The following is a 110,937-nucleotide window of genomic DNA, read 5'->3' as shown; positions in this document are numbered from 1 at the left end:
CAGACGGCGGCGACCAGCGCCTCCTTGCCGGCGAAGTGCAGGTAGACCGACGGCGTGGTGACCCCGGCGGCGCGGGCGACCGCGCGCAGCGTCAGCGCGTCCTCGGTGCCGGCCTCCACGAGCAGCGCCTCGGCCGTCCGGAGGATCTCCTCGCGCAGCCGCGCCCCCTCGCCGGGGCGGGCGCGCACCCGCCTGCCGTCCATGGCCACAGGTTGACACCGTCAAGTTGACGATGTCAATCTGAACTCCGTTCGGGTGGCGGCACGCGGACGCGCGGGGCGGGACCGTCCCGGCGCGGCGACGGTGACGAGGAGCGGGGATGAAGGACTTCGACGCGGCGACGGCGGTCGAGCCGAGGGGCGTCGCGAACGGGCACCACGAGTTCGCCGTGGACCTCGACGCGCAGTGGGCCGTCGGCGACAAGCTGCACGGCGGCTACCTGCTGGCGGTGCTCGGGCGCGCGGCGGCGGCCGTCGCGGACGGCGCGCACCCGCACCTCACGGCCGTCGGCGCGTCGTTCATCGCCGCGCCGGAACCCGGCCCGGCGGTGGCGGTCGTCGAGCCGCTGCGGACGGGGCGCGGCTCGTCCCAGCTCCGCGGACGGCTCGTCCAGGACGGGCGGCCCTGCGCCGAGGCGCTCATCACGCAGGGTCGGCTGGAGGACGGCGACGCCTGGTGGACCCGTGCGGAGCCGGTGGAGCTGCCCGCCGAGCAGGACTGCCTGCTCTCCCGGCCGAGTCGCCGGGCGTGCCGTTCCGGATCCCGCTGATGGACGTCGTGGAGCAGCGCCTCTGCCCGGACGACCTGTCGTTCCTCACGGGGAGGCCGTCGGGGCGGGGCCGGATCGCGGGCTGGCAGCGGCTGGCCTCCGGCGCCGACTGGGACCCGCTGAGCCTGCTGGTCGCCCTGGACCCGGTGCCGCCCGCGTCGTACGACCTCGGCGTCCCCGGCTGGGCGCCGACCGTGCAGTTCAGCGCCTACATAAGGCGGCTGCCCGCGCCGGGCCCGGTGCGCGCGCTGCTCCAGGCCACCGAGGTCACCGGCGACCGGATGGACGAGACCGCGCACGTCTGGGACGCCAAGGGCCGCCTCGCCGCGCAGGCCACGCAGGTCGCCGCGGTCCGCCCGCCGCGCTGACCCGCGCCCGCGCGGCGCGGGCCGCGCGGCCGGGCGCGGCCCGCGTCCGGCCCGTCACTCGGAGGCGATGGCGCGCAGCACGTCGAGCCTGGCGGCGCGGCGGCCGGGCAGGATCGCCGAGACCACGCCGACGGCGCCCGCGGCCGCGACCATGGCGAGCAGCGTCCCGACCGGCAGGACGAACTCGGTGATGCCCTCGTCGTCCAGCGAGCCGACGACCGTCCAGCCGAAGAACACGCCGACCGCGAGGCCGAGCACCGCGCCGAGCACCGAGATGATCACCGCCTCCCAGCGGATCATCGCGCGGAGCTGGCCGCGGGTCATCCCGACCGCGCGCAGCAGCCCGATCTCGCGGACCCGTTCCAGCACCGACAGCGCCAGCGTGTTGATGATCCCGATGAACGCGATGACCACCGCCAGCGCGAGCAGCACGTAGAACAGCACGAGGATCTGGTCGATCTGCTGCGCCTGCTCGCGCTTGAACTCCGCCTGGTCCCTGACCTGGACGCCCGGGAACCCGGCCACCACCCGGTCGATCGCCGCCCGCGACGCCGCGGGCGGCGTGCCCGGCTCGGCCTTGACGAACGCGAACAGGTCGAGCTGGTCGGCGTAGTGCCGCTGGAAGTCCGCGAGCGGCAGCAGGTAGCTCCCGTTGAACTCGTTGTCCTCGTAGATCGCCCGGACCGGCCGGGGGTCGGAGCCGCCGACGGGGAACGCCATCGGCAGCGTGTCACCGACCTTCAGCCCGCGCTCCTTCGCGACGTCCTCCCGGATCGCGACGCCGCCGCGCGCGAGGTCCGCGAGGCTCCCGGACGTGGTCTCGGTGCGGATCGCCCGGTCGTACGCGACCGGGTCCACACCCTGGAGGGTGCGGTCGCGCCCGTCCAGCTTGAACGTCCCGGACCGGACGCCCGCGGCGGCCTCGATGCCCGGCTCGCGCGCGATCCGCCGGACCACCTCGGGGCTGAACCCGGTCTGGCCCGCGGCGGGCCCGGACAGGATGTACTCGGCGGCGACGGTGCGCTCCAGCGTCCCGGTGAACGACGCCTTGAGCGACGCCGCCATGATCGTCACCATGCTGACCAGGGCGAGCCCGATCATCAGCGCGGCGGCGGTGGAGGCGGTGCGGCGCGGGATCCGCATCGCGTTGCGCCGCGCGAGCCGTCCGGGCTCCCCCGCCCAGCGCGCGAACGGCCAGCCGAGCACCCGCGACAGCGGCCGCGCGACCAGCGGGCTGAGCACGGCCACCCCGAGGAAGACCACGACCGCGCCCGCCGCCACCGTGGCCAGGGCGTTGCCCGCGTCGCCGAACAGCCCGAGCAGCAGCAGGGCCACGCCGCCGGCGGCCAGCACGGTCCCGGCCGCGACGCGCCGCCAGCCGGTGCCGGCGGCGACCGGGAGCGCCGCGTCCTGCACGGCGGCGACGGGCGGGACGCGGGTGGCGCGCAGCGCGGGCATGACCGAGGCGAGCAGCGTCACCACGACGCCGACGAGCAGCGCGACCACGACCGTCCGGGTGCGGATCTGCACCAAGGTGGACGGCAGGCCGAGGCCGAGCGCGTCGAAGGCGCTCTGGAGCCCGAGCGCGATGAGGATGCCCGCGCCGAGCCCGGCCACCGACGCCACCAGACCGACCAGGCCCGCCTCGGCCAGCACCGAGGCCATGAGCTGCCGCCGGGACGCGCCCATGCAGCGCAGCAGCGCCAGCTCGCGGGAGCGCTGCGCCAGGATGATCGAGAACGTGTTGACGATGATGAACGACCCGACGAACAGCGCGATGAACGCGAAGGCCAGCAGCGCCGTGTTGATGATCCCGGTGAACTGCCCGATCGCCTTGGCGTTCTCCTCGGCGTACTGCTCGCCGGTCAGCGCCTCGTAGGACGGGCCGACCGCGGCGGAGACCCGGTCGCGGAGCGTCTCGGGGCCGACGCCGTCCGCCGCGACCACGTCGATCCCGTCGAACACGCCCTTGCGGGCCAGCACGTCCTGCGCGGTGGCGAGGTCGAACCCGGCGAGGGTCGCGCCCGCGAGGTTGTCGGCGTCGCCGAAGCCGACGACACCGCTGACCGTGAACTCGCGGGGCGGGCCCTGGAACAGCACTCTGATCCGGTCGCCGGGCTTGAAGCCCTCCTTGGACGCCGTCCGCTTGTCCACGACGACCTGGCCGGGGCCCGACGGGTACGCGCCGGAGCGCAGCGTGACGGCCTGCCGCAGCTCCGGCGTCGTCGCGATGGAGATCCCGAGCGTCGGCGCGCCGCCGGTCGTCACCGCCTTGCCGTCGCGCCCGACCATTTGGGCGTAGCCGCTGACGCCGCCCTCGGCCGCCCGGACGCCCGGCACCCGCGCGATCCGGTCGCGTAGCGCGGCGGGCATCGGCCGCCGCTGGTCGCCCTGGTTGCCGCCGAACTTCTCCTTGCTGCGCACCTCGACGTCCAGCCCCTTGGACACCTGGGTGAACAGCCGGGAGAACGTCGCGTCGATGGTGTCGGTCAGCACGTACGTCCCGGCGACGAACCCGACGCCGAGGACGATCGCCAGCGCCGTGAGGGCGAGCCTCAGCTTGTGCGCCAGCAGCCCCTTCAGGGTGACCCGCCACATGCCCGCCGCCCCTCAGCCCTCGGATTCCCCGTCGTCCCGTCCGCCGCTGTCCGGTTCGCCGCTGTCCGGTTCGCCGCCGTCCAGGTCCTCGCCGTCCAGTCGCTTGAGGTGGTCGAGGACGCGGTCGGCGGTCGGGTCCGCCATCTCGTGCACGATCCGGCCGTCGGCGAGGAACAGCGCCCGGTCGGCGTACCCCGCCGCGGTCGGGTCGTGGGTGACCATCACGATCGTCTGCCCGAACTCGTCCACCGACCGGCGCATGAACCCGAGCAGCTCGGCGCTGGTGCGGGAGTCGAGGTTGCCGGTCGGCTCGTCCGCGAACACGATCGTCGGCCTGGACAGCAGGGCCCGCGCGACCGCGACCCGCTGCTGCTCGCCCCCCGACAGCTCGGTCGGCCGGTGGCCGAGCCGCTTGGCGAGCCCGAACTCCCCGACCACCCGGTCCCGCCAGCCCCGCTCGGGCCGGGTGCCCGCGATGGCGAGGGGCAGCTCGACGTTCTCGGCCGCGGTCAGGGTCGGCACGAGGTTGAACGCCTGGAACACGAACCCGATCCGCTCGCGCCGCAGCAGCGTCAGCCTCCGGTCGTTCAGCCCGCTCAGCTCGGTGTCGCCGATCCAGACCTCGCCGGACGTCACCCGGTCGAGGCCCGCCATGCAGTGCAGCAGCGTGGACTTGCCCGAGCCGCTCGGCCCCATGACCGCGGTGAACCGGCCGGAGGGGAAGCCGACGCTCACCTCGTCCAGCGCGCGGACGGCGGTGTCGCCGCTCCCGTAGACCTTGGATATCCCGACGGCTCTGGCGGCCTCCTCGCCCATGAGCACCACGCCCTTCCAGCGTCATCTGCGACTCTCCTTGGCCGCGGGCGCGGGGGCAAGCGCCTGACCCGATCCGGGCACGGATCAGCGCGCGGCCCAGGGCGAACGGGCATTCGGCCGGGCATCCGGCCGGGCGACGAGCGGGCCCCGGCGGTCAGAGGAGGGCCGGGGCCAGCTCGCGCCACTCGGCGCGCGGCAGCGCGGCCGGATCGGACGTGAGCACCTGCACGCAGACGTGGTCGGCTCCGGCGTCGAAGTGCCGCCGCACACGCTCGCGCAGCACGTCCACGTCGCCGTACGCGACGATCGCGTCCACCAGCCGGTCGCTCGGCGTGCCCGTGAACTCGTCCTCCGCGAAGCCGAGCCGCCGCAGGTTCGCGAGTTGGTGGCCCGCCGCCGTGTACCCGGCGACGTGGGCGCGCGCGGTCTCGCGGGCGCGGGCGGGGTCGGCGTCGAGCACGACGGCCTGCTCGACGCCGAGGAACGCGTCCGGCCCGAGGGCGGCCCGCGCCCGGACGGTGTGCTCGACGGGCACGAAGTACGGGTGCGCGCCCCAGGCGCGCTCCCCCGCGAGCGCGAGCATCTTCGGCCCGAGCGCGGCGAGGACGCGGCGCGGCGCCGGGTCCGGGGCGAGCGCGTGGTTCGGCACGCGGTCCATCGCGTCCAGGTAGGCGGTCATGCTCCGCACCGCCCGGCCGACCGCGGGCATCGGGTAGCCGTCGAAGTCGCGGACCGTGTCGTCCACCCGGTGGCCGCCGAGCCCGAGCACGTACCGGCCGGGGAACGCCTCGCCGAGCGCGCGCTCGGCGGCGGCCATGGCGATCGGGTCGCGGAACGCGATGTTGGCGATCCCGGCGGCGACCGGGATCCGGCGCGTCGCCGACAGCAGCAGCCACGCCTGGCTCACGCTGTCGCGGCCGAAGCCCTCGCCGAACCAGATCGCGCCGTACCCGAGCTCCTCGATCTCCGCCGCCGCCTCCCGGACGAGCCCGGCGGGCCGCCCGTCGAAGGCGAACGTCCAGATCCCCACGCGGCCGACATCGTCCTTGGTCATGGCATCGGTCATGACGGTCCCCTTTCCGGAGAGGTTCTCCGCTTAGTCTCCGGGTACGATACGGAGAACTTCTCCGTTTGGCTAGCCGGGTGGGGGCGATGAGGATGGGACGGGCGCCGCGGTCGGACGCGCGCCGCAACCGGGACCGCGTGCTCGCGGCGGCCCGGGAGGCGTTCGCCGAGGAGGGGCCGGGCGCCTCGCTGAACGAGATCGCGCGGCGGGCCGGGGTCGGGCCCGGCACGCTCTACCGGCACTTCCCGGCGCGCCGCGACCTGCACGCCGCCGTCCTCGCCGAACGCGTCGAAAGGCTGTGCGCCCTCGCGGACGAGCTGGCCGCGTCCCGTCCCGCCGGGGAGGCGCTCGACGCGTGGCTGCGGGCGTTCCTGGACCATGCCCGCACCGACCACGGCCTCGGCGGCGCGATGATGGCCGAGCCGGGGGACGGGGAGCCCGACCTCGGGTTCGACTGCCACGCGGCGATCCGCGGCGCGGCCGAACGGGTCCTCGCGCCGGCCCGCGACGAAGGCGCGGCGCGCGCCGACCTGGCGGCCGACGACGTCGTCCAGCTCGTCGCAGGGATCGCGCTGTCCACCGTCCGGGCCGGGCCCGAGCGGGCCGAACGCCTCCTGGACCTGGTCGCCGACGCGCTGCGCGCGCGGCCCGGTGGGTAGAGGTCACCGTGTGGACTTCTCCAGCGCCGCGCACGAGCTCTACGGCGTCGCACCGGACGACTTCATCGAGACGCGGAAGCGCCTGACCCGGGAGGCCAGGGACGGGGGCGACGCGGCCCTCGCCAAGCGGATCGGCGCGCTGCGGCGCCCCACCGTGCCCGCGTGGGCGGTCAACCTGCTGTCCCGTTCGGCCGGCGAGGAGCTGGGCCTGCTGCTCGACGTCGGCGCCGAGATGCGGTCGGCGTGGTCGTCCGGCGGGTCCATCGGCGGGCTGGAGCAGCGGCGCGGCGAGCTGGTCGGGCTGCTGGTCCGGCGGGCGGGCGAGCTGGCCGCCGACGCCGGGCACCCGCTGCGCGAGCAGGCCGTACGGGAGGTGGAGGACACCTTGCAGGCCGCGACCGTGGACGGGGACGCGGCGAACGACGTCCGCGAGGGGCGGCTCGACCGGCCCCGCAGCCACACCGGCTTCGTCCCCGCGGGCTTCCCGACGGCCCCGTCCCCCGCCCCGCCCGCGAGCGACCCGCGCAACGCGAGAAGCCTGCGCAACGGGAAAAGCCCGCGGAGCGGGAGGAGCGCGCCGCCGAGCCGGAACGGAAGGCGAAGGCCGCGCCGGAGCGCACGGCGAAGGCGCGGGCGCGGCGCGCGGCCGAGCCGGAGCGGGACCGGGCGGCCGAGGAGCGGGCGAGGAAGGCGCGGGAACGGGCCGAGAGCGTGCTCGCGGAGCGGGAGGAGCGCGTGTCGGCCGCCCGGGAGGAGGTGGACGAGGCGTCGGCGGAGGTCGGCCGCCTCAGGCACGAGCTGGAGCGCGCGCGGTCCCGCCGGGACACCGCCGAGCGGCGCCTCGAACGGGCCGAGCAGGCGCGCGACCGGGCCGCCGAGGACGTCCGGGGCAAGCGCGGGAAGGCCGCCCGCGCCGGGGGTTCGCGCTGATCGGGGGCCCGCCGGGGCCGGGAAATAGTTAGATGAGGTAGCTTTCCCTCGAATCTCGTTCTATTGCGGGCTCCCCTGCCGGGCCCGTCGACCCGAGGGGAGCCCGCGGTGGCGGCACCGGCGTTCGAGCAACCGGCGGACTGGACCGAGCCGGGCGCCCATCCGGTGGCGGCGGGCGTGCACCGCGTCCCGCTCCCCTGCCGATCCCGTCCCTGCACGCGGTCAACGTGTACGTGGTCGAGGACCCGTCCGGCCTGGTCGTGGTGGACCCGGGCTGGGCCATGCCCGACTCGCGCGCGTCGCTGGAGAGCGCGCTGAAGCTGCTCGGCCACCGGCTGGAGGACGTGTCGCAGTTCCTGGTGACGCACGCGCACTGGGACCACTACTCGCAGGCGCTCGCGCTGCGCGAGGCGTTCGGCACGCGGGTCCGCATCGGGCGCGGCGAGCGGCCGTCGATCGAGGCGTTCGACGTCCGGCGCGGCCTGCACCCGCGCCAGGTGGAGCTGCTGCGCCGCTGCGGCGCGCGGGAGATCGCCGACGAGATCGCGCGGATCGCGCCCGACGCGAGCGAGCGCGACGTCCCGCACGCGCTGCCCGACTCGTGGCTGGACGACGGCGAGAAGGTCGTGCTCGGGCGGCGGGGCCTGGACGTGTTCGCGACGCCGGGCCACACGCGCGGGCACGTCGTGCTGCGCGACGCGTTCAACGGGCTGCTGTTCTCCGGCGACCACGTGCTGCCGCACATCACCCCGTCGATCGGGCTGGAGACCGAGCCGGAGCCGAAGCCGCTGCGCAGCTACCTGGCGTCGCTGCGGCTCGTCCGCGACATGCCGGACACGCTGCTGCTGCCCGCGCACGGACCGGTCACGCCGAGCGTGCACACCCGGGTGGACGAGCTGCTCAGGCACCACGAGGAACGGCTCGACGCGGCGGCGGAGCGGGTCCGCGCGGGCGCCGGCACGGCGTTCGAGGTGGCGCGCGCGATGCGCTGGACGCGGCGCCGCCGCACGCTCGACGACCTGGACGTCTTCAGCCGGATGCTGGCCGTCCTGGAGATCGACGCCCATCTGGACGTGCTGGTGGACCAAGAGGTCCTCGACGCCGAGGAGGCGGACGGCGTCCGCCGCTACGCCGTCCGTTCCTGACCCCGCGCGCGAGCGCGCTCAGCCGGAGGGGCCGCGCGCGGGGTCGCGCCCGAGGAACGCCACCAGGCGGTCGCTCGGCGACGACGACCGCGGGACCTCCACGGCCGGGTCGAACAGCCCGTGCCGCGTGTCGCCGGTGACGAGCATGGGGGCCAGGCGCAGGAGCTGGCCCGCGAGCGCGGGCGGCACGGGCCGGTCGCCGCCGAGCGCGCGCGAGGCGTCCCACGCGTGCACCGCGATCTCGATCGCGCCGGTGCCGGCGACGACGCCCGCGCGGATCGGCGAGCCCCGACCGTGACGACCCGGCCGTCGCCCTCGGCCGCGGACCACACGCCGAGCAGCCTGGACGCCCGTGCCCGGAACGCCGCGACCAGCTCCGGGTCGCCGTCCGCGCCGGGCTCCGGGCCCGGCTCCGGACCGGCCTCCGGCCGCAGGCGGACGGAACCGGTGTCGATCGCCTCGTACAGCGCGGCGAGGGAATCGTCGACGTGCCGCAGCAGCATGCGCAGGTTCCAGCCTCGGCAGGGCGTCGGCCGCTCCAGGTCTCCGGGCGTGAGGGACCGCAGCGTGCCGAGCGCGAAGCCGATCGACCGCTCCAGCAGGCCGGCGCCGTAGCCCTGCAACGCCGCCGCCTCCACGGTGCTCACCTGCGTGCCTCCGGGATGGTGGTCATGGGGCCTCCCTTCTGCCCGGTAACGACCTGTGCCCGCGCGCAAACTCATCGCCCGTACGGCGCGGATCGCCGACGGTTTTCCGCGGGCTCCCGGAGGGCGGCGGGAAACGCCCGTCCCGGCGGGGAATGATTCCCGCCGAAAACGGACACGCTGGGGGACGAGGCCGCCGCGCTCTTCCCGCGGCCGTCCGGGCCCGCCCGGAACGGCCCGCGCGCGGCGGTCCCCCGCCCGCCCCGCCCGCGTGCCTCCCGCACGCGCGCGCGTCAGCCGGCGCAGAGGGCGTTCTGCACGACGTCCGCCTGCGTGCGGTCCACGTCGTCCGACGCCTTGCCCTCCAGCTCCGCGGAGATGCTCACGGTGACCGCGCGCCCGCCGTCGGCGGTGACGCCGCCGCGGGTCTGGTAGCCGGGGATGTCGCCGCCGTGGCCCCAGTAGCCCGCCCCGTCGCAGCGCAGCGGGAACCAGAACAGCCCGAGCCCGTACCGGCTCCCGGTGAACGACCCGTCGTACCGCGTCGGCACCGTCGTCCGCATCTCCCGGATCTGCGCGGGCCGCAGCAGCCTCCCGCCGATCAGCGCGCGGAAGAACCGGTTGTGGTCGGACGCCGTGGTGGTCATCGACCCGGCCGCGTCCGCCCACGTCGGGCTCATCCGCGTCGCGTCCACGAGCGGGCCGCCCTCGGCGAACTGCTGGTAGCCGTGCGCGTACGGGCGCGGGAGCGTCGTGCGCCGGCCCGGGTGGGCGGTCTCGCGGAGGCCGAGGGGGCGGATGATCCGGTCCTCCACCTCGCGGTGCCAGGCGTGCCCGGTCGCCCTCTTGATGATCATCCCGGCGAGCACGTAGCCGGTGTTGGAGTACGACCACTTCGGCGTGCCGTCGGGGTTCCGCTCACCCGGCTGGAAGTCGGGCCGGTGCGCGAGGGCCGAGCGGACGAGCCGTTCGGGCGTGTGCCGGTCGAACCGGTGCTCCTCGAAGTCCTCGGCCGTGTCGAACGGCAGGTCCTCGGTGTAGTTGTGCAGGCCGCTGGTGTGCTGGAGCAGGTGGCGGACGGTGATGCGCCTCCCGTCGTTGCCGTTGCCCCTCACCAGGCCCGGCAGCCACTTGTCGACCGTGTCGTCCAGCCCCACCCTGCCCTCGCCGACGAGCTGGAGCATGACGGTCGCCACGTAGGTCTTGGTGTTGCTGCCGCTGCGGAAGTGCGCGTCGAACGGCACGGGCGCCCCGGTGCGGACGTCCGCGACGCCCGCCCTGGCCCGGCGCGTGCCGTCCGTCCCGTCCACCCGCGCGAGCACGCCGGGCGCTCCGGCGGCGCGGACGGCGTCCACGTCGCGCTGGAGCCGTCCGCCACCGCCTGCCGCCTCGCCCGACGCGAGCGCGGGGCCCGCGGCGGTCACCGCGGCCACCGCCGCCGCCGTGCCCGCCACCCCCGCCCTGAACGCCGCCGTCCTGAACGCCGCCGATGCCTTCCTGGACCTGACCATGCCGTCTCCGTTCGCGATCGTGTTCCGGTTCCCGTACGTGCCGCCCATGCCGGTCGGAGACGACGCTAGGCGCGCGCGGGGCGGCGGACGATCCGGGCAGCCGGAGCAACCGGGGCGGGCAGGCCCCACCCCGGCACGGGCGCCGCGCGCCCGACTGCGATGATCAAGGCATGGCACGCGCGTTCGACGATCTGGTGGCCGAGGCCGAGGCGGCTCCGGTGGAGGGCTGGGACTTCTCGTGGCTGGAGGGCCGGGCCACCGAGGAGCGGCCGTCGTGGGGCTACGCCCGTTCGATGGCCGAGCGGCTGCGCGGGGCGTCGGCGGCGCTCGACGTCCAGACGGGCGGCGGCGAGGTCCTCGCCGAGGCGCCCGTGCTGCCGCCGCTCACCGTCGCGACCGAGGCGTGGCCGCCGAACCTGGAGCGCGCCACCCGCCTGCTGCACCCGCGCGGCGCCGCCGTCGTCGCCGACGCGGACGAGCCGCCGCTGCCGTTCGCCGCCGAGGCGTTCGACCTGGTCGTCAGCCGCCACCCGGTCACCACCTGGTGGGAGGAGATCGCGCGGGTGCTGCGGCCCGGCGGCGTGTACTTCTCGCAGCAGGTCGGGCCGGCCAGCGTGTTCGAGCTGGTCGAGTTCTTCCTCGGGCCGCAGCCGCCCGAGGTGCGCGGCCGGCGCGACCCGGAGCGGGCGCGCGCCGACGCCGAGGCGGCGGGCCTGGAGGTCACCGGCCTGCGGTCCGAACGGCTCCGCACCGAGTTCTTCGACGTCGGCGCGGTCGTCTACTTCCTGCGCAAGGTGATCTGGATGGTGCCCGGCTTCACCGTGGACGCCCACCGCGCCCGGCTCCGCGAGCTGCACGACCTGATCGAGGCGGAGGGGCCGTTCGTCGCGCACACGGCCCGGTTCCTCATCGAGGCGCGCAAACCGGCCTGAACGTGATGCGCCCGCCCGCGCGACCGGCCACGCGACCGACCGCGCGACCGGCTCTCACGCGCCCGCCCACGGGAGCGGCTCCTCGTCCATGCCCCAGTAGACGCTCTTCTGCCGGGTGTAGCCGAGGATGCCGTCGCGGCCCTTCTCGCGGCCGAGGCCGCTGTCCTTCACGCCGCCGAACGGCGTGGAGATGCTGAACCGCTTGTAGGTGTTGACCCACACCGTGCCCGCCTGGACGCGGCGCGCGACCCGCCAGGCGCGCCGGTAGTCGGCGGTCCAGATCCCGCAGGCGAGCCCGTACACGGTGTCGTTGGCCTGCGCGACCAGGTCGTCCTCGTCCTCGAACGGCAGCGCGACGAGGACCGGGCCGAAGATCTCCTCCTGGCAGACCGGCGCCGAGTTGGGCACGCCGTCCAGGATCGTCGGCAGGTAGTACGCGCCCCGCTCGTACTGCGCGCCCTCGGGCGCGCGGCCGCCGCACCGGACGCGGGCGCCGCCCGCGCGCGCCGCCTCGACCATCGCGGCGACCCGGTCGCGGTGGGCGTGCGCGACCATCGGCGCGACCTGCGTGGACGGGTCCGCGCCGGGCCCGACGCGGAGCCGGGCCGCGCGGGCGACGAGTTCGTCCAGCACCTCGTCGTAGACGGAGGCGTGCACGAACGCCCGCGACCCGGCGACGCAGCTCTGCCCGGACGAGGAGAAGGCGCCGAACAGCAGCCCGGCGAGGGCCTGCTCGCGGTCGGCGTCGGGGAACACGATGGTCGGCGACTTGCCGCCCAGCTCCAGCGACACCGGCATGATCTTCCGCGCGGCGGCGGCGCCGATCGCGCGGCCGGTCGCCGTCCCGCCGGTGAACGAGACCTTCCCGACGCCCGGATGCCGGACGATCGCGTCGCCGGTCACCGGGCCGGGGCCCGGCAGCACCGACAGCAGGCCGGGCGGCAGGCCCGCGTCCTCGGCGAGGCGGCCGAACGCCAGGGAGACCAGCGGGGTCCACTCGGCGGGCTTCAGCACCACCGCGTTGCCCGCCGCGAGCGCGGGCGCGGCCTTCTGCGCGTCGCTCGCGATCGGCGAGTTCCACGGGGTGATCGCGCCGACGACGCCGATCGGCTCGTGCGTGCTCACCGTGACGTACGGGCCGCGCGGCGGGGTGAGCGCGCCCTCCATCGTCTCCAGCGCGGCGGCGACGTAGCGGAAGGTGCCCTGCGCGCTGGCGGCGAGCGCGCGGGTCTCGTGGATCGACTTGCCGGTGTCGGCGGTCTGGAGCGCGGCGATGTCCTCGGCCCGTTCGGCGAGCAGGTCGGCGACGCGGGTCAGGTACCGGGCGCGCTCGTGCGGGAGCAGGTCGCGCCAGGCCGGGTCGGCGGCGGCGCGGGCCCCCGCCCGCACCGCCTCGTCCACGTCGTCCGGGCCGGCGGCGTGCAGGCGGGCGAGCACGTCGCCGGTGGCGGGGTCGCGGGTCTCCAGGACGTCGCCGCTCCCGCGCCGCCACCGCCCGCCCACCAGGATCTCGTCGGGGACCACACGTCCTCCTCGGCAAATTACCTTGGGCTCGAATTATCCTGCCCTAAGGTACATCGCACCCGGGACGTCCCCGCCGGGAGGCCGGGAGTTAGGCTGAGGCCCCCATCCCTCCCGGCGGAAGGAACCGCGATGGCCGACCACGTTGAGGTCACGTCGGAGGACGAGCTGCGGGAGCTGCTCGGCGAGATCGTGCCCCGGGCCCGCGACAAGGAGCGCACCCGCCTGCACGAGCGCGACCGGGAGTGGCTCGCCGCGTCCCCGTTCTGCCTGGTCGCCACCAGCGACGCCGAGGGCAACTGCGACGTGTCCCCGAAGGGCGACCCGGCCGGGTTCACGCTCGTGCTGGACGACACGACGATCGCGGTCCCCGAGCGCCCCGGCAACCGGCGCGCCGACGGGTTCCGCAACATGCTCGCCAACCCGCACGTCGGGCTGATCTACCTCATCCCCGGGCGCAACGAGACGCTGCGGATCAACGGCCGGGCCCGGATCCTGCGCGACGCGCCGTTCTTCGACGACCTGGTCGTCAAGGGCCACCGGCCGCAGCTCGCCGTCGTGGTGGAGATCGAGCAGATCTTCTTCCACTGCGCCAAGGCGTTCATGCGCTCCGCCCTGTGGAAGCCGGAGACGTGGGGCGACACGCTCCCCTCGCACGCGCGCCTGGTCCGCGAGACCCAGCCGGTCAAGGAGACGCTCGACGAGCTGGAGACCTACTACAGCGAGGCGAGCTACTCCAAGAAGCTCTACGCCCGCTGACCGCTCCCCCACTCGACCAGCAGCCGCCGGGGCGCGCGGAACGCGACGTTCGGCACGAAGCCGTGGTCCTGGCCCGGCACGAGCCGCGCGTCCGGCAGCCGCCGGGTGAGCACCCGCAGCACCGTCCGCGCCTCCAGCCGCGCCAGCGGGGCGCCGATGCAGAAGTGGACGCCCCGGCCGAAGCTGACGTGGTCTGAGGCGTTCGCCCTGCGGATGTCGAAGACCTCGGGGTCGTCGAACGCGCCGGGGTCGCGGTTGGCGGCGCCGAGCAGCATGAGCACCTGCTCGCCCGCCGGGACGGGGACGCCGCCGATCTCGACGTCGCGCAGCGTCCGCCGCCGCCACCCGACCACCGAGGTGTCGAACCGCAGGATCTCCTCCACCGCGCCCTCCACCAGCCCGGGGTCGTCGCGCAGCTCGCGCCAGGCCGAGGGGTGCTCCAGCAGCCGCCGGACGCCGTTGGCGAGCAGGCTCGACGTCGTCTCGTGCCCGGCGGTCAGGAACGCGAACAGCACGCTGCGGATCTCGTCCAGCGTGAAGACCCGGCCGCCGCCGTCGCGCAGGGCGAGCAGCGCGCTGGTCAGGTCGTCGCGCGGCGCGGCGATCCGTTCGGCGACGAACGCCCGCAGGTAGTCCCAGAACCGGACCATCGCGGCGGCCAGCTCCTCCTGCTCCCGCGCGGACGGGCGGCCCCAGACGAACGGCACCCGGTGGTTCGCCCCCTCGCGGACGAGCGCGGCGCCGTCCTCGGGATGCCGAGCAGGTGCAGGATGACGCGGGCGGGCAGCTCCTCCAGGAACGCGCCCACCAGGTCGCCGCCGCCGCGCGGGACGAGCCCGTCCAGCGCGGCGTGCACCCGTTCCTCGACGAACGGTTCGAGGGCGGCGACCCGCCGGGCGGTGAAGACCCTGCCGACGTTGCGGCGGAACCGGTCGTGGCCGGGGCGGTCGTTGTTGCCGAGCGCCGGGACGAGCCCCCAGCCGCCGTCCGCGAGGATCCGCCGGGCCCTCTCGCTCAGCCCGGTGACCGGCTGGACGGTGTTGGCGGCCGAGAACGCGGCGGGGTCCTTGAAGATCGCGAGGATGTCCGCGCGGCGCGTGACGACCCAGTGCCCGATCGCCTCGGACCGGAAGACGGGGGCGCGCTCGCGGGCGAGGGCGAAGAACGGGTAGGGGTCGGCGAGCATCGGTCCGCCGAACGGGTCGTAGCCGGGATCGTCCATCACGGGCCCTCCAACTGGTCTGACATGTGTCATCATTTATGTCCTGCCGGTTCGGATCAACCCCCTCGGCGGGAGAACGGGAGTCGAGCGATGGACGACGGTCTCAACGGACGGGTCGCGGTCGTGACGGGCGGCGCGGGAGAGCTGGGACGGCGCGCGGCGCGGCGGCTCGCCGGGCTGGGCGCGCGGGTCGCGCTGCTGGACGTGGCCGACCCCGCCGCGGCGGTCGCGGAGACGGGCGCGGAGTCCGGGCACGTCGCCGACCTGTGCGACGAGCGCGAGGTGGACGGGGCGTTCGCCGCGGTGCTGGGCCGGTACGGGCGCCTGGACGTGCTGGTCAACAACGCGGGGCTGCACGTCGGGGTGCCGCGCGTGCCGTTCTGGGAGATCGACGGGGACACCTGGGACCGGGTCGTCACCACCAACGTCCGGTCGGCGTTCCTCTGCGCGAAGGCGGCGTCGGCGCCGATGCGCGAGGCGCGGAGCGGGCGGATCGTCAACCTCGGGTCGGACACCGCCGCGTTCGGCATGGCCCGCTTCCTGCACTACGTCACCGCGAAGGCCGCCGTCGTCGGGATGACCCGTTCGCTGGCCCGCGAGCTCGGGCCCTACGGGATCGCGGTGAACGCCGTCTCCCCCGGCGCGGTGCGGACCTCCGGCAACCTGGACGCCCTCGGGCCGGACGGCTTCGCACGGGTCGTCGAGGGGCAGTGCCTCGCCGAGCCGATCGGGAGCGACGACGTCGCGGACGCCGTCGCCTACCTGTGCGGGCCCGGCGCGCGGATGGTCACCGGCCAGGTCCTGGCGGTGAACGGCGGGGCGACGATGAGCGCGTTCTGACGGCCGCCGGGCGGGTGACCCCCGGCTCGGGAGCGGGGGCCACCTGTCTGTGCCCTCGTTCAGCCGCTCTTGCGGCGGAACTGGCGCTGGTGATCGGCGCGGTCGTGGGTGCCGCGCACCTTCGAGCCGTTCCGGGCGCCGCCTCCGGAGCTCTTCTCCTCGGAAGCGCCGCGCTTGCGCTCCAGAGCCTCCCGGAACCTGCGCTTCACCTCGTCCTGATCGGATTCGCGTTCACCTGACGAGTCGGCCATGCGGACCTCCAGCTCTGATTAGGACGTTCCCCCAGCTTCACATACCCGCCCGGGGAACGCGCGCGCAAAATTTCACCATCAACCGATCATTACCGGACGAACACTCTAGAGTCAGTGATCGTGGAGCCCCAGATCCCCCAGGCCGAGTCCGCCGCGGGCCATCCGCCGCTGGAGTCGCTCGCCGTCCAGTCCCTGATGAACCGCGACTACGAGTCCCGCCCGCGCTGTTCTACGAACGGCTGCGCGCCGAGTACGGGCCGGTGGCGCCGGTGGACGTGCTGGGCGTGCCGACCTGGCTGGTCATCGGCTACCCGCAGACCCTCGACATCCTGCGGGACGCGCGCGGGATCTGGAGCAAGCGGCTGGACTCGTGGCGGGCGCGCCGCGAGGGCCGGGTCCCGGCCGACTGGCCGCTGCTGCCCGCGTTCGAGGTCGACAACTCGGTGTTCCGCGACGGCGCCGAGCTGACCCGCCTGCGCGGCGCGTGGAGCGCCGGGCTGCGGCCGTTCCAGGACCGCACCCGCCCGCAGGCGCGGGCGCTGGAGCGGGCGGTGTCCTCGTACGCCGACGACCTCATCACGGTGCTGTCGGAGGGCGGCGGCCGGTCCGGCTGGGCGGACCTGTCGGCGCAGTACGGCCGGCCGCTGCCGCTCATGGTCGTCGGCCGCCTGCTCGGCTTCCGGCCCGAGCGCGGCGAGGAGCTGCTCATGGACATGTGGCGGCTGCTGGACGCCGGGCCGGACGCGGCGGAGGCGTCCGCGCGGCTGTTCGGCGCGGTCGCCGACGTGTGCGCCGCCAAGATGGTCGGCCCCGGCGACGACCTGCCCTCGTACATGCTCGCCGAGACCCCCGACCTCACCATCGACGAGCTGACCCGCGAGATGCTCATGGTGGTCGGGCTGATCGGCGACTACACCGGCACGCTGATCTGCAACACCGCCGCCGAGGTGATCATCGGGGAGAGCGGCGCGCGCGACAGCCTGTCGGCCGGGATGATCCACGAGGCGATCAACCGGGCGGCGATCTCCAGCCCGCCGATGTCGAACCTCACGTTCCGCTGGCCGAAGACCGACGTGCGGATCGGGCGGTTCACCCTCGCCGCGGGCGACCCGGTGATGCTGTCGCCCGCCGCGGCGCACACCGACCCGGCGTTCACCGGCAACATGGCGCCCGACTCGATCTACAGCTCCCGCGCGCACCTGGCGTGGGGCGCGGGCCCGCACGCGTGCCTCGGCCGCGACCTCGCCACCACCATCACGACGATCGCGGTGGAGAAGCTGTTCGAGCGGTTCTCCGAGCTGCGGCTCGCGCTGCCCGCCGACCAGCTCCCCTGGCGCTCGTCGCCGATGATGCGCGGGCTGCGGTCGCTGCCGGTCAACTACACCCTGGCGGGCGAGCCCCCCGAGGCGCCCGCCGCGCCCGCCGCCGCGCCCGAACGGCCCGCCCAGGGCGACGCGGGCGAGGACGGCGACTCGGGGACGATGTCGTTCGTGCGCAGGTTCCTGCGGGTCCTGCGCCGCTCCGACTCCTGACCGCGCCGTACGAACGGGCTTGAAGGGGAGGGCCGGGCCATGAAGCTCGACGGCAGGATCGCGACCATCACCGGCGGCACCCGCGGCATCGGCCGGGGCATCGCCGAGGCGTTCCTGAGGGAGGGCGCGACGGTCGTCCTCAACGGGCGCGACCCGGAGAAGGGCGCGCGGGCCCTGGCGGAGCTGGACGCGGGCGACCGCGCCTCGTTCGTCGCGGGCGACGTCACCAGCCGGGCCGACGTCGAACGGCTCGTCGCCGGCACCGTCGAGCGGCACGGCCGCATCGACGTCCTGGTCAACAACGCGGGCGGCGCCAGCGCGCCGGCGCCGCTCGCGGAGACCACCGACGAGGAGTGGGACCTCGTGATGCGGTGGAACCTGTACTCCACGTTCTGGGCCACCCGCGCCGCGCTCCCGCACATGACCGCGCGCGGCCACGGCCGGATCATCAACGTCTCGTCGGTGGAGGGCAAGCACGGCAAGCCCGTGCTCGCCCCGTACGTCGCGGCCAAGCACGCGGTCAACGGGCTGACCAAGGCCGTCGCGCGCGAGGTCGGCGAGGCGGGCGTCACCGTCAACGCGATCTGCCCCGGGCTCGTCGTCACCGACATCATCCGCGAGACCGGGCCGGTCGCCGCCGAGGGCATGGGCCTGACGTTCGACGGGCTGATCGACCTGTACGCCCGGGAGTCGTCCATCAAGCGGCCCAACACGACGGCGGAGGTCGCCGAGGTGGCCGTCCTCCTCGCGTCCGACGCGGGCGCCGGGATCACCGGGACCGCGATCAGCGTGGACGGCGGCACCGCCGCGTACTGAACGCCGCCCCGGACCGGCCGGGCGTCAGGCGAGGGCGGCGGCCTCCTCCCTGATCCGCTGCCAGGTCTTGCGGACGTGCTCGGCGGTCGTCGCCGGGGCGCCGATCGCCACGCGGAGCAGGACGCGGCCGTTGACCTTGGTGTGGCTGAGGTACAGGTCGCCCGAGGCGTTCAGCCGGTCCATCAGCCTCAGCGTCGCCGCGTCCGCCTCGCCGTCCGGGAGGCCGTCCCAGCGCGGGCGGAAGCAGACCAGGCCGAACGGGTGGTGCTCCAGCAGCTCGAACGCCTCGTCGCCGCGCACCCAGGAGGCCAGCTCGTCCGCGAGGCGCACGCCGGTGCGGACGTGCTCGCGCAGCCCCTCCGCGCCGTACCAGCGGATCACCGACCACAGCTTCAGCGCCCGGAACCGGCGGCCGAGCGAGATCTGCCAGTCGCGGTAGTCGACGACCTCGCCGGACTCCGACGCCCGGTTGCGCAGGTACTCCGGCAGGATCGACAGCGCGCCGACGAGCGGCGCCCGGTCGGCGACCCACAGCACGTTGCAGTCGAAGTTGGTGAGCAGCCACTTGTGCGGGTTGGTCGCGTACGAGTCGGCGTGCCCGTCGAGGCCGTCGTTGATCCAGCGCAGCTCGGGGCAGACGGCGGCGACGCCCGCGTACGCCGCGTCCACGTGCAGCCAGACGCCGTGCCGGCCGCACACCTCGCCGATCGCGGCCACCGGGTCCACGGCGGTGGTGGAGGTGGTGCCGACCGTCGCGCACACCAGCACCGGCAGCGCCCCGGCCGCGGCGTCCTCGGCGATCATCGCGTCGAGCCGGGCCGGGTCCATCGCGAGCGTCGCCGGGTCCACGTCCACGATCCGCACGTTGGCCGCGCCGATCCCGGCGATCCGGGCGGCCTTCTCCAGCGACGAGTGGGTCTGCGAGCTGACGTAGAGGGTGTGCCGCCGCGCGATGCCGTCGCGTCCGGCGGCGCCGCCGTCGGCGCGGTGCAGCGCGGCGAGGATCGCGACGAGCGCGGCGGAGGACGCCGAGTCCTGGATCACCCCGCCGCCCGCCCCCGCGGCGCGGAACGCGGCGGGCAGGCCGAGCAGCTCGGCGAGCCAGTCGGTCACCCGCGTCTCCAGCTCGGTGCAGGCCGGGCTGGTCGCCCACAGCATCCCCTGGACGCCGAGCCCCGCCGAGAGCAGGTCGCCGAGGATCGCGGGCCCGGACGCGTTGGCCGGGAAGTAGGCGTAGAAGCCGGGATGCTGCCAGTGCGTGATCCCCGGCATGATCACCCGGTCCAGGTCGGCGAGGACGGCCTCGAAGCCCTCGCCGCGCTCGGGCGGGTGCTCGGGCAGCGCCTCCAGCACCTCGCCGGGGCGCGCCCGGGACAGCACGGGGTACGACTCGATCCGCTCCTGGTAGTCGGCGATCCAGTCGACGACCTGCCTGCCGTACCGGCGGAACTCGTCCGGTGTCATGTGCCCGCTCATCCGCATATCAGATCACATGGCCCCAAACGAGTTCTCCCCGTCAGGGCTCCCTGAATCCGACCAGCTCGACCGTCCACACGCCCTGCATCGCCTCCGCCACGGTGAGCTGCGCCAGGAGCGCCGGACGCCCGTCCTGAACGGTCCGCAGCGGCACGTCCACGTGGTACGCGCGCTCGTAGTCGTCGCCCGTCTCCAGCTCGACCGGCTCCACGACCGCCAGCTCCTCCGGCGGCGGCGCGGCCAGGCCGCCGTGCGCGGAGACCGCCTCGGCCATCATCGGCGCGGTGAGGCGGCGCCCCTCGGTGAGCGTCTCCAGCTCCTCGTAGGCGCCGGACGCCAGCAGCGCGGCCACCGTCCGGAGGACGTCCACCGCCTCCTCAGGCAACATGCGACCCCTCTCCCGTTCCAGAAACCGCACCCCGGCGGTAGGGAACAGCGCCCGCGGGCCCGGAGCCGCCCTCGCAGGGCGACGCCGACCACCTTAGAAGGCCCGCAGGCGTCAGACCCCCTCCCCGGCTCGGACGGGACACCATAGGCCCCGTCCGGCAAGGCCCGCCTGCACCCACCTGCTGTTTAGCCTCACCCGCGAGGGAATGATCTCGCCTGTGAAGAACGAGGCGTGGACGGTGGGCCTGCCCAGGTTCGGGCGCGGCTCCGAGCCGTCCGGCCCGCCCGACCTCGCCGGGCTCGCGGTCGCGGTCGCGGACCGGCTGGAAGCGGTGGACCTCCCCGAGGTCCGCCTGCTCGGCTCGTCGTTCGGCTGCCGGGTCGCCACCGAGACGGCCGTGCGGCGGCCCGGACGGGTGCGGTCGCCGGTGCTGTCGGGGCCGACGTGAGACCCGCTGTCGCGGTCCGCCCTGCGGATGGCCGGCACTGGCCGAGCGGCCGGGGATCAGCTGGACCGCATGAACCCGCGACGAACGAAGAAGGGGAACACCATGCCTGACAAGAGCGACAAGCACGGACCGAGGCTGGACGACGAGATGGAGCACGAGACCGAGGGCTCGTGCGGGGCGGCCACGCCACCCACGCCGAGGAGTGGAACGAGACCGAGCCCGCGTCCGCCGGAACCCCGTGGGACCCGACCGCTCCGCAGGACCCGACCGTGCCGTCCAGCTCCCGGCAGGAGGGCTCGCCCCGGGATGAGCGCGGCGGACGTCGAGGAGCGCAGCGCCCTCGCCCGGCTGCTCGCGGGCGTCAGCTACCCCGCGACGCCCGCGACGCTGGTCGAGCACGTCGCCGGCGCGGCCGACACGCCCGACGGGGCCGTGGCCGCGCTGGAGACCCTGCCCGACCGCGAGTACGAGAACGTCGCCGACGTCGCCGAGGAGCTCGGCTACGGGCGGGAGGACCGCCGCTTCTGACCGCGCCGCCCTCCGGCCGCGCCGCCTCCGGCGCTCCGCCTCACGGCCTCCGCTCGGGGCGGGGTGGTCGGCGGGCGCGCCGCACCAGTGCGCCAGCGCGTCGCGGATGGCGACGGCGCGCAGGTCGGGCGCCGTCTCGTCGGTCGCCCAGGCGATGTAGCCGTCGGGGCGGACGAGCGCGGTCGTGTTGGTCGCCCCTCCGGCGACGGCGCAGCGCACCCGGCCGGCCCAGCGCTTGGTCGCCAGGTACGTCACGGCCGGGTCGTTCGCGGCGACGACCAGGACGAACCGCCCGTCGCGCAGCGCCTCGTACAGCCGGGCCGCTCCCCGGCGAGCCGCACGTCGGGGGCGCGGCGGCCGGTGAGGGGGTGGGCGCCGCGCGGGCGGGGTAGGCGATGTCGATGCCGGACACGGCGCCGGCGAGGCGGCGCGCGACGGGCGGCACGCGCGTCGCCGCCCGCACGGCCGCGCCGCGCAGGGCGCGCGGCAGCGGCCGTTCGGTGAGCACGGCGCGCAGCAGCGCGCCGCTGCCCCGCACGACCATGCGGCCGACGGGGTGGCGCTCGGAGTGGTAGGTGTCGAGGAGGCCGGGCGGCGCCCAGCCGCGCAGGTCCGCGGCCAGTTTCCAGCCGAGGTTGGCGGCGTCCTGGAGGCCGGTGTTCATGCCCTGGCCGCCCGCCGGGGAGTGGACGTGCGCGGCGTCGCCCGCGAGGAACGCCCGCCCGGCGCGGTAGCGCGGCACCTGCCGCTCGTCGCTGTGGAACCGCGAGGTCCAGCGCGGGTCGCGCATTCCGTGGTCGGTGCCGAGCGCCCGCCGGGTCACCTCGCGCAGCTCGTCCATGTCGACGGGCTCGGAGTCGGCGGCCTGGTGCCGCCGGTTCCAGGCGATCACCCGGTACCAGCCGTCGCCGAACGGCGCGAGGAAGGCGAACGCGTCGCCGGTCGCGCCGACCGTGAGCGTCTCGGCGGGGGCCTCCGCGAGCCGCACGTCGGCGAGCATCACCGACCGGACGGCCGCGTGCCCCGGGAACGGCAGCCCGAGCCGTTCGCGCACCGTGCTGCGCACCCCGTCGGCGCCGACGAGGTACGCGGCGCGGCGGGTGCGCGGCGCGCCGTCCCCCGTGCGCACCTCGACGTCCACGCCGTCGGCGTCCTGGCTCACGCCGACCGCCTCGGCGCCGCGAACGATCTCCGCGCCCGCGGCCAGCGCCCGCTCCTCCAGCAGGCGCTCGGTCTCGTACTGCGGCGTGACCAGCACGTACGGGAAGCGGCCGGGCAGCCGCGACAGGTCGAGCCGGGCGTCGCCGAACAGCCGCAGCGCGCCGACCCGCTCCCCGGTGCGGACGAGGTCGGCGGCGACGCCGCGCGCGTCCAGCTCCTCCAGCGTGCGGGCGTGCACGGCGAACGCGCGGGTGAGGCCCTGCCGCTCGGCGCGCCGTTCGAGCAGCGTGCAGCGCACCCCCGCCGTGGCGAGGTCGCCGGCGAGCAGCAGGCCGGTCGGCCCCGCTCCCACGATCAGTACGTCCGCGTCGGGTGCCATGCCGTTCCCCTCTCGATCTCCGGATCGGGCCGTGCTCCCCCGCCCCCTTTTCTCCCCGCCGATCGGGACACCTACCACCGGATCGGGCGAAAGGGGCGGGTCGCCGCGCCGCCCGCTCCCCGGGCGCGAGCGGGGCCGGTCAGCGGGCCCGCCCCTCGCGGCCCGCCCGCTCCCGCGCGCGCAGCTCGAACTTCTGGATCTTCCCGGTGGACGTCTTCGGCAGCTCGGCGAGGAAGTCGACGCGGTCGGGCGCCTTGAAGTGCGCGAGCCGCTCTCGGACGTGCCCGATCAGCTCGGCCTCGGTCGCGTCGCGCCCCGGCCGCAGCACGACGAACGCCTTCGGCCGCTCGCCCCACCGGTCGTCGGGCACCGCGACGACCGCGGCCTCCAGGACGGCGGGGTGCGAGTCGAGCGCGCGCTCGACCTCGACCGTGGAGATGTTCTCGCCGCCGGAGATGATGATGTCCTTGGACCGGTCGCGCAGCTCGACGTAGCCGTCCGGGTGGCGGACGCCGAGGTCGCCGGAGTGGAACCAGCCGCCCCGGAACGCCTCGGCGGTCGCGGCCTCGTCGCGGTGGTAGCCCTTCATCACGTTGTTGCCGCGCATCACGATCTCGCCGAGCGTCTCGCCGTCGGCGGGCACGTCGCGCATCGCGCCGTCCACCACGCGCAGCCCGTCGGTCTGCACCATGCCGACGCCCTGCCGGGCGAGCAGCCGCGACCGCTCGGCGGCGTCCAGGCCCGGCCAGCCCGGCTGCGGCTCGCACACCGCGTACGGCCCGTAGGTCTCGGTCAGCCCGTACACGTGCACGATGCTGGCGCCGAGCCGTTCCATCTGGCCGATGATCGTGGGGCTGGGCGGCGCGCCGGCGGTGGTGACGGTCAGCGGGCGGTCGAGGGCGTGGGCCCGCTCGGCGTTCGCGATCGCCAGCAGGACGGTCGGGGCCCCGTTCAGGTGCGTGACGCCCTCCTCGTCGATCAGCCGCCAGACCTCGGCGGCGTCCACGGCGCGCAGGCACACCTGCGTGCCGCCGATCGCGGCGAGCGCCCACGGCGTGCACCAGCCGTTGCAGTGGAACATCGGCAGCGTCCACAGGTAGACGCTGTCCGGCGAGTGCCGCGAGTGCAGCACCTCGCCGAGCGCGTTCAGGTACGCGCCGCGGTGGGTGTAGACCACGCCCTTCGGCCGCCCGGTCGTCCCGGACGTGTAGTTGATCGAGATGGCGGCGTTCTCGTCGGGGACGCTCCACGACAGCGGGTCGTCGGAGCCGAGGGCGAGCAGCTCGCCGTACGGGAGGCCGCCCACGGCGGGGTCGGGCTCGGCGCCAGAGGCGGGGTCGGTGACCGTGACGATCCGTTCGAGGGAGGCCGGGCCGCCCTCCAGGGGCGCGACGGACGGGTGCAAGGTGGCGTCCACGACGAGGACCTTCGCGCCGGAGTGGTCGAGGATGTGGCCGACCTCGGCGGGCGCGAGCCGGGTGTTGATCGCGACGAGGACGGCCCCGGCGAGCGGCACGCCGAAGTGCGCGACGAGCAGTTCGGGGACGTTCGGCGCGAAGTAGGCGACGCGGTCGCCCGGCCCGACCCGAGCGCACGCAGGCCGCGCGCGAGGCGGGTGGCGTGCGCGGCGAACTCGGCGTACGTGGCGTGCCGGTCCCCGTACGCGATCGCGGTCTTGCCCGGAAACACCTGGGCCGACCTCTCCAGGAACGCCAGCGGCGTCAGGGGCGTGTACCCCGCGCCGCCCTCCCCCGCACCGCCGGTGACTGCCGGGACGTCGTCCATCGGGGCCTCCGCTGCCCTCGGCTACGTGGTGACCTGCGCCCCAAGGATCCCACGCCCCCGCCGCCGATCCCCCCGGGCCCGTTCCCCCCGGGACGGATCACAGGGGGTACGCGCCGAAGCAGCGGCGCAGGGCGCGGTGCCACGGGTTCGCGGGCGTCCCCGGGTACAGGACGGCCACGGCGAGGCAGTACTTGCTGAGGCTCAGCGGGCGGATGCCGAGGCCGCGCAGGACCCGGTCCACGGGCGCGTCCGCCGCCGCCGACTTCGACTCCAGCAGGACGAGCCCGTCCACGGCGGCGATGCCGGGCCCGTCGCCGGCGGAGCAGACGAGGCCGACGTCGCAGGTGAAGCGGCCCGTCCCCGACCGCTGGACGAGCGTCGTGCGCCGGTACGCCGTCGTCGCGGACTCGCGGAGGCCGTCCGGGGCGTTCATCCGGTACGCCGACAGCAGCGCGTCCGCGAGGAAGGCGCGCGCGTCCGGCGTCAGCTCCCGGCCGCGGGACGGGTCGTACGGCATCCGGCGCTTGTCGGTGGAGTCGCGCGCGCCGGCCAGCTTCACCTCGAACAGGCACCCGCCGCCGTCGAGGTAGCCGCGCGTGCGGATCTTGTACCGGCGGCGGCGGCCCTGCCGGTGCTGCCGGTAGGTGAGCAGGTCCGGCGTGTCGAAGTAGGTGGAGGCGTAGCGGAAGCTCCGCAGGCCGCCGATCTCCAGCGCCGCGTACGCGCCGTCCAGCCGCGCGACGGCCTCGGGGAACGCGGCGGCAGGGACGAGGTACTTGCGGTCCAGCCGCACCTGGAGCTCGGCCCGTTCCAGCACCTCGCCGAGGCCGACCGGGGCGAGCCCGCCCACGGCGTCCGCGACGGCCCGCGCGGCGGCGGGCGCGGCGGCGGGCGCGGCGGCGGGCTCAGGCTGGGGCGCGGGCTGGGGCTTGGGCTGGGGCTTGGGCTGGGGCGCGGGCGCGGTCATCGCGTCAGCCCGGCGCGGCGCGCGAACGGGGCGTCCGGTCGCGGTTCCGGGTCCGGGTCGCGGAGGCGGTAGCGGACGTCCACCACGGTCACGTCGCGCACGTAGTCGACCTCCGTGACCAGGTGGCGCAGGACGGTCCCGCCGAGCCTGGCCTCCAGGTCGGCGCGGAGCGCGCCCTCGTCGCGGTGCACGACGTCGAGGGTGACCACGCCGCGGCGGGCGCGCGCGGCGAGCCCCGGATGGTCCGCCGCGTACGTGACGGCCAGCAGGACGGCGTCGAGCGTCGCCGCGAGCGCCGGGGTCTCGGCGGCCAGGCCGTTGACCAGGCCGAGGCCGAGCGCGACGAAGTAGTAGCCGACCTCCTCCTGGGTGAGCGCGCTGGACCGCAGCCGGATGATCGACAGCACCCCGAACAGCCCGAACCCGACCGCCAGGCCCGCCCGCTGCGCGAGCAGCAGCGACACGACCGCGAACACGCCGACGTTGACGGCGGCGTACGCCATCCGCAGGTCGTGCCGCCGGTGCCGGCGGTAGTAGATCACGTGGGCCAGCACGGCGATCGCGGCCAGGTCGGCGGCCAGCCCGTACAGGATGCTCGCGCGCAAGGGTCCTCCTCGTTCCGCGGCGGTGCTCCGGCGTCTCGGGACGAGCCTCGCGGGCGGCGGTGAGGCGGCGGTGAGGCACGGATGAGAGGGCTCTCATCCGGCGCTTCAGGCTCTCTTCAGGAAGGCGGCCCCATAGTGGGCGGATGCCACAGCGCACGGTGCTCATCGGTCTCGGCGGCACGGTCCTGCTCGCGGCGGGCGCGGCGGCGGGCCTCGCGCAGGCGCGGCCGGGCGGGCCGCCCGACCTCGGCGGCGTGGTCCGGGTGACGCCGCCGCAGCGCGCCGTCGCCCCGTCCCGCACGGCCGCGCCCGACGCGGTGCGGGCCGTCACGCCGCCGCGCCCGCCGGGCGGCGGCGCGGCCGACGATCCCCGCGACGCGGACGACGAACCCGGCGATGACGCCGACGACGGATGAGCGCGTGCGCGCCCCCCGGCGCCGCGCGACGGCGCGGGCGCGGATCGTCGGCTGGATGCTGCTGCTCACCGGGCTCGCGCTCGCGGGGTCGGTCGCGGTGACGTGGGCGGTGCTGTCGGCGCGGCTGGACGATCAGGTCGGCGGCGAGCTCGGGCACGAGGCGGCGAAGTTCCGCGACCACGCGCGGCGCGGCGTCGACCCGGCGACCGGCCGGCCGGTGCGCGGCGTGGACGACGTGCTGACCGGGCACCTCGGGCAGAACCTCCCCGACCGGGCCGAGACGTTCTTCTCGGTGGTGGACGGGCGGGCCGACCGCCGCAGCCCGCACCGGCCGCCCGCGCGGCTCGACCGCGACGCCGCGCTCGTGGCCCGCGCCGCCCGCGCCACCGCGCCCGAGCAGGGCTGGACGGACAGCGCCGCGGGCCGCGTCCGCTACGCCGTCCTGCCGGTGCGGGTCGCGGGCGATCCGCGGCGCGGGGCGCTGGTCGTGGCCGAGTTCCGCGACCTCGAACGCGGCGGGGTGACGCGCGCGACGCGGGTGCTGGCGGTGTCGTCCGCCGGAGCGCTCGCGGCGGCCGGGCTCGCGGGCTGGCTGATCGCCGGGCGGGTGCTCGCGCCGATCCGGCTCGTCCGCCACGCCGCCGAACGGATCGGCGCCTCCGACCTCACCCGCCGGCTGGAGGTGCGCGGCAACGACGACGTGGCGGCCCTCGCCCGCACGTTCAACACGATGCTGGACCGGCTGGAGTCGGCGTTCGCGGCGCAGCGCCGGTTCGCCGACGACGCGGGCCACGAGCTGCGCACGCCGATCACCGTGATCCGCGGGCATCTGGAGCTGATGGACGACGACCCGGCCTCGGCCGCCGAGACCCGCCGCCTGCTCATCGGCGAGCTGGACCGGATGGGACGGATCGTCGGCGACCTGCTCGTCCTCGCCCGCGCCGACCGGCCCGACTTCCTCGCGCCCGGCGCGGTGGACCTCGCCGACCTCACCGTGGAGACCGTCGCGAAGTCGCGCGGCCTCGGCCCGCGCCGGTGGCGGGTCGCCGAGACCGCCGAGGTCCGCGTCGCGGCCGACGGCCAGCGGCTCACGCAGGCGCTGATGCAGCTCACCGCGAACGCCGTCCGGCACACCGGCGCGGACGACACGATCGAGGTCGGCTCGGCGGTCCGCGGCGCGCGGGTCCTGCTGTGGGTCCGCGACACCGGCCCCGGCGTCGCCGAGGAGGACGCCGAGCGGATCTTCGACCGCTTCGCGCGCGCCGCGCCGTCCGGCGGCCCCCGCGCGGCGGACGCGCCGGACGGCGCCGGGCTCGGCCTCGCCATCGTCGCGTCGATCGCCCGCGCGCACGGCGGGCGCGCCTACGTGAGCGCGCCGCCGGACGGCGGGGCCCGCTTCGTCCTCGACCTGCCCCTGACCCCGCTGGAGGCCCTCCCATGACGCGCATCCTCATCGCCGAGGACGAGCCGCGCATCACCGCGTTCCTGGAGAAGGGCCTGCGCGCCGCCGGGTACGCCACGGCGGTCGCGGCCGACGGCGACGCCGCGTACGAACGGGCCCGGGGCGGCTCGTACGACCTGGTGCTGCTCGACATCGGGCTGCCGGGCAGCGACGGGTTCACCGTGCTGCGGCGGCTGCGCGAGGAGCGCGTCACGGTCCCGGTCGTGGTCCTCACCGCCCGCGACGGCGTCGCCGACACCGTCGCGGGGCTGGAGGGCGGCGCGGACGACTACCTCGCCAAGCCGTTCGCGTTCGAGGAGCTGCTCGCCCGCGTCCGGCTGCGGCTGCGGCCCGGCGGGGCACCCGAGCCGACCGTGCTGCGCGCCGGCGATCTGGCCCTGGACCTGCGCACCCGCCGCGCGCGCGTCCCCGGCCGGACCGTCGAGCTGACGTCGCGGGAGTTCGCGCTGGCCGAGGCGTTCTGCCGGCACCCGGACCAGGTGCTGACCCGCGAGCAGCTCCTCGGCCACGTGTGGGGCCTGGACTTCGACCCCGGCTCCAACGTCGTGGACGTCTACGTCCGCTACCTGCGCCGCAAGCTCGGCGCGGACCGCTTCGAGACGGTGCGCGGCGCCGGCTACCGGCTGCGCTGCTGACCGTTCCGCTTCCCGTCAGGAGCCGGACGCGCCGCGCGGGGTCTCCAGCCCGAGGTGGATGCGGTAGCGGTCGGCCCGGTACGTCGTCAGGGCGACCTCGACGACCACGCCCCGGCTGAACGTGCGCTGCCGCATGAAGAACACCGCGTCGCCGGCCCCGATCTCCAGCAGCCGCGCCTCCTCCTCGCCCGCCGGGCCCGCGTCGATGGTCTGCTCCCCCGCGTCCATGACGATCCCGTACTCCCGTTCCAGCGTCTCGTACAGCGGCGCGTTCGGCGGGCGCCGGTCCAGCAGGTCGGGCGCCGGGGAGGCCAGGATGTGCGAGCGCTCGACGGCCATGGGCTCGCCGTCGGCGAGCCGCAGCCGCTCCAGCACGTGCACCCGGACGCCGCGGTCGGCCGCGAACAGCGCGGCCAGCCGCCCGTCCGCCTCGACCGTGCGCGCGGCGAGGTCGAGCGACCCCGGCCGCAGCCCCCGCGCGCGCATGTCCTCGGTGAACGACACCAGCTCCTTCGGCATCTGCACCTTCGGCCGGGCGACGAACGTGCCCTTGCCGGGGATGCGCCGGAGCCGGTCCTCGGCCACGAGCTGGTCGACGGCCTGCCGGACGGTCATCCGCGACACGCCGAACCGCCTGCACAGCTCCCGCTCGGACGGGACGGGGGCGTCCACCGGCAGCCGGTTCTGCTCGATCATGCCGAGCAGGATCGCCCGCAACTGGAGGTACTTGGGCAGGGGCCCGGAGGGATCGATCACCCCCCATACATATCCGATTCCCCCGCGTGTCCTCCGGCCCCCGCGAAAGTCCGCCCCGCCCCGCGAGCCCTGCCCCGGCGGGCCCGCGCGCGAGCCTGCGGGCGGGCCCGGACGCCCACCGGCCCGTAGGATGGGCGTCGATCATGCTTGATGCATGAAGTGAAGGGATCTCCGTGGCCGACACCTCACCCGAGCGCCGGGTCCGGGAACGACCGCAGCTCAGCGACGAGGTCGCCGCGTACGGGCGGGAGCTCATCATGTCCGGGCGGGTGCGGCCCGGCGAGTACGTGCGGGTCGAGCGGATCGCCGCCGAGCTGGACGTCAGCATCACCCCGGCACGCGAGGGCCTGATGGCGCTGCGCGGCGAGGGGTTCGTGGAGCTGGCCCCGCGCAAGGGCTTCGCCGTCGCGCCGCTGCGCCGCCAGGACGTGCGCGACATCGCGTTCGCGCAGGGCGCGCTCGCGGGCGAGCTGGCCGCGCGGGCGGCGCGGGCCCTCGCCCCGGAGGCCCTCGCCGGGATCGAACGGGTCCAGGAGGCGATCGAACGGGACGCGAGGGCCGACCCGCCCGAGCACATCGACGAGCTGAACCACCGGTTCCACCGCGAGATCTACCTGGCCGCCGACGCCCCCAAGCTGACCTGGATGATCGAGACGGCGACCCGGTACACCCCGCGCCGCTTCCACGCCGTGATCCGCGGCTGGAACCGGATCGCCGTCGAGGACCACCGGGTGATCCTCGCCGCGCTGCGGACCCGCGACCCCGACGCGGCCCGTACCGCGATGAACGACCACATGGTGCGGTCCGGGGAGCTGCTGGTCGAGCACCTGGAGGAGCGCGGTTTCTGGTCCGGGCACGACGGAACCTGAACGGCCGGGACCCGGCGCCCGCGCAGCGTGCGGGCGCCGGGCCCCGGCGCGTCAGGGCGTCCGCACCGGCTCGCCGTCGGCGGCGATCAGCAGGCCCGCGACGCGGCGGCGGTGGTGGTCGGCGTCGCCCCAGGCGGCGGCGAGCGACCAGGCCCTGCGCAGCCAGCGGTGCAGGTCGTGCTCCATCGTGTAGCCGATCGCGCCGTGCACCTGGAGCGCGGTCCGCGCCGCCCGCGACGCCGCGTCGGACGCCATCGCCTTCGCGGCGGACGCGTCGCGGGAACGGGTCGGCGCGCCGTTCGCCAGCGAGTGCGCGGCGCGGTGCACGGTCGGGCGGGCGAACTCCACGGCGACCAGCGCGTCCGCGAGCCGGTGCTTGACCGCCTGGTACGACCCGATCGCGCGCCCGAACTGCCTGCGCTGCCCGGCGTACCCGACGGTCATCTCGATCATCCGGGACGCGACGCCGACCAGGTACGCGGCGGTGAGGGCCGCGCCCCGGTCGTACGCCTCGGACCCCTCGGCGAGCCGTACGCCCTCGGCCGGCTCGACGGCCGACAGCCGCCGCGCCGGGTCGACCGAGTCCCGCGCGGTGACGGCGAACGTGCTGGTGGCCGACCACGCGCCGCCCGACTCGTACAGCAGCAGCCCGGCCCGGTCGGCGCTCGCCGCGTGCGCGGTGCCGGGCTCGGTGACGGCGACGAACGTCTCGCCCGCCGCGAGCTTCGGCAGCCACTCCGCCGCGAGGTCGGTGCCGCGCAGCAGGGCCGCGGCGACGGCCGCCTCCACGACCGGCTCGGGCGCGGCGGCGCGGCCCGCCGCCTCCAGCGGGGCCAGCAGGTCGGTCTCGTCGCCGCCCGCGCCGCCGTGCTCCTCGGGGACGAGCACCGCGAGCAGCCCGAGCCCGGCGAGCCGGGACCAGCGGTCCCGCTCCCCCGCGCCGCCCTCGGGGACGTCCGCCAGCAGCGCGCCGACGGCGGCCCCGAACTCCTTCTGCTCGGCGGTGAGCGCGAACCTCATCACTGGCCACCCTTCGGTTCCCGCGGAAGGCCGAGGACGCGCTCGGCGATGATGTTGCGCTGGATCTCGTTCGTCCCGCCGTAGATCGGCCCGGCGAGCGCGAACAGGAACCCGTCCGTCCAGCCGTTGCCGGGCAGCTCGCCGTCCGGGCCGAGGATCCGCAGCGCGGTCTCGTGCAGCCGCAGGTCGAGCTCCGACCAGAAGACCTTGTTGACGCTCGACTCGGGCCCGATCGCCTCCCCCGACTCCAGGCGGGTCAGGGTGTGGAAGGTGTACAGCCGGTAGGCGTCGGCCTCCATCCACGCGCGCGCGACGTCCTGCCGCAGCGCCTCGCCGGGCGCGGCGGCGCGGGCGAGGTCGACCAGGCGGTCGGCGGCGGCCATGAACCGTCCGGGCGAACGCAGCGTCAGGCCGCGCTCCGACCCGGTCGTGGACATCGCGACCGTCCAGCCCTGCCCGACGCCGCCGAGCACCTGCGCGTCGGGGACGAACACCTCGTCCAGGAACACCTCGGCGAAGCCGGGCTCGCCGTCGAGCTGCGCGATCCCGCGCACGGTCACACCCTCGGCGTCCAGGGGGACGAGGAAGTAGGTGAGGCCGCGGTGCCGCGAGGAGTCCGGGTCGGTGCGGAACAGCCCGAACAGCCAGTGCCCGTACGTGGCGCGGCTGCTCCAGGTCTTCTGCCCCGACAGCCGCCAGCCGCCGCGCTCCTCGTCGCGTTCGGCGCGGCCGCGGACGTTGGCGAGGTCGCTGCCCGCCTCCGGCTCCGACCAGCCCTGCGCCCAGATCTCCTCGCCGCGCGCCATCGGCGGCAGGAACCGGGCGCGCTGCTCGTCGGTGCCGTACTCGAACAGCGAGGGGCCAGCAGGAAGATCCCGTTCTGGGAGACGCGGGCGGGGGCGCCCGCCCGGTGGTACTCCTCCTCGAAGACCAGCCACTCGGTGAGGGACGCGCCCCGCCCGCCGTACTCCTCGGGCCAGGTGACGGCCGACAGGCGCGCCTCGCACAGCCTCGCCTCCCACTCCCGGTGCAGCGCGAAGCCCTCGGGGGTGTCCATGGACGGGAGGGGGCCGGGCGCGTTCGCCGCGAGCCAGTCGCGGACCTCGGCGCGGAACGCCCGCTCCGCGCCGGTGAACTCAAGATCCATCCGCTGCCGCCTTCATCGATTTCGGGTCCATGCCGCCGAGCGGGTCGGCGGAGGTCTCGGCGTTGTGCGCGTGCGCGAGGTGGTGCAGGCCGAACACCGCGTCCATGCCGTCCCGCATCCCCTGGAGGTCCTCGGCCTGGTTGACGGCCTTCTTGGTGAGCGCGAGGCCGAGGCGCGGCATCGCGGCGATCCGTCCGGCGAGCGCGCGCGTCTCGTCCTCCAGGGCGGCGCGCGGGACGACGCGGTTGACCCAGCCAAGCTCGTACGCGCGGGAGGCCGGCATCCGGTCGCCGGTGTAGAGGAACTCCTTGGCGACGCGCGGCGGCATCACCCACGGGTGCGCGAAGTACTCGACGCCGGGGATCCCCATCCGCACGACCGGATCGGCGAAGAACGCGTCGTCCGCCGCGACGATCAGGTCGCACACCCACGCCAGCATCAGCCCGCCCGCGACGCACGCCCCCTGCACCGAGGCGATCATCGGCTTCGGCAGCTCCCGCCAGCGGCGGCACATGCCGAGGTACACCTCGGACTCGCGGGCGAACCGGCTTTCCGCGCCCTGCTTGCCGACGTGGTCCCACCAGAGCCCGGCCCTGCGCGGGAACGTCCGGTCCGCGTCGCGGCCGGGCGTGCCGATGTCGTGCCCGGCGGAGAAGTGCTTCCCGGCCCCGGCGAGCACGACCACCGCGACCTCGTCGTCCTCGGCGGCCCGGTAGAACGCGTCGTCCAGGGCGTAGGTCATCGCCGAGTTCTGCGCGTTGCGGTACTCGGGCCGGTTCATCGTCACGACGGCGACGGGGCCGCGCCGCTCGTACCGCACGACCGGCTCCCCGGCCCCGGCGGCCTCCTCGGCCATGGGCCCTCCCTCCTGGCGTACGTACTGGAGACAACATCATGCATGATGCACGTCCCACGCCCGCAACTCCACCCCCACACAAGACCGCCGCAGACGGACGAACGGGTAGAAAACCAGGTGATCCGCGCGCCCGCCCCGTCCTAGCCTGGCGGCGAAGCCGCGCCGCTGTGGCGGAAACGCGGCCCATCCGCCTTCGCCTGGCCGGATCCGCTATCCCGAGGAGCCCGATGAGCGTCACCCTCGTCCGCAACGACGACCTCGCGCAGACCGTCGACTACGCCTACGCGGCGTCCGCCGGAGCGCCGGTACGGGCCGTCTGGACGGCCGGGGCCTGCCCGCTCGACGCCGAGGGCCGGACCGTCGCGCCCGGCGACTACCGCGCGCAGGCCGAGCAGGCGATGAGCAACCTGGACGCCGCGCTCGGCGCGGCCGGGGCGTCGCTCACCGACATCGTGAAGACCACCGTGTACGTCGCCTCGTCCCGCCGGGCCGACCTGGTCGCGGCGTGGGAGGCCGTCCGCGCGCGGATGGGCGCGCACGACGCCCCGAGCACGCTCCTCGGCGTGGCCGTCCTCGGCTACGAGGACCAGCTCGTGGAGGTCGAGGCCGTCGCCGTCACCGGCGCCCCCTGACCCGCGCGCCGTCCGGCCGTCGCCGCGCGCGCCCGGCGAACGGGCCCGGCGGGCGGCCGGGCGGGCGTCAGACCTCGCGGGTGCGGAGGCTGAGGCCGAGCGCGCGGAACTGCTCGACGGGGCGGTGGTAGCCGCGTTCGATGTGGTGGACGCCGCGCAGCGTGGACGGGCCCTCGGCGACGGCGGCGGCGAGCACGGCGGAGAAGCCCGCGCGGATGTCGGGCATGGTCACGTCGCCGCCGCGCAGCTTGGTGACGCCGCGGACGACGGCCGAGTGCAGGGCGGCGGTGTCGTGGTAGCGGCACGCGGGCCCGCCGAGGCACGTGGCGTAGACCTCGATCTCGGCGCCCATGTTCTTGAGCGCCGGGACGTAGGCGAGGCGGTTCTCGTAGACGGTCTCGTGCAGCACCGACATGCCGTCGGCCTGCGTGAACAGCACCATCAGCGGCGTCTGCCAGTCGGTGGCGAACCCGGGGTGCGTGTCGGTCTGCACCGCCGCGGGCCGCAGCCCGTCCGGCGCGGACGCCATGATCCAGTCGTCGGTGATCTGGAAGTCGGCGCCCATCCCGGTCAGCGTGGTGATCGCGGTGACCAGGCGGTCCTGCGGGCAGCCGTGCACGCGGACCTCGCCGCGCGTGACGAGCCCGGCGACCAGGTAGGAGAACGCCTCGATGCGGTCGCCGGCGAGGCGGGTCTCGGCGCCGCCGAGCCGCGGCACGCCCTCGACCACGATGCGGCGGTCGGGCGCGAAGGAGATCCGGGCGCCCATCCGCTGGAGGAACAGCGCCAGCTCGACGATCTCCGGCTCGGTCGCGGCGTTGCGGATCACCGTCTTGCCCTCGGCGCGGACGGCGGCGAGCAGCACCGTCTCGGTGGCGCCGACGCTCGGGTACGGCAGGTCGACGCGGGCGCCGACCAGCCGGGAGGCGCGGGCGTGGATGCCGTCGGGCGCGATCTCGACCTCGGCGCCGAGCGCGCGCAGCGCCTCGACGTGGAAGTCGACCGGGCGGCGGCCGATCGGGTCGCCGCCGACCAGCGGGACGAACGACTCGCCCGCCAGGTGCAGCAGCGGCCCGAGCATGAGGATCGGGATCCGGTTGAGCCCGGTGAACGCCTTGCCGACGCTGGAGTCCGACACCGGGCCCGGCACGACGGTGATCCGCCCGCCGGACCGTTCGACGGTCATCCCGACGTGCTCCAGCATCGCGGCGGTGATGCCGACCTCGCCGACGTCAGGCGCGTTGCCGATCGTGCTCGGCTCGCTGCCGAGCATCGCCGCGACCATGTGCTTGCTGACCGCGTTCTTGGCGCCCCGAACGGTGACGTCGCCGCGCAGCGGCCCGGACGGCTCGATCTCCCAGAGGTTCTCGGTCACCCGTGCAGCCTACGGCCGGTCCGGGGGTGGACCAACCGACGCCGCCGCTCGGCCGCGTCGCGGTCACTCGATCTTCAGCAGCGGCGGACGCCCCGCCGCGGCCACCCGCACGCCCGTCCGGGACGGCGCGAGCGGCGACAGCAGGTAGGTGCCGCGCGCGAGGTCCGCCGGGACCGCGAAGGTGTAGACGCTGCGGAACGTCAGCACGCGGACGCACCCCTGCCGGACGGTCCTGGGCTTGGAGTTCTTGGCCGCCGCGCCCACCTGCCGGGTCGGCGCGGCCGCGGCGGGCAGCCGCGTGCGGGAGGCGGGCGGCGAGGCGTACAGGTGGACGGTCCCGGCGGTCTCGGGCGCCCACGGATGCCGGGCCGCCCCGTTCCCACCGGCCGTGCCGGCCGTGCCCGTTCCGCCCGTCCCGCCCGTTCCGCAGGCCGAACGGTCCGTCACCCGCTGCGCCAGCCGGACGTTGACGGTCGTGCCGGGGCCGACGACGGACGGCTGCACCCGCACCGCAACGTCCCGGGTCAGGCGCGTCGCGGTCGCGCCCGCGCGGCCGTTCCCCGGGGTCCGGGGGGTGGCGGCGCCCGCGCCGGTGCGGGCCGCGGCCCGGACGACCGTGAACCTCAGCCGCCCCTTGGTCATGCCCGTGCCGGGCTTCGGGGGCGCGGCCCGCGAGGCGGAGGGCTTCGGCTTCGGGTCGTCCTCGCCCGCGCCCGTGGCCCGCGCGACGGCGAACGCCCCGGCCCCGGCGACCGCCCCGACCGCGATGACGCCGACCGCCATCATCGGCTTGGACCTGCCGCGCCCGCCGCGCCGCGCCGCCGGGGCCGCCGGGGCGTCCTGCCCCGCCTCGGCCGGCCCGTCGTCGGCGCGGTGGCGGCCGATCCGCCGCTCGCCGCTGCCCGCGGGGCGCGGCGGCGCGGCGACGGCCATCGGCCCCGCGCCCGTGACCGGGAACGCCTCCGACAGCAGCGCCGCCGCCGCGGCGAGCGCCGACACCCCGCGCCGCTCCCAGCCCTCGCCGTACGCGGCGTCCGCGAGGTGCTGGAGGTGCTCGGCGAACACCTCGGCCGACTCGGGCCGCGCGGGCGCGTACTTCGCCAGGCCGCGCGCGACGAGGGGCCGGAGCGCGGCGGGCAGCGGCTCCAGCGGGACGGGCTCCTCGCGGTGGGCGTGCTCCAGGGCTCCGGCGCCGTCGAACGGGAGCCGCCCGGTGAGGCACTGGTAGAACACCGCGGTCGCCGCGTACAGGTCGGCGGGCGGCGCGGACTGCTCGCCCGCCCACAGCTCGGGCGCGGTGTACGCGGGCGTCCCCGGGACGTGGTCGCCCTCGGGGAACACGATCCCGAAGTCGCCGACCTTGACCGCGCCCGCCGCGTCCACCATCACGTTGCCCGGACGCAGGTCGCGGTGCGGGATGCCGAGGCCGTGCACGGCCGCCAGCGCGAGCAGCGACGCCTTGAAGACGTAGAGGGCGGCCTCGGGCGCGAGCCGGCCCGAGCGGCCGAGCAGCCGTTCCAGCGTGACGCCGTCGACGAGCTCCATGACGATCACGTCGCCGCGGTCGTCGTGGACGTGGTCGAGGACGCCGACCACGTGCGGGTGGCGCAGCCCCGCGAGCGCCCCGGCCTCGGCGCGGACGCGCCCGTCCGCCGCCGCGGCGGGGGCCAGGTACCTGAGCGCGACCTCGCCGCCCGCGGCCTCGCGCGCCGCGCGCACGACACGTCCCAGGGGCCCTTCGCCCAGCGTGCGAACCTGCGAATAGCCCGGAACGTCCCAGTTCATGGCTGTACCCTGCCGCTCCCCCAGGGACTCCGCAACTTTACCGCGAGCTACGGGCCGTCCACCGCGACGGCCCGTCCGCCCGCCTCCCGCGGGGCCCCCGCGCCGGCCTCCGCGCGCAGGTGGGAGCGGACGGCGGCGACCGAGCGCGCGGTCGCCTCGGGGTCGTCCCCGAGGCCCGCGGCGATGGTCGCGAGCAGCGGTGTGAGAACGGTCTCCACGTCCGGCTCCCCGGCGAGGTGGCCCGCGAGCTCGAGCATGACGAACCCGTGGATCGCGCTCCAGAGCTGGGCCGACACCACGGCCGGGTCGCCCGACCGGAACCGGCCGTCCGCCATCGCGCGCTTCGTGGCCTCCACCAGCACCCCGAACGTGTCGCTGTCGTTGCGGCGGCCCTCGATCAGCTCCGCGGGCGGCACCCGGTACCGGCCGAGCGGCGCGCCCCCGAGCATCACCCCGTACAGGTGCGGGTTGGCCAGCGCGTTCGCCCGGTAGGCGAGCGCGAGGCTGCCGAGGTCGGCGACCGGGTCGGCGGTGCGCGGGACGGCCGCCATGTGCGCGGCCAGCCGCGCGAACCCCTCGTCCACGACCGCCCGGACCAGCTCGGGCATCCCGCCGAAGTGCGTGTAGAGGGCCATCGTCGAGGCGCCGACCTCGTTCGCGAGCCGCCGCGCCGTCAGGGCCTGGGGCCCCTCCCGCGACAGCAGCCGGGCGGCGGCCTCCACGAGCCGGACCCGGACCGGACGCTCGCTTGACGTGCTTGCCATAACAGCGTTATATCGCACATAACAACGTTATACCCACTCGGAGGGACCATGGCCCGCGAAGGCGCCGAAGACCGCTTCCAGCCCGTACTCGAGGAGCGGACCGTCACCGACCTGGAGGTCACCGGCACGATCCCCGCCCACCTCGACGGCCGCTACGCCCGCATCGGCCCGAACCGGCGCGATGCCGGCGACCACCTGTTCCTCGGCGACGGCATGGCGCACGGCGTCCGGCTCCGCGACGGCCGCGCCGAGTGGTACCGCAACCGCTGGATCCGCACCGGCCCCCTGGCGCGGGCGCTCGGCGAGCGTCCGCGCCCCGGCCGCAGGTTCGCGGGCATGGACTACGCGGTCAACACCAACGTCATCCAGCACGGGGGCCGCACCCTCGCGCTCGTCGAGGCCGGGACCCGGCCGTACGAGCTGACGCCCGAGCTGGAGACCGTCGGCGTCTGCGACTTCGACGGCACCCTGCCCGGCGGCTACACCGCGCACCCGCACCGCGACCCCGCGACGGGCGAGCTGCACGCCGTCTCGTACTTCTTCGGCTGGGGCAACCGGGTCCAGTACTCGGTCCTCACCGCCGCCGGACGCGTCCGCCGCCTCGTGGACATCGAGGTCACCGGCAGCCCGATGATGCACGACTTCTCCCTCACCGAGAACCACGTGATCCTGTACGACCTGCCCGTGACGTTCGCCCCGGAGGTCGTCACCCGCGGCATGCCGTCCTGGATGGCGCGCCCCACCCGCTCGGTGCTCTCGCGCACGGTCGGCCACCTGCCCATACCCGAGTGGCTCATCGCGGGCGCGACCAGGCTCGGCGCCACCGACACCGACCTGCCGTACCGGTGGGACCCGTCCTACCCGGCGCGCGTCGGCGTCCTGCCCCGCTCCGGCGGCTCGGACGACGTGCGCTGGTTCGAGATCGAGCCCTGCTTCGTGTTCCACCCGCTCAACGCCTACGAGGAGGACGGCACGATCGTCCTGGACGTCGTCCGCCACCCGAGGATGTTCGACACCCGCCGCGACCCGCACGAGGGCGGCAGCACCCTCGACCGCTGGACGATCGACCTGGCCGCCGGCACGGTCGCGGACCGGCGCCTGGACGACCACCACCAGGAGTTCCCGCGCATCAACGAGGCGCTGACCGGCCGCCCCCACCGCTATGGCTACGGCGTCGCCGCCTCGGGCGACGACCTCGGCGACGGGCTGGCGTTCGACACCGTCGTCAAGCACGACCTGGCCGCCGAGAAGACCCACACCCACCACTTCGGCGCCACCCGGTACGCCGACGAGTTCGTGTTCGTCCCCGACGAGAACCCCTCGGCGGAGGACGACGGCGTCCTCATGGGCTACGTCTACGACCGCGAGACCGGACGCAGCGACCTGACGTTCCTGGATGCCCGGTCACTGGACCTCGTGGCCGCCGTCCACCTCCCCGTCCGCGTGCCCGCCGGATTCCACGGAAACTGGATGCCCGCATAGAACGGACCGCGGCGTTCACCGCGTCGCCGCGGCGTCCCCGCGCGTCAATTCCCGTCCTACGGAACGGACGGATTCCATCCGGCTGGGCAAAGCCGGCGGAAACCGTCCGCTCCCAGGTCGGCGATCGCCGTTACGGTGCCGCGCATGTCCAACGCACAAGATATTCCTCCTGCCCAGAACCGTCCGACCGGCAGGTTCGCGGGGAACCTCGCGGAGCCGGGCATGGTGCCCGCCCAGAGCGCCGGGGAGGCCGGGATGGCCGGCGTCCCGTCCGTCGGCCCTCCCGGCAAGGAGGTCGATCCGGCCCTGGTCGGCCTCATCGCCTGGCTCCCGCCGGCGGGCGGAACGCTGTCCCGCGCCGCGATCGACCGCTGGACGGAGGCCGCCCGCGCGATCCTCACCCTGGCCTACACCGAAGACTGACCGCCCGCGGTTCCGACGCGATTGGAGAGTGACCTTCTACGCCAAAAGCATTCACACTGAAAAACCGCCGAGCACTGAAAACATCACCGAAGACGGTGGTCGGATTATCTTTGTGGAGCTCCTGCACATACCCCGACAAAGGAGCTGTGCATGCCCACCCGACGCACCATGACCCTGGTAGGGGCCGCGCTGGCCCTGCTCTTCGGGACGGCCCTGCCCGCCACGGCGGCCGACGGGCCGCCCGGCCCCGAGGCGACCGGGACGCCGGCGCCCATCATCGGCGGCACGACCGTCACCGACGCCCCCTGGGCGGCCTCGATCTACCGCAGCGGCGGATCGTTCACCTGCTCGGGAACGATCATCGCCCCGACCTGGGTCCTCACCGCCCAGCACTGCGTCAGCGCCGGGATCACCGTCCGCGTCGGCAGCGTCTACCGGTCCCGCGCCACCACGATCGGCGTCGCGAGCTACCAGGTCTCGCCGCGCGGCGACCTGGCCCTCGTGCAGTTGTCCAGCCCCCACACCACCGCCTACTCGCAGCTCGCCGACGCGAACCCGCCGGTCGGCTCGACCAACCAGATCTGCGGCTGGGGCCGTACGAGCTACAACGGCGCGACCTCGGACCAGCTCAAGTGCGCCGACGTCCGCGTCACCTCCACCACGTGCCGCGACTACTACAACGGCCAGGCGATCTGCAGCAGCAGGATCACGGGGAACGCCTGGAGCGGCGACTCGGGCGGCCCGCAGCGCTACAACGGCCAGCAGGTCGGAGTCGCCTCCACCGCCGACGGCCGATCGACTCAGCAGTACGGGAGCGTGCCCTACAACCGTTCCTGGATCCGCTCGGTCGCAGGCGTCTGACCCTTGGGAACGCCCGGCCGGACCACTCCGGCCGGGCGTTCCATCAATGACGCCCCGCCGGCCGTTCCGGCAACGGCGCGTCCTCGATGAGCACGTCCTTCCGCAGAACGCTGAACAGCACGGCGTCGCGCCACCGCCCGTTCCGGAACGCGTAGTCGCGCATCACGCCTTCGCGCACGAGCCCCGCCTTCTCCAGCGCGCGCTGCTCCGGAACGTTCGCCATCTCCGTGACGGCCTCGATCCTCGCGACCTGCGTATGCGCGAACAGATAGCGGACCAGGAGCCGCTGCGCCTCCGTCCCGTACCCGTGCCCCCGCGCCTCCGGCAGCAGCCCGATCCCGAACCTCCAGCAATAGGAGATCTGCGAGGTCACCACCTTCGACCAGCCGACGAACCCGAGCCGTTCGCCATTGCGCTCGACGACCAGAAGGCCCCGCCCCTCGGAGAGCAGACCGTCCTCCGCCCACCGCCGCCGCCACCTGCCGACGTCCCACCATCCGAACCATTCGAACGGCGCGGCGACCTCGACATCCTCCAGGAACCGTTCGAGCATCGCCAAATCGTCCTCGCGCGCGGGCCGCAGCGCCACAAAATCGCTCACACAATCCACGCTAAACCCCGTACCACAGACGCCAGGCCCCGCCTGGTGGATCTCGTCCGCCGCAAGCGGCGTCCAGGTGCGCGCCTCGCAACGCAAAGGAGTGAGGCCAGCCCGGAGTTGCCGTCGACCGACAACAACGCGTCCAGGTGCGCGCCCAGACGCCCGCGCAGCCGACCGAAGCCCCCGGACAGACACTAGGACGGCGGAAGTGCGATCTCGGCCATGACCTGGTCGATGAAGTCGGTGAGGGGCTCGTCGCTGGCGCCGATCCTGCGAAGTGCGGCCATCCCGAGATAACTCCCGTACCCCACGACGATGCGTCGCCGCGCGACGTCGGAGGGCGTGCCCATCTCCTCCAGCGCGGTCTGCATGAACTCCAGGCGCCGCTTGCTCACCCGCCGGACGACCTCAGCGATAGCGGGATCGTCGGCAGCGCTGATCAGCCGGAACGAGATCGCCGAGTCGACGGGATCCGCCATGGCGTTCTCCAGCAGGGTGCGCATCCGCAGCGCGGGATCGCCGACCCCGTCCAGCGCCGCGATCATCCTCTCGGTGTCCTGCTCCCACAGCTCAAGCGCAGCCTCCACCAGCGCACGCCTGTTGCGGAAATGCCAATAGAAGCTGCCCTTGGTCGTGCCCAGCCGTACCGCGATGGGCTCCACCGCCACCGCGGCCGGCCCGCCCTCCGCGAGCGCCTCTAGCGCCGCCTTGGCCCAGTCGCCGGCCGACAGGCGGTTCACGTTACCGACCTCACAGTTCCACCCTTCCATACGCTGCCGTATGGTTAGACCATACGCTGCCGTATGGAGGCTGAGAATGGTCTACAACATGCACGAGCGCTTCGTCGCCGCCGAGCCCCGGCGGATCTGGGAACTGCTCACCACGATCGGCGGCGACCACGACCGGCTCTGGCCGGAAGGAGGAGGACACTTCCGCCTCCCGGACGGCCTCAGGCCCGGCGCGCCGGTCGAGCATTCCAAGCTCCGCTACCGCGTCGGCGCAGTGGAACCCGAGCACCGACTGTGGTTCGACACCGGCAAGCAGCTCAGCGGCGGACACGGCTTCACCCTCCACCCCCAGCGCGGAGGCACACTCGTACGGCATGAGCTGAAAGGACGAACCGGCGGCATGTTCCGGCTCATGTGGCCGCTGGTCATCCGCCGCCAACACGACATCGTGATCGAGAAGATCCTGGACAACCTCGTCCGCGAAGCCGCCGGCAGCACCCTGGAGAAATGAGAAAGGCCCCGCCGTTACGGCGGGGCCTTTCACCATGAAGAGTCCGGCGGTGTCCTACTCTCCCACACAGTCTCCCGTGCAGTACCATCGGCGCTGAAGGGCTTAACTTCCGGGTTCGGGATGGGACCGGGTGTTTCCCCTTCGCCAAAACCACCGAACGACCAACCCCGACACCACCCCACGAGGGGTTGTGCGGGAAACTCTTGGCCGCCCAAGCAACATCCGGCTCAGGCAACAACTATTCACACATCAAAAACCACACGGATCAAAGAACCCGCGAACGGGGTCTTCGGGTTCCCGGTTGTTGTTCGGGAACCACACAGGGACGCGAGCACACCAGGCACCGGCCACCCCCGATAACGGGGGGCGGCGGGGTCTGTCGATTGGTTTGAACGTTGTGTGTGTTCAAGCCACTCGGCCTATTAGTACCGGTCAACTCCACACGTTACCGTGCTTCCATGTCCGGCCTATCAACCCAATGGTCTGTTGGGGGCCTTACACCCACTAGGGGTGGGAGAACTCATCTCGAGGAAGGCTTCCCGCTTAGATGCTTTCAGCGGTTATCCCGACCGAACGTAGCCAACCAGCCGTGCCCCTGGCGGGACAACTGGCACACCAGAGGTTCGTCCGTCCCGGTCCTCTCGTACTAGGGACAGACCCTCTCAATTCTCCTACGCGCGCAGCGGATAGGGACCGAACTGTCTCGCGACGTTCTAAACCCAGCTCGCGTGCCGCTTTAATGGGCGAACAGCCCAACCCTTGGGACCTACTCCAGCCCCAGGATGCGACGAGCCGACATCGAGGTGCCAAACCATCCCGTCGATATGGACTCTTGGGGAAGATCAGCCTGTTATCCCCGGGGTACCTTTTAGCCGTTGAGCGACACCACTTCCACACGTAGGTGCCGGATCACTAGGCCCTGCTTTCGCACCTGCTCGACATGTCTGTCTCACAGTCAAGCCCCCTTGTGCCCTTGCACTCACCACCTGATTGCCAACCAGGCTGAGGGAACCTTTGGGCGCCTCCGTTACTCTTTAGGAGGCAACCGCCCCAGTTAAACTACCCACCAGGCACTGTCCCCCACCCGGATCCACGGGTGCGGGTTAGACGCTCAAAACGACCAGAGTGGTATTTCACCAACGACTCCACCCAGACTGGCGTCTGGGCTTCACAGTCTCCCACCTATCCTACACAAGACGCTCCAAGCGCCAATGCCAAGCTGTAGTGAAGGTCCCGGGGTCTTTCCGTCCTGCTGCGCGAAACGAGCATCTTTACTCGTACTGCAATTTCGCCGGGCCTGTGGTTGAGACAGCGGGGAAGTCGTTACGCCATTCGTGCAGGTCGGAACTTACCCGACAAGGAATTTCGCTACCTTAGGATGGTTATAGTTACCACCGCCGTTTACCGGCGCTTAGATTCTCAGCCTCGAAAACTCGCGTCTTCTAACCGGTCCTCTTAACGTTCCGGCACCGGGCAGGCGTCAGTCCGTATACAGCGTCTTACGACTTCGCACGGACCTGTGTTTTTAGTAAACAGTCGCTTCCCCCTGGCCTCTGCGACCACACCCAGCTCCGGAGGCATGCTCCATCACCGGGCCTGGTCCCCCTTCTCCCAAAGTTACGGGGGCAATTTGCCGAGTTCCTTAACCACAGTTCACCCGATCGCCTTGGTATTCTCTACCTGACCACCTGAGTCGGTTTGGGGTACGGGCCGCCGGTACACTCGCTAGAGGCTTTTCTCGGCAGCATGGGATCACTCACTTCACCTAAAACGGCTCGGCATCACATCTCACCCTGTGTGTGCCGCGGATTTACCTACGGCACGGGCTACCTGCTTACCCCAGGACAACCACCGCCTGGGCTGAGCTACCCTCCTGCGTCACCCCATCACTCACCTACTACCCCCTCGGGTCGACCGCTAGGCCCATCCCGGTCCCCGAAGGAACCAGGCGGGATTCAGGGTCTTAGCATCAGAGGGTTCAGCGTTGGCGCATACCAGCGGGTACGGGAATATCAACCCGTTGTCCATCGACTACGCCTGTCGGCCTCGCCTTAGGTCCCGACTTACCCTGGGCGGATTAGCCTGCCCCAGGAACCCTTGGTCATCCGGCGCACACGTTTCTCACGCGTGATTCGCTACTCATGCCTGCATTCTCACTCCCACACCCTCCACCGCACGATCACTCGACGGCTTCACCGGACGCAGGACGCTCCCCTACCCACCCCAGCATCAGCTGGAGTGCCACGGCTTCGGCGGTGTGCTTGAGCCCCGCTACATTGTCGGCGCGGAATCACTTGACCAGTGAGCTATTACGCACTCTTTCAAGGATGGCTGCTTCTAAGCCAACCTCCTGGTTGTCACGGCAACTCCACATCCTTTCCCACTTAGCACACGCTTAGGGGCCTTAGCCGATGATCTGGGCTGTTTCCCTCTCGACTACGAAGCTTATCCCCCGCAGTCTCACTGCCGCGCTCTCACTTACCGGCATTCGGAGTTTGGCTGACGTCAGTAACCTTGTAGGGCCCATCAGCCATCCAGTAGCTCTACCTCCGGCAAGAAACACACGACGCTGCACCTAAATGCATTTCGGGGAGAACCAGCTATCACGGAGTTTGATTGGCCTTTCACCCCTAACCACAGGTCATCCCCCAGGTTTTCAACCCTGGTGGGTTCGGGCCTCCACACCGTCTTACCGGCGCTTCACCCTGCCCATGGCTAGATCACCCCGCTTCGGGTCTACAGCATGCGACTCAAACGCCCTATTCAGACTCGCTTTCGCTACGGCTACCCGCCACCGGTTAACCTCGCCACACACCATAACTCGCAGGCTCATTCTTCAAAAGGCACGCCATCACGAACAACACCCCAAAAAGAGTGCTGAGGACGCTCTGACGGCTTGTAGGCACACGGTTTCAGGTACTATTTCACGACCCCTCACCGGGGCACTTTTCACCTTTCCCTCACGGTACTGGTCCGCTATCGGTCATCAGGAAGTATTCAGCCTTACCACGTGGTCGTGGCAGATTCACACGGGATTTCACGGGCCCCGTGCTACTCGGGACAACACCCAGGAGACAACATGATTTCGCTTACCGGACTCTCACCGTCTACGGTCGGCCATCCCAAACCGTTCAACTATCACATTGTTTTATAACTCCCCGCCAGACTGGTAGACCTGACCGGATGCTCCCACAACCCCGCACACGCAACCCCTACCAGGTATCACACGCGCACGGTTTAGGCTCCTCCGCTTTCGCTCACCACTACTCACGGAATCACTTGTGTTTTCTCTTCCTGCGGGTACTGAGATGTTTCACTTCCCCGCGTTCCCACCAACCGCCCTATACATTCAGACGGCGGCGACACCCCATGACGGGTGCCAGGTTTCCCCATTCGGAAATCCCCGGATCACAGTCTGGTTGCCGACTCCCCGAGGCATATCGCAGGCTCCCACGTCCTTCATCGGCTCCTGATGCCAAGGCATCCACCGTATGCCCTTAAAAACTTGAACACACAAAACGATCAAACAAATCGCAGACAAGACACCAGCCCCACCCGGTTCCCGCCGGCACCCGCCCCACCACCCCAAGAAGAAAAACCCCAGGGAAGGAAAAGGGACGACCACCCGCAAGAAACGATCAGAGCCGAGTCTCGCCAGAGATGCTCGCGTCCACTGTGCAGTTCTCAAACAACAAACGAGCCCACCAAACCCGCAACACCCGTTCCAGGTGCACGGAGTCTGGTCCCGTGGTTCAGAAGAAACACCCCAACCCCCTCCACCCACACGGCCGACGAACGGCCTGTGTGTTCAAGGGGGCTGAAGGGCCCGTTTCCTCAGGACCCAACAGCGTGCCCACCCCACCACCAGCCCGACACCGGCGACTCCCACTCCCCGCGAGGTAACCCCCGCAGGGCGGTACTTGCCGGCTCACACGGGCGGTGAGCTGAATAGCCAGTGCTCCACATCTATGAGCAGCCGCCTGACAGACACGCGCTGTCAACGGCGGCCACCGACCACATCCCCCGCAGTGAGCGGGATGGTTGTGGCCAGTTGGTGCTCCTTAGAAAGGAGGTGATCCAGCCGCACCTTCCGGTACGGCTACCTTGTTACGACTTCGTCCCAATCGCCGGCCCCACCTTCGACCGCTCCCCCCGCACAAGGCGGTTGGGCCACGGGCTTCGGGTGTTGCCGACTTTCGTGACGTGACGGGCGGTGTGTACAAGGCCCGGGAACGTATTCACCGCAGCGTTGCTGATCTGCGATTACTAGCGACTCCGACTTCACGAAGTCGAGTTGCAGACTTCGATCCGAACTGAGACCGGCTTTAAGGGATTCGCTCCACCTCACGGTATCGCAGCCCTCTGTACCGGCCATTGTAGCATGTTTGCAGCCCAAGACATAAGGGGCATGATGACTTGACGTCATCCCCACCTTCCTCCGAGTTGACCCCGGCGGTCTCCCATGAGTCCCCACCCGAAGTGCTGGCAACATGGAACGAGGGTTGCGCTCGTTGCGGGACTTAACCCAACATCTCACGACACGAGCTGACGACAGCCATGCACCACCTGTCACCGGCCCAAAAGGACCCCGCATCTCTGCGGGTTTTCCGGCGATGTCAAGCCTTGGTAAGGTTCTTCGCGTTGCGTCGAATTAAGCAACATGCTCCGCCGCTTGTGCGGGCCCCCGTCAATTCCTTTGAGTTTTAGCCTTGCGGCCGTACTCCCCAGGCGGGGCGCTTAATGCGTTAGCTACGGCGCGGAATCCGTGGAAGAACCCCACACCTAGCGCCCAACGTTTACGGCGTGGACTACCAGGGTATCTAATCCTGTTCGCTCCCCACGCTTTCGCTCCTCAGCGTCAGTACAGGCCCAGAGAACCGCCTTCGCCACCGGTGTTCCTCCCGATATCTGCGCATTTCACCGCTACACCGGGAATTCCATTCTCCCCTACCTGCCTCTAGTCTGCCCGTATCCACCGCAGACCCACAGTTAAGCTGTGGGCTTTCACGACAGACGCGACAAACCGCCTACGAGCTCTTTACGCCCAATAATTCCGGACAACGCTTGCGCCCTACGTATTACCGCGGCTGCTGGCACGTAGTTAGCCGGCGCTTCTTCTGCACCTACCGTCACTTCCGCTTCGTCGGTGCTGAAAGAGGTTTACAACCCGAAGGCCGTCATCCCCCACGCGGCGTCGCTGCGTCAGGCTTCCGCCCATTGCGCAATATTCCCCACTGCTGCCTCCCGTAGGAGTCTGGGCCGTGTCTCAGTCCCAGTGTGACCGGTCGCCCTCTCAGGCCGGTTACCCGTCGTCGCCTTGGTAGGCCATCACCCCACCAACAAGCTGATAGGCCGCGAGCCCATCCCCAACCGAAAAACTTTCCACCACCCGGCCATGCGACCAATGGTTGTATCCGGTATTAGACCCAGTTTCCCGGGCTTATCCCAGAGTCAGGGGCAGGTTGCTCACGTGTTACTCACCCGTTCGCCGCTCGAGTACCCCCGAAGGGGCCTTTCCGCTCGACTTGCATGTGTTAAGCACGCCGCCAGCGTTCGTCCTGAGCCAGGATCAAACTCTCCATCAAGGCACAACGACAAGCCCAGGGGCGAACCCAGACCCGCCAAACCTTCAGGAAACAATCCCAGCAAACAACCCCGAAACCAAACGTTCAGGGCCGTATTGCCTCAAAGAAATCCCCGACCACCAGCCAACCAAACAACCGGCGGCCACGGGGCGACCCGACCCCTAAAGATCGAGCCGATAAAGGCACTGGCTTTTAACACGCTGTTGAGTTCTCAAGAAACGGACACCCACCGTGTGGATCCGCTTTCGCGTTTCCCGCCTCGGTGGCGACTCTTTTACTTTATCAGATCCGTTCGGCTTGTCAATTTCGCCGATCTTTTCTGATTCCGCCCTTTCGGTTCCGCTTGCGCGGCGCCTTCCGGGCGATGGTGCTATTTCATCAGATCCGGCGCGATTGTCAAAACCGAGCCTTTTCCAACCCCCACCACAGCACCACGGGCACGACGAAACGCCGTGTCCGATGATCTTGGGTGGGCGCTGCCTTGGTCCGGCCACCGTTCAGGCGTCCTGCGTCACCAAGGCGCGAGGAGTTAAGCTACGTGTTCCCGCGCCGTACGTCAAATCGTCACCGACACGCTGCGGAAGTGCCGTCAGCAGCCCCTGCGCGGCGGTTCCGTTTGCCGGGCGTCCCGACGGTGGGCGGTGGCGATCGCCTCGGGGGACAGTCGGAGCAGTGCGGACGCGCTCTGGGGTGTGGGGCGCGGGGTTGGGGATCAGCGACGCGGGGAGTGTGGGCTGGTCGTTCGCTGGCGGTCCGGGGGGCGGGTGGTGCGCGTGTCCGGGTGCTTGTGGGGAGTCTGGAGACGGCGGCGGTCGCTTGCCTGGTCAGTGGGTCGGCGACTCGTGGACGGTGGACGTTGCCCTCTGGGCCGGCGGGGGGTCGGGCGGGAATGGATCATGGCTGCGGAGTGCTCCCGGTGGGGGATGTGGCAGCGAAGGGTGAGGAGTCGGGCATGGCTGACGGGCGGAGCGCGCTGGTGCTGGGCGGCGGCGGGGTGGCTGGGATCGCTTGGGAGACGGGGGTTCTCGCGGGGCTGGCGGACGCGGGCGTCGATGTGACCGATGCTGACCTCCTCGTTGGGACATCCGCGGGTTCGACGGTCGCGGCGCAGGTCGGCAGTGGTCTTTCGCTGGACGAGCTATTCGCGCGGCAGGCGGATCCCGCATTGCAGAACGAGGAGTTGACCCCGACTGGGCTGTCGGTGGCGGAACTCATGGAGGCTTGGGTCCGCGTGTTCGAGGAGTCGTCCGGCCCCGAGGAGGCGCGGCGGCGTCTGGGCGCGCTCGCTTTGGCGGCGGAGACCGTTCCGGAACGGACCCGGCGCGCGGTCATCGAAGGGCGGCTGCCGGTGCACGAGTGGCCCGGTCGCGAACTGGTCGTCACTGCTGTGAACGCCACGACCGGGGAGCCGCGCGTGTTCGATGCCGCGTCCGGTGTGAGTCTGGTCGACGCGGTCGCGGCGAGTTGCGCCGTACCCGGGATCTGGCCGCCGGTGACGATCGAAGGCGTCCGCTACGTGGACGGCGGCGTTCGCACGGCGAACAACCTGGACCTCGCCGGCGGGTACGGACGCGTGCTGCTCCTGGCTCCGATGGACGACCCGTCGCTCGCGGCCGAGAGCGAAACGGTCACCGAGGCGGGCGGACGGGTGGAGGTCATCGCGCCGGACGAGGCGTCCCTCGCGGCGTTCGGCGACGATCCGTTGAGCCCGTCGACCCGCACGCCGTCCGCCCGCGCGGGCCGAGCGCAGGGTGTCGAGTCCGCGGCGCGGGTCAAGTCTCTCTGGGCCTGATCAGCAAGCCCCGTTCCCGGGCCGGGAATGCGGGGGGGATGCGGGTGGTGTCTCAGCCGTCTCAGCCGTCTTGCGGGGACGGCGTCCACTCCCCCATAGGCCGTTTCCCCGGCCTGGCCTGATGGGTGGGGAGTCGCTACGCCGTTCTATGGCGGGGAGCAGGTGACTCGGCGAGGGTTTCTACGCCTAGGCGTAGGTGGTGGAGGAGTCGTTGGGCGTGGGTGGGAGCGGTGGCTGCGAGGGCGGTGGCGCCGGCCAGGGCGAGTAGGTCGTGGACGTCGAGGTCTGGCCGTACGGCTCTGGCATCGCGGGCGTGCGCCAGCAGGGTTCCGGCGGCCGAACGCATCGAGTCGTGCCAGCGTTCGAACAGCTCGGTGCGGCGGTGGTCGGGGCCCTCGGTGATCGCTAGGGCCAGGGCCCGCTTGGTGGCGACGGTGCACGACGAAGTCGTTCAGCCAGGTGAAGAGCGCCTCCGCGATGTCGTCGGCGGGGCGAGGGCGGCGGCGGGGCGCTGGAGGGGCCGGCGGCGGTCAAGTAGGCGGCTCTCACGCTCGGGGACCACGTCCCCAACATCCGCGGTGCGGGAGGACGGCGAAGGGAGGGTGAGTGTGCTCTCCAAGGGGCTCGGCGTCAACGCGGACGGTTCGTGCGCCAGCGTGACGTACGAGGACGGGGGTGCGGTGACGTATGGCGAACGGGGCTGGCGGATCAGCCACCGCAGATTTCTCACCCGGCGCGCCCCGCTCGGCGCCCGCGCAGGGCACGGCGGGCACGACGGGGCGCGCCCGAGCGGGGCGGGGCACGCCCGAACGGAGCGCGCCCGAGCGGGGCATGGTCGGGTGGGGCGGGTTCGGGGTGGGGAGTGTCCGGGGTGGGGCGGCGTTCTCGTGGAGAGAGGGTCTGGGCTGGGGGGTGGGGGTTAGACCGGGGTGGTGGGTTTGGTGGGGGTTGGGGTTCGGGGGCGGGTGAAGGTGTTGAAGGTCAGGTTGAGGAGGATGGCGCTGATGGCGCCTAGGGTGATGCCGCTGTTGAGGATGGCGGCCACGTCGCGGGGCATGTTGTCGCCGAAGGCGGGGACGGCGTTCGGGAGCATGGCGAGGGCGATGCTGACGGCGACGACGAGGGCGTTGCGCTCGTCGCGGAGGTCGACCTTGGCGAGGGTCTGGATGCCGACGACGGCGACCATGCCGAACATCGCCACGGCGGCGCCGCCGAGGACGTCGCTCGGGATGGACGCGACGTACGCTCCGGCCTTCGGGAACAGGCCGAGGACCATCATGAAGGCGCCCGCGGCGACGACGACGAAGCGGCTGCGGACGCCGGTGAGGCGCACCAGGCCCACGTTCTGCGCGAAGCAGGTGTAGGGGAACGCGTTGAGGGAGCCGCCGAGGAAGGTGGACAGGCCGTCGGCGCGCAGGGCGCGGGTGATGTCCTCGCCGTCGACGTCCTTGCCGACGATCTCGCCGGTCGCCTTGGAGTCGCCGACGGTCTCGACGACGGTGACCATCATGACCAGCAGCATCGCGATGATCGCGCCGATGTGGAAGGTCGGGGCGCCGTAGTGGAACGGGGTCGTGACGCCCACCCAGTCGGACTTGCCGACCTGGTCGAAGTCGGTGTCGCCGAGGGCGTACGACAGGGCGGTGCCGCCGACCAGGCCGAGCAGGACCGCGACGCTGCTGAGGAACGGGCGCCGCAGCCGGTAGAGGACCAGGATGAACAGCAGCGTCCCGCCCGCGTACATCAGGTGCTTCCAGCTCCCGAAGTCCTTGGCGGCCTTGGCCGCGGCGCCGCCCGCGGCGTCGCTCAGCGCGTTCGGCAGCAGGATCAGGCCCATGATCGTCAGTACGGTGCCGGTGACGAGCGGTGGGAACAGCGGGAGCAGCCGGCCGAGGAACGGCGCGGCGACGAACGTCACGACGCCCGCGGTGATCGTCGCGCCGTAGATGGCGAGCAGGGCGGCGGTGCCGCTCTCCGCGCCCTGGCCGATCGCGATCATGGGGGCGACCGCGGTGAACGTGACGCCCTGCACGATCGGCAGCCGCACGCCGATGCGCCAGAAGCCGAGCGACTGGATGATGGAGGCGATGCCGCAGGTGAACAGGTCGGCGTTGATCAGGTAGACGAGCTGCTCGGTCGTCAGCCCGATCGCGCCGGCGACCAGGATGGGGACGACGACCGCCCCGGCGTAGAACGCGAGCACGTGCTGGAAGCCGTACAGCGCGAGCTTCGGGACGGGCAGCACCTCGTCGACGGGGTGCCTGCTCGGTCGGGGTGCCTCTTCGGACATGCCTGCCTTGCCTTCCGGGGGTAGGTGAATGACATGTGCGCGCTGGTCGGCCAGTAGACCTTCCGGCCACCGGCGCGGTCCATTGGGCGGAGTGCCGAACTCCCCGGCGCCGGGCGGGCTCCGGCTCGGAGGTTCGTCCAATCCAGGGGGCGGGGGCCCGATCCGGTGCGTTCCGGCGGTTCTGGGTGGAACGTTCCGTATGCGGCGGCCGTACGGGGCGACCTGCGTGATCGTCCCGGTCCCGAGCGGAGAAGATATCGTCCCGGGCCTCTCGGGTGTCCGCCCGCCCCGTCGGACGCGGCGCGCCCCCGCCACGGGCGTGCGTGGCGGGGGCGCGCGGCGGGCGGGTCAGGCGGGGTCGGCGTACGCGGCGGGGCGCTTGTCGAAGTAGGCGCGGACGGCCTCGGTCTGGTTCGGGGAGCCGCGCAGCTCGCCGAGGGCGCGGGACTCCTCCAGGAACTGGCCCGCCAGCCCCTCGGAGGCGGGGCGGTTGAGGAGACGCTTGGCGGCGCGGACGGCGTCGGGGCTGTTGGCGGCGATCTCGCGGGCGAGTTCGGTGGCGGCGGCGCGGGGGTCGTCGGCGGTACGGGTCGCGAGGCCGATCCGGACGGCCTCCTCGCCGGTGACCGTCCGGCCGGTGAACGTGAGCTCCTTGGCGACGTCCTCCCCGACGAGCCGGACCAGGGCGGCGGTGCCGGTCATGTCGGGCACCAGGCCCCAGCGGATCTCCAGGACCGAGAGCTTCGCGGACGGCGCGACGACGCGGATGTCGGCGCCGAGCGCGATCTGGAGGCCGCCGCCGAGCGCGTGCCCGTGGACGGCGGCGATGACGGGCTGCGGCAGCTCGCGCCAGACGTGGACGGCCTGCTGGCCGAGGTTGGTGATGCGGCCGGGCTCGCGTTCCATGATGTCGGCCATGAGGCGCTTCAGCCGGTCGCCGCCCGAGGCGGCGGTGGCGTCGCCCGCCATCGCGGCGAAGTTGGCGAAGTCCAGGCCCGCGCAGAACGAGCGCCCCTCCCCCGACAGGACCACGGCGCGCACGGACGGGTCGGCGGCGATCGCGTCGCCGGTCTCGGCGAGCGCCTCGAAGGTGGCCATGTCGAGGGCGTTCAGCTTGTCGGGACGGTTCAGTCGGACGTCGGCGACGCCGTCGTGGACGGTCAGGGAGACGCGGTCGGTCATGGGGACGGTTCCTCTCCGTAGAGACTGCGGCGCCAGAGCGCGGCGAGGGTGGCGACGGCCTCGTCGTCGGTGATGCCGGTGCCGGGGCCGTCGCCGCCCTGCGCGAGCCAGACGAAGCAGAAGTGCTCGAACATCGCGCCGATGGCCGACGCGGCGAGGGCCGGGTCGAGGCCGGCGGCGTGGCCGCGGTCCTGCGCCTGGCGGACGGTGCGCTCGATGATCCGGACGCCGACGAGGCGGCTGGCGCGCCAGCGTTCGGCGAACTCCTCGTCGACCATCGCGAGCTGGAACACGCCGACGAGCACGCCGAGGTGCTCCTTGTAGGCGTCCCAGTAGGCGCGGGCGGCCGTCTCGAAGAACTCGGCGCCGCCGTCCGGCGCGTCCGGCGAGTGCAGCAGGACCTCGTGGGAGAAGCCGTCGGCGAGCGCGGCGAGGAGCTGCTCCTTGTTGTCGAAGTAGCGGTAGAACGCGGCGGTCGACTTGCCCGCCGCCGCCGCGATGTCGTGGACGGTGGTGCGCAGGAACCCGCGTTCGGCGATGAGCGCGCGGGCGGCGTCCTCGAACGCGGCCCGGGTCGCGCGGCCCTTCGCGCTCGGCGGCTCCGGCGGCGCGACCGTCGTCCCGGCGGCCGGGCCGGTCGCGGGAGTGGTGGTCGTCTCAGGTGACATAACGGGATCCATCATCCCAGTAGGGCTCGCGCACCAGGCGGCGCAGGACCTTCCCGGACGGGTTGCGGGGCAGTTCGGCCACGAAGTCGACGGAGGTCGGCGCCTTGTAGTGGGCGAGGCGTTCGCGCGCGTGGGCGATCACGTCGGCGGGCGCGGGTGCGGCGGCGGGGTCGGCGGGGACGACCACGGCCTTGACGGTCTCGCCCCAGCGCTCGTCGGGGACGCCGACCACGCAGACGTCGGCGACGCCGGGGCAGGAGGCGAGGGCGTTCTCGACCTCGGCGGCGTAGACGTTCTCCCCGCCGGTGACGATCATGTCCTTGATCCGGTCGGTGAGGTGCAGGAACCCGTCGGCGTCCAGGAAGCCAGCGTCGCCGGTGCGATACCAGCCGCCGGGCGCGACCAGGTCGGCGGTGGCGCCGGGGGCGCGCCAGTAGCCCGGGGTGCCCTGGTCGCTGCGGACCCACACCTCGCCGGTCGTCCCCGGGGGCCGGTCCTCGCCGGTGCCGGGCTCGACGACGCGGAGCTCGACGCCGTCGAACGGGCGGCCCGCGCTGCGCAGCCGGGTCCCGGCGCGGTGCTCGGCCTCGTCCAGGCGGGTGACGGGCCCGGTCGTCTCCGTCATGCCGTACACCTGGACGAACCCGGCCCGGGGGAACGCCGCCATGGCGCGGCGCAGCACGGTCTCGGTGATGGGCGACGCGCCGTACACGATGGTGCGCAGGTCGGGGGCCTCGCCGAGCGCGGGGTCGTCCAGGAGGGTCCGCAGGACGGCGGGGACGAGGAGCGCGGCGGTCACCCGGTGCCGTTCCAGCGCGTCGATGATCGCGGCGGGCGCGGCCTCGGCGAGCAGGACGAGGTGGGCGCCCTGGAAGGCCGGGACCCACAGCCAGCCGGCGCCGGCCGCGTGGAACACCGGGGCGCAGTTGAGCAGGACGGCGTCCGGGCCCGCGTACGGGTAGACGCCGGGCCTGCGCAGGTGGTTGCGGACCGTGCGGTTGGTGACGATGACGCCCTTCGGCGCGCCGGTCGTCCCGGAGGTGTAGCAGAGCATCGCCAGGTCGCCGGGCTCGGGCGCGAGGTCGATCGGCTCGGCGGGCCCGGCGGGCGGCCACCCGTCCGCGACGATCACGCGCGGTCCGCCGGGCGCGCCGCGCGCCGCCGCGGCCTCGGCGAGCGCGGCGTCGCCGAGGGCGGCGTGCTCGGGGGCGACGACGAGGACGTCCGGCTCGGCGTCGGCGAGGATCGCGGCGAGGCCGGCGGGCGGGAGCCGCCAGTTGAGCGCGAGGGAGACCGCGCGCAGGCGGGACGCCCCGTACATGACGGCGGCGAACGCGATGCCGTTCGGGCCGAGGTAGGCGACGCGGTCGCCGGGGCCGGCGCCGTGCGCGCGCAGGGAGCGGGCGGCGCGGTCGGCGAGGGCGTCCAGGTCGGCGTAGGTGCGGGTCCGTCCGTCGGTGGTGATCGCGGGTGCGTGCGGGCGTGCGGCGGCCTGGGCGCGGAGCCGGGTCGCGAACGAGTAGCTCTCCACGGAAGTGAACGTAACGCCGCGTTCACCTCTTGCCAAGACCTAATTGTGACGTTACGTTCACGAATATTGGCGTTCCGGGTGAACGGCCCGGATCGCCGTCGTTCCAGCGGGAGCCAGCGGGAGGCACGTGTGAAGACCGGAGCGGAGTACCGGGAGTCCCTGCGCGACGGGCGCAGGCTGTTCCTGAACGGCCGGAAGGTCGCCGACCTGGAGGCCGAGCCGCTGCTCGCGGCCGGCGTGGCCGAGGTGGCCGCCGGATACGACCGCTACCACCGGCCCGGCGACGCGGTCGGCCCGTACTTCTCGTTCCCGACGACGGCCGAGGACCTGCGCTCCCAGCTCCACGAGCTGCTGACCTGGGACATGACGACGGTGACGACCGCGCAGGGGCTCCAGGCGCTGCTGACCGCGGCGGCGCGGATGCGCGCCGACCACCCCGAGTACGCCGAGCGGATCGAGGCGTACTACGCGTGGTGCAAGCGGGAGGACGTGCGCGGCGTCCAGGCGATCACCGACGCCAAGGGGCACCGCAGGCTCTCGCCGTCCCAGCAGGACGACCCCGACCTCTACACGCGGATCGTCGAGCGCCGCCCGGACGGCGTGGTGATCCGCGGCGCGAAGATGCACATCACCGCGGCGGCCACCTCGCACGAGCTGGTGGTGATGCCGACCAAGCGGATGAAGCCGGGCGAGGAGGACTGGGCGGTCGCGTGCGCGGTCCCGGCGAACGCGCCCGGCGTGACGATCATCAACACGACGTACGCGCCGCGCGGGGGCGCGACCGGCGAGGACGAGGCGTACTGGCCGCACTCCAGCCGCCACAACATGCCCGAGGGGTTCATCGTCTTCGACGACGTGTTCGTCCCGAACGAGCGGGTGTTCCTCGCCGGGGAAGTCGGGCACTCGGCGACGTTCGCGCACGCCCTCGGCCTGTGGGAACGGCTCGGCGGGACCGCGCACCTGGCCGAGATCGGCGACATCCTGACCGGGTTCGCGCAGCTCATCGCCGAGGCGAACGGGCTGGAGCGGGTCTCGCACATCCGCGAGAAGATCAGCGAGATGATCATGTACGCGACGCTGGTGCGGGCCGGGCTGGAGGCGGCGATCACCAACGCCGAGAAGAGCCCGGAGGGCTGGATGTTCCCGAGCGAGCTCTACACCAACGCCGCCAAGCACTACGGCGCCGCCGAGTTCAGCCGGATGGTGCGCAACCTGCACGACATCGGCGGCGGCGCGATCCTCACCGCGCCGAGCCCCGACGACCTGGCGAGCCCCGAGACCGGCGACTACGTCCGCAAGTACATGCGCACGATGGAGGGCGTGGACGCCGGGTACCGGTCCCGGCTGTTCCACGCGATCCGCGACTACACCGCCGACACGTTCGGCGGCTGGCAGCACGTCACGATGCTCCAGTCGGGCGGCGGCCTGTACGCGCAGCGGATGGTGTCGGCCAAGCACTACGACATGGCGGCGGCCAAGCGGATGGCCCTGGAGATCGCGGGCATCGAGCGATGACCGGGGAGCGCGCGCCGTCCGGCCCGGGTCCGGGCGCGGGTCCCGGCGCGGGGTCCGGCGCGGGTCCGGGCGCGGATCTCGCGGCGTTCGAGAAGGAGGCGCGGGCGTTCCTGGACGCGCGCCTGCCGCCGCGTCCGGCCCGTACGCCGACCGACCGGGTCGCGCTGCTGGAGGAGATCGACCCGGAGCGGGAGGCGGAGACGCTCCGCGCGGCCAAGCTCTGGCAGGCCGCCCTGTACGACGCGGGCTACGCGGAGCTGGAGGGGGAACGGGCCGAGGCGTTCGCCGCGCTCCTCGACGCCTACGACGTGCCCGACCTGCAACCGCTGCTCGTCGGCCTGCACATCGTCGCGCCCGCCGTCCGGACGCACGGGTCCGACGACCTCAAGCGCCGCCGCCTCCGCCCGCTGCTGCGCGGCGAGGTGACGGCCTGCCAGCTCTTCTCCGAGCCGGACGCGGGCTCGGACCTGGCGTCGGTGCGGACGCGGGCCGTCCGCGACGGCGACGCCTGGACCGTGACCGGGCAGAAGGTGTGGAGCTCGGGCGCGCACCACGCCGACCTCGGCGAGGCCCTCGTCCGCACGGACCCGGACGCGCCCAAGCACAAGGGCCTCACGCTGTTCCTGATCGACATGCGGGCGCCGGGCGTCGAGGTGCGGCCGCTGCGGCAGATGACGGGAGGCGCGTCGTTCAACGAGGTGTTCCTGACCGGGGTGCGGGTGCCGGACGCCGACCGGATCGGCCCGCTCAACGGCGGCTGGAAGGCGGCCATCACGAGCCTGTCCAGCGAGCGGGCCGCGCTCGGGGGCGCGGTCGACGCCGTACCGCCCGACCTGGTCGAACGGCTCGCCGAGCAGGCCCGCCGCCGGGGCCGCCTCACACCCGCGACGCGGGCGCGCCTCGGCCGCCTGGACGCGGCGCTCACGGCGGCGCGGCTGGTCAACCGCCGCGACGACCTGGACCCGGCCGCCGCCGCGTCCGTCTCCAAGCTGCTGGTGAACCGGGCCGTCGCGCTCGCCGTGGAGGCCGCGTCGGCCGTGCTCGGCCCGGCGCTCGCCGCCGACCTGTCCGACGGCGGGTACGCGTGGTCGGAGTTCCTGCTGGGCGCGCCCGCGCTGCGCATCGCGGGCGGCACCGATGAGATCCAGCGCACGATCCTGGCCGAGCGCCACCTGGGACTGCCGAGGGACCCGCGATGAGCTACGACCTGCGCGACCTGGTGCGCGCGTTCTGCGCCGACACGCTGCCGATGCCGGAGGTGCGGCGGCTCATGGGCGCCGAGCCCGACCCGGCGCTGTGGCGGCGCTTCGCGGCGCTGGGCCTCGCCGCGATCACCGTCCCGGAGGAGTATGGCGGCGCCGGAGGGACGCTCGCCGACGCCGCCGTGGTGGCCGAGGAGCTGGGCCGCGCGCTCGCGCCGCTCCCCCACCTGCCGGCGTTCCTGGCGGCGTCGGCGCTGATGGAGGGCGACGAGGAGGCGCGCGAGGCGTACCTGCCGGGGATCGTGTCCGGCGAGCTGGCCGCGGTCCTCGCGCGCGGCGGGGTCCGCGCGGACGGCGGGCGCCTCACCGGGACCACGGCGCCCGCGCCGGACGCCGGGACCGCCGACCTGTTCCTCGTCGTCGCGGACGGCGCGCTCCATGTCGCCGAGACCGCCGAGCGCACGCCGCTGACCTCGATCGACGGGACGCGGAGCCTGGCCGTGCTCACGTTCGACGGCACCCCGGCGCGGCGCGTCGGGCCCGCGCCGTCGCCCGCGGCCGGGTGGACGGTCCTCGCCGCCGAGATGGCGGGCGGCGCCCGCGCCGCGCTGGACATGGCCGTCGCGTACGCCAAGGTCCGCGAGCAGTTCGGGCGGCCGATCGGCGCGAACCAGGCGGTCAAGCACCTGTGCGCGGAGCTGCTCCTCGACGTCGAGGCGGCGGCGTCGATGGCGGCGTCGGCGGCGCGCGAGGCGTCCCCGCGCGCGGGCGCGATGGCGCTGGCCTACTGCGGCGACGCGTACGTGCGCGTCGCGACGGAATGCGTGCAGATCCACGGCGGCATCGGCTTCACGTGGGAGCACGACGCGCACCTGTACTACAAGCGGGCGCACGCCTCGCGCGCGCTGCTCGGCGACCCCGACGACCTGTACGCGTCGCTGGTGGACGGCGCCCCGCAGGCGGGAGGCGCGTCGGCGGAAGGCGCGTCGGCGGAAGGGGGCGCGGTCACGTCACCTCGATGATCGCGGCGTCCGCGAGCGCGCCGTCCCGGACGTCCAGGACGCCGATCGTGCCGTGCGGCTGGCGGCGGCGGTCGGTCGGCGAGCCGGGGTTGAAGATCCGGACGTGCTCGTCCGCCTCGTCCATCGGGATGTGGGAGTGCCCGAACACGACCAGCGCCGCGTCCGGGAACCAGCGGTGCATCCGCGCGAGGCGGCCCTTGGCCTGGCCGCTGTCGTGGACCATCGCGACGGGCAGGCCCGCGAGGTCGAGTTCGAGCCGTTCGGGAGCGCCCCACGCGGCGACGTCCGGGCCGTCGTTGTTGCCGAGCACGGCCCGGACGGGGGCGTACGCCTCCAGCTCGGTGAGGACGTCGGCGGTGCACACGTCCCCGGCGTGCAGGATCAGGTCGGCGCCGCGCAGCCGTTCGGCCACGCGCGGCGGGCACGACTTCCAGCGGCGCGGCGCGTGGGTGTCCGACAGGACCACGACTCTCATACGCCCAGTCTGGCCCGCCCCCGGCGGCGCCCGAGATCCGGGGCACGCCGGACGGCGCGTGCGGCGGCGTTCCCGCGGGGCGCGCTTGGGGCGTTCTTGGCGCGGCGGTGGCTTTGCGGCGGCGCCCGGCAGGTGATCATCCACGGGAGGGGCCGAACGGCGGCCGGCCTGCGACCACGGAGAGGACACGCCCCATGGCCGAGTTCCTGAGCGACCTGCGGACACTGCGCGCACGGGCCCGGGAGGAGATCGACAAGGGCCCGGTGACCGAGGCGTACGGCGCCGACCTCGACCGGGTCATCCAGGTGTGCAACGAGGCGCTCGCGACCGAGATCGTCTGCGTGCTGCGCTACAAGCGGCACCAGTACACCGCGACCGGGATCTACTCCGAGTCGGTGATCTCCGAGTTCGAGGAGCACGCCGCCGACGAGGCCGACCACGTCGAGAAGCTCGCCAACCGGATCAACCAGCTCGGCGGGGAGCCCGACTTCAACCCCGAGATCCTCGCGGGCCGCTCGCACACCCAGTACGACGCCTCCCTCGACCTGGTCGACATGATCAAGGAGGACCTGGTCGCGGAGCGGGTCGCGATCGCCTCGTACACCGAGATCATCCAGTGGCTCGGCGACGGCGACCCGACCACCCGCCGCATCTTCGAGGAGCTGCTGGCCGACGAGGAGGACCACGCCGACGACTGGCGCAGCCTCCTCGAACGCCTGCCGAAGGACCTGGCGGCGCACCAGGGCGGCTGACCCCGCGAGCGAGCGCGAGCAAGTGCGGGCACGCGCGGGCACGCGCGGAGGAGGGCCGTCGGCGGCGGGTGATTTTGCCACCGCGGTATCCGGACCCCGGTGGGAAACAACTGTAAGCAGGGAGTCATTTCCCCCTGCTGACCTGCGGAGTTACGCTCGAACCCCTCGCTTCGCCCGCCCTGGGCCGGCCGTACGCCCCCGGCCGTCCCGCCGCGGGCGCCCACACCGCGAGGGCCTAGGGGCGGCCGGGACCCGGGGGACGAAACTCCCTTGCACCGGCCCGGGTTCCGGTCGCCTCACGGCCGGCGGGCGCTGTTCCGGACGTCCGCCGCCGCGGCTCCCAGGGTCCGGAACGCCGCGTCCCGTACCGCGCGAAGCGGATGACTCGACCACCCGACCACCCCCCTCGTGACCGCGACTGAGGGGAAAGGGCATGACGACCGTGGCCGTGCTCGGCGCCGGGACCATGGGGGCGGCCATGGCCCGCCGGCTCGCGGCGGAGGGCTTCACCGTGCGGGCGTGGAACCGTACGGCGGCCAGGCTGAAACCGCTGGAGTCCGCCGGGGTCCGTACGGAGGGCGGCGTCGAGGACGCGGTCCGGGGCGCGGACGCGGTGATCACGATGCTGCCGACCGGGTCCGTGGTCGCCTCGGTCGCCGAACGGCTCCTGCCCGCGATGGGCGAGGACGCGGTCTGGCTCCAGACGAGCACGGTCGGCGGGCCGTGGACCGACCGGCTGCGCGAGACCGCCCGGCACGCGGGCCGCACGATGCTCGACGCCCCCGTCTCCGATGGCGGCGGGGCCGCCGAGCGGGGCGCGCTGACGGTGATCGTCTCGGGTCCGGAGCCCGCGGTCGAGCGGGCCCGGCCCGTGCTCGCCGCGCTCGCCTCCCGCGTCCTGCACGTCGGCGCGGGCGGCGAGGCGTCCCGGATCAAGCTGATCGTGAGCGGCTGGACGGCCGCGAGCGTGGCCGCGATGGCGGGGACGCTCGCGGCGTGCCGCCGCCTCGGCGCCGATCCGGCGCAGGCGGCGAAGGTCCTGGAGGACGGGCCGTTCGCCATGCCGTACGCGCTGGACGAGGCCGAGGAGGTGCGGGACGGCGCCCGCACGCCCGGGTTCCCGGTCGCGCTCGGCGGCAAGGACCTGGACCTGCTGATCGACGAGCTCGGCGACGCCCCCGGCCTCTACCGGCTCGTCCGCGACCTGCTGGAGCGCCCCGGCGGCGAGGGCCTCGGCCGGGAGGACGCCGCCGAACCGCCCCTCCCGGAGCAGGCCCCCTGAGGGCGGACGGATCGTGCGGACCGTACGGGGCGGGGGTCAGGCGCTGGACGGGGCGGACTCGCGGAGCCAGGCCCGGTTGTGGCGGACCTCCTCGGCGGCGTCCTTGACCAGGGCCCGGTACCGTTCGACCGCCTCGGGCGTGAAGCGGTAGCGGGGCCCGCACACGCTGATCGAGCCGTGCACCTCGCCGTCCGGGCCGAACAGCGGCGCGGCGACCGAGGCCGCGTCGGCCTGCCGTTCGCCGAGCGACACCGCGACCCCCTCGCGGGCCGTCTCGGCCAGCCGCTCACGGAGCACGGCCCGGTCGGTGAGCGTCCCGCCGGTGAGCGCGGCGAGCGGCCCGGCGAGCACGGCCTCACGGCGCTCGGGCGGCAGGAACGCCAAAATGACCCGCCCGGACGAACCCGCGTGCAGCGGGAACCGGCGGCCGACCTCGACCGTCATCTTGATCTCCTGCGGGCTCTCGAACTGGTCGAGATAGACCCGCTGATCACCGACCAGGCCGGACAGGGCGGCGGTCTCGCCGGTCTCGTCGCGCAGCCGCCGCAGCACGGGCGCGGCGGCACTGCGGACGTCGAACCCGCGCAGCGCACTGACCCCCAGCGCGACCGCGGCCGGGCCGAGCCGGTAGCCCTGCGTGCCGGGGTCGGTCTCCAGCATCTCCCGCGACACCAGCGACCTGAGGATGCGGTGCACGACGGCCTTGGAGATGCCGAGCTCGCGGCTGATGGCGCTGACGCCGAGGTAGCGGGGGCCTCCGGCGAACAGCAGCAGCACGTCGGCGACGCGCCCGGCCACCTCGGTGCCGACGCTGTCCGCGCCCCGGCGGGGAGCGGCGCTCTGCTTGGTCACGCTGACGATCCTAAGGAACGGGCGGAACGGCTCCCCGAGCCGCGACGGACGGCCGTGACCGATGCGGCGGCGGGCGGCCCCTCCGGTCGCCGTCCCGTCGGCGAACCCTCGGCGGCCCCGCCGTTCCGTCCGTCCCGCCCGCCCGGCGCCGCCGCTCAGCTCGGACGGGGCGGATGACCGGGCCCGTGACCGCGTTCCGGGCGGGGTGTCAGTCGTCGTCGCCCTCGCCGTGGGCGTAGGCGCGCAGGCCGGGGAGGTCGACGACCGTGATCCGCCGCCAGCCGGTGAGGATGAGGCCCTTGCCGCGCAGGCCGTTGAGCGCCCGCGCGACCGTCTCGCGGGACGCGTCGATCCAGCTTCCGAGCTCCTCCTGGGACAGCGCGGGGCCGATCTCGACACTGCCGTCCTCGGCGGGCGCGGCGTGCTGGAGGCTGATCTCGGCGAGGTCGGCGAGCAGCAGCGCGAGCCGCCGGGGGCCGCTCGCGGTCACGTGCGCCTGGAGCCTGCGGCCGGCGTCGTCGATGCGCTGCACGAACGTGCCGCTGACGAGCATCCAGACGCCGGGGTGGGCGTCGAGGAACCCGATGAACCGCGCCGCCGGCACCACCAGCGCCCGGATCGGCGACAGCGCCGTGATCGTCGCCGACCGGGCCCGTTCGGCGAGGACGGCGCTCTCGCCGATCAGGTCGCCCGGCCCCCGCACCGCGAGCACGACCTCGTGCCCGTCCTCGGTGCTGGAGGTGACCTTCGCCCAGCCCTCCATGATGATGATCGCGTGGTCGGAGTCGTCGCCCTGGTAGGCGAGCGGGGCCTTCGGCGGGTAGCGGCGCGGCCGGGACGCGTCGAGCAGGGCCTTCTGCTGGGCGGGGTCTAGCGCGTTCCAGAACCCGTCGCGGAGGGAGCGCCGGCCCGCGCCGCCCGTGCCCGGGTCGTACGGCATGCCCGGATCGTCGGAGGCCAAGGGCGTCTCCCTGGGGGCTGGTAGGGACGGGGGCGGGCACCTGGACGGTTGCCGTGCACCGTAACGCGCCGCGCGCGAAGAACGGAACACTCCCCGCCGGGCGGCCCCGAAAGCGCCGAGGCGGCCCCCCGACCGGCCCGCCGGGCCGTGGTCCCGGCATGCCGAGCGGCCTCGCGAGCGGCCGGTTCCGCGCGGGCCGCGCCGAACTGGGCCGCATCCCCCGGGGCGCCGGGGATCGACGTCTGCGCAGGTGGCGCGGCGAGTGCCGAGTTAAACGTGATTCATGCCACAGACTCCGGGGTGACCGGAACATATAAGAACTTTACGGGCGTTTGTCCTTGCTGGTCCATATTTGGAGGGACGAACGCCGTGGTGCTCCCGGCGATGCTGCGCTCCCTGCGGCATCACAACTACCGCCTCTGGGCGACCGCAGACCTGGTGTCGGTCACCGGCACCTGGATGCAGGTCCTCGCCCTGAACTGGCTGATCCTGTCCATCACCCACTCGGCGACGAGCGTCGGCCTCGGGCTGGTGCTCCAGGCGCTGCCGACGATCCTGCTCGGCCCCTGGGGCGGCGTGATCGCCGACCGGCTGCCCGCGCGGACGGTCGTGGCGGGCGGGCAGGCGGCGCAGGCCGGCCTGTCGGCGCTGCTGGCGGTGATCGCGGCGGGCGACCCGTCGGGCACCGGCGGGCTGTACGCGGTGTCGCTGCTGTCGGGCCTGGTCACCTCGCTGACCTCGCCCGCGCTCGGCCGGTTCGGCTCGGAGGTCGTCGGCCCCGAGGACCTGTCGAACGGGCTGGCCCTCGGCTCGCTGCTGAGCTCCGGCGGCCGGATCCTCGGGATGAGCCTCGCCGGCGTGGTGATCCCGCTGGTCGGCGTGCCCGGGGCGTTCCTGGCGAACGCGGCGAGCTTCGGCATCGTGCTCGTCGCGATCGCGCTGATGCGCGGCGGCGAGCTGCACGTCGCCCCGCGCGCCGAGGAGAAGTCCGAGCGCGGCATCGTGGCCGGGTTCCGGCACGTGCTGCGCACCCCGTGGCTGCTGGTCACGTTCGGGCTGGCGTTCGTGCTCGGCAGCGTCGGCCGCAACTACCAGGTGACCATGGCGGCGATGAGCGAGGGGCCGCTGCACGCGGGCGCGGGCGGGTACGGCGCGCTGTCGGTGGCGTTCGCCGTCGGCACGGTCCTCGGCGGCCTCGTCGCCGCGGCGCGGGCCCGGCTGCCGCTGAAGCTGCTGATCGTCGCCGCGATGCTCTGCTCGGTCGGGCAGATGGCGAGCGGCGGCGCGCCCAACCTGGTCGTCTTCGGCGCGCTGATGCTGCCGATCGCGGCGGGGGCGGTGCTGATCGACACCACGGTCAGCACCCGCGTCCAGATCGACAACCCCGGCCACCTGCGCGGGCGCGTCATCGCCGCGCAGGGCATGGTCGGCGCGGCGTCCGGCGCGGTCGGCGGCCCCGCGCTCGGCGCGATGTGCGACACGCTCGGCCCGCGCACCGCGCTGCTGGTCGCCGGGACGATCGGGGTCGCGGCGGCCGCCGCCGCCGCGTACGCCCTGGCCCGCCTGCGCCGGACGGCTCCGGCCGAGGCGCCCGCGACCGCGGACCCGGGCACGGCCCCGGCGGGCGTCGGCGCGGCGGCCCCCGCCCCGGCGGCGGTTCCGGTCGCCGCGGCGGTTCCGGCGGGCGGCGGCGCGACGGCCGTTCGCGAACCGGTGCCCGCCCGCTAGCGGGAGAAGCGGCCCGCGAGCATCCGGGCCAGCACGTCGATCTCCCTGATCCGCAGCAGCCGCGCGGCGAGCAGGAACAGCGCCGCGCCGAGCGTCCCGCCGATCGCGAGCACGGCCGCCGCCCCGGCCGGACCCCGGCCGAACGCGTCGCCCGCCGGCCCGTGCAGGCCGAGCGCCAGCGCGAGCGGGGGCAGCGCCGCCAGGGCGGCCTTCGCGAGGGCCGGGACGGCGGCGCGGCCGTGCAGGGTGCCGAGCCTGCGCCGCAGCAGCAGCGCCGTGACCAGGCAGCCGAGCGCCCACGAGGCGCCCTGGGCGGACGCGATGCCGACGACGACGTGCCGGGTCGGCAGGACCCGGTCGCCCGCGACGGCGAGCGCGACGCCGACCGCCGTCGTCAGGAACCCGACGAGCGCGGGCGTCCGGGTGTCGGCCACGGCGTAGAAGCCGCGCTGGAGGATCTGGAGGGCGGCGAACGGGACCAGCCCGACCGCGAACGCCCGCAGCACGTCCGCGATCACGGCGGCGTCGGCGGCCGTGGTCGCGCCGTGCGCGAAGAACAGCGTGCAGACCTCCGGGGCGAACCCGAACAGCAGCGCGGCGGACGGGACGATCACGATCAGCGAGAGCCGCAGCCCGGCCGACAGGTCCTCGGCGACCCGGCCGAGCCGTCCGGCCGCCGCGTGCCCGCTCATCCTCGGGAACAGCGCGGTGATCACCGAGACGGCCACGATCGCGAACGGGAGCTGGAAGAACTGGTAGGCGTTCGACCACGGCGTGAGCCCCACCCCGTGGCCGACGCCCTCGCGCAGTCCGCGCGCCCCGGCGCCGTTCGCGAGGTTGGTGAACACCAGCAGGCCGAGCTGCTGGGCGACGACGAAGCCGAGCGTCCAGCCCGCCATCGTCCCGAGGGCCCGCAGCTCGCCGTCCTGGAAGTCCAGGCGGGGCCGCCAGCGGAACCCCATCCGGCGCAGCGCCGGGAGCAGCCCGGCCGCCTGGAGGACGACCCCGGCGGTCGTGCCGAGCCCGATCAGCGCCACCTCGCCGCCGCTGACCGAGCCGAGCCTCGCCCGACCGCTCGTCTCGGCGATGAACGCCAGCCCGACCGCGCTCACCACCACGTTGTTGAGCACCGGCGCCCACATCGGCGCGGCGAACCGGCCGCGCGCGTTCAGCGACGCGCTCGCGACCGCGCTGAACCCGTAGAAGAAGATCTGCGGCAGGAAGAACAGCACGAACACGACGGCGAGGTCGCGCTGCTCGGCCGTGAAGCCCCGCGCGTACAGGCCGATCAGCAGCGGCGCCGCCGCCATCGCCGCGGCCGTGAGCACCGCCAGCGCGCCGAGCAGCAGCGTGAACAGCCGCTGCTCGAACTCCTCGCCGTACCGCTCGGACCGCTGCCGGGCGCGGACCAGGAGCGGGACGTGCGCCGCCGTGAGGACGCCGCCGAGCAGCGTCTCGTAGATGATGTTGGGGATGGTGTTGGCGGTGTTGAACGTGTCGCCGAGCGCCTGCGTGCCGAGCGCGGCGACCAGCACCATCGTGCGCGCGAACCCGGTGATCCGCGACGCGAGCGTCCCGGCGGCCATGGCCGCACCCGACCGAAGCAGCCCGCCCCCTCCGGCGGGCTCGGGCGGCGCGGCCTGTCGAAGGGGCTCGGTCCGTCCGGGCGCCTCGGCCGTTCCCCCGTTGTCCATGGCGGCCATGCTAGGCCCGTGATCCACGCGCCCGGGACGGCCGCGGCGCTACTCCGGGCGGACCTCGGCGGGGGCCTTGTCGGCGCGCAGGCCCCGCCACGCGGGGTGCCGGAGCCTGCCGTCGCCCGTCCACTCGGCGAAGGCCACCTCGCCGACCAGCTCGGGCCGGACCCAGTGCGCGTTCCTGGCGTGCGAGGCGGGCACGCCGTCCACCGGCGGGCCGGGGCGCTCCAGCGGCGCGAGCCGCAGCGCGAGGTCGGCGAGCGCCGCTCCGGTGAACCCGGTGCCGACCTGCCCGGCGTACGCGAGCCGTCCGCGCTCGTCGTTGACGGCGAGGAGCAGCGCGCCGATCTCCCCGGCGCGGCGGCCCTCCCCCGCCGTCCAGCCGATCACCACGACCTCCTGGGTGCGGAAGTTCTTGGTCTTCGTCCAGTCGCGGTGCCTGCGGCCGGGGCGGTACGGGGCGTCCAGCCGCTTGGCGACCACGCCCTCCATCCCGAGCCGGCCGGACTCGCCGTAGGCGTGCGCGACGTCGTCGTAGGCGGGCGGGGTGTCCCAGCGGGCCGCCGACAGGCCGAGCCCTTCGAGCACCTCGCGGCGCTCGGCGTACGGGCGGCGGATCTGCGGCTCCTCGCCCAGGTGCAGCACGTCGAAGATCATGTACGTGACGGGGTCGGCGGCGGCGAGGGCCTCGATCCGGTCCCGCCGCCGCAGGTGCATCCGGGGCCCGAGCGCCTCGAACGACGGCCGCCCGCCCGCGAACGCGACGATCTCGCCGTCCAGCACGGCCCGCCGCGCGGCCCGTCCGAGCGGCGCGAGCTCCGGCCACGCGACGGTGATGTCCTTGTCGTTGCGCGACATCAGCCGGAGCGTCCCGTCCCGGATGTACGCGACGCTCCGCACGCCGTCCCACTTCATCTCGGCCCGCCAGCCGGGGCCGGACGGCAGCTCGCCCAGAACGGCGAGCATCGGCGCGTACGTCGGCAGGTCCCCCATGCAGGTGCACGTACCTGCGGGCGGGGCCGCGGAATGCCACCCGCCGCCCACGATCAGGGAAAAACACGTGCCGGGGCGGCGTCCCGCGGCCGTTCGGTCACCTTCTTCCCGCGCGCTCCGTCATCGCTGTGAGGAATCGAATCCACCGTCTGAGGGGCGAGCAGAAGATGACGAACAGCGAACTGCGGGGCGCGGTCAGGGGCCGGGTCCTGCTGCCCGGCGAGGACGGCTTCGACGGGGCCGTACGGCCGTGGGCGTCGGCGGTCGGCCAGCGCGTCGCGGCCGTGGTGGAGGCGGAGGACGCCGACGACGTCGCGGCCCTCGTCCGCCACGCCCGCCGCGCCGGGCTGGCGGTGTCGGCGCAGGCCACCGGGCACGGCGCGTCCGGCGACACGGAGGGCGTGGTGCTGCTGCGCACCGGCCGGCTCGACGCGGTGGAGGTGCGGCCCGGCGAGCGGACGGCGCGCGCCGGGGCCGGGGCGAGCTGGGGCCGCGTGCTGGAGGAGGCCGCGCCGCACGGCCTGACCGGGCTCGCGGGCAGCGCCCCCGGCGTCTCGGTGACCGGCTACACGCTCGGCGGCGGGCTGTCGTGGTTCGGCCGCGCGCACGGGCCGGCGGCGGGCGCCGTCCGGGCGTTCGACGTCGTGGACGCCGAGGGCGAGCGGCGCCGGGTGGACGCCTCGTCCGACCCGGACCTGTTCTGGGCGCTGCGGGGCGGGGGCGGCGACTTCGCGGTCGTCACCGCCGTCGAGTTCGGCCTGTTCCCCGCGCCGGGCCTGTACGGCGGGCGGGTGCTGTGGCCGGGCGAACGGACGCGGGCGGTGTTCGAGGCGTTCGCCGAGCTGACGGCGGAGGCGCCGGACGAGCTGAGCGTCTGGTTCTCGCGGCTCTCGTTCCCGCAGGCGCCGCCGATGGCGGCCCTGGACGTCGCCTACCTGGGCGACGCCGGCGAGGCCGCGGCGCTGCTCCGGCGGCTGGACGGGATCGGCGGCGCGATCTCCGACACGCGCGGGCCCCTGAAGCCGGACCGGCTCGGCGACATCACCGGCGACCCGACCGACCCCAGCCCCGTCCTGGCGCGGGCGGAGCTGCTCACCGGGCTGGACGGCGCGACGGCCGAGACCCTGCTGTCCGCGGCGCCCGCGCCGCTGGTCGGCATCTCGGTCCGGCATCTCGGCGGCGCGCTCGCCGCGGCGGCGCCGGACGGCGGCGCGCACGGGGCGGTCGCCGAGCCGTTCCTGCTGTACCTGCTCGGCATCGGCCCGAACCCGGACCTCGCGCGCGCCACCGCCGCCCGGCAGGCCGCGATCGTCGCCGAGCTGGGGGCGGCCGTGAGCGGGCGCAAGCCGTACACCTTCCTCGCGCCGGGCGAGAGCGCCGCGTCCGCCTTCGACGCGCCGGCGCTCGCGCGGCTCCGCGAGATCAAGCGGGCCCGCGACCCGCACGGGGTCTTCCGCGCCAACTACCCCGTCCTCGCCGGAGCCTGAACGGGGCCCGCCGCCCCCGGCGCGCGGGTCAGCGGGGCGGGGCGACCAGGCCCGCCTCGTACGCGATGATCACCAGGTGCACGCGGTCGCGGGCGTCGAGCTTGGTGAGCAGCCGCCCGACGTGCGCCTTGGCGGTCGCGGCGCTGATCGTCAGGTGCGCGGCGATCTCCGCGTTGGACATCCCGCGCCCGACGAGCGTCAGCACCTCGCGCTCGCGCTCGGTGACGCCCCGGAGGCCGCGGGCGGCCGGGCGGGCGCGGGGGCCGGCTCCGGGCGGGCGGCGAACTCCTCGATCAGGCGGCGGGTGACGCCCGGCGCGATCAGGGCGTCGCCGCCCGCGACCACGCGGATGGCCGACAGGATCTCCTCCAGCGCCATGTCCTTGACGAGGAACCCGCTCGCGCCCGCCCGCAGCGAGCCGTACACGTAGTCGTCGTCGTCGAACGTGGTGAGCATCAGCACGTGCGCCGCGCCCGCGCTCGCGGTGATCCGGCGGGTGGCCTCGATGCCGTCCATGTCGGGCATCCGGATGTCCATCACGACGACGTCCGGGCGGACCTCGGCGGCGAGCCGCACGGCCTCGGCGCCCGTCCCGGCCTCGCCCACGATGGCGAGGTCGGGCGTGTCGGCGACGAGCACCCGCAGCCCGGCCCGGATCAGCGGCTGGTCGTCCACCAGCAGGACGCGGACCACGGCCGGTCCTGCGGCGTCCGCCGCCGGGCCGCCGGTCGCCCCGGGGTCCGCGCCCGGCGGGCCCGCGGTCGCGCCCGGGTCCGCGCCGGGCGGGCCCGCGGCCGTCATCGGGCCGCCGCCGTGGCGGGGACCGGCAGGCGGGCCGCGACCCGGAAGCCGCCCTCGGGGCGCGGTCCGGCGGTGAGGTCGCCGTGCAGCAGGCCGACGCGCTCGCGCATGCCGACCAGGCCGTACCCGATGCTCGTCGTCCCGTGGCCGCGCCCGTCGTCGACGATCTCCACCGCCAGCTCCCCGTCGCGCTGGTCGATGGTCACCCGGCAGCGGTCGGTGCCGGCGTGCCGGACCACGTTGGTGACCGCCTCCTGGACGATGCGGAACGCCGACAGGTCGATGTCGGACGGCAGCGGGCGGCTCTCGCCGAGCCGGGTCACCTCCACGCGCACGCCCGCGTCCCGCGTCGCCGCCGCGAGCCGGTCGAGGTCGGCGAGGCCCGGCGCGGGATCGCGCGGCGCGGCGTCCCCGTCGGACGCGCCGGAGGTGCCGGGCACGGGCTCGGCGCGGCGCAGGGCCCCGAGCATCCGGCGCAGCCCCGACAGCGTGTCGCGGCTGGTCTCCTCGATCGCGCTCAGCGCGTTGCGCGCCTCGGCGGGCTGGGTGCCGATGACGCGGCTGCCGACGCCCGCCTGGATGGCGATGATGCCGATGCTGTGCGCCACCATGTCGTGCAGCTCGCGGGCGATCCGCAGCCGTTCCTCGGCGACCGCCTGGGCCGTCGCCCGCGCGGCCAGCTCCCTGGCGTGCTCGCGGCGCACGCGGACCGAGTTGCCCGCCATCCAGAGCGCCACCATGGCGAGGACGATGAACGCGGTCCGGCCCGCGAGGTCGTTGGCGAGCTGGTCCAGGGCCTCCCTCCGCGCCGCCAGGCCCGGCACGCCCGGCGGGAACGCGGCGGCCGACAGGATCTGCCCGAGCAGCGTCAGGCCGGCGGCCGTGAGCGAGTAGCGGCGCGAACGGGTCGCCGCGATGTAGGCGATGGCCGCGTCGGTCAGCGCCACCTGCGCGGTCTCCACCTCGAACTTGCGCATCGCCATCAGGGCGAGGGTCCAGGCGAGGAGCAGCAGCGCCAGCACCGCGGCGGGCCGGCGCCGCAGCAGCCTGAAGACCACCACCGTCAGCGCGAGGGCCACGGCGACCTCCGCGACCCGGAAGCCCATGTGCCCGTCCTGCATCACGATGTACAGGACGGCCGGGTACGCGGCGGCCAGGCACCAGGTGAGCGCCGTGAGCACGGCCGGACGGGCCCGGCGGCGCGGGGATTCGGACAACGCGGACATGCGCCGATCGTAACCGCCCGTCCCGGACGGCACATTGGCCCGCGGGCTTAAGCCCTCGGGCTAACGGGTGCCGCATGGAATGTGGCCGACGGCCCGATGCCCCGCGACCGCGCCCCGCGACAGCGTTGAAAGCGTGAAACGCTGGATTTACGGAATACTGGCCATAGAAATCATCGGGGTCCTCGTCTTCGCGGTCGCCTACAATTCCCTCGACTTCCATATCTACTGGGAGGGCGGCCGGGCGGTGACGGACGGCGCGCGGCTCTACGAGGAGCAGCTCGTCGAGCACTGGTTCACCAACACGCCGTTCATGGGGGCGGTCTTCGTCCCGATCTCCGCGCTCCCGCTCACCGTCGCGCGGGTCGCCTGGCAGCTCGCCTCGGTCGGCGCGTTCGCCTGGGCCTGCGTGACGGGGCTCAGGCTGGCCGGGCTCCGTCCGTCCCGGCGCACCGCCGCGGCCGCCGTGGCCGCCGGCCTGGCGCTCCAGCCGATGTGGCAGTCCATCTTCCTCGGCCAGGTCAACCCGTTCCTGATGGCCCTCGTCATGGCCGACATCAGGCGCGTCTCCCTCGGCCGCTCCGCCGGGATCGGGATCGGGATCGCCACCGCGATCAAGCTGACGCCGGGCGTGTTCGTGGTCCTGCTCCTGCTGGCCGGACGGGTCCGGGCGGCGGTCACGGCGGGCGCCGCGTTCCTGGTGTGCTCGCTGCTCGCGTACGCCGTCTCGCCGGACGCGTCGCGGGTCTACTGGTCGGGCGTCTTCCACGACACCTCGCGCGTCGGGGTCCCGTACATCAGCAACCAGTCCCCTTACGGAGCGGCGGCCAGAATCTTCGGAGGAGTGGACGAGATCGGCGCCTGGTATCCCGTTCTGCCATTCGTCCTCGGCGTTTCCGGAATGGCGGTCGCCGTCCTTTGGGCCAGAAAGTCCGACTGGCTCGCCGCCGCCTCCGCCACCGGCGTCACCGGGCTCCTGGTGTCGCCGATCTCCTGGGCGCACCACTGGGTCTGGGTCGTTCCGGCCCTGCTGGTCCTGCTCCGGAACGGCCACCGCGCCACCGCCGCGTGCGCCTACGTCGTGTTCGCCGCCTCGCCGCTGTGGTGGACCCCGCACAACGGCGACCCGGACCAGTACGGCTTCCACGGACCGCTCACGCTCGTCGCCAACTGCTACCTGGTCGCGGGCCTGGCGTTCCTCGCCTACATGGGCGTGCGGCTACGGCGCCCGGACGCCGGGACGCCGCTACAGGGCGAGGGCCATGACGTCGGCCTGCTCGGCCTGGGGAAGCCAGTGGCGGGCGCTGTCGTAGCTGAGCCACGCGTGCCGTTCGATGGCCGCGTCGACCTTGCGCAGCAGCCGGTCGAACGCCGGGTTCCGCTGGTCCCTGCTCCACAGCAGCGACGAGCCGTACAGGGGCGTCGGGTCGACGAGGGGGATCAGCCGGAGGAACGGCCCGCCGATCGGCTTCACGTGCGCCGGGACGACCGCGGCGAGGTGCGGCTCGTCGCGCAGCAGCCAGGGGATGTGGTACGGCCCGAGGTCGATGCCGCCGAACCGGCCCTCCAGCCCGAAGTGCTCGACGAACTGGCGGAGGAAGTCCAGTGACTCCAGCGGGGCGGGCAGCCAGAGCGGCGTGCCGCGCAGGTCGGCCGGGCTGAGCTCGGCGTGCCCGGCCAGCGGGTGCTCGACGTTGACGATCACCGCCATGGCGTCCAGCCGGATCAGCCGCCGCGCGAGCGTCCCGGCCGAGGCGCCCCACCCGGGCGTCACCCGGCCGAACGCCACGTCGATCTCGCTCTCGCGCAGCGCGCCGATCGCGTCCGGGAGGTCGCGGCACACCGCGACCTCCATCCGGGGCCCCGCGTCGCCCTCGGTGAGGACGCGGATCGCCTCGGCGGGGAAGAACAGGCTGCCCCACACGCTCATCCGCAGCGGCCGGCCGCCGGGACGGGTCGCCGCGACCGCGTGGTCGCCCGCCGCGAGCACCTGCCGCGCCGGGTCGAGGAAGTGCCGTCCGGCCGGGGTGAGCGTGACCCGCGCGCGCCGCGGACGAAGAGCTTCACGCCGAGGCCGCCCTCCAGCCGGGAGATGCGCGCGGACAGGGCCTGCTGCGAGAGGGAGAGATCTTTTGCGGCCTGGCCGAAATGCAGGTGATCGGCCGCTGTGACGAAGGCACGAACGTGGGCTAGATCCAGATCCATGTCTCTCACCTGGCCTGACAAGCCTTCGCTGTCGGACCGCCATCGTTTTTCTGTTGGACTGCGCCCGGCGGGCTCAGGTTGGCTGTGTGCCACGAGTGGTGACAGCGGATGTTATGGACCAGGAGCTTCATTGTCAACGTCACTGCACTATGTTTCCGGCGTTTCGCCATGCCTTTTCACTCTGAGAATGGAACGTGCCCATCTCGTTCGGCGCGTTCCGCCGGACAACACGCCGCCCTCCTGTCACCTTTCGTCGCAAGGACCCCGATGAGCGGTGCCCCCACGCCATTCCCCGACGCCTCGTCCAGCATCCCGCCCGTCCTCCCGCCGAACCCGCCCGCCGCCCCGCCCGATCCGGCCGTCCCGCCCCTTCCGGCCCGTCCGATCCGGCCGGTCCACGCCCTGTGGCCGCCGCGCCCGGGGGCCGCGTGCGGACCGCCGTGGTCACCTCGACCCCGTCCGACTCGCACACCTGGGGGCTCGTCGTCCTCCAGTGCGTCCTGGAGGAGGCCGGCTACGCCGTCCGGAACCTGGGCGCCTGCACCCCGGTCGCCCGCGTGCTGGACGAGTGCCGCGCCGTCCGCCCCGACCTGCTCGCGGTCAGCACCGTCAACGGGCACGGCCGGGTCGAGGGCGCCGAGCTGATCACCGCGCTGCGCGGCGACCCCGACCTCGCGGGGCTGCCCGCGGTCATCGGGGGATGCTCACGACCGGCCGCTCCGACCCCGGCGAGGTCAGGGCGGAACTGACCGCGCTCGGCTACACGGGCGTCTACGACGGCGGCTCCGCCCTGCCGGAGTTCCGCTCCTTCCTGGCCCTGCCGGAGCCCGCCCGCACTCCGGCGGACGCGCATGTCCGTTGAGGCGCCGCCCGGCACGGCCCCGGCCGGCGCGTCGTTCGGCGGGTTCGTGGCCGGGCACGCGCGCGCCGGCCGGCTGGTCGTGCAGCCGAGGATGGGCTTCGGCGCGCCGGACGCGATGCGCCGCGGCCTGCTCGCGGTGCGCGCCGCCAGGGCGACCGCGGCCGGGACGATCACGCTCGACAGCTACACCCGGGTGGGCGCGCACGACCGCGCGGCCCGCGCGCTCGCCACGGGCGCCGACCTGAACGGGTATCCCCTGGTCGCGCACCCCGAGGAGACGACGGCCGCGGTCGTCGCCGGCATCGCCGGCGAGGGCTTCCCGGTCCAGGTGCGGCACGGCTCGGCGCTGCCGTCGGCGATCGTGCGGACGGCGCTGCGCTGCGGCCTGTCCGCCGCCGAGGGCGGCCCGGTGTCGTACTGCCTGCCGTACAGCCGGGTCCCGCTCGCGGAGGCGGTCGAGGACTGGCGCAGGTCGTGCGAGCTGCTGGCGCGGACGCCGGACGCGCACCTGGAGAGCTTCGGCGGGTGCATGCTCGGCCAGCTCTGCCCGCCGTCCCTGCTCGTCGCGCTGAGCGTCCTGGAGGGCCTGTTCTTCCGGCAGCACGGCCTGCGCAGCGTGTCGCTCAGCTACGCCCAGCAGACCCACCACGGGCAGGACGCCGAGGCGGTCGCGGCGCTGCGGCTGCTCGCCGGCGAGTTCCTCGGCGACCTCGACCGGCACATCGTCCTCTACACCTACATGGGGGTGTTCCCGGAGACGGCGCGGGGCGCGGGCGCGCTGCTGGAGGAGAGCGTCCGCCTCGCGGTCGCCACCGGCGCGGAACGGCTGATCCTCAAGACCAGGGCGGAGGCGTCCCGGATCCCCACGATCGAGGACAACATCGTGGCGCTGGAGCAGGCCCACGCCGCCGCGCTCCGCTTCCGGGGCTCCGCCCCGCCGCCGCCCTCCCCGGAGCGGACGAGGGAGACCGACGTCTACCGGGAGGCGCGGGCGCTCGTCGACAACGTCCTCGACCTGTCCGGCGACGTCGGAAAGGCATTCCAGATGGCCTTCTCCCGAGGGCATCTGGACGTCCCCTACTGCCTGCACGCCGACAACAGGAACCGGGCCCGGACGTTTCTCGACGGGGCCGGAAGGCTCCGCTGGGCGTCGGTCGGGAGCATGCCGCTGAAGGCGTCGCCGCGCGAATCCGGGAACGGCCGCGAACCGCTGCCGGAGTCAATGGAACTGCTGAGGATGCTGAATTGGGTGCGCGAGCGTTTCGACAATGCGGCGGCGGGCCCGCCGAACTGATTCCAGACCGTTCACCGATCGGCTCTCAGGCGCAGGAGAAATGCGATGGAAGGATCCACGGCGGTCGTTTCCCCCTCCTCGCTCGCTGAGGCGGGGCTGGACCCGGGCCTGCTGGACTGCTGGGAGGTCACGCTCGGCATGGCGCTGCTCGCCCAGGGGTGCCGGGACGTCCGGTCGGTGCTGGGCTCCCAGTGGTGGTTCGCGTACGACCCGGGCGGGGCGCGGCGCCCCGGCTCGACTTCGAGCCCCAGGCCGAACGGTGCGCCGCGCTGGCCGGGCTGCGCCCGCGCTCCGAGCGCGTGGAGGAGGGCGAGCTGGCGGACGCCTGCGAGCGCGCGCTGTCGGACGGCCGCGTCCCCATGGTGGTCACCGACGCGTACCAGCTCCCCTGGTGCCCGTACACGGGGCGCAAGCACGTGGAGCACAGCTTCGTCGTCACCGCCGTCACCGGGCCGCCCCGGACGCTCCAGGTGGTCGACGGCTACGACAACCGCACCGAGTGGGGCGACGCGCGCCCCCTGGAGACGACGGTCGACGCGGCCCTGACCGCCGTGCTGGAACGCGACCCGGCGACGGAGTTCGTCTCCCTGCACCCCGAGAAGGGCGCGGAGGACGCGGCGAAAGCGGCGGACGGGGCGGGCGTCGACCGGGCCGCGCTGTTCCGGGCCAACCTGGCGGCGCTCGCCGGGCGGGGTCCCGGCGACCCGTACGAGGCGTTCATCGAGGAGAACCGGCCGGACGACGTCGGGCCGTCCGCGTTCGACCGGTTCTGCGAGGCGTGCTGGACGATCGAGCGGCGCCGCGGCCTCTACGCGACGTGGCTGGACGACCTCGCCGCCGAGCCGGGCTCGCCGGTGCCCGCGGACCTCGGCGACCGCTTCCGGGACGCGGTGGTCGCGCGGTGGTCCGAGGTCAACCGCTTCGCGTACCTCGCGCTGCGCCGCCTGCGGGCGGGCCGCCGCGCGCCCGGCGGCGTCGCCGACCTGCTGGCGGCCGCCGCGGCGGCCGAACGCGACCTCGCCGCCGCCTTCGTCGCCGAGTTCTCCCCCGGAGCGGCGCAAGAGCCCGGGAAGAAGGAGCGCCGATGAACCCCGCCCACGACATCGCGCGGCGCTTCACCGAGGCCGCCCGGCACTCCCCGGACGCCGTCGCCATCGCGCCCGCCGCCGCGCCGGACGGAACGGCGCGGCCCGGCCTGACGTACGGCCGGTGCCTGGACCTCGCCGCGGAGGCCGCCGAGGCGATCGCCGCGAACACCGGGAGCGGGCAGTGCGTGGGCCTGAGCGTCCGCAAGAGCCCGCAGGCGATCGTGCTGATGCTGGCCTGCCTGATCGCCCGGGTGCCGTACGTCCCGATCGACCCGCACGCGCCCCTGCCGCGCCGCAGGCGGATCGTCGCCGACGCCGACCCGGCGCTGCTGTTCGCCTCGACCGGGACCGCGGCGAACTGGCCGGACGAGCCCCTCGGCCCCCTGACGGACCTCACCGGCGGGCGCGCGTGGTCGGGACCGGCGGGCGACCTGCTCGGCGGAGACCTGCTCGTCTCCCGGCGGGACGCCCCCGGCTCCGCCGAGATCGCCGCGAACGGCCTGGCGTACGTGCTCTACACCTCCGGGTCCACCGGCGTCCCGAAGGGCGTGATGATCAGTGCCGCGAACGCCGGCTACTTCGTGGACTGGGCCGCCGGCGCGTTCCCCCTGGACCCCGGCGACCGGGTCGCCCAGCACGCGCCGCTGCACTTCGACCTGCCCGTGTACGACGTGTTCGTGGCGCTGACCTCCGGCGCGACCCTGCATCTGATGGACGAGCGGACGGTGATGTTCCCCGCCGCGTCCTACCGGTTCCTGCGCGAGAACGGCATCACGTCGCTGTACGCGGTGCCGTCGGCGCTCAACGCGATCGCGCGCCGTTCGGGGCTCGCGCAGGAGGGCCTGCCCCGGCTGCGGCGGCTGCTGTACGCCGGGGAGGAGTTCCACGTGCCGCAGCTCCGGACGCTGGTCGCGGCGCTGCCGGAGGACACGCGCGTCACGAACCTCTACGGCCCGGTCGAGACCAACGTCGTCACCTGGGCGGACGTGACGCCGGAGCTGCTCGCCGGGAACCGGATGCCGATCGGGCTGCCCGTCCCCGGCACGCGGGTGCGGCTGCTCGGCGACGACGGCGTGCCGCGTTCCGCGTCGGCCGAGGGGGAGCTGCTCGTCGCGGGCCCGTCCGTCACCCCCGGCTACCTCAACGATCCGGAACGCACCGCGCAGGCCCTGGTCACGCTCCGGGACGAGGAGGGGGCCGAACGGGTCCACTACCGGACCGGCGACTTCGCGAGCGCGGACGGCTCCGGCGTCCTGCGCTTCCAGGGCCGCCGCGACGGCATGGTCAAGACGCGGGGCTTCCGCGTCGAGGTCGGCGAGGTGGAGGCGGCGATCCTCGCGCATCCGCGGGTGGCGCAGGCGGTCGTCCGCCCCGTCCCGCATCCCGAGCACGGAACGCTGCTGGACGCGCACGTGGTGACGGCGGGCGCGGACCCGCCGGACCCGCCCGCGCTGCGGCACTGGCTCGCCGGCCAGGTGCCCGCCTACATGGTCCCCGCGACGGTCACGATCCACGAGGAGCTGCCGGTGACGTCCACCGGGAAGATCGCCCGCTCGGCCGTGGGGGTGCGGCCGGATGACGCAGGACGTCCACGCCGCCGCCCTCGGCCTCGTACTGAAGGTGCTGCGCTCGGTGCTCGGGGACGGGCCGGAGCTCGGCCCCGGCGCCCCGCTGTTCGACGTGCCCGGGTTCGACTCGCTGGCGCTCGCGGCCGTCGTCGAGGGCCTGGAGGACGAGCTCGGCCCGGCGCTGCCGGACGAGCTGATCTCCCCCGAGGCGTTCGCCACCCCGGACGCCGTCGCCGCGACCCTGGTGGTCCCGGCGCTCGGCGGGGAGCGGGGAGGGGTGGCGTCATGACGGCCCGTTCCCGGCCGGAGCCCGAGGTCTCGCTCCTGCACGACCTGCTCGACCGCGCCGCCGACCGCTGGCCGGACCGCACGGCCCTCGTCAGCGGGGAGCGCCGCTGCACGTTCGGCGAGCTGCGGGACGCGTCGTTCGCCGCCGAGGCGGGCCTGCGGCGCAACGGGGTGCGGCGCGGCGACCGCGTGGTCGTCGTCATCGACGAGTTCGTGGACGCGATCGCGATGATGTTCGGGGTGGCGCGGCTCGGCGCCGTCTACGTGCTGATGAACGGCGACACCACCGAGTACGCCGCCGACCACGTCATGCGCGACTGCGCCCCCGTGCTGGTGCTCGCGGAGGACGACACCCCGGCCAAGGCGCACGCCGCGTCCCTGGGCCTCCCCGTCACCGCACTCCACTGCTTCGGCACCCCACCCCCCACACCGAACGGACACGCCGGCAGCACCGCACCGAACGGACAGCTCGGCCCGCCCGCGGCGCAAGGTCCGGACGCGGCGCAAAGGCTGGCCGCAGCGCAAGCACCCGACGCGACGCAAGCACCCGACGCGACGCAAGGCCCGGACGCGACACAAGGGTCGGAAGCGGCGCAGGGGTCGGACGCGGCGCAAAGGCTGGCCACGGCGCAAGGGCTCGACGCGGCGCAGAGGCTGGCCGCGGCGCGAGGGCTTGACGTGGTGGGCGCGGTGGGCGGGCCGTCGACCGCGGAGCGGCCGATCTCCCGGGACCTGGTCAGCGTGCTCTACACCTCCGGGTCGACGGGACGGCCGAAGGGTGTCGTCGGCACCCACGGGAACATGGTGTTCGCCGCCCAGATGATCGCCCGGCGGCTCCGGCTGCGCCCGGACGACGTGATCGGCTGCGTGCTGCCGCTCGCGTTCGACTACGGCGTGTACCAGATCCTGCTGAGCATGCTCTCCGGGTGCCGGCTGGTCTGGGGCAAGGGCGCCGACGCGGGCCCCGGGCTGCTGGCGTTCCTGCTCCGGCACCGCGTGACCGTGCTGCCGTCCGTCCCCGGGCTCGCGCACAACCTGGACCGGCTGTCGCGGCGCTCCCCGGACGCGCTGCCGCCGCTGCGCGTGCTCACCAACACCGGAGCGGCGATGTCGTCGGACCTGCTGGCCCGGCTGCGGGCCCGCTACCCGGACCTCGGCGTGCACCTGATGTTCGGGCTGACCGAGTGCAAGCGGATCTCGATCCTGCTGCCCGAGGAGCTGCCGCTCAAGCCCGGCTCGGTCGGCCGCCCGCTGGACGACACCGAGTGCGTGATCGTGGACGGGGACGGGCGCCCGCTGCCGCCGGGCGAGGTCGGCGAGCTGGTCGTGCGCGGCCCGCACGTCACCCAGGGGTACTGGGGCGACCCGGACGGCACGGCCGCGCGGTTCCGCCCGTGGGGGCCGTACGGGGAGCGGGCGCTGTTCACCGGCGACCAGTGCTGGCTGGACGACGACGGCTACCTGTACTTCCACGGCCGCGACGACGACATCTACAAGTCCAACGGGTTCCGGGTGTCGGCGACGGAGGTGGCGATGGCGGCCGAAGAGGTCGAGGGCGTGCTGGAGGCGTACTGCGCGGGCGCGCGCGGCGACGACCCGCCCGTCCTGGCGGTGGTCACGGAGCTGACGTCCTTGCAGGTGCGGGCCGGGCTGCAACGCCACCTGGAGTGGTTCAAGGTGCCCGACCTGATCGTTCCCGTCGAGCGGCTGCCGCTGAACCGCAACGGCAAGGTCGATCCGGTGGCCGTCCGGGCGCTGGCGAAGGCGGGGCGGCCCGCGTGAGCGCCCCCCTGCTGCGGCGGCTGGCCGCGCGGTACGGCACGCCGCTGTACGTCTACGATCTCGACGAGGCGCGGGCGGCGCACGCGGAGCTGGCGCGTTCCGTCCCGGCCGGATCGCACCTGTTCTACTCGCTCAAGGCCAACCCGTTCCCGCCGCTGGTGCGGGGGCTGCTCGACGCCGGGGCGCGCGCCGAGGTGTGCTCGCGCGGCGAGCTGGACACCGCGCTCGCCGAGGGCGCGGCCCCGGGCTCCTGCCTCTACACCGGCCCCGGCAAGACCGAGGACGAGCTCGGGCACGCGATCGCGCGCGGGGTGCGCCTGTTCTCCGTCGACTCCCCCACGGACCTGGCCAGGCTGGGGCTGTGCGCGCGGCGCGCCGGGACGCCGGTCAAGGCGATCCTGCGGCTCAACCCGGCCGACTACCCGCGCGGCGCGGGCCTCGCGATGGGCGGCGCGCCGTCGCAGTTCGGCGCGGACGTCGCGTGGGTGCGCGCCAGTCCCGAGCGGTTCCGCGCCGACGGGGTCGAGCTGGTCGGCTACCACGTGTACGTCGGGACGAACATCGACGACGTGGACGGCCTGATGGGCTGGTTCGCGCTCGCCCTGGACGCCGTCCGGCAGGCGCAGGAGGCGCTGCGGCTGCGGCTGGAGACGGTGGACCTCGGCGGCGGGTTCGGCCACCCGTACGCGCGGCCCGGCGACCGTCCGGCCTGGCCCGGCCTGGCCGAACGGCTCGCGAGCCTCCTCGCGGACCTCCCGCGCGCGGCGGGACCGCCTTCCGGCCGGGGTGACGCGCCGCCGGTCGTGGCGTTCGAGTCGGGGCGCTACCTCGCCGGGGGCTGCGGGACGCTCGTGCTCGGCGTTCAGGACGTCAAGCGCAGCAAGGACGAGCGGTTCGTGATCGCGGACGGCGGCATCAACGTGCTCGGCGGCATGCAGGGGCTGCGCCGCGTTCCGCCGATCATGGCGGGCGTGCTGCCGCTCGCCGAGCCCGGCCCGGACGGCGCGGAGGCGGCGGCGGACGGCGCGGAGGCGGACGGCGCGGCGGTGCTCGCGGGCCCGCTGTGCACCGCGCTGGACCTGCTGAACCACCGGGCGCGGCTGCCCGGAGCGGCCCCCGGCGACCTGCTGGCCGTCCCGAACGTGGGCGCGTACGGGCTGACGGCGGCGCTCCTCGCGTTCCTCGGCCGGGACGCGCCCGCCGAGGTCGCCGTGGACGCGGGCGGCGTCCGGGCGGCGCTCCGGCTGGAGACCGCGTACCGGCGGGTCCCCGAGCGGGACGAAGCGAACGCAGCCAACGAAATGAACGCAGCGAACGAAGTGAACCGGGTGAACGGCGCGGACGGCGCGTCCGGCCCGGACGGCAGGGCCACAGGCGAGAGAGCGGAGATGCGATGACAGACCGGCGCGAGGAATTCCTGCGCGTGCTGCTCGGCCACCTCGGGGCGGTGGAGGACGTCGCGCAGATCGCCCCCGACGCGAACCTCCGGACGCTCGGGCTGAACTCGATGCGGGCCGTGGACCTGGTGATGGACCTGGAGGACGCGTTCGACTTCACGTTCCCCGACTCGGCGTTCACCGACGAGGTGTTCGCGACCGCGGACGGGATCTGGGCGGTCGTGGCGGCGCACCTGCCCGACCGGGTGGAGTCGTGAGCGTCCGGGCGGGCGGAGGCGTCGACACGGCGGCGCTGACCGCGCGGCTCGCGGAGATCGCGGAGGTCGTCGACACGACCGGCGACCCCGAGGGCCTCGGCATCGGGGTGCTGCGCGAGCACGGCCTGATGTCGTACACCGTGCCCGCCGACTGCGGCGGGGCGGGGGCGGGCCCGGCCGCGTTCCTGAACGTCGCGGCCGAGCTGGGCGGGCAGTGCCTCGGACTGGCCGTGCTGTGGGTCATGCACTGCCAGCAGGTGGCGGTGCTGTCGGAGTACGCCCCCGAGCCGCTGCGCACCGCCGCGCTGCGCCCGGTCGTGGACGAGCAGGCGCTGATCGGGTCCATCACCACCGAGGCGGGCAAGGGCGGCCACATGCTGACCGCCGCGGCGGCGCTGGACGAGCGGGACGGCGTCGTCCGGTTCCACCGGGACGCGCCGGTCGTGTCGGGCGGCGGGCAGGCGGGGGCGTTCCTGGTCACCATGCGCCGGTCCGAGGACGGCGCGGCCGACGACGTGGTCCTCGTCCACTGCCCCCGCGAGCTGTCGGACCCGAAGGTGGTCGCGCCGCTGCGGATGCTGGGGATGCGCGGCACCTGCAACGTGTCGATGACGGTGGACGTGGAGGTCCCCCGCGACCACCTGATCGAGCCGCCGGGCGGCTTCGCGCGGGTCGCGATGCGGACGATGGCGCCGCTCGGCCACCTCGGCTGGGCGGCGGCGTGGACCGGCGCGGCCCGCGCCGCGCTCCGCTACGTGGTCGCCCACGCGCGCCGTCCCGCCGGGGGCGGCCCGTCGATCCGCCGGGACGACGACGTGCTCGACCGGATCGCGCGGGCGCGGCAGGACCTGGACGTGGCCGAGGCCATGGTGGCCGCGGGGCTGCGCGAGTACGAGCTGCGCGACGGCGCGGAGCGGGACCGCCCCGCCTTCCAGATCATGATCAACAACGTGAAGGTGACGGCGTCCGAGCGCAGCTTCGCGGCGGTGGACGGGCTGCTGGAGATCGCCGGGCTCGGCCTCGGCTACCAGCAGGGCGACGGGCTCGTCCTCGAACGGATCTTCCGCGACCTGCGGTCGGCGAGCCTGATGTACGGCAACCGCCGCCTGCTGCGGGCCAACGGGAAGCTCGGGCTGCTCGACACGGCCGCGTGCTCGTTCGCCGCGTCGGGCCCCCTCGGCGGCGAGCCGGACCGCGAACGGGACCGCGAACGGGACCGGGACGCTGACCAGGCCCCGGGCCGGGGGTGAGGGGATGGGAGACCCGATGGAGACGTTCACGGTCTGCCCGAGCCACGCGGACGTCTTCGGCGCGGGAGCGGCGGGAGCCGCGGGGGCGGCGGGGGCGGCGCGGAACGGCGCGTCCGCGGACGAGTCCGGCGGCGCGTACATGGACGCGGTGGCCGAGCACTGCGCGGCGGCCGAGGAGCTGGGCGCGTCCGCCATGCTCGTGTACGACTTCTGGCAGTCGCTCGACCCCTGGCTCGCCGGCCAGCTCGTGCTGTCGCGCAGCAGCGTCCTGGAGCCGATCGTGGCGGTGAACCCCGCGCTGGCGCACCCCGCGGTCGCCGCGCGGGCCGTCGCCGGGCTGTGCCACCTGTACGGGCGGCGCGTCAACCTGAACGTCGTCGCGGGCGCCAAGGCCGCCGAGCTGGAGGCCCTCGGCCTGGACCCGTTCAAGGGCGACAAGTACGAGCGGATGGCCGACTTCATCGACGGGCTGCGCGCCGTCCTGCGCGGCGAGCCGCACACCGGGCCGTGGTACGGGTTGCGGGCCGCCCCTCCCGAGCCGCCGCCGGACCCGGCGATGGCCCCCCGCGTGCTGGCGCCCGGCTCGCGTTCCCCGGAGATCGCCGCGGTGCTGCCGCGGCTCGACCGCGCGCTGGTGATGGCCAAGCCCCGCGCCGACCTCGCGGCCGAGCACGAGCGGCTGGCGGCGGGCGGCCTGGCCGGCGGGCTCGCGATGATCGTCGGCGTGGTCGCGCGGGACACCGACGAGCTGGCCTGGGAGACGGCAGAGCGCCGGTACGCGGCGACGCGGCGGGACGCGCTGACCCGCCGCCTGTTCGCCCGGCAGGTCACCTCGTCGCAGCACCGCGCCAACATCGAGCTGGCCGAGGCGGGCGTCCTGCACGACGAGTGCCTCTGGTACGGGGCGGGCCGCGTCGGGATCGACTGCCCGAAGCTGGTCGGCTCCTACAAGACCGTCGCGGCGGCGCTGGACGGCTACCGGGAGCTCGGCGTCCGCACCGTCGTGCTGGACCTGCCGTACGAACCGGCCGAGTACGAGCACATCGCGAAGGCCCTGGACGCGTGACCCCGGCGCTCCGCCCCGCCGCCCCCGGCGACCTCCGCGCGGTCGCGCTGGAGGAGGTCGCGGCGGTCGTCCTGCTCTCCGAGGCCCCTCCCCAGCCGGCGCCGACCCCGGCGCGGGGGACTCGGGGAGCGGACTGCCCTGGATCCTGCGGGCAGCGGTCCGGAGGCTCGGGCTGCGGCCTCCGCCGCTGCTGCGGCGCACGCGGGCGGGCCGCCCCTACCTGGCGCATCCGGACGGCGTCCCGTGGGAGATCGACTTCAACATCTCGCACAGCGGCGGCCTCGTCGGCATCGGGCTCGGCGCGGGCGGACGGGTCGGGCTGGACGTCCAGGAGCCGCCCGCGCGCGGATGGGAGCGCATCGGGCGGCGCTGGCTGCATCCCGGCGAGTGGGAGCGGATCGAGGCGCTGCCGCCGGACGCCGGGCGCGCCGCGTTCACGCGGGCGTGGGCGGTGCGGGAGGCGCGGTGCAAGGCGACGGGGCGCGGCCTGGCCGGGTTCCGCTCACCGACGGCCCTCCCGACGGCCCTCCCGGCGGCGGACGGCGGGCGGCTGGACGGGGTGAGCTGGCGCGAGCTTCCCCTGCCGGGCGGGTACGCGGGCGCGCTCGCCTGGGCGGGACGGGACGGCCGCGAATGGCTCGGCCGCCCGGTGGTCGTCGGCTGGGAGGAACGATGCACGAGATGACGCGGCCCGCGGACGCGGGGGCGGAGGCCGGGGCGGTGCGCGGCGACCTGCTGTCCTGCTACAGCACCGCGACCGCCGGGCTCCTGCGGTCGTTCGGCGTCCCGGACGTGCTGGTCTTCGGCACGCAGCTCTTCCTGGCCGTACGGCGCTCGGGCGATCTGATGGAGTTCCTCCACTACCACACGCCCCTGACCGGCGACGGCGACCTGTACCGCGTCGATCTCGAACGGCGCGGCGCGGCGGAGCCGGAGGCGGCGGCCGAGGCGATCGCCCGGCACGCGCGGGAAGCGGGCGCGGCGATCGTCACGGGCCGTACGACGCACCTGCCCTGGATCGAGACCGGGAACGGCGTGGAGCCCGCGCCGCACTGGTTCCTGGTCACGCCCGGCGAGCCGGGGACGCTGCTGGTCGACGACCGGTTCCGGTGGACCGACGACGCCGGGACGCATCCGGGCTTCGTCGGGACCGTGCCCGCGCCCCGCGTCGGGCCGTTCGCGTGGTCGCCGCTCCCGGTGAGCGCCGAGCAGGCCAGCCGCGAGCGGTGGGCGCTCGGCGACCGCAGGGAACGCCCGCCGTGGTCGGACGAGCGGCCGTGGCAGTGGCTGGAGGCGGGCGGCCGCGTGCCGCCCGGGGCGGGCGCGGCGGAGTTCGCCGCCGCCATGCTCGCCCGCACGGCGGACGCGCGGATCGTCGACCCGCACGTCGCCGCGCACGGCTGGGCGGCGGGCCGCGCCGCGTTCGACGCGCTGCACGACTGGCTGGAGAACGGCCTGGCGGACCCGGCGAGGTACCGGCACAACAACGACTTCTGGGTCGCCGCCCGCAACCGGAAGATGGTCGCGGCGTCGCTCCGCCACGCGCGCCTCCCGGGCCGGGACGGCGGCGGCCTCACCGAGCTGGGCGACTGGGCGGCGGAACGGCTCGTCCCGTCGTGGACGGCGCTCGTGCGGGCCCTGCACTACAACGCGCGCCGCGTCGCCGCCGGGGGCGCGCCCCGTCCCGGCGTGCTCGACTCCCTGCGCGCCATCGCGGACCTGGAGGACGGTTTCCGGCAGCGCCTCGGCGGCCTGCTCTAGCGTTCGGCCCCCTCGGCGGCCTGCTCTAGCGTTCGGCCCCCTCGGCGGCCTGCTCTAGCGTTCGGCGCGGTACTCGGCGCGGTACTGCGCCATGAGGTCCAGCAGGCCCTGGGGGCGTCGGGGCGGAAGCACATCACGAGGCTCGTCGCGGACTCGGCGGCGGCGGCCTCGCTGCGCGGGAACAGCGCCTCCTCGTAGACGGCCAGCGCGGTCTCGGGGTCGCCGGGATGGGCGGCGAGGGCCGAGGCCAGCTCGGCGCCGTCGAGCATCGCCAGGTTGGCGCCCTCGCCCGCGAGCGGCGACATCAGGTGGGCGGCGTCGCCGACCAGCGTCACGCCGGGCAGGCGGGGCCAGCGGTGCCCGACCGGCAGGGCGTGGACGGGCCGCGGCGTGATCGGGCCGTCGGCTCCGGCGACGAGGGCCCGCAGCCGCTCGTCCCAGCCGTCGAAGTGCTCCAGCAGCGCGGCCTTGGCCGCGGCGGTGTCGGTGAAGTCGACCGCGCCCGACGCCGCCCACTCGGCGGGCGTCTTCAGCGCGACGTAGACGTGGAGCCGCCCGCGGCCGTCGCGCTGGGCGATGAGGCCCTTCTCCTCCGCGAGCGCGAACATCACGCCGTTGCCGACGAGCTCGGCGCACTCGGGGTGGCGGGCGTCGGCGTCGTGCAGCCGCGTCTCGGCGAACGAGATGCCCGAGTAGACGGGCGCGGCGTTCGAGACCAGGGGCCGCACCTTCGACCAGGCCCCGTCGGCGCCGATCAGCAGGTCGGTGGTGAACGACTCGCCGCCCGCGAGCGTCACCCCGTAGCGGCCGGCGTCGAGCGGGACGGCCGCGGTGACCTCGGCGCCCCACCGCACCGCGCCCGGGGGCAGCGAGGCCAGCAGCAGGTCGCGCAGGTCGTCCGGGTCGACCTCGGGCCGGTCGCCGTCGCCGCCGTCCTCCATCCGGACGCCGGCATGCTGGTCGAGGACGCGCATCGCCTCGCCGCCGGGCCGGACGATCCGCCGGAGCTCCTCGGACAGCCCGGCGACGCGCAGCGCGGTCTGGCCCGACTCCTCGCGCAGGTCGAGCATGCCGCCCCGGGGGCGGGCGTCCGGCGACGGGTCGGCGTCGCAGAGGACCGCCTCGATGCCGTTGCGGTGCAGGACGGCGGCGAGCGTGAGCCCGCCGAGGCCCGCACCGACCACGGTGACCGGCTGGTGTGCTGGCATGGCGTCCCCCCGGAGTTCCAGCGCGACTACGCTCAGCAATTCTACGATCACCGCCCGCGGGCCCGGCGGCCAGCGTCCGGGCGCGGGCGGCCGGGACGGCACGGACCGGCCGCAAGCGGCATTCTTGCTGGTCAAACGGGTAGGCGAGCCGGTATGGACTTCGGATACACGCTCTTGTGCGAGCAGACGCCGCCCAAACAGCTGGTCAGCGACCTGGTCGAGGCGGAGCGCATCGGATTCGACTATTCGGTCATTTCAGACCACTACTTCCCGTGGCTGGAGGTGCAGGGGCACTCGGCGTACGCCTGGTCGGTCCTCGGCGCGCTGGCGCAGGCCACCGAGCGGATCCCGCTGATGACGTTCGTGACCTGCCCGATCATGCGCTACCACCCGGCCGTGGTGGCGCAGAAGGCGGCGACCATGGGGGTGCTGTCGGACGGCCGGTTCACCCTCGGCCTCGGCGCCGGCGAGAACCTCAACGAGCACGTGATCGGCAAGGGCTGGCCGTCGGCGGACGTCCGGCACGAGATGTTCGCCGAGGCCGTCGAGATCATCAAGAAGCTGTTCGGGGGCGGCTACGTCCACTACCGGGGCGGCACTACACCGTCGACTCCGCCAAGCTCTACGACCTGCCCGCCGAGCCCGTGCCGATCGGCATGGCGGCCTTCGGGGCCCGCGCGGGCGCGCTCGCGGCCGAGCACGCCGACGCGCTCGTCTCCGACCAGCCGGTCGGCGACGTGGTCGAGCTGTTCAACCAGCGGACGGGCGGCGGAAAGCCCGTCTACGGCCAGATCCCGGTGTCCTACGGCGCCGACTACGACGAGGCCGTCCAGAACGCCTACCGGCTCTGGAAGCACGGCACCACCGGCTGGAAGGTGATGGCCGAGCTGCCCGGCCCGGTCAACTTCGAGGCGAGCGCCAAGACCGCGCGGCCCGAGGACGTCGCCGAGGCGGTGCCCTGCGGGAACGACATCGACCACTACCTGGCGACCGTGCAGCAGTGGGCGGACGCCGGGTTCACGCACATGTCGTTCCTCCAGATCGGGGCGGACCGGCAGGAGCGGTTCCGCGACTGGGCGCGGGCGGAGCTGCTGCCCGCCCTCCGGGAGCGCTTCGGCTGACCCGCCGCCGGGGCACGGGGCGACAGCCCGCCCGCCGGTTCTCGGCAACTTGTGACCAGCGCGGTCCCGGCGGGCCGGACGGCCGCGGCCGCGACGTACGCTGGCCACTGTCGACCCCGCCCGCCGGTCGCGCCCCGACGGGCCGGCGGACGGCCGCTCACCTCCGACCCTAGGACGTGACGTGGAAGAACTCGTGGGTTTCCTCGGCCTCGGCGTGATGGGCCAGCCCATGGCGCTCAACCTGGCCCGTTCCGGCACGCCGCTCGTGGTCTGGAACCGCACCGCCGCGAAGGCCGCCCCGCTGCGCGCGGCCGGGGCGCAGGTCGCGGCGGCGCCGTCGGACGTGCCGGAGCGCGCCCGGATCGTGATCATGATGCTGGCGGGCGGCGAGGCGATCGACGAGGCGCTGGACCGGCGCGGCCCCGGGTTCGGGGCGAACGTCGCGGGCCGCACGATCGTGCACATGGGCACGACCTCGCCCGGCTACTCGCGCGGCCTGTGCGCCGACGTCCGCGCGGCGGGCGGGCGCTACGTCGAGGCGCCCGTCTCCGGCTCGCGGGTCCCGGCGGAGCAGGGGCGGCTCGTCGCGATGCTGGCCGGGGACGGCCCCGACGTGGACGAGGTCCGCCCGCTGCTGCGGCCGATGTGCCACGAGACGTTCGCCTGCGGGCCCGTCCCGAACGCGCTGCTCATGAAGCTGTCGGTCAACCTGTTCCTGATCACGACGGTCACCGGGCTCGCGGAGGCGTTCCACTTCGCCGACCGGCACGGCCTGGACCGGCGGCTGTTCCTGGACGTGCTCGACGCGGGCCCGATGGCGAGCGGCGTGTCCCGGATGAAGGCCCCCAAGCTCCTGGACCGCGACTTCGCCGTGCAGGCCGCGGCCCTGGACGTGCTGCGCAACAACCGGCTGATCGCCGACGCCGCCAGGGACGCCGGGCTCGCCTCGCCCCTGCTCGACGTGTGCCACGCGCTTTTCCGCGAGACCGTCGCCCTCGGGCATGAGCAGGCCGACATGGTGGCCGTGCTCAACGCGCTGGAGGCCCGCACCGACGGCGGGCCGCCCGCCTGAGCCCGCCCCCGCTCCCGCGCGCCGTCCGCCCGTCAGGTGCGGCGCTGGAAGCCGCGCACGGCCAGGGCGGCGGCCGCGAGCCCCACGGCGCCGCTGATCGCGAGGGCCGTGAGCGCGTCGGCGAGGGCGGGCTCGCCGAGCGCGAGCCCGCGGGTGGCCTCGATCCCGTACGTGACGGGGTTGACCCGGACGACCGCTTGCAGCCACCCGGGCAGCCCGTCCGCCGGGACGAACGCGTTGGACGCGAAGATGAGCGGGAACGTCGCGAGCCCCGCGACGCCCTGCACGATCTCGGCGCTGCGGATCCAGCAGGCGATCGCGATGAAGATCCAGCCGAGGCAGCACGAGACGGCGAGCGCGACGGCCGCCGCGGCGAGCGCGCCCGGCACGCCCCCGCCGGGCCGGAAGCCGAGCAGCGCCGCGGACAGGGCGAGCAGGATGAGCTGCTGGATGGCGCAGCGGATGGCGTCGGCGAGGCTGCGGGCGAGCAGCACCGAGCCGGGCCGGACCGGCATCGAGCGGAACCGCGCGATGATGCCGTTGCCCATCTCCTGGGTGAGGCCGACCGCGGTGTTGAACGCGGCCTGCATCGCCGACGTCACCATGATCGCCGGGACGAGGAAGTCGATGTAGCGCACGTCGCGCGGGAAGCCGGGCGCCCTGGCGACGCCGCCGAAGAGCTGGCTGAACGTCGCCAGCATCAGCAGCGGCCCGAGCATGCTCGCCACGACCAGGCGCGGGTCCAGGACCAGCGCGCGCAGCGACCGGCCGGTGAGCACGCCGAGCTGCGTCGCGAGGCCCGCCTCGCGGCTCCCCTCCCCGCGGGCCGGGCGGGCGCGCGGGGCGCGGTGAGCGTCATGGCGTCCCGCCCTCTCGGTCGGGCCGGCGGGCCGGGCCCGCCAGCGACAGGTACACGTCGTCGAGCGTCGGGGACGCGACGGCCAGCTCGTAGGCGTCGGCGGCCTCGGCGTCCAGCGCGCGGGCGATCCGCGCGAGGTCGCGCGGCCCGGTCATCGGCACGGCGAGGACGCCGCGCCGCGGGTCGTACTCGGGGGCGAGGCCGTGCCCGCGCAGCTCCCGGACGATCGCGGGCACGGCGTCCGGCGCGGACAGCGTCGCGGTCGCGGTGCGCCCGCCGAGACGCGCCTTCAGCGCGGCCGGGGCGCCCTCGGCGACGACCCGTCCGCCCGCGAGCACGGCGATCGTGTCGGCGAGCCGGTCGGCCTCGTCCAGGTACTGGGTGGTGAGCACGACCGTCGTCCCGTCCCGGACCAGGCCCTCGACGGTCGTCCAGGCGGCGAGCCGAGCGGCCGGGTCCAGGCCGGTGGTCGGCTCGTCCAGGAACAGCACGTCGGGACGCCCGGTCATGCTCGCCGCGAGGTCGAGCCGCCGCCGCATCCCCCCGGAGTACGTGCGGACGGGGCGGTCGGCCGACTCGGCGAGGCCGAACAGCTCCAGCAGCTCGGCCGCGCGCCGCCGCGCGCCGCGGCGTCCCGCGCCGAACAGCCGCGCGACGAGCACGAGGTTGTCGCGGCCGGAGATCTGCTCGTCCAGCGCCGCGTACTGGCCGGTCAGCGCGATCCTGCGGCGGACGCCGCGGGCCTGCCGGACGACGTCGAGCCCGGCGACGCGGGCGGTGCCCGCGGTGGGGCGGCAGAGGGTGGCGAGCACGTTGACGAGGGTGGTCTTGCCCGCGCCGTTGTGGCCGAGCAGGCCGAGCACCGTCCCGCGCGGCACGGCGAGCGTCACCCCGTCCAGGGCCTGGACGGAGCCGAACCGCTTGCCGATCCCGTCGGCCTCGATCGCGTTGTCCCCCGGCGCGGCGCGGGCGGTCGCCTGGTCTCCCATCGCGTTCAGCCCGCGTCCCGCGCCGCCGGGCGGAGCAGCCGCCGCATGAGCGCCGCGACGATCCGGTCGTACCAGCGCGTGAACCCCCACGCGCCGAGCGCGCCCGCGGCGAGGGCGGCGACGGCCTCGGCGGGACGGCCCGCCGGGACGGACGCCCCGAGGGCCGCGCCGGGCACGGCGGCGCACAGGAGCAGCACGTTCCGGACGATCATCGCCTGGCCCATCACCGAGCCCTTCGACCCGAAGCAGCGGCACTCGGCGAAGACGCCGCCGCGCACGGCCCGTACGACGATCCCGACGAACAGCGCCAGCAGCGCGGCGGCGAGCGCGAACCCCGCGCGGACCGTGGCGGGCAGCGCGAGCAGCACCACGGCGGCGCCCTCCCCCGCGACGACGGCCAGGCCCGCCGGGGCCGCGACCCGTTCGGGCAGGATCGCGAGCTGCCGGATCGACGTCACGAACCCCTTGAAGCCCGACGCGCTGCGCGCCTTGCCCGCGAACGCCACGGCGAACACGGTCAGGACCAGCGCCCGGCAGAACAGCAGCGGATAGTCAGCCATCGCTCCTCCGGCGGACGTCGCGTGCGCGGACGGCCATGGTGGTCGCGAACGCGCGGATGTCGTCGCGTTCCCCGACGGGATCGCCGCCGACCTCCACCCACGCGTGCGCGCGGAACGGCTCCATGCGCACGCCCGTGCACCAGTCGGGCCACGCGCCGCCCGCCCGGCACAGCAGCGCGGTCGCGAGGGACCGTTGCAGGCAGCCCTGCCCCGCGCACTGCACGCTGACGGTCACGACCGCCTGCCGCGCGGCGAGCGCCTCCCCGGCGGTCGCGGGCCGCGCGCCGCGCCGCAGCGCGCACAGCACCGCGCGCAGGCGGCGCGGCGGGAGCCGCATCAGCAGGCGCGCCGCGCCGACGGCGACGAGGGCGCCCGCGCGCCGCAGCCTCGGGACCCGCGCGGACGGTTCGAGGGCGACCGGCATCGTCATGAGGTCATCACCCTCGCCTCGCGCAGCGACCGCACGAACGCGTCGACGTCGGCGGCGACCCGGTCGGCGGAGCCGGGGTGCCGCTCGCGCAGGGCGGTCGCGGCGTCCTCGGCGGTCGCGCCGTCCAGCATCAGCCGGACGACGGCCGCGCCGGTCGGGTTCAGGGTCCAGTAGCGGCCGGTGCGCTGGTCGAGCAGCACCATGCCGTGCTCGGTCTCGGTCATCGTCACGTCGGGCGACAGGGGCATCGGTACTCCTCCGGTTCGCGGGCGGGAACGGCCGGCGCGGTCAGCCCGCCGGGACGGGCCGCGGGCGCGGGCCGGGGCGCGGGGCCCCGGCGGCGCGCAGCCACGTCTCGCAGGCGAACGTGCTGATCAGCGGCATCAGGGTGAAGGACGAGGGCGGGAGCGCCTCCAGGGTCGAGCGGAGCGCGGCGGCGTCCACCAGCCCGAGCCGGGCGAGGCGCATGTCGTCGCCGCACAGGCCGAGCAGCTCGGCGCGGTGGCGGCGCAGGCTGTGGTACGCCTCCGCGCTGTACTCCGACTTGGTCGAACGGCCGAGGACCGGCTCCGGGACGATCCCGCGCATCGCCGCCGTCAGCGCGGGCTTGTAGCGGTCGGGCATCGTGACGTCCTCGAACCGGACGGCGAGCGCGGCCTCGACGACCCGGTCGTCCACGAACGGCGCGTGCCAGCGCACGCCCGCCCCGGACGTCAGCCGGTCCACGCGGCGCAGCGTGTCGCCGCACAGCCGCGCGTCCTGGAGCGCGGCGTGCTGGCCGCGCACCGGCGCGAGCGGCTCGACGCCGGACGCCCCGGCGCGCCGGAACAGGCGCCGCGCCGAGGCGACGGCGTCGGCGGTCGCCCACGGCGGGAGCCGGTAGCCGATCCCCCAGCCGAACGCGGGCGCGCCGCCGGTCTCACGCAGCGGGTCGGTCAGGGTCTCGGCGGACGCGGCGAGCCACTGCCCGAACGACTCGCCGCTCAGCAGCGCCCGCACGGTCGGGGCCAGCCGCCACCGGTACATGGCCCGGTAGGCGCGCAGGTACCGGACCGCGCCTGCGCGGCGCGTGCGCAGCAGCGTGTGCAGGTTGAGCGGGTTGCCGAGGAACAGCTCGTCGCCGCCGTGCCCGGTGAGGTGCGCCGCCGAGCCAGCGGCGGCGACCCGTCCGGCCATGTGGAGGAGGCGGGCGCGGGTGCGAATCCACGCGAACGGGCCCTCGATGTCGGGGCCGCCGGGCCCGTCTTCGGCGATCCCGTCGAACCAGGTCGGCGCGGTGTCGCGGGAGAGCACGAGGTGCTCGGCGTCCGGGAGGTACGCGGCGGCGCGCCCGGCCCAGACGCGGTCCTCGTCGGCGGGGTCGGCGGCCTCCCAGCGGGTCGTGACGAGGCGTTCGGCCTCGCCGTCCGCGAGGAAGCAGAGGCTGGTGGAGTCCATGCCGCCGGACAGGTCCGCGCTGATCGTCCCGGCGCCCCGGGCCCGGACGGCGACCGCGTCGCGCAGCGCGTCCCGCACGCGGCGCGCGCCCTCCTCCAGGGGGACGTCCGGTGCGGGCGGGGTCCACCACCGGACGGGGCGTCCCGCACCGGCGGCGTCGAGGCGGAGGTAGCAGCCCGCGGGGACGGCGTCGAGGCCCGTCCACAGAGGGCGCTCGTTCAGCGGCCACGGCGCCCACGGCGCGACGAGCCTGCCCGCGATCAGCTCCTCGTCGAGGGACGCGCCGTCCATGCGCTCGACCAGGGCGGCCGGGACGTCCGAGGCGACGGTGACGCCGCCGAGGCGGGCGTGGAAGACCTGGCGGGCGGTGGAGATCGAGCCCTGCACCCGCACGTCGCCGCCGATGGACGCGATGAGGTGGAAGGCGCCCGCGAGCCGGGCGCACAGCGCGTCGAGGTCCCGTACGGAGCGCGCCGCCGCGAGCGCCTTCTCCAGCTCGTTCCGGCTGGCGGACGCGGGACCGATGAGCACGGCGCGGTTGCGTCCGGCGGCGGCGTGCAGGAGGGGCTCAGCGGCCGGGCCGCGGACGATCCACGGCCTGCCGGAGGCGTGCTCGACGACCTCGCGGGCGTACGGGCCGTCCGTTCCGGCCGCACCGCCGAAAGCGTCCGCGGCGGCCGCGCCCGCGGGCGTGTCCGGAAAGACGAGAAAACCCACCGCTGCTTCCATCCCTTCTCTCCCGCCTTTCTTCCACGCTCTTTCCCGAGCCGTTGTTCCGCACCGGCCGCGCCGGCGCCGGAATGCACCGGCACCGGCACGGCCGTTTTTTCGAGCTGACAGGCCGCCCTATCTCAGCAGAGCATGACGCACGACCAGTCGGCCTCGAACCCCCAGTTGGGGCGGCCGAGCGTGACCTCGGAGAACGCACCGGCCTCGGACAGCGTGGGCGGCTCGTAAGCCGCGACCTGCTCCAGCATGAAGACACCTTCCTGGGCGTCGGGGAGGATCCCGGATGGATCCCCTCGCTGCATGTCCGAACCTAGGACGCCGCCCATTGCACTTACCTTGCACTTGCCTTGCAGGTCGCTTTCACGGGGGTCCCGGCGTATTGAAAGCACCTGCTCGGGGGGCGAGTATCGGTGCGTTCAGAAAAAGGGCAGACGAAGGGATCCGGCGATGACCGTTCTTTCCATTCTCGACACCGCGCCGGTGTGGCGCGGCTCGTCCCCCGCGCGGGCGCTGCGCGAGTCCCTGCGGACCGCGGTGGAGGCCGAGCGCATGGGCTACCACCGGTACTGGGCCGCCGAGCACCACAACGCGCCGTTCATCGCGAGCTGCGCCCCGCCGGTGCTCGTCGCGCAGCTCGCCGCCGCCACGTCGCGGCTGCGGGTCGGCTCGGGCGGCGTCATGCTGCCGAACCACCCGCCGCTCGTCGTCGCCGAGCAGTTCGGCACGCTCGCCGCGCTGAACCCCGGCCGCGTCGACCTCGGCGTGGGCCGCTCGCCCGGCACCGACATGACCACGGCGCGGGCGCTGCGGCGGGTGAGCAGCCCGCCCGGGTCCGAGGCGTACCGCGACCAGGTCCGCGAGCTCGCCCGCTACCTCGACCCGCGGCCGGACGACCACGTCGTCGCGGTCCCGGCCGCGGACGGCGACGGCGACGGACCCGACCTCTGGCTGCTCGGGTCGAGCCCCGACAGCGGGCGGTTCGCCGGGGAGCTGGGCGTGCCGTTCGCGTTCGCCCACCACGTCCGGCCGGAGAACGCGGCGCCCGCCCTGCGCGCCTACCGGGAGGCGTTCCGCCCCTCGGCCGCCCGCCCGGAGCCGAGGACGCTCATCGCCTGCTCGGTCATCGTCGCCGACACCGCCGAACGCGCCGCGTGGCTCGCCGGCCCCACCAGGGTGATCGTCGCGCAGTCGCTCCAGGGCACCCGGAACGGGCCGAACCTCACCCCCGAGGAGGCCGCGGCGATCCGCTGGACGGACGCGGAGGAGGCGGTGCTCAGGTCGAGCACGGCGCACCACGTCGTCGGCGACCCGGACGGCGCCCGGGACAGGCTCGAAGCCGTCCTCGCGGACACCGGCGCGGACGAGCTGATGGTCCTCACGCTGGTCCACGACGTGGACGAGCGGCTGCGGTCGTACGAGCTGCTCGCCGAGGCCATGCGGGCGGAGCCCCCCGCCCTCGCGGGCGCGTCCGCACCGGCCGGCGCGGAAGCCAGGCGGCACGCCGGCGGGCGCTCCCGGGCCTACGCCGGGACGCGCGCGACGCCGGCCTGACCCGGCACCCGGCCCGGCGGCCCGATCCGGTCGTCGCGATCAGAGACCTGGTCCGGCGGCCCGATCCGGTCGTCGCGGGACGGACGCGCGCCCCGTCGCCGCGCGCTCGTCCCGCGACCGGTCACCGCGACCGGCGCCGTGGCCCGCACCACGGCGCGCCGTCGCGGCGCCCTACCGCGCGATGACCGCGCGGTCGTCCCTGAGGATCGCGACCTGGAGGCGGCGCAGTTCGAGGTCGGGGTCCACGCCGAACTCGTCCCGCAGCTGGGAGCTCACCTGCCGGTACGCCCTGAGCGCCTCGACCCGGCGCCCGGACCGGACCAGCGCCAGCATCAGCAGGCGCCAGAGCCGCTCGCGGAACGGGTAGCGGCCGGTCAGCGTCCGCAGCTCGGCCACGACCCCGTCGTTCTCGCCGAGCGCGAGTCCGGCCTCGCAGCGCCGCTCGACCGTGCGCAGGTACTCCTCGGTCAGCCGGGGGACCTCCTCCCGCTGGAGCGAGTCGGACCGGACGTTCGGCAGGACCGGCTCCTGCCACAGGTCGAGCGCCGCCTGGAGGGCGGCGGACCGCTCGGCGAGGTCCCCGTTCTCGCCCGCGGCCTCCGCCTCCCGCACGAGCTCGCGGTGGCGCAGCAGGTCCAGCGACTCCGGTCCGGCCTCCATGACGTACCCGCCCGACGACGTCGCGAGCAGCTCGGCGGCCCCCGGCCGCTGGCGGTCGAGCCACGTGCGCAGCCTCGACAGGCAGGAGTACAGGGCCCCCCGGGGCTGGTCGGGCAGCCGTTCGCCCCACAGGTGGTCGAGCAGCCGCTCGACCGGCACCACCTCCTTCGCGTTCAGCACCAAGGTGGCCAGCAGCACGCGCTGGCCGCCCCTCGGCAGTCCGGTCCGCCGCCCGTCGACGGTGGCCTCGAACGGTCCGAGCACCCTGAAGCACACCCCTTGCATGTCACTCCCCTGGTGATACGCAACCCCGATGCGGGCCCGTACGCGGCCCGCAAGGCCCCAGTGTGCGAGCCTCCGCACGGCTTGTCATGACCCCCGTTCGGGGGTCAACGATTCGCGCGGCCGCTGTGTCGGATGCTCACCGGGTGATATCAATGGGCGAACGGTTCAAGCCGAATACCGAGGATGAACGCGCAGCCCGATGGCCTTCACCCGCTCCCCCGGCGCCTGACATCCCTCGCCCTCAGGGGCACCGAGCCCTCCGACCGCGCTTTGGCCCGTTCCGTACTGCCCTTCGCCGTCGCGTTCCGCTGCGGCGGCGTGATCGCGGCCGCAGCGGCGGCGGCGATCGGCCCCGGCGCGGAGGTCTCCCGCGGCTGGCAGGCCGGGGTGCTCGGCGCGCTCGCGTGCTGGTCCGCGTTCTTCAGCGTCTCGGCGGTACGGCGCGGCATGACGTTCCCCCTCGTCGCGGCCGACGCCGCCGCCGTCTCCCTCGCGCTGCTCGCGCAGCCGAAGCTGATCCCCGCCGGCGCCGTCACCGACGAGACCACCTGGGGGATCATGCTCGCCGGCACCTCGGTGTGCGTCGCCCAGCTCGCGCTGCGGCCCCTCGGCGGGCTCCCGCTCGCGGCGCTGGTCATCGCCGCGTACGCGGCGGGCGCGCCGGTGCTGACGAGCGAGATCCGGGTGCTGGTCGCCCAGGCCGCGGTGGTCTGCGCCCTGATGGAGCTGCTGCGGCACGGCGGCCGGCAGGCCGACCGGGCCGCCCGCGAGCGCGACCGCGACCGCCAGCGGGCCCGGGTCGCCGCCGCGCGCCGCGCCGACGACCGGCACCAGCGCGCGCTGATGCACGACTCGGTGCTCACCGTCCTGTCGATGGTCGCCACGGCCGGCGGCGGCTCGGGCGGCCCGGCCCTGCGCCGCGGCGCCGCCCGCGCCCTCGACGTCCTCGCGGGCACGGAGGGGGCGGACGAGGCGTCCGCGCTCGCCGCCGCCGCGCCGTTCGCCGAGGGCGGCCAGGCCGACCTGCTGGAACGGCTCGACGCGTGCGCCGCCGCGGTCCCCGACGTCGTCGCCGACCGCGGCGGCCCGGCCGCGCCCGGCGCGCGCGGGGGCGACCCGCTGCTCGTGCCGGAGCCGGTCGCCGCCGCCCTCGCGGGCGCGGCGGGCGAGGCGCTGCGCAACGTCGCCCGGCACGCGGGCACCGGCCGCGCGTCGGTCCGCGCGGAGCGGCGCGACGGCGTCGTCGTGGTCGAGGTGTCCGACCGGGGGCGCGGCTTCGACCCGGCCGCCGTCCCGGCCGGACGGCAGGGCATCGGCCGTTCGATCTCCGACCGGATGGCGATGGTCGGCGGCGGCGCGGCCGTCCGGTCCCGGCCGGGCGCGGGCACCCGGGTCGTGCTGTGGTGGCCCCATGTCTGAGCCGCCCGGGTCCGAACCGCCGTCCGGGACGCCGGCGGCGGCGCCGTTCGTGCCGAGGTTCCACCGGGCGTTCGACGTCGCGGTGGTGAGCACGGTGGTGCTGTGGCAGGTCGTCGCGGCGGGCACGGCGCTGCTGGTCTACCTCCCGCACTTCCGCCCGCCGGCCGCGGCGGCGGCCGCCTGGGCGGCCCAGGTGCTGATCATCGCGGCGGGCGCGGCCGCGCTGCTGCGCGGCGGCCGGTCCCGGCGGGTCGCGTGGACGCTGACCGCCGCCGACCTCGCGGCCGGCGCCGCGGTCGCCGCGGCCTGCCCGGAGGCGCTGCTCCTCAAGATCGACTGGGGCTGGACCTCGACCGGGATGATCGCGGTGCTGCTCCTGCTGCGCCGCCCGGCGCGCGAGCTGGTCGCCGTGCTGCTCGCGAACGCGGGCGTCGTCCTCGCCGTCCTGTGCGCGGGCGACGCGCTCAGCAGGCACAACGTCGCGGGCGTGGTGACCCTGGTGTACGCGTCGGCGAGCGTCCAGCTCGCGCTGCTCGCGGGCGCGCGGGTCTTCCGCGACAGCGGCGGCCTGGCGGCGGACGCGGCGGCCGAGCAGTGGGAGATCGCCAACCGCGAGGCGGTCATCGCCGAGGTCGTCACCGCCCGCCGGGCCCGCTACCGGTCGGCGCGGACGGTCGTCGAGCCGCTGCTGCGCGGCCTCGCCGACGGCACCGCCGACCCGTCCGACCCGGAGCTGCGCCGCCGGTGCGCCGCCGCCGAGGCCGCGCTGCGGCACGTCCTGACCGAGCGCGAGGACGTCCCCGACCCGGTGATGCGGGCGCTGCGGCCCGGCATCGACGACGCCGTCCGGCGGGGCGTGGTGGTCGACGTCGCCTCCGTCGGCGACCCGCCGCGGCTGCCCGACCGGACCGGGACGGCGCTGTCGCGGGCGCCGCTGGCCGCGCTCGCGTCCACCCGCCGGTACGCGCGCGTCACCGTCGTGTCCACCGGGCCGGACGAGGTGAGCGTCTCGGTCCTCGGCGACGGCGAGCTGGCGCTGCCGCCGCGGGGGTCGGCGCGGGACGGCGTCACGCTCGTCACCGACCACGACGACGACCTGCACTGGGTGGAGGCCCGATGGCGGGAATCGTGACGGTCTCCGTCATCGACGACCACGACGTGGTCCTGTCGGGCGTCCGCGCCTGGATCGAGGACGACCCGCGCCCGATCGAGGTCGTGCAGACCGCCGCGAGCCTGGACGGCCTCGAACCCGCGGGCGACGTGCTGGTGGTGGACCTGCGGATCGGCGGGGAGCTGATGTTCGACCGCATCGCCGAGCTCGCCGCCGCCGGGCACCGCATCGTGGTGTTCTCCCAGCACACCGAGGCCGCCATCGTCCAGCGCGCCGAACGCGCGGGCGCCCGCGCCTACATCCGCAAGGAGTCCAACGAGGGCCAGCAGCACCTGGTCGAGGCCATCCTCGCCGTCGCGGAGGGCGGCACGTACACCACGCCGTCCGAGGCGGGGGCGATGCTCGCCACGTCGGGCCCGTGCCGTCCGAGCTTCTCCGAGCAGGAGCTGCGCACCATGCGGCTGTGGCTCGGCGGCCTCACCCGCGCCGCCGTCGCCCGGCAGATGGGCATCAGCGAGCACACCGTCAAGCAGTACCTCGAACGCGCCCGCGAGAAGTACTCCAGAGCGGGCCGCGAGGCCACCACCAGGATCACCCTCTACCGCGAAGCCCAACGCGACGGCATCCTCGACGACTAGGGCCTGTGACGACCAGGGCCTGTCCGGTGCGCCTTGCTCGCCGCGTGCGGCCTCCGTTCGGCGGGTCGTGGGGGTGAGCGGGAGGAAGGGGGCGGGCGGGTATCGTTCGGGCATGTCCCAACCGTGGGCGTTCGAGCGGCCGGGCCTGGCCCGGGTCCGGGCCTCGGGGCGGGCGCACCCGCAGGCGGCGGACGGGCTGCTGGCCCTCGCGGTGTACGGGTTCGCGCTGCTCGTGCCCGTGCTGTCCTCGGAGCACGACCTCCAGCGGCTCACCCTGCGCGGGGCGCTCGTCGGGGCCGTGGTCTGCGCGAGCCTGACGTTCCGGCGGCGGGCGCCGGTGGCGGTCCTCGCCGTCACCACGGCGGGCATGGCCGCTTACCTGGCGTCCGGCGGGATGAAGAGCCCGCTGATGCTCACCACCGACATCGCCCTCTACACCGTCGCGCTCACCGGGACGCGGCAGCGCGCCGTCGTCGCGGCCGTCGCGGTCGCGGCGGCGCTGGTGGCGACCGGCTGGGTGTTCGGCGTCGGGTTCTGGCTCGGCCCGGAGATCGTCGCGCTCGCGGCGCAGAGCGCGGGCGCGGCGGCGGCGGGCGACGCGGTCCGCAACCGGCGCGCCTACATCGCCGAGGTCGAGGAGCGCGCCCGGCGGGCCGAACGGACCCGGGAGGAGGAGGCGCGGCGGCGCGTCCTGGACGAGCGGCTGCGGATCGCCCGGGAGCTGCACGACGTCCTCGCCCACCACGTCGCGCTGATCAACGTGCAGGCGGGCGTCGCGGCGCACGTCCTGGAGACCGAGCCGCAGCAGGCGCGCGAGTCGCTCGCGCACATCCGGCGGGCCGCGCGGTCGTCGCTGGAGGAGGTGCGGACCACGATCGGGCTGCTGCGCCATCCGGGCACGCCCGACGAGCCGTCCGCCGAGCCGTCCCCGGGCCTGGACCGGCTGCCCGACCTGGTCGCCGGGTTCACCGCCGCCGGGCTGGTCATCGACCTCGACGTGACCGGGACGCCCGTGGACCTGCCGTCGGCGACCGACCTCACCGCCTACCGGATCGTCCAGGAGGCGCTGACGAACGCGAGCCGGCACGCGTCCCGCCCGTTCGCCGCCGTGCACCTCGACTACCGGCCGTACGCGCTCCAGGTCGTCGTCGGGAACCCGGCGGCGCCGTCGCCGCCCGCCGACTCCGGGCACGGCATCATCGGCATGCGCGAACGGGCGCTCGCGGTCGGCGGGGCCTTCGGCGCGGGGCACCGCGACGGCCGGTTCGAGGTCCGCGCGTCCCTGCCGCACCCGGGGGCGGGCGCGTGACGGTCCGCGTGGTGCTCGCCGACGACCAGGCCCTGGTCCGCGCCGGCTTCCGGGTGCTCGTCGACTCCGCGCCCGACCTGGAGGTCGTCGGCGAGGCCGCCGACGGGCGGGAGGCGGTCGAGCTCGCGCCGTCCGCCGACGTCGTCCTCATGGACGTGCGGATGCCCGGCTCGGACGGCCTGACCGCGACCCGGCGGATCACCTCCTCGCTGCCCGGCGTCCGGGTGCTCGTGCTCACCACGTTCGAGATCGACGAGTACGTGTTCGCGGCGCTGCGCAACGGGGCCAGCGGGTTCCTCGGCAAGGGCGTGGAACCCGTCGAGCTCCAGCAGGCCATCCGCCTCGTCGCGCGCGGCGAGGCGCTGCTGTCGCCGGTGGCGACCCGGACGCTGATCGCCCGGTTCCTGCGCGGCCCCGCCCAGGACGCCCTGGTCTCCGGCGAGCGGCTGGAGGCCCTCACCGGCCGCGAGCGCGAGATCATGATCATGGTGGCGGCCGGGCTGACCAACGACGACATCGCGGACCGCCTCGGGATCAGCCCGTCCACCGCCAAGACGCACGTGAACCGGACGCAGACCAAGCTCGGCGCGCACGACCGCGCCCAGCTCGTCATGATCGCGTACGAGACCGGCCTCGTCCGCCCCGCCGCCCGCTTCCCCGCCCCGGACGACCCCGCCCCGACCCGCTGACCCGCCCGCTGACCCGCCCGCGCCGCCCGCGCCGCCCGCCCCGTCCCGCAGGCGGGTCCCGTTCGGCGGGTCCGATGGCGTGCGGCGGTGGCGGGGGGTGCCGCTGGTAGGAGGGCGTGCGGGGACGGGTCGGCCGGGAGGCGTAGGGCGGGCGCCAGGTCTGCCCCGGCGGAGTAGCGGGGTACCGCGATCGCGGTAGCGGCAAGACCCTGCGGCAGGCGGACGGGACGGCGGGTGGCGGTCGAGCAGGCTGAGGGAGATCCCCGTCGTCCCCTCCCGGAGGAGCGCTCCGCCTTGTCCACTCTCGCCCACTGGTGCTACCGCCACCGGCTCCTCGTGGTACTGCTCTGGGTCGCCGCGCTCGTCGGCCTGGGCGTCGCCTCGACGGCCGCGGGCGCCAAGTCCGACAACGCCTTCTCGCTGCCCGGAACCGAGTCCACCAAGGCCATGGACCTGCTCGAACGGTCGATGCCCGCGCAGTCGGGCGCGAACGCGTCGGTGGTGTGGCGCAGCGACGGCGACGTCCGCTCCCCCGCCGTGAGGTCGAAGATGGCCGCCACGCTGGACCGGCTCTCCCACCTGCCCGGCGTCGCCGGAGTGACGAGCCCGTACTCCCGTCCCGGCGCGGGGCAGGTGAGCAAGGACGGGCACGTCGCCTACGCCGCGTTCACCTTCACGGCGCAGGCGCAGGAGCTGGAGAAGGCCGAGGTCCAGAAGTTCATCGACACGGCCGAGTCGGCGCGCGGGGACGGCCTGCGGGTCGAGCTCGGCGGCGACGCGATCGCGGAGGTGGAGCAGGCCGCGCCGTCGAGCAGCGAGCTGGTCGGCGTGGTCGCCGCCGCGATCGTGCTGTTCATCGCGTTCGGGTCGCTGTTCGCCATGCTGCTGCCGATCTTCACCGCGATCGCCGGGGTCGGCACCGGCCTGATGACCGTCACGCTGCTCACCCACGTGGTGAGCATCGGGGAGATCGGGCCGATCCTCGGCGCGCTGATCGGGCTCGGCGTCGGCATCGACTACGCGCTGTTCATCGTCACCCGGCACCGCGCCAACCTGAAGGCCGGCATGGACGTCGAGGCGTCCGTCGTGAACGCCGTGAACACCTCCGGACGGGCCGTCATCTTCGCCGGCGCCACCGTGGTGATCGCGCTGCTCGGCCTGTTCGTGCTCGGCATGAGCTTCCTGAACGGCATGGCGGTGGCGTCCGCGACCACCGTCGTCGCGACCGTCCTCGCGGCGGTCACGCTGCTGCCCGCGATGCTCGCGGTGATCGGCCGCCGCGCGCTCAGCCGCCGCGAGCGCCGGCGCCCCGCCGGCCCCCCGGCGCCCGGAGCCTGGGCGCGCTGGGCCGGCGTGGTGCAACGGCGTCCGAAGGCCCTGTCGGCGGTCTCGCTGGTGGTCATCGCGGTGCTGGCGGTGCCGGTGCTGTCGCTGCGGCTCGGGTCGTCCGACGCGGGCAACAACCCGGCCTCCAGCACGACCCGGCAGGCGTACGACCTGCTGGCGGACGGGTTCGGCCCCGGGTTCAACGGGCCGCTGCAACTGGTCGCCGAGACCCCGTCCAGCGCCGACCGGGGGGCGCTGGACGGGCTCGTCCGGACGCTGGCCGGGACCGAGGGCGTCGCGTCCGTCGCGCCCGTGCCCGCGAAGGCGGGGGCGCCGCTCGGCATCGTCCAGGTCTTCCCGACGACCTCGCCGCAGTCCAAGGAGACCGCCGACCTGATCGAGCGCCTGCGCGGCGACGTGATCCCGGCCGCCGAGAAGGGCACCGCGCTGCGGGTGCACGTCGGCGGCCAGACCGCGATCTTCGACGACTTCGCCGACGTGCTCACCGGCAAGCTGCCGCTGTTCCTCGCGGTGATCGTCGGGCTCGGGTTCCTGCTGCTGCTGATCGCGTTCCGCAGCCTGCTGGTGCCGCTCACCGCGGCGGTGATGAACGTGCTCGCCGCCGCCGCGTCGTTCGGCGTGGTCGTCGCGTTCTTCCAGTTCGGCTGGGGGTCCGAGCCGTTCGGGCTCGGCGCGGCCGGGCCGGTCGAGGCGTTCCTGCCGGTGATCATGCTGGCGATCCTGTTCGGGCTGTCCATGGACTACCAGGTGTTCCTGGTCAGCCGGATGCACGAGGAGTGGGTGCACGGCCGCGACAACCGGCGCGCGATCGTCGTCGGCCAGGCCGAGACGGGCCGGGTCATCACGGCCGCCGCCACCATCATGATCGCGGTGTTCGTCGCGTTCGTGTTCGGGGCGAGCGCGCCATCGCCGAGTTCGGCGTCGGCCTCGCCGCGGCCGTCGCCATCGACGCGTTCATCCTGCGGACGGTCCTCGTGCCCGCCGTGATGCACCTGTTCGGCAAGGCCAACTGGTGGCTGCCGCCATGGCTCGACCGCAGGCTCCCCCACCTGTCGGTGGAGGGCCCGGCCACCGAGCCCGAGCCCGAGCGCCGTCCCGAGCCCGTCGCCTCCTGAGCCCGTCGCCTCCTGAGCCCCGCTGCGGGGCCCCGCGTGCCGGGGCCCCGCAGCGGCGCCCGTCCTACCGTCCGACGGCGGTCAGCGGCTCGTCCAGGGCCTCGCGGAGGCGGGCGTACGTCGGGGCCAGCTCGCGCAGGATCCGGGCCGCGGCCGGACGGTCGTCGGCGACCAGCGGGTACTGGAGGCCGCCGACCAGCCGCGCCTGGACGGCGGCGATCCGCGCGGCGCCCGCGAGGCCGATGCCGGCGAGCAGAGCCGCGGCGTCCGCGAGCCGGTGCGCGCCGACGCGCACCGCGAAGTGCACCAGGTGCGCGCGAACATCCGGGTCCAGGCCCGCCTCGACCAGTTCGGCGAGGCGTTCGGCCGCGGCGGCGTTGGCGAGGGAGCCGTCGGGCGGGGCCGCGTCCGGGCCGTCGAGCCAGCGCCTCGCGTCCGCGACCGACCCCCGCAGCGCGGCCGGAACGCCCACGTCCCGCGCCCGCCTGAAATCCGTCCGCATGGTGAACGACTCCGCCGGATAGTCGATCGTGTCCGTACGCCAGGCGGCCACGAAATCGTCCATCGGCAGCGTCGCGTACGGATGGCCGTGCGGGTCGTGCATGAGCACGGTGTTCTTTTCAATACCCGTGACGACGAGAAAATGGTCCGCGCCGATGGCGCCGTTCGCCTCTGGTTGATGAAAAAGCAGCCCCATCTCGACCGGGCCGACGAGCACCGGCGCCTTCCGGGCCTCCTCGCGCAGCCTTTCCGCCGCTTCGTCGGCGGTCCCTCCGCCCGTCCGGCGGGAGTCCCACCCGAGCAGGCCGAGGGCGGCGTCGACGCCGATGCCCGGATCCCAGCCGAGGGGGTCGAAGTAGGGCGTGCGCCCCTGGTGGAGTTGCAGGCCGAACGGCGAGCCGGTCAGCACCTCGATGACCGAGGGCGGCGGCGCGCCGTCCCCCAGCACCATCGCCAGGGAATTCGCGTAGCAGTACGGGCCGGAGCCGATGTATCGGAGCGACATGCCCGGAGTCTGGCAGAATTCAAACCTATTTTCCACATCCATTTTCGCCCGCCCGAAATTAGCGGCCGGACGGAAATCGAGTGGCGGTCGCGGAACGCCGGTAGATCGTGTCGCGTGTGAGTTGCCACATATTCACCGTCCGGACCTGAACGCGGCGGGTGACCAAGCCCTATCCTGGTGTGAGCACCACGGTCAGCGCGGAACGGCACGCAACGCCGACGGAACGGGGAGCGTCACCACGTGACACGGAGCGGGAAGGCGCAACGTGCCGCGGCCCTCGTGGTCTTGGCGGTGTGCGGCTGCCTGCACCTCGTCCTCGGCGCGTCGCTCCAGAGCGCCGGCGCCGACGGCACGCCGGCCCCCGCGCTCGCCGGGAACCCGCCGACCGCCGTCGCCACCGAGCACGAGCGCGGATGCGAGCAGGAGCGCGCACCGCACGAGACGCCCGAGCGGGGCACGGTCGACGCGGCGCGCGAATGCCTCGTCCCGCGCTGGGCCAAGGCCCCCGTGGGCATGCCGCCGGCGACCGAGGTCGCGGCCACCGGCGAGAGCATCGCGCCCCGCCGCGCCACCGGTCTCGTGCACGCGGCCGGCAGACGGGCGGCAGGGAACGTTTCCGCCCTGCTCCAGGTCTTCCGCTGCTGAGCGGCCGCCGCTGCCGCGCCGTTCCCTGACGGACGTCCGGCAAGCCGCTCTCCCCTCCTTGTCCGGTTCCCGGCGGTGACGGCCGCCCGGCCCGCCGTCCACTCCATCGATGCGCCCCGCGAACGAAGCGTCGCGCGCCCCTGGAGGTGTTTCGCATGCCCTCATCCACCGGCCCCGCCCGGCCCTTCCGACATAGCCGCACGGGCGGCCCTGACCGTCCGCACCGTCCGCACGCTGTGATCGTCCCCGCTCTCACTCCCTGAACGAGGATCCGATGCTCCCCCAACTCGAACGGCCCCTGTCCTTCCCGCGGCGCGACGTCGCCGCGTCCCTCGTGGTGTTCCTGGTGGCGCTGCCCCTGTGCGTGGGCGTGGCGGTCGCCTCCGGCGTCCCGGCCGAGCTCGGCCTGGTCACCGGGATCGTCGGCGGGCTGGTGACCGGGCTGCTGCCCGGCAGCAGCCTCCAGGTCAGCGGCCCGGCGGCGGGCCTGACCGTGCTCGTGTACGACGCGGTCCAGCAGTACGGCGTCGCGGCGCTCGGCGTGCTGGTGCTCGCCTCGGGCGCGCTCCAGCTCGCGCTCGGCGCGCTGCGGATGGGCCGGTGGTTCCGGGCCATCTCGGTGGCGGTCGTCGAGGGCATGCTCGCCGGGATCGGCCTGACCATCATCGCCGGGCAGCTCTACGCGATGGCGGGCGCCGAGGCCCCCGGGTCCGGCGTCGCCAAGCTCGCCGGGCTGCCGGAGCTCGTCCTCGACGGGGCCGGCTCGGCGGAGGCGGTCGCGGCGTTCGCCCTCGGCGCCGGGACGATCGCCGTGCTCGCCGCGTGGCCGCGCCTGCCCGCGAAGGCGCGGCAGGTCCCGGGCCCGCTCGCGGCGGTCGCGCTGACGACCGCCGTCGCCCTGGCGTTCGACGCGCCCGTGGCGAAGCTGGAGGTGCGGGGCCTGCTCGGCGCCGTCCAGCCGCCCGGGATCGGCGACTTCGCGCGGCTCGCCGAGGTGGGCGTGCTCGGCACGGTGCTGGCGTTCGCGCTCATCTCGTCGGCGGAGACGCTGTTCAGCGCGGCGGCCGTCGACCGCATGCACGACGGCCCGCGCACCGACTACGACCGCGAGCTCATCGCGCAGGGCACCGGCAACGCCGTGTGCGGCGCGCTCGGCGCGCTGCCGATGACGGCGGTGATCGTGCGCAGCTCGGCCAACGTGCAGGCCGGCGCGCGCACGAAGGCGTCGCGGGTGCTGCACGGGCTCTGGCTGCTGCTGTTCGCCGCGCTGCTCCCGGCCGCGCTCGGGCTGATCCCGCTCGCCGTCCTCGCGGGCGTGCTCGTGCACGCGGGCTGGAAGCTGATCCCCACGTCGGGGCTGGCGCCGCTGTGGCGCGACCACCGCGGCGAGGCGCTGGTCCTGGTGGCCACCGCGGTGGCGGTGACCGCCCTCAACCTCTTCGAGGGCGTGCTCCTCGGGCTGCTGCTGGCCGTGGTGAAGACGGCGTGGGAGACCTCGCACGTCCACCTCGACGTCCACGACGAGGGGGGCGACGGGGACGCCGTACGGGTCGCGGTCGCGGGCAACGCCACGTTCCTGCGGCTGCCGCACCTGCTCGACCGGCTGGAGGCGCTCCCCCGCGACCGGCCGATCGAGCTCGACCTGTCGGGGCTGCGCCACCTCGACCACGCCTGCCGCACCGCCCTGACCACCTGGGCCGACCGCCGCGGCCGGACCGGCCCCGAACCCGTCGTCGTCGCCGCGGCCTCCCCGGCCCCGCCCGCGTGAGCGAGGAGGGGCGGCCCCGGCCGCTCCCCTGACGCGCCGTCCGCCCGCATCACGGGCCGGCAGGGCGCGGTTCGCACACATGTTCGATAAGGAACGGTGCGACCGCGCCCTGCCCGGCCGGGGGCGTCGATGCCGCGGGCGCGGCGCGCTCACGGTCGGCGGGCGGGGGACGGCGCGCGGCGCGGTCCGCCTTCTCCTCGCGCCGCCAGTGCCACCGCGCGTACCGGTCGAGCAGCCGGTACCGCACCCCCGCCCAGAACCGCGCCGCCCCCCGCGCCACGCCCGGGGTCACGCGGTGTCGTCGTGCCGGTCCCATATCCCTTCTTCCGAACGATCCGGACGTTGGCGGCGCGAGCGCGGCGGGCGCGGCGGCCCGGCCGGTTCCGCCGTCCGAACGGGCCAGGATGCCGTACGGCCCGTTGCGGGGAGGTTGCACGGCGCGTTAGTGATGCGGCATAACGGGCACGCCGAACACCTGGGGACAAAGGGGGGAAGAGAGACATGCGGTACCTCCATCGCCGCCGGAGCCGTGCCGGCCCGGCCCATCGAGGGACTTCCACATGACACTCACCGAACCGGGGCTGGAGCGCCGGCAGGTCCGCTTCGAGCGCGACGCCGTGCCGTACCTGAACCAGCTCTACGGGACAGCGCTCAGGATGACCAGGAACGCCGCGGACGCGGAGGACCTGGTGCAGGACACCTACGCCAAGGCGTTCGCCTCGTTCCACCAGTACCAGGAGGGCACCAACCTGCGGGCGTGGCTGTACCGGATCCTCACCAACACGTTCATCACCGGCTACCGCAAGCGCCAGCGCCAGCCGGCCCGCTCGGCGACCGAGCAGGTCGAGGACTGGCAGCTCGCGCAGGCCGAGGCGCACACGCCCGGCGGGCTGAAGTCGGCGGAGACGCAGGTGCTCGAACGGCTGCCCGACACCGAGGTGAAGGACGCGCTGCGCGAGCTGCCGGAGGAGTTCCGCATGGCCGTCTACCTGTCCGACGTCGAGGGGTTCTCCTACAAGGAGATCGCCGAGATCACCGGCGTGCCGATCGGGACGGTGATGTCGCGACTGCACCGGGGGCGGCGGCGTCTGCGCTCCAGGCTCGAAGGCTACGCGCGCGAACGCAACTTCGCGGGGGCGCGCTGACCCGCTCCCGCGCCGGCGGCGGGCCTCGGCCTCCCGCGCCGGCGGCGGGCGTCGGCTTCCCGCGCCGGCGGCGGGCCTCAGCCGCGGCCGGTGCGGAGGGCGTGGTCCACGGAGGGGTGGATCCTGAGCCGGTGGCCGAGGTTGCTGATCTCGAAGGCGCGGGCCACCTGCTCGGCGAGCGGGCCGGCGAACGCGGCGCTGCCGCCGCGGGCCTCGGCCGCCAGGTAGAGCTTGACCAGCGTGTTCAGGCCGGTCGAGTCGATGAAGTCCAGGGCCGCGAGGTCGAACACCAGGTGCTCGCCGAGCTCCTTGCGGGCCGCGCGGATGTCGCGTTCGGCCTGCTGCATGGTCGGGAGGTACAGCTCCCCGGCCACGGTGATGACGGCGCGCGCGCCCTCGGCCCTGCCGGTCACGATCACGGTCTCCGCCATCTTCCCCCCTCGGCGGTCATCCCCGGACGCCAATGAACGCACACGTTCAGGACAGTACCCGGCATCACCGGGCATGCCGCCCCAACCATCCGATCTTGCGTTGCATCGGTCAAGACCTGGCAATCAGGGCCTGTCACCCGGCGGACGCGGGTACGGGACACGGGATGGATCTTCTCACCGGAGGAGGCGGGACGATGGGCGGCCGGCGACGACCGAGGGCGGCGTAGGGCGGTGCGCGTGGCCGCCGTGCGGACCGTCCTGCCCGAGCACCGCTACGAGCAGGGCGAGATCACCGAGCTGTGCGCCCGCCTGACGGGCGCCGACCCGCGCCTGATCGAGCGCTTCCACGCGGCCACCCAGGTCAGCGGGCGCAGCCTGGCGCTGCCGATCGAGGAGTACGAGGACCTCGGCGGCTTCACCGGCGCGAACGACGCGTACATCGCGACGGCGCTCGACCTCGGCGAGCGCGCGGTCCGGGGCGCGCTGGACGAGGCCGGGATCGGGCCGTCCGAGGTCGACCACCTCCTCTTCTGCTCCTCCACCGGCCTCGCGACGCCGTCGCTGGACGCCAAGCTGGCCCAGCGCGCCGGGCTGCGCGCCGACGTCAGGCGGGTGCCGGTGTTCGGGCTCGGCTGCGCGGGCGGCGCCGCCGGGCTGTCGCGGCTGCACGACTACCTGCGGGCCTGGCCCGAGCAGGTCGCGGTGCTGGTCTGCGTCGAGCTGTGCTCGCTCACCGTCCAGCTCGGCGACGCCTCGCCCGCCAACCTCGTCGGCAGCGGCCTGTTCGGGGACGGCGCCGCCGCCGCGGTCGCGGTCGGCGGCGGGCGGGAGGCGGCCGAGCGCGCGGCGGACGGCCCGTGGCGCTCGCGCGACCGGCCCGGCCCGCGCGTGGTGGCGACCGGGAGCAGGCTCTACCCGGACACCGAGCGGCTGATGGGCTGGAACGTCGGCGCGCACGGCTTCCGGATCGTCCTCGCCGCCGACCTCGTGGACCTCGTCGAGGAGCGGCTCGCCGGCGACGTCGGGGCGTTCCTCGGCGAGCACGGCCTGACGCCGGGCGAGCTGACGTCGTGGGTGTGCCATCCGGGCGGGCCGAAGGTGATCGACAAGATCGCCGA

102 protein-coding genes, 3 rRNA genes and 9 pseudogenes (2 of these 114 running past the window's edge) are annotated in these 110,937 nt (G+C 74.5%); 58 read left to right on the top strand and 56 right to left on the bottom strand.

The genetic code is table 11. The features are described from left to right. A protein-coding gene (locus GEV43_RS47710; RefSeq protein WP_160825281.1) for a DUF5988 family protein crosses the window boundary here: on the bottom strand, positions 1-203 show its 5' portion. It extends 778 nt beyond the left edge of the window; the window shows 203 of its 981 coding nt (coding positions 1-203); its start codon is at positions 201-203; its stop codon lies off the left edge, out of view. A gap of 116 nt (positions 204-319) precedes the next feature. On the opposite strand from GEV43_RS47710, the gene GEV43_RS52060 reads away from it, so the two are divergent. Continuing rightward, positions 320-769: an acyl-CoA thioesterase domain-containing protein gene (locus tag GEV43_RS52060; protein WP_241684169.1), complete on the top strand. Its 450-nt coding sequence runs from the start codon at positions 320-322 to the stop codon at positions 767-769. Continuing rightward, positions 769-1,137 (top strand): acyl-CoA thioesterase domain-containing protein, encoded by a 369-nt coding sequence (locus GEV43_RS52055; RefSeq protein WP_241684168.1) that lies wholly within the window; start codon positions 769-771, stop codon positions 1,135-1,137. The genes GEV43_RS52060 and GEV43_RS52055 overlap by 1 nt, the downstream gene beginning before the upstream one ends. A 54-nt stretch (positions 1,138-1,191) precedes the next feature. On the opposite strand, the gene GEV43_RS36295 is transcribed toward GEV43_RS52055, so the two are convergent. The 3 genes from GEV43_RS36295 to GEV43_RS36285 all read right to left on the bottom strand — a co-directional run bounded on the left by GEV43_RS36295 (position 1,192) and on the right by GEV43_RS36285 (position 5,617). Continuing rightward, positions 1,192-3,735: an ABC transporter permease gene (locus GEV43_RS36295; RefSeq protein ID WP_160825280.1), complete on the bottom strand. Its 2,544-nt coding sequence runs from the start codon at positions 3,733-3,735 to the stop codon at positions 1,192-1,194. Positions 3,736-3,747: 12 nt separating this feature from the next. Next, the gene (locus GEV43_RS36290; protein ID WP_160826032.1) at positions 3,748-4,551 is read right to left on the bottom strand and encodes an ABC transporter ATP-binding protein; all 804 of its coding nucleotides are present in this window, start codon (positions 4,549-4,551) and stop codon (positions 3,748-3,750) included. Between the two features lie 154 nt (positions 4,552-4,705). After that, positions 4,706-5,617: a TIGR03620 family F420-dependent LLM class oxidoreductase gene (locus GEV43_RS36285; RefSeq protein WP_160825279.1), complete on the bottom strand. Its 912-nt coding sequence runs from the start codon at positions 5,615-5,617 to the stop codon at positions 4,706-4,708. Between the two features lie 86 nt (positions 5,618-5,703). On the opposite strand from GEV43_RS36285, the gene GEV43_RS36280 reads away from it, so the two are divergent. From GEV43_RS36280 to GEV43_RS36270, 3 genes are all read left to right on the top strand, one after another. Beyond that, entirely contained in the window at positions 5,704-6,276 is a 573-nt protein-coding gene (locus GEV43_RS36280) for a TetR/AcrR family transcriptional regulator (protein ID WP_160825278.1), read from the top strand. 10 nt (positions 6,277-6,286) lie between these two features. Next, positions 6,287-7,234, top strand: coding sequence for a hypothetical protein (locus GEV43_RS36275; RefSeq protein WP_160825277.1), 948 nt, complete (start codon positions 6,287-6,289; stop codon positions 7,232-7,234). A 199-nt stretch (positions 7,235-7,433) separates the two neighbouring features. Further along, positions 7,434-8,351 carry an MBL fold metallo-hydrolase gene (locus GEV43_RS36270; protein WP_309240119.1) on the top strand — a complete coding sequence of 306 codons (918 nt, stop codon included), beginning with the start codon at positions 7,434-7,436 and terminating at the stop codon, positions 8,349-8,351. Here GEV43_RS36270 and GEV43_RS56650 read toward each other — a convergent pair. Both GEV43_RS56650 and GEV43_RS36260 read right to left on the bottom strand, forming a co-directional pair. Further along, positions 8,333-9,073: a maleylpyruvate isomerase N-terminal domain-containing protein gene (locus GEV43_RS56650; RefSeq protein ID WP_375539122.1), complete on the bottom strand. Its 741-nt coding sequence runs from the start codon at positions 9,071-9,073 to the stop codon at positions 8,333-8,335. The genes GEV43_RS36270 and GEV43_RS56650 overlap by 19 nt on opposite strands. A 215-nt stretch (positions 9,074-9,288) precedes the next feature. Next, positions 9,289-10,506, bottom strand: a complete 1,218-nt coding sequence (locus tag GEV43_RS36260) for a serine hydrolase (RefSeq protein WP_160825276.1) — start codon at positions 10,504-10,506, stop codon at positions 9,289-9,291. Between the two features lie 170 nt (positions 10,507-10,676). Between GEV43_RS36260 and GEV43_RS36255 the strand changes: the two genes are divergently transcribed. Continuing rightward, on the top strand, positions 10,677-11,438 hold the full coding sequence (locus tag GEV43_RS36255) for a class I SAM-dependent methyltransferase (RefSeq protein WP_160825275.1): 762 nt from the start codon (positions 10,677-10,679) through the stop codon (positions 11,436-11,438). A gap of 54 nt (positions 11,439-11,492) precedes the next feature. On the opposite strand, the gene GEV43_RS36250 is transcribed toward GEV43_RS36255, so the two are convergent. Further along, positions 11,493-12,962, bottom strand: a complete 1,470-nt coding sequence (locus GEV43_RS36250; RefSeq protein WP_160825274.1) for an aldehyde dehydrogenase family protein — start codon at positions 12,960-12,962, stop codon at positions 11,493-11,495. A gap of 129 nt (positions 12,963-13,091) precedes the next feature. Between GEV43_RS36250 and GEV43_RS36245 the strand changes: the two genes are divergently transcribed. Beyond that, on the top strand, positions 13,092-13,718 hold the full coding sequence (locus GEV43_RS36245; RefSeq protein ID WP_160825273.1) for a pyridoxamine 5'-phosphate oxidase family protein: 627 nt from the start codon (positions 13,092-13,094) through the stop codon (positions 13,716-13,718). Here GEV43_RS36245 and GEV43_RS36240 read toward each other — a convergent pair. Both GEV43_RS36240 and GEV43_RS52045 read right to left on the bottom strand, forming a co-directional pair. Then, the gene (locus GEV43_RS36240; RefSeq protein WP_241684307.1) at positions 13,706-14,368 is read right to left on the bottom strand and encodes a cytochrome P450; all 663 of its coding nucleotides are present in this window, start codon (positions 14,366-14,368) and stop codon (positions 13,706-13,708) included. The genes GEV43_RS36245 and GEV43_RS36240 overlap by 13 nt on opposite strands. Then, positions 14,299-14,943, bottom strand: a complete 645-nt coding sequence (locus tag GEV43_RS52045; RefSeq protein ID WP_241684166.1) for a cytochrome P450 — start codon at positions 14,941-14,943, stop codon at positions 14,299-14,301. The genes GEV43_RS36240 and GEV43_RS52045 overlap by 70 nt, the downstream gene beginning before the upstream one ends. 87 nt (positions 14,944-15,030) lie before the next feature. On the opposite strand from GEV43_RS52045, the gene GEV43_RS36235 reads away from it, so the two are divergent. Next, positions 15,031-15,780, top strand: a complete 750-nt coding sequence (locus GEV43_RS36235; RefSeq protein ID WP_160825271.1) for an SDR family NAD(P)-dependent oxidoreductase — start codon at positions 15,031-15,033, stop codon at positions 15,778-15,780. A gap of 59 nt (positions 15,781-15,839) precedes the next feature. On the opposite strand, the gene GEV43_RS36230 is transcribed toward GEV43_RS36235, so the two are convergent. Then, complete coding sequence (locus GEV43_RS36230; protein ID WP_160826031.1) at positions 15,840-16,031, bottom strand: DUF5302 domain-containing protein; 192 nt, start codon at positions 16,029-16,031, stop codon at positions 15,840-15,842. A 269-nt stretch (positions 16,032-16,300) separates the two neighbouring features. Here GEV43_RS36230 and GEV43_RS36225 point away from each other — a divergent pair, with 269 nt between their 5' ends. Together GEV43_RS36225 and GEV43_RS36220 are read left to right on the top strand one after the other, a co-directional pair. Beyond that, complete coding sequence (locus GEV43_RS36225) at positions 16,301-17,563, top strand: cytochrome P450 (protein ID WP_309240118.1); 1,263 nt, start codon at positions 16,301-16,303, stop codon at positions 17,561-17,563. 39 nt (positions 17,564-17,602) lie between these two features. Then, positions 17,603-18,379: an SDR family NAD(P)-dependent oxidoreductase gene (locus GEV43_RS36220; protein ID WP_160825270.1), complete on the top strand. Its 777-nt coding sequence runs from the start codon at positions 17,603-17,605 to the stop codon at positions 18,377-18,379. Between the two features lie 24 nt (positions 18,380-18,403). Here the strand turns inward: GEV43_RS36220 and GEV43_RS36215 are convergent, their stop codons facing one another. After that, a complete protein-coding gene (locus GEV43_RS36215; protein WP_241684165.1) occupies positions 18,404-19,855 on the bottom strand; it encodes a pyridoxal-dependent decarboxylase in 1,452 nt (483 codons plus the stop codon). A gap of 40 nt (positions 19,856-19,895) precedes the next feature. Next, positions 19,896-20,243: a hypothetical protein gene (locus GEV43_RS36210; protein ID WP_160825269.1), complete on the bottom strand. Its 348-nt coding sequence runs from the start codon at positions 20,241-20,243 to the stop codon at positions 19,896-19,898. Positions 20,244-20,448: 205 nt separating this feature from the next. Between GEV43_RS36210 and GEV43_RS47075 the strand changes: the two genes are divergently transcribed. Both GEV43_RS47075 and GEV43_RS52040 read left to right on the top strand, forming a co-directional pair. Continuing rightward, the gene (locus GEV43_RS47075; RefSeq protein WP_164717253.1) at positions 20,449-20,691 is read left to right on the top strand and encodes an alpha/beta fold hydrolase; all 243 of its coding nucleotides are present in this window, start codon (positions 20,449-20,451) and stop codon (positions 20,689-20,691) included. A gap of 306 nt (positions 20,692-20,997) precedes the next feature. Then, the gene (locus GEV43_RS52040; protein WP_241684164.1) at positions 20,998-21,219 is read left to right on the top strand and encodes a DUF2795 domain-containing protein; all 222 of its coding nucleotides are present in this window, start codon (positions 20,998-21,000) and stop codon (positions 21,217-21,219) included. A 132-nt stretch (positions 21,220-21,351) separates the two neighbouring features. On the opposite strand, the pseudogene GEV43_RS56645 reads toward GEV43_RS52040, so the two are convergent. The 6 genes and pseudogenes from GEV43_RS56645 to GEV43_RS36185 all read right to left on the bottom strand — a co-directional run. Next, positions 21,352-21,501, bottom strand: a pseudogene (locus tag GEV43_RS56645) (FAD-dependent oxidoreductase); the annotation flags it as partial. Positions 21,502-21,808: 307 nt separating this feature from the next. Beyond that, a pseudogene (locus GEV43_RS56640) lies at positions 21,809-22,759 on the bottom strand (FAD-dependent monooxygenase); the annotation flags it as partial. A gap of 139 nt (positions 22,760-22,898) precedes the next feature. Next, the gene (locus tag GEV43_RS56635; RefSeq protein ID WP_375539137.1) at positions 22,899-23,348 is read right to left on the bottom strand and encodes a hypothetical protein; all 450 of its coding nucleotides are present in this window, start codon (positions 23,346-23,348) and stop codon (positions 22,899-22,901) included. Between the two features lie 45 nt (positions 23,349-23,393). Then, a pseudogene (locus GEV43_RS56630) lies at positions 23,394-24,544 on the bottom strand (AMP-binding protein); the annotation flags it as partial. Between the two features lie 97 nt (positions 24,545-24,641). Continuing rightward, positions 24,642-25,511 carry a polyphosphate polymerase domain-containing protein gene (locus tag GEV43_RS36190; RefSeq protein WP_160825268.1) on the bottom strand — a complete coding sequence of 290 codons (870 nt, stop codon included), beginning with the start codon at positions 25,509-25,511 and terminating at the stop codon, positions 24,642-24,644. Further along, entirely contained in the window at positions 25,508-26,116 is a 609-nt protein-coding gene (locus GEV43_RS36185) for a DUF4956 domain-containing protein (protein WP_160825267.1), read from the bottom strand. Before GEV43_RS36185 ends, GEV43_RS36190 begins: the two co-directional genes overlap by 4 nt. 143 nt (positions 26,117-26,259) lie before the next feature. Between GEV43_RS36185 and GEV43_RS36180 the strand changes: the two genes are divergently transcribed. From GEV43_RS36180 to GEV43_RS36170, 3 genes are read left to right on the top strand one after another with little or no spacing between them, the layout of a single operon-like run. Next, positions 26,260-26,532, top strand: a complete 273-nt coding sequence (locus GEV43_RS36180; protein ID WP_160825266.1) for a hypothetical protein — start codon at positions 26,260-26,262, stop codon at positions 26,530-26,532. 4 nt (positions 26,533-26,536) lie between these two features. Beyond that, positions 26,537-27,973 (top strand): HAMP domain-containing sensor histidine kinase, encoded by a 1,437-nt coding sequence (locus tag GEV43_RS36175; protein WP_309240117.1) that lies wholly within the window; start codon positions 26,537-26,539, stop codon positions 27,971-27,973. Continuing rightward, complete coding sequence (locus tag GEV43_RS36170; protein ID WP_160825264.1) at positions 27,970-28,629, top strand: response regulator transcription factor; 660 nt, start codon at positions 27,970-27,972, stop codon at positions 28,627-28,629. Before GEV43_RS36175 ends, GEV43_RS36170 begins: the two co-directional genes overlap by 4 nt. 15 nt (positions 28,630-28,644) lie before the next feature. Here the strand turns inward: GEV43_RS36170 and GEV43_RS36165 are convergent, their stop codons facing one another. Beyond that, a complete protein-coding gene (locus GEV43_RS36165; RefSeq protein WP_160825263.1) occupies positions 28,645-29,385 on the bottom strand; it encodes a GntR family transcriptional regulator in 741 nt (246 codons plus the stop codon). Between the two features lie 173 nt (positions 29,386-29,558). Here GEV43_RS36165 and GEV43_RS36160 point away from each other — a divergent pair, with 173 nt between their 5' ends. Next, entirely contained in the window at positions 29,559-30,254 is a 696-nt protein-coding gene (locus GEV43_RS36160; protein ID WP_206681556.1) for a GntR family transcriptional regulator, read from the top strand. Between the two features lie 51 nt (positions 30,255-30,305). Here the strand turns inward: GEV43_RS36160 and GEV43_RS36155 are convergent, their stop codons facing one another. The 3 genes and pseudogenes from GEV43_RS36155 to GEV43_RS36145 form a co-directional block, all read right to left on the bottom strand. Then, on the bottom strand, positions 30,306-31,274 hold the full coding sequence (locus tag GEV43_RS36155) for an acyl-CoA dehydrogenase (protein ID WP_160825262.1): 969 nt from the start codon (positions 31,272-31,274) through the stop codon (positions 30,306-30,308). Next, positions 31,274-32,421: pseudogene (locus tag GEV43_RS36150) on the bottom strand (acyl-CoA dehydrogenase family protein). Before GEV43_RS36150 ends, GEV43_RS36155 begins: the two are co-directional and overlap by 1 nt. Beyond that, positions 32,411-33,277 carry an enoyl-CoA hydratase gene (locus GEV43_RS36145; protein ID WP_160825261.1) on the bottom strand — a complete coding sequence of 289 codons (867 nt, stop codon included), beginning with the start codon at positions 33,275-33,277 and terminating at the stop codon, positions 32,411-32,413. Before GEV43_RS36145 ends, GEV43_RS36150 begins: the two are co-directional and overlap by 11 nt. Positions 33,278-33,504: 227 nt before the next feature. On the opposite strand from GEV43_RS36145, the gene GEV43_RS36140 reads away from it, so the two are divergent. Beyond that, positions 33,505-33,909 (top strand): RidA family protein, encoded by a 405-nt coding sequence (locus GEV43_RS36140; RefSeq protein ID WP_160825260.1) that lies wholly within the window; start codon positions 33,505-33,507, stop codon positions 33,907-33,909. 67 nt (positions 33,910-33,976) lie between these two features. Here GEV43_RS36140 and murA read toward each other — a convergent pair whose 3' ends face one another. From murA to GEV43_RS36125, 3 genes are all read right to left on the bottom strand, one after another. Next, positions 33,977-35,284, bottom strand: coding sequence for a UDP-N-acetylglucosamine 1-carboxyvinyltransferase (gene murA, locus GEV43_RS36135; RefSeq protein ID WP_160825259.1), 1,308 nt, complete (start codon positions 35,282-35,284; stop codon positions 33,977-33,979). A gap of 63 nt (positions 35,285-35,347) precedes the next feature. Beyond that, positions 35,348-37,069 carry a serine/threonine-protein kinase gene (locus GEV43_RS36130; RefSeq protein ID WP_160825258.1) on the bottom strand — a complete coding sequence of 574 codons (1,722 nt, stop codon included), beginning with the start codon at positions 37,067-37,069 and terminating at the stop codon, positions 35,348-35,350. A gap of 47 nt (positions 37,070-37,116) precedes the next feature. After that, complete coding sequence (locus tag GEV43_RS36125) at positions 37,117-37,833, bottom strand: TetR/AcrR family transcriptional regulator (RefSeq protein ID WP_160825257.1); 717 nt, start codon at positions 37,831-37,833, stop codon at positions 37,117-37,119. 48 nt (positions 37,834-37,881) lie between these two features. On the opposite strand from GEV43_RS36125, the gene GEV43_RS36120 reads away from it, so the two are divergent. From GEV43_RS36120 to GEV43_RS36110, 3 genes are all read left to right on the top strand, one after another. Further along, on the top strand, positions 37,882-39,315 hold the full coding sequence (locus GEV43_RS36120; protein ID WP_160825256.1) for a carotenoid oxygenase family protein: 1,434 nt from the start codon (positions 37,882-37,884) through the stop codon (positions 39,313-39,315). A 144-nt stretch (positions 39,316-39,459) separates the two neighbouring features. Then, complete coding sequence (locus GEV43_RS36115) at positions 39,460-39,738, top strand: hypothetical protein (RefSeq protein ID WP_160825255.1); 279 nt, start codon at positions 39,460-39,462, stop codon at positions 39,736-39,738. Positions 39,739-39,888: 150 nt separating this feature from the next. Continuing rightward, complete coding sequence (locus tag GEV43_RS36110) at positions 39,889-40,599, top strand: trypsin-like serine protease (RefSeq protein ID WP_160825254.1); 711 nt, start codon at positions 39,889-39,891, stop codon at positions 40,597-40,599. Positions 40,600-40,642: 43 nt separating this feature from the next. On the opposite strand, the gene GEV43_RS36105 is transcribed toward GEV43_RS36110, so the two are convergent. Both GEV43_RS36105 and GEV43_RS36100 read right to left on the bottom strand, forming a co-directional pair. Continuing rightward, positions 40,643-41,200, bottom strand: a complete 558-nt coding sequence (locus GEV43_RS36105) for a GNAT family protein (protein ID WP_309240116.1) — start codon at positions 41,198-41,200, stop codon at positions 40,643-40,645. A 194-nt stretch (positions 41,201-41,394) separates the two neighbouring features. Further along, the gene (locus GEV43_RS36100) at positions 41,395-41,940 is read right to left on the bottom strand and encodes a TetR/AcrR family transcriptional regulator (protein ID WP_160825253.1); all 546 of its coding nucleotides are present in this window, start codon (positions 41,938-41,940) and stop codon (positions 41,395-41,397) included. A gap of 76 nt (positions 41,941-42,016) precedes the next feature. On the opposite strand from GEV43_RS36100, the gene GEV43_RS36095 reads away from it, so the two are divergent. Then, on the top strand, positions 42,017-42,439 hold the full coding sequence (locus GEV43_RS36095) for an SRPBCC family protein (RefSeq protein ID WP_160825252.1): 423 nt from the start codon (positions 42,017-42,019) through the stop codon (positions 42,437-42,439). A 41-nt stretch (positions 42,440-42,480) separates the two neighbouring features. Here GEV43_RS36095 and rrf read toward each other — a convergent pair. The 3 genes from rrf to GEV43_RS36080 all read right to left on the bottom strand — a co-directional run bounded on the left by rrf (position 42,481) and on the right by GEV43_RS36080 (position 48,024). Further along, positions 42,481-42,597, bottom strand: a 5S ribosomal RNA gene (gene rrf, locus GEV43_RS36090). A gap of 243 nt (positions 42,598-42,840) precedes the next feature. Further along, positions 42,841-45,950, bottom strand: a 23S ribosomal RNA gene (locus GEV43_RS53430). A gap of 554 nt (positions 45,951-46,504) precedes the next feature. Then, positions 46,505-48,024 (bottom strand): 16S ribosomal RNA (locus tag GEV43_RS36080). Together the 16S, 23S and 5S rRNA genes form the textbook arrangement of a ribosomal RNA operon. Before the next feature lie 952 nt (positions 48,025-48,976). Here GEV43_RS36080 and GEV43_RS36075 point away from each other — a divergent pair. Further along, on the top strand, positions 48,977-49,816 hold the full coding sequence (locus GEV43_RS36075; protein ID WP_160825251.1) for a patatin-like phospholipase family protein: 840 nt from the start codon (positions 48,977-48,979) through the stop codon (positions 49,814-49,816). Positions 49,817-49,952: 136 nt separating this feature from the next. On the opposite strand, the pseudogene GEV43_RS56625 reads toward GEV43_RS36075, so the two are convergent. The 5 genes and pseudogenes from GEV43_RS56625 to GEV43_RS36055 all read right to left on the bottom strand — a co-directional run. Beyond that, positions 49,953-50,237: pseudogene (locus GEV43_RS56625) on the bottom strand (hypothetical protein); the annotation flags it as partial. A 498-nt stretch (positions 50,238-50,735) separates the two neighbouring features. Next, positions 50,736-52,106, bottom strand: a complete 1,371-nt coding sequence (locus GEV43_RS36070) for a nucleobase:cation symporter-2 family protein (protein WP_164717257.1) — start codon at positions 52,104-52,106, stop codon at positions 50,736-50,738. 348 nt (positions 52,107-52,454) lie between these two features. Then, positions 52,455-53,288, bottom strand: coding sequence for a crotonase/enoyl-CoA hydratase family protein (locus GEV43_RS36065; RefSeq protein ID WP_160825250.1), 834 nt, complete (start codon positions 53,286-53,288; stop codon positions 52,455-52,457). After that, positions 53,285-53,956: a TetR/AcrR family transcriptional regulator gene (locus tag GEV43_RS36060; protein ID WP_160825249.1), complete on the bottom strand. Its 672-nt coding sequence runs from the start codon at positions 53,954-53,956 to the stop codon at positions 53,285-53,287. Before GEV43_RS36060 ends, GEV43_RS36065 begins: the two co-directional genes overlap by 4 nt. Further along, positions 53,946-55,487, bottom strand: a complete 1,542-nt coding sequence (locus tag GEV43_RS36055) for a class I adenylate-forming enzyme family protein (RefSeq protein WP_160825248.1) — start codon at positions 55,485-55,487, stop codon at positions 53,946-53,948. The genes GEV43_RS36060 and GEV43_RS36055 overlap by 11 nt, the downstream gene beginning before the upstream one ends. Before the next feature lie 129 nt (positions 55,488-55,616). Between GEV43_RS36055 and GEV43_RS36050 the strand changes: the two genes are divergently transcribed. The 3 genes from GEV43_RS36050 to GEV43_RS36040 are packed head-to-tail and all read left to right on the top strand — an operon-like array spanning position 55,617 to position 59,226. Then, the gene (locus GEV43_RS36050; protein WP_160825247.1) at positions 55,617-57,002 is read left to right on the top strand and encodes a 4-hydroxyphenylacetate 3-hydroxylase N-terminal domain-containing protein; all 1,386 of its coding nucleotides are present in this window, start codon (positions 55,617-55,619) and stop codon (positions 57,000-57,002) included. Beyond that, complete coding sequence (locus GEV43_RS36045) at positions 56,999-58,201, top strand: acyl-CoA dehydrogenase family protein (protein ID WP_160825246.1); 1,203 nt, start codon at positions 56,999-57,001, stop codon at positions 58,199-58,201. The genes GEV43_RS36050 and GEV43_RS36045 overlap by 4 nt, the downstream gene beginning before the upstream one ends. Then, positions 58,198-59,226, top strand: coding sequence for an acyl-CoA dehydrogenase family protein (locus tag GEV43_RS36040; RefSeq protein ID WP_160825245.1), 1,029 nt, complete (start codon positions 58,198-58,200; stop codon positions 59,224-59,226). Before GEV43_RS36045 ends, GEV43_RS36040 begins: the two co-directional genes overlap by 4 nt. On the opposite strand, the gene GEV43_RS36035 is transcribed toward GEV43_RS36040, so the two are convergent. Continuing rightward, complete coding sequence (locus GEV43_RS36035) at positions 59,210-59,701, bottom strand: metallophosphoesterase family protein (protein WP_160825244.1); 492 nt, start codon at positions 59,699-59,701, stop codon at positions 59,210-59,212. The two genes, GEV43_RS36040 and GEV43_RS36035, sit on opposite strands and share 17 nt — an antisense overlap. A gap of 194 nt (positions 59,702-59,895) precedes the next feature. Between GEV43_RS36035 and GEV43_RS36030 the strand changes: the two genes are divergently transcribed. Both GEV43_RS36030 and GEV43_RS36025 read left to right on the top strand, forming a co-directional pair. After that, entirely contained in the window at positions 59,896-60,453 is a 558-nt protein-coding gene (locus GEV43_RS36030; RefSeq protein ID WP_160825243.1) for a bacterioferritin, read from the top strand. Positions 60,454-60,886: 433 nt separating this feature from the next. Further along, the gene (locus tag GEV43_RS36025; protein ID WP_160825242.1) at positions 60,887-61,735 is read left to right on the top strand and encodes an NAD(P)-dependent oxidoreductase; all 849 of its coding nucleotides are present in this window, start codon (positions 60,887-60,889) and stop codon (positions 61,733-61,735) included. Positions 61,736-61,771: 36 nt separating this feature from the next. Here the strand turns inward: GEV43_RS36025 and GEV43_RS36020 are convergent, their stop codons facing one another. Beyond that, entirely contained in the window at positions 61,772-62,587 is an 816-nt protein-coding gene (locus tag GEV43_RS36020; RefSeq protein WP_160825241.1) for an IclR family transcriptional regulator, read from the bottom strand. A 208-nt stretch (positions 62,588-62,795) separates the two neighbouring features. Continuing rightward, a complete protein-coding gene (locus GEV43_RS36015; RefSeq protein WP_241684162.1) occupies positions 62,796-63,548 on the bottom strand; it encodes a Crp/Fnr family transcriptional regulator in 753 nt (250 codons plus the stop codon). Positions 63,549-63,917: 369 nt separating this feature from the next. On the opposite strand from GEV43_RS36015, the gene GEV43_RS36010 reads away from it, so the two are divergent. Beyond that, on the top strand, positions 63,918-65,276 hold the full coding sequence (locus tag GEV43_RS36010) for an MFS transporter (RefSeq protein ID WP_206681555.1): 1,359 nt from the start codon (positions 63,918-63,920) through the stop codon (positions 65,274-65,276). Here GEV43_RS36010 and murJ read toward each other — a convergent pair. Continuing rightward, complete coding sequence (gene murJ, locus GEV43_RS36005) at positions 65,273-66,970, bottom strand: murein biosynthesis integral membrane protein MurJ (protein WP_241684161.1); 1,698 nt, start codon at positions 66,968-66,970, stop codon at positions 65,273-65,275. The two genes, GEV43_RS36010 and murJ, sit on opposite strands and share 4 nt — an antisense overlap. 48 nt (positions 66,971-67,018) lie before the next feature. Continuing rightward, positions 67,019-67,966 carry a non-homologous end-joining DNA ligase gene (ligD, locus tag GEV43_RS36000; protein ID WP_160825239.1) on the bottom strand — a complete coding sequence of 316 codons (948 nt, stop codon included), beginning with the start codon at positions 67,964-67,966 and terminating at the stop codon, positions 67,019-67,021. Between the two features lie 167 nt (positions 67,967-68,133). Here ligD and GEV43_RS35995 point away from each other — a divergent pair, with 167 nt between their 5' ends. Continuing rightward, on the top strand, positions 68,134-69,453 hold the full coding sequence (locus GEV43_RS35995; RefSeq protein ID WP_160825238.1) for an FAD-binding oxidoreductase: 1,320 nt from the start codon (positions 68,134-68,136) through the stop codon (positions 69,451-69,453). A gap of 28 nt (positions 69,454-69,481) precedes the next feature. Here GEV43_RS35995 and GEV43_RS35990 read toward each other — a convergent pair. Further along, positions 69,482-70,146: pseudogene (locus GEV43_RS35990) on the bottom strand (response regulator). Between the two features lie 104 nt (positions 70,147-70,250). Then, entirely contained in the window at positions 70,251-71,480 is a 1,230-nt protein-coding gene (locus GEV43_RS35985; RefSeq protein WP_160825237.1) for a sensor histidine kinase, read from the bottom strand. A 79-nt stretch (positions 71,481-71,559) separates the two neighbouring features. Here GEV43_RS35985 and GEV43_RS52030 point away from each other — a divergent pair. Continuing rightward, positions 71,560-72,453, top strand: a pseudogene (locus GEV43_RS52030) (glycosyltransferase family 87 protein); the annotation flags it as partial. Positions 72,454-72,723: 270 nt separating this feature from the next. Here GEV43_RS52030 and GEV43_RS52025 read toward each other — a convergent pair. Together GEV43_RS52025 and GEV43_RS56620 are read right to left on the bottom strand one after the other, a co-directional pair. Continuing rightward, positions 72,724-73,467: a LysR substrate-binding domain-containing protein gene (locus tag GEV43_RS52025; protein WP_160825235.1), complete on the bottom strand. Its 744-nt coding sequence runs from the start codon at positions 73,465-73,467 to the stop codon at positions 72,724-72,726. Beyond that, a complete protein-coding gene (locus GEV43_RS56620; protein ID WP_160825234.1) occupies positions 73,404-73,682 on the bottom strand; it encodes a LysR family transcriptional regulator in 279 nt (92 codons plus the stop codon). The genes GEV43_RS52025 and GEV43_RS56620 overlap by 64 nt, the downstream gene beginning before the upstream one ends. A 428-nt stretch (positions 73,683-74,110) precedes the next feature. Between GEV43_RS56620 and GEV43_RS35965 the strand changes: the two genes are divergently transcribed. The 13 genes and pseudogenes from GEV43_RS35965 (at position 74,111) to GEV43_RS35920 (ending at position 86,295) form a co-directional block, all read left to right on the top strand. Then, entirely contained in the window at positions 74,111-74,431 is a 321-nt protein-coding gene (locus GEV43_RS35965) for a cobalamin B12-binding domain-containing protein (protein WP_206681554.1), read from the top strand. Next, positions 74,383-74,544 (top strand): hypothetical protein, encoded by a 162-nt coding sequence (locus GEV43_RS48555; RefSeq protein ID WP_206681553.1) that lies wholly within the window; start codon positions 74,383-74,385, stop codon positions 74,542-74,544. The genes GEV43_RS35965 and GEV43_RS48555 overlap by 49 nt, the downstream gene beginning before the upstream one ends. Further along, complete coding sequence (locus tag GEV43_RS35960) at positions 74,534-75,838, top strand: methylaspartate mutase (protein WP_160825233.1); 1,305 nt, start codon at positions 74,534-74,536, stop codon at positions 75,836-75,838. Before GEV43_RS48555 ends, GEV43_RS35960 begins: the two co-directional genes overlap by 11 nt. Before the next feature lie 194 nt (positions 75,839-76,032). Next, the gene (locus GEV43_RS35955) at positions 76,033-76,926 is read left to right on the top strand and encodes a hypothetical protein (protein WP_160825232.1); all 894 of its coding nucleotides are present in this window, start codon (positions 76,033-76,035) and stop codon (positions 76,924-76,926) included. Next, a pseudogene (locus GEV43_RS56615) lies at positions 76,923-78,458 on the top strand (amino acid adenylation domain-containing protein); the annotation flags it as partial. The gene GEV43_RS35955 and the pseudogene GEV43_RS56615, both read left to right, overlap by 4 nt. 43 nt (positions 78,459-78,501) lie before the next feature. Continuing rightward, positions 78,502-78,783 carry an acyl carrier protein gene (locus tag GEV43_RS56610; protein WP_375539136.1) on the top strand — a complete coding sequence of 94 codons (282 nt, stop codon included), beginning with the start codon at positions 78,502-78,504 and terminating at the stop codon, positions 78,781-78,783. Beyond that, positions 78,780-80,564, top strand: coding sequence for a class I adenylate-forming enzyme family protein (locus tag GEV43_RS56605; RefSeq protein ID WP_375539135.1), 1,785 nt, complete (start codon positions 78,780-78,782; stop codon positions 80,562-80,564). The genes GEV43_RS56610 and GEV43_RS56605 overlap by 4 nt, the downstream gene beginning before the upstream one ends. Then, positions 80,561-81,961 (top strand): type III PLP-dependent enzyme, encoded by a 1,401-nt coding sequence (locus GEV43_RS35945; protein ID WP_160825230.1) that lies wholly within the window; start codon positions 80,561-80,563, stop codon positions 81,959-81,961. Before GEV43_RS56605 ends, GEV43_RS35945 begins: the two co-directional genes overlap by 4 nt. Beyond that, a complete protein-coding gene (locus tag GEV43_RS35940) occupies positions 81,958-82,218 on the top strand; it encodes a phosphopantetheine-binding protein (RefSeq protein WP_160825229.1) in 261 nt (86 codons plus the stop codon). The genes GEV43_RS35945 and GEV43_RS35940 overlap by 4 nt, the downstream gene beginning before the upstream one ends. Then, positions 82,215-83,468 (top strand): acyl-CoA dehydrogenase family protein, encoded by a 1,254-nt coding sequence (locus GEV43_RS35935; protein WP_160825228.1) that lies wholly within the window; start codon positions 82,215-82,217, stop codon positions 83,466-83,468. The genes GEV43_RS35940 and GEV43_RS35935 overlap by 4 nt, the downstream gene beginning before the upstream one ends. A 4-nt stretch (positions 83,469-83,472) precedes the next feature. Next, positions 83,473-84,534: an LLM class flavin-dependent oxidoreductase gene (locus tag GEV43_RS35930; protein WP_160825227.1), complete on the top strand. Its 1,062-nt coding sequence runs from the start codon at positions 83,473-83,475 to the stop codon at positions 84,532-84,534. A gap of 133 nt (positions 84,535-84,667) precedes the next feature. Continuing rightward, the gene (locus GEV43_RS52020) at positions 84,668-85,219 is read left to right on the top strand and encodes a 4'-phosphopantetheinyl transferase superfamily protein (RefSeq protein ID WP_160826023.1); all 552 of its coding nucleotides are present in this window, start codon (positions 84,668-84,670) and stop codon (positions 85,217-85,219) included. Next, on the top strand, positions 85,207-86,295 hold the full coding sequence (locus GEV43_RS35920; RefSeq protein ID WP_160825226.1) for a hypothetical protein: 1,089 nt from the start codon (positions 85,207-85,209) through the stop codon (positions 86,293-86,295). Before GEV43_RS52020 ends, GEV43_RS35920 begins: the two co-directional genes overlap by 13 nt. Here GEV43_RS35920 and GEV43_RS35915 read toward each other — a convergent pair. Beyond that, positions 86,292-87,503, bottom strand: a complete 1,212-nt coding sequence (locus GEV43_RS35915; RefSeq protein WP_160825225.1) for an NAD(P)/FAD-dependent oxidoreductase — start codon at positions 87,501-87,503, stop codon at positions 86,292-86,294. The genes GEV43_RS35920 and GEV43_RS35915 overlap by 4 nt on opposite strands. Positions 87,504-87,656: 153 nt before the next feature. Between GEV43_RS35915 and GEV43_RS55445 the strand changes: the two are divergent. From GEV43_RS55445 to GEV43_RS35905, 3 genes and pseudogenes are all read left to right on the top strand, one after another. Further along, a pseudogene (locus tag GEV43_RS55445) lies at positions 87,657-88,049 on the top strand (TIGR03557 family F420-dependent LLM class oxidoreductase); the annotation flags it as partial. A gap of 98 nt (positions 88,050-88,147) precedes the next feature. Then, positions 88,148-88,624: a hypothetical protein gene (locus tag GEV43_RS52015; protein ID WP_309240257.1), complete on the top strand. Its 477-nt coding sequence runs from the start codon at positions 88,148-88,150 to the stop codon at positions 88,622-88,624. Positions 88,625-88,805: 181 nt separating this feature from the next. Beyond that, positions 88,806-89,696: an NAD(P)-dependent oxidoreductase gene (locus GEV43_RS35905; protein WP_160825224.1), complete on the top strand. Its 891-nt coding sequence runs from the start codon at positions 88,806-88,808 to the stop codon at positions 89,694-89,696. 32 nt (positions 89,697-89,728) lie between these two features. Here the strand turns inward: GEV43_RS35905 and GEV43_RS35900 are convergent, their stop codons facing one another. From GEV43_RS35900 to GEV43_RS35870, 7 genes are all read right to left on the bottom strand, one after another. Continuing rightward, positions 89,729-90,475 (bottom strand): ABC transporter permease, encoded by a 747-nt coding sequence (locus tag GEV43_RS35900; protein WP_160825223.1) that lies wholly within the window; start codon positions 90,473-90,475, stop codon positions 89,729-89,731. 76 nt (positions 90,476-90,551) lie between these two features. After that, complete coding sequence (locus tag GEV43_RS35895) at positions 90,552-91,544, bottom strand: ATP-binding cassette domain-containing protein (RefSeq protein WP_160825222.1); 993 nt, start codon at positions 91,542-91,544, stop codon at positions 90,552-90,554. Between the two features lie 5 nt (positions 91,545-91,549). Beyond that, on the bottom strand, positions 91,550-92,104 hold the full coding sequence (locus tag GEV43_RS35890; RefSeq protein ID WP_160825221.1) for a MauE/DoxX family redox-associated membrane protein: 555 nt from the start codon (positions 92,102-92,104) through the stop codon (positions 91,550-91,552). Next, positions 92,097-92,534 (bottom strand): lasso peptide biosynthesis B2 protein, encoded by a 438-nt coding sequence (locus GEV43_RS35885; RefSeq protein ID WP_160825220.1) that lies wholly within the window; start codon positions 92,532-92,534, stop codon positions 92,097-92,099. The genes GEV43_RS35890 and GEV43_RS35885 overlap by 8 nt, the downstream gene beginning before the upstream one ends. Next, entirely contained in the window at positions 92,531-92,782 is a 252-nt protein-coding gene (locus tag GEV43_RS35880) for a lasso peptide biosynthesis PqqD family chaperone (RefSeq protein WP_160825219.1), read from the bottom strand. Before GEV43_RS35880 ends, GEV43_RS35885 begins: the two co-directional genes overlap by 4 nt. Before the next feature lie 40 nt (positions 92,783-92,822). Then, a complete protein-coding gene (locus tag GEV43_RS35875) occupies positions 92,823-94,688 on the bottom strand; it encodes an asparagine synthase-related protein (RefSeq protein WP_160825218.1) in 1,866 nt (621 codons plus the stop codon). 134 nt (positions 94,689-94,822) lie between these two features. Then, positions 94,823-94,948 carry a lasso RiPP family leader peptide-containing protein gene (locus tag GEV43_RS35870; RefSeq protein WP_160825217.1) on the bottom strand — a complete coding sequence of 42 codons (126 nt, stop codon included), beginning with the start codon at positions 94,946-94,948 and terminating at the stop codon, positions 94,823-94,825. 199 nt (positions 94,949-95,147) lie between these two features. On the opposite strand from GEV43_RS35870, the gene GEV43_RS35865 reads away from it, so the two are divergent. Further along, a complete protein-coding gene (locus GEV43_RS35865) occupies positions 95,148-96,251 on the top strand; it encodes an LLM class flavin-dependent oxidoreductase (RefSeq protein ID WP_160825216.1) in 1,104 nt (367 codons plus the stop codon). Positions 96,252-96,422: 171 nt separating this feature from the next. Here the strand turns inward: GEV43_RS35865 and GEV43_RS35860 are convergent, their stop codons facing one another. Further along, positions 96,423-97,175, bottom strand: a complete 753-nt coding sequence (locus GEV43_RS35860; protein WP_160825215.1) for an AfsR/SARP family transcriptional regulator — start codon at positions 97,173-97,175, stop codon at positions 96,423-96,425. 291 nt (positions 97,176-97,466) lie between these two features. On the opposite strand from GEV43_RS35860, the gene GEV43_RS35855 reads away from it, so the two are divergent. The 7 genes from GEV43_RS35855 (at position 97,467) to GEV43_RS48550 (ending at position 104,824) form a co-directional block, all read left to right on the top strand. Next, a complete protein-coding gene (locus GEV43_RS35855) occupies positions 97,467-98,615 on the top strand; it encodes a sensor histidine kinase (protein WP_160825214.1) in 1,149 nt (382 codons plus the stop codon). Then, the gene (locus tag GEV43_RS35850) at positions 98,608-99,747 is read left to right on the top strand and encodes a hypothetical protein (RefSeq protein ID WP_160825213.1); all 1,140 of its coding nucleotides are present in this window, start codon (positions 98,608-98,610) and stop codon (positions 99,745-99,747) included. Before GEV43_RS35855 ends, GEV43_RS35850 begins: the two co-directional genes overlap by 8 nt. Beyond that, positions 99,732-100,364 carry a response regulator transcription factor gene (locus GEV43_RS35845; protein WP_160825212.1) on the top strand — a complete coding sequence of 211 codons (633 nt, stop codon included), beginning with the start codon at positions 99,732-99,734 and terminating at the stop codon, positions 100,362-100,364. Before GEV43_RS35850 ends, GEV43_RS35845 begins: the two co-directional genes overlap by 16 nt. Before the next feature lie 112 nt (positions 100,365-100,476). After that, positions 100,477-101,673: a sensor histidine kinase gene (locus tag GEV43_RS35840; RefSeq protein WP_160825211.1), complete on the top strand. Its 1,197-nt coding sequence runs from the start codon at positions 100,477-100,479 to the stop codon at positions 101,671-101,673. Next, on the top strand, positions 101,670-102,362 hold the full coding sequence (locus GEV43_RS35835; RefSeq protein ID WP_160825210.1) for a response regulator transcription factor: 693 nt from the start codon (positions 101,670-101,672) through the stop codon (positions 102,360-102,362). The genes GEV43_RS35840 and GEV43_RS35835 overlap by 4 nt, the downstream gene beginning before the upstream one ends. 294 nt (positions 102,363-102,656) lie before the next feature. Next, a complete protein-coding gene (locus GEV43_RS35830) occupies positions 102,657-104,696 on the top strand; it encodes an MMPL family transporter (protein ID WP_206681552.1) in 2,040 nt (679 codons plus the stop codon). Further along, positions 104,684-104,824: a hypothetical protein gene (locus GEV43_RS48550; RefSeq protein ID WP_206681551.1), complete on the top strand. Its 141-nt coding sequence runs from the start codon at positions 104,684-104,686 to the stop codon at positions 104,822-104,824. The genes GEV43_RS35830 and GEV43_RS48550 overlap by 13 nt, the downstream gene beginning before the upstream one ends. Before the next feature lie 64 nt (positions 104,825-104,888). On the opposite strand, the gene GEV43_RS35825 is transcribed toward GEV43_RS48550, so the two are convergent. Beyond that, positions 104,889-105,830: a hypothetical protein gene (locus GEV43_RS35825; protein ID WP_160825209.1), complete on the bottom strand. Its 942-nt coding sequence runs from the start codon at positions 105,828-105,830 to the stop codon at positions 104,889-104,891. Positions 105,831-106,070: 240 nt separating this feature from the next. Here GEV43_RS35825 and GEV43_RS35820 point away from each other — a divergent pair, with 240 nt between their 5' ends. Together GEV43_RS35820 and GEV43_RS35815 are read left to right on the top strand one after the other, a co-directional pair. Beyond that, entirely contained in the window at positions 106,071-106,475 is a 405-nt protein-coding gene (locus GEV43_RS35820) for a hypothetical protein (RefSeq protein WP_160825208.1), read from the top strand. A 274-nt stretch (positions 106,476-106,749) separates the two neighbouring features. Next, a complete protein-coding gene (locus GEV43_RS35815) occupies positions 106,750-108,243 on the top strand; it encodes a SulP family inorganic anion transporter (RefSeq protein ID WP_160825207.1) in 1,494 nt (497 codons plus the stop codon). 49 nt (positions 108,244-108,292) lie between these two features. Here the strand turns inward: GEV43_RS35815 and GEV43_RS35810 are convergent, their stop codons facing one another. Continuing rightward, positions 108,293-108,535, bottom strand: coding sequence for a hypothetical protein (locus tag GEV43_RS35810; RefSeq protein ID WP_160825206.1), 243 nt, complete (start codon positions 108,533-108,535; stop codon positions 108,293-108,295). Positions 108,536-108,803: 268 nt separating this feature from the next. On the opposite strand from GEV43_RS35810, the gene GEV43_RS35805 reads away from it, so the two are divergent. Beyond that, positions 108,804-109,388, top strand: a complete 585-nt coding sequence (locus GEV43_RS35805) for a sigma-70 family RNA polymerase sigma factor (RefSeq protein WP_160825205.1) — start codon at positions 108,804-108,806, stop codon at positions 109,386-109,388. 77 nt (positions 109,389-109,465) lie between these two features. On the opposite strand, the gene GEV43_RS35800 is transcribed toward GEV43_RS35805, so the two are convergent. Further along, entirely contained in the window at positions 109,466-109,819 is a 354-nt protein-coding gene (locus GEV43_RS35800) for an STAS domain-containing protein (protein ID WP_160825204.1), read from the bottom strand. A gap of 237 nt (positions 109,820-110,056) precedes the next feature. Between GEV43_RS35800 and GEV43_RS35795 the strand changes: the two genes are divergently transcribed. Then, positions 110,057-110,937: the 5' portion of a 3-oxoacyl-[acyl-carrier-protein] synthase III C-terminal domain-containing protein gene (locus GEV43_RS35795; protein ID WP_309240115.1), read on the top strand. 196 nt of this gene lie beyond the right edge of the window; only the first 881 of its 1,077 coding nucleotides appear in the window; the start codon lies at positions 110,057-110,059; its stop codon lies off the right edge, out of view.

Origin of the sequence: Actinomadura sp. J1-007 (assembly GCF_009793335.1) — a bacterium.
GTDB lineage: Bacteria > Actinomycetota > Actinomycetes > Streptosporangiales > Streptosporangiaceae > Spirillospora > Spirillospora yumaensis.
Note: the sequence above shows the minus strand (reverse complement) of the source record. Positions and strands in the feature narration are given on the sequence as shown.

Excerpts from the sequence above, each read along its gene's own strand:
- GEV43_RS52060 (WP_241684169.1), top strand. The coding sequence starts at position 320 with ATGAAGGACTTCGACGCGGCGACGGCGGTCGAGCCGAGGGGCGTCGCG.
- GEV43_RS52055 (WP_241684168.1), top strand. The coding sequence starts at position 769 with ATGGACGTCGTGGAGCAGCGCCTCTGCCCGGACGACCTGTCGTTCCTC.
- GEV43_RS36295 (WP_160825280.1), bottom strand. The coding sequence starts at position 3,735 with ATGTGGCGGGTCACCCTGAAGGGGCTGCTGGCGCACAAGCTGAGGCTC.
- GEV43_RS36290 (WP_160826032.1), bottom strand. The coding sequence starts at position 4,551 with ATGGGCGAGGAGGCCGCCAGAGCCGTCGGGATATCCAAGGTCTACGGG.
- GEV43_RS36285 (WP_160825279.1), bottom strand. The coding sequence starts at position 5,617 with ATGACCGATGCCATGACCAAGGACGATGTCGGCCGCGTGGGGATCTGG.
- GEV43_RS36280 (WP_160825278.1), top strand. The coding sequence starts at position 5,704 with ATGAGGATGGGACGGGCGCCGCGGTCGGACGCGCGCCGCAACCGGGAC.
- GEV43_RS56650 (WP_375539122.1), bottom strand. The coding sequence starts at position 9,073 with ATGAGTTTGCGCGCGGGCACAGGTCGTTACCGGGCAGAAGGGAGGCCC.
- GEV43_RS36260 (WP_160825276.1), bottom strand. The coding sequence starts at position 10,506 with ATGGTCAGGTCCAGGAAGGCATCGGCGGCGTTCAGGACGGCGGCGTTC.
- GEV43_RS36255 (WP_160825275.1), top strand. The coding sequence starts at position 10,677 with ATGGCACGCGCGTTCGACGATCTGGTGGCCGAGGCCGAGGCGGCTCCG.
- GEV43_RS36245 (WP_160825273.1), top strand. The coding sequence starts at position 13,092 with ATGGCCGACCACGTTGAGGTCACGTCGGAGGACGAGCTGCGGGAGCTG.
- GEV43_RS36240 (WP_241684307.1), bottom strand. The coding sequence starts at position 14,368 with ATGGTCCGGTTCTGGGACTACCTGCGGGCGTTCGTCGCCGAACGGATC.
- GEV43_RS36235 (WP_160825271.1), top strand. The coding sequence starts at position 15,031 with ATGGACGACGGTCTCAACGGACGGGTCGCGGTCGTGACGGGCGGCGCG.
- GEV43_RS36230 (WP_160826031.1), bottom strand. The coding sequence starts at position 16,031 with ATGGCCGACTCGTCAGGTGAACGCGAATCCGATCAGGACGAGGTGAAG.
- GEV43_RS36220 (WP_160825270.1), top strand. The coding sequence starts at position 17,603 with ATGAAGCTCGACGGCAGGATCGCGACCATCACCGGCGGCACCCGCGGC.
- GEV43_RS36215 (WP_241684165.1), bottom strand. The coding sequence starts at position 19,855 with ATGAGCGGGCACATGACACCGGACGAGTTCCGCCGGTACGGCAGGCAG.
- GEV43_RS36210 (WP_160825269.1), bottom strand. The coding sequence starts at position 20,243 with ATGTTGCCTGAGGAGGCGGTGGACGTCCTCCGGACGGTGGCCGCGCTG.
- GEV43_RS47075 (WP_164717253.1), top strand. The coding sequence starts at position 20,449 with ATGATCTCGCCTGTGAAGAACGAGGCGTGGACGGTGGGCCTGCCCAGG.
- GEV43_RS52040 (WP_241684164.1), top strand. The coding sequence starts at position 20,998 with ATGAGCGCGGCGGACGTCGAGGAGCGCAGCGCCCTCGCCCGGCTGCTC.
- GEV43_RS56635 (WP_375539137.1), bottom strand. The coding sequence starts at position 23,348 with ATGAAGGGCTACCACCGCGACGAGGCCGCGACCGCCGAGGCGTTCCGG.
- GEV43_RS36190 (WP_160825268.1), bottom strand. The coding sequence starts at position 25,511 with ATGACCGCGCCCGCGCCCCAGCCCAAGCCCCAGCCCAAGCCCCAGCCC.
- GEV43_RS36180 (WP_160825266.1), top strand. The coding sequence starts at position 26,260 with ATGCCACAGCGCACGGTGCTCATCGGTCTCGGCGGCACGGTCCTGCTC.
- GEV43_RS36170 (WP_160825264.1), top strand. The coding sequence starts at position 27,970 with ATGACGCGCATCCTCATCGCCGAGGACGAGCCGCGCATCACCGCGTTC.
- GEV43_RS36155 (WP_160825262.1), bottom strand. The coding sequence starts at position 31,274 with ATGAGGTTCGCGCTCACCGCCGAGCAGAAGGAGTTCGGGGCCGCCGTC.
- GEV43_RS36145 (WP_160825261.1), bottom strand. The coding sequence starts at position 33,277 with ATGGCCGAGGAGGCCGCCGGGGCCGGGGAGCCGGTCGTGCGGTACGAG.
- GEV43_RS36140 (WP_160825260.1), top strand. The coding sequence starts at position 33,505 with ATGAGCGTCACCCTCGTCCGCAACGACGACCTCGCGCAGACCGTCGAC.
- GEV43_RS36130 (WP_160825258.1), bottom strand. The coding sequence starts at position 37,069 with ATGAACTGGGACGTTCCGGGCTATTCGCAGGTTCGCACGCTGGGCGAA.
- GEV43_RS36125 (WP_160825257.1), bottom strand. The coding sequence starts at position 37,833 with ATGGCAAGCACGTCAAGCGAGCGTCCGGTCCGGGTCCGGCTCGTGGAG.
- GEV43_RS36120 (WP_160825256.1), top strand. The coding sequence starts at position 37,882 with ATGGCCCGCGAAGGCGCCGAAGACCGCTTCCAGCCCGTACTCGAGGAG.
- GEV43_RS36115 (WP_160825255.1), top strand. The coding sequence starts at position 39,460 with ATGTCCAACGCACAAGATATTCCTCCTGCCCAGAACCGTCCGACCGGC.
- GEV43_RS36110 (WP_160825254.1), top strand. The coding sequence starts at position 39,889 with ATGCCCACCCGACGCACCATGACCCTGGTAGGGGCCGCGCTGGCCCTG.
- GEV43_RS36095 (WP_160825252.1), top strand. The coding sequence starts at position 42,017 with ATGGTCTACAACATGCACGAGCGCTTCGTCGCCGCCGAGCCCCGGCGG.
- GEV43_RS36075 (WP_160825251.1), top strand. The coding sequence starts at position 48,977 with ATGGCTGACGGGCGGAGCGCGCTGGTGCTGGGCGGCGGCGGGGTGGCT.
- GEV43_RS36070 (WP_164717257.1), bottom strand. The coding sequence starts at position 52,106 with ATGTCCGAAGAGGCACCCCGACCGAGCAGGCACCCCGTCGACGAGGTG.
- GEV43_RS36065 (WP_160825250.1), bottom strand. The coding sequence starts at position 53,288 with ATGACCGACCGCGTCTCCCTGACCGTCCACGACGGCGTCGCCGACGTC.
- GEV43_RS36060 (WP_160825249.1), bottom strand. The coding sequence starts at position 53,956 with ATGTCACCTGAGACGACCACCACTCCCGCGACCGGCCCGGCCGCCGGG.
- GEV43_RS36045 (WP_160825246.1), top strand. The coding sequence starts at position 56,999 with ATGACCGGGGAGCGCGCGCCGTCCGGCCCGGGTCCGGGCGCGGGTCCC.
- GEV43_RS36040 (WP_160825245.1), top strand. The coding sequence starts at position 58,198 with ATGAGCTACGACCTGCGCGACCTGGTGCGCGCGTTCTGCGCCGACACG.
- GEV43_RS36035 (WP_160825244.1), bottom strand. The coding sequence starts at position 59,701 with ATGAGAGTCGTGGTCCTGTCGGACACCCACGCGCCGCGCCGCTGGAAG.
- GEV43_RS36030 (WP_160825243.1), top strand. The coding sequence starts at position 59,896 with ATGGCCGAGTTCCTGAGCGACCTGCGGACACTGCGCGCACGGGCCCGG.
- GEV43_RS36025 (WP_160825242.1), top strand. The coding sequence starts at position 60,887 with ATGACGACCGTGGCCGTGCTCGGCGCCGGGACCATGGGGGCGGCCATG.
- murJ (WP_241684161.1), bottom strand. The coding sequence starts at position 66,970 with ATGGACAACGGGGGAACGGCCGAGGCGCCCGGACGGACCGAGCCCCTT.
- ligD (WP_160825239.1), bottom strand. The coding sequence starts at position 67,966 with ATGGGGGACCTGCCGACGTACGCGCCGATGCTCGCCGTTCTGGGCGAG.
- GEV43_RS35995 (WP_160825238.1), top strand. The coding sequence starts at position 68,134 with ATGACGAACAGCGAACTGCGGGGCGCGGTCAGGGGCCGGGTCCTGCTG.
- GEV43_RS35985 (WP_160825237.1), bottom strand. The coding sequence starts at position 71,480 with ATGTCCGCGTTGTCCGAATCCCCGCGCCGCCGGGCCCGTCCGGCCGTG.
- GEV43_RS56620 (WP_160825234.1), bottom strand. The coding sequence starts at position 73,682 with ATGGATCTGGATCTAGCCCACGTTCGTGCCTTCGTCACAGCGGCCGAT.
- GEV43_RS48555 (WP_206681553.1), top strand. The coding sequence starts at position 74,383 with ATGCTCACGACCGGCCGCTCCGACCCCGGCGAGGTCAGGGCGGAACTG.
- GEV43_RS35960 (WP_160825233.1), top strand. The coding sequence starts at position 74,534 with ATGTCCGTTGAGGCGCCGCCCGGCACGGCCCCGGCCGGCGCGTCGTTC.
- GEV43_RS56610 (WP_375539136.1), top strand. The coding sequence starts at position 78,502 with ATGACGCAGGACGTCCACGCCGCCGCCCTCGGCCTCGTACTGAAGGTG.
- GEV43_RS56605 (WP_375539135.1), top strand. The coding sequence starts at position 78,780 with ATGACGGCCCGTTCCCGGCCGGAGCCCGAGGTCTCGCTCCTGCACGAC.
- GEV43_RS35940 (WP_160825229.1), top strand. The coding sequence starts at position 81,958 with ATGACAGACCGGCGCGAGGAATTCCTGCGCGTGCTGCTCGGCCACCTC.
- GEV43_RS35930 (WP_160825227.1), top strand. The coding sequence starts at position 83,473 with ATGGGAGACCCGATGGAGACGTTCACGGTCTGCCCGAGCCACGCGGAC.
- GEV43_RS35920 (WP_160825226.1), top strand. The coding sequence starts at position 85,207 with ATGCACGAGATGACGCGGCCCGCGGACGCGGGGGCGGAGGCCGGGGCG.
- GEV43_RS35915 (WP_160825225.1), bottom strand. The coding sequence starts at position 87,503 with ATGCCAGCACACCAGCCGGTCACCGTGGTCGGTGCGGGCCTCGGCGGG.
- GEV43_RS35895 (WP_160825222.1), bottom strand. The coding sequence starts at position 91,544 with ATGGGAGACCAGGCGACCGCCCGCGCCGCGCCGGGGGACAACGCGATC.
- GEV43_RS35890 (WP_160825221.1), bottom strand. The coding sequence starts at position 92,104 with ATGGCTGACTATCCGCTGCTGTTCTGCCGGGCGCTGGTCCTGACCGTG.
- GEV43_RS35885 (WP_160825220.1), bottom strand. The coding sequence starts at position 92,534 with ATGACGATGCCGGTCGCCCTCGAACCGTCCGCGCGGGTCCCGAGGCTG.
- GEV43_RS35880 (WP_160825219.1), bottom strand. The coding sequence starts at position 92,782 with ATGCCCCTGTCGCCCGACGTGACGATGACCGAGACCGAGCACGGCATG.
- GEV43_RS35870 (WP_160825217.1), bottom strand. The coding sequence starts at position 94,948 with ATGCTGGAGCAGGTCGCGGCTTACGAGCCGCCCACGCTGTCCGAGGCC.
- GEV43_RS35865 (WP_160825216.1), top strand. The coding sequence starts at position 95,148 with ATGACCGTTCTTTCCATTCTCGACACCGCGCCGGTGTGGCGCGGCTCG.
- GEV43_RS35850 (WP_160825213.1), top strand. The coding sequence starts at position 98,608 with ATGTCTGAGCCGCCCGGGTCCGAACCGCCGTCCGGGACGCCGGCGGCG.
- GEV43_RS35845 (WP_160825212.1), top strand. The coding sequence starts at position 99,732 with ATGGCGGGAATCGTGACGGTCTCCGTCATCGACGACCACGACGTGGTC.
- GEV43_RS35840 (WP_160825211.1), top strand. The coding sequence starts at position 100,477 with ATGTCCCAACCGTGGGCGTTCGAGCGGCCGGGCCTGGCCCGGGTCCGG.
- GEV43_RS35825 (WP_160825209.1), bottom strand. The coding sequence starts at position 105,830 with ATGTCGCTCCGATACATCGGCTCCGGCCCGTACTGCTACGCGAATTCC.
- GEV43_RS35815 (WP_160825207.1), top strand. The coding sequence starts at position 106,750 with ATGCTCCCCCAACTCGAACGGCCCCTGTCCTTCCCGCGGCGCGACGTC.
- GEV43_RS35805 (WP_160825205.1), top strand. The coding sequence starts at position 108,804 with ATGACACTCACCGAACCGGGGCTGGAGCGCCGGCAGGTCCGCTTCGAG.
- GEV43_RS35800 (WP_160825204.1), bottom strand. The coding sequence starts at position 109,819 with ATGGCGGAGACCGTGATCGTGACCGGCAGGGCCGAGGGCGCGCGCGCC.